The sequence below is a fragment of the Microbacterium sp. NPDC058389 genome (assembly GCF_042722305.1).
Classification (GTDB): Bacteria; Actinomycetota; Actinomycetes; order Actinomycetales; family Microbacteriaceae; genus Microbacterium.
In genome coordinates, this window is record NZ_JBHXJQ010000006.1 from 181,166 (window position 1) to 264,217 (window position 83,052).

General features: G+C 71.5%; 83 protein-coding genes and 1 tRNA gene (1 of these 84 running past the window's edge). 32 read left to right on the plus strand and 52 right to left on the minus strand.

Annotated elements, in window-relative coordinates:
• Both ACFWJ8_RS10660 and ACFWJ8_RS10665 read left to right on the plus strand, forming a co-directional pair.
• Nucleotides 1-593, plus strand: partial view of a DUF308 domain-containing protein gene (locus ACFWJ8_RS10660; protein WP_378811199.1) — the end only. Its footprint begins 679 nt before the window's first position; 593 of the gene's 1,272 nt are visible here — the last part of the coding sequence; the start codon falls outside the window, past its left edge; it ends in the stop codon at nt 591-593.
• 20 nt (nt 594-613) lie between these two features.
• Nucleotides 614-913, plus strand: coding sequence for a hypothetical protein (locus tag ACFWJ8_RS10665; protein WP_378811200.1), 300 nt, complete (start codon nt 614-616; stop codon nt 911-913).
• Between the two features lie 5 nt (nt 914-918).
• On the opposite strand, the gene ACFWJ8_RS10670 is transcribed toward ACFWJ8_RS10665, so the two are convergent.
• Together ACFWJ8_RS10670 and ACFWJ8_RS10675 are read right to left on the minus strand one after the other, a co-directional pair.
• A complete protein-coding gene (locus ACFWJ8_RS10670; protein WP_378811201.1) occupies nt 919-1,329 on the minus strand; it encodes a DUF3054 domain-containing protein in 411 nt (136 codons plus the stop codon).
• The gene (locus ACFWJ8_RS10675) at nt 1,326-2,195 is read right to left on the minus strand and encodes a sulfurtransferase (RefSeq protein WP_378811203.1); all 870 of its coding nucleotides are present in this window, start codon (nt 2,193-2,195) and stop codon (nt 1,326-1,328) included. Before ACFWJ8_RS10675 ends, ACFWJ8_RS10670 begins: the two co-directional genes overlap by 4 nt.
• A 171-nt stretch (nt 2,196-2,366) precedes the next feature.
• Here ACFWJ8_RS10675 and ACFWJ8_RS10680 point away from each other — a divergent pair, with 171 nt between their 5' ends.
• Nucleotides 2,367-2,570, plus strand: coding sequence for a hypothetical protein (locus ACFWJ8_RS10680; RefSeq protein ID WP_378811205.1), 204 nt, complete (start codon nt 2,367-2,369; stop codon nt 2,568-2,570).
• A gap of 21 nt (nt 2,571-2,591) precedes the next feature.
• On the opposite strand, the gene ACFWJ8_RS10685 is transcribed toward ACFWJ8_RS10680, so the two are convergent.
• Together ACFWJ8_RS10685 and ACFWJ8_RS10690 are read right to left on the minus strand one after the other, a co-directional pair.
• Nucleotides 2,592-3,524 carry an SDR family oxidoreductase gene (locus ACFWJ8_RS10685; protein WP_378811207.1) on the minus strand — a complete coding sequence of 311 codons (933 nt, stop codon included), beginning with the start codon at nt 3,522-3,524 and terminating at the stop codon, nt 2,592-2,594.
• Between the two features lie 108 nt (nt 3,525-3,632).
• A complete protein-coding gene (locus ACFWJ8_RS10690) occupies nt 3,633-5,057 on the minus strand; it encodes an amidase (protein ID WP_378811208.1) in 1,425 nt (474 codons plus the stop codon).
• A gap of 139 nt (nt 5,058-5,196) precedes the next feature.
• On the opposite strand from ACFWJ8_RS10690, the gene ACFWJ8_RS10695 reads away from it, so the two are divergent.
• Nucleotides 5,197-5,571 carry a hypothetical protein gene (locus ACFWJ8_RS10695; RefSeq protein ID WP_378811210.1) on the plus strand — a complete coding sequence of 125 codons (375 nt, stop codon included), beginning with the start codon at nt 5,197-5,199 and terminating at the stop codon, nt 5,569-5,571.
• 59 nt (nt 5,572-5,630) lie between these two features.
• On the plus strand, nt 5,631-6,245 hold the full coding sequence (locus ACFWJ8_RS10700) for a winged helix-turn-helix transcriptional regulator (RefSeq protein WP_378811211.1): 615 nt from the start codon (nt 5,631-5,633) through the stop codon (nt 6,243-6,245).
• 1 nt (nt 6,246) lies between these two features.
• Here ACFWJ8_RS10700 and fdhD read toward each other — a convergent pair whose 3' ends face one another.
• Both fdhD and moaA read right to left on the minus strand, forming a co-directional pair.
• Complete coding sequence (gene fdhD, locus ACFWJ8_RS10705) at nt 6,247-7,149, minus strand: formate dehydrogenase accessory sulfurtransferase FdhD (protein ID WP_378811213.1); 903 nt, start codon at nt 7,147-7,149, stop codon at nt 6,247-6,249.
• 1 nt (nt 7,150) lies between these two features.
• The gene (gene moaA, locus ACFWJ8_RS10710; RefSeq protein WP_378811332.1) at nt 7,151-8,233 is read right to left on the minus strand and encodes a GTP 3',8-cyclase MoaA; all 1,083 of its coding nucleotides are present in this window, start codon (nt 8,231-8,233) and stop codon (nt 7,151-7,153) included.
• A 258-nt stretch (nt 8,234-8,491) separates the two neighbouring features.
• Between moaA and ACFWJ8_RS10715 the strand changes: the two genes are divergently transcribed.
• The 5 genes from ACFWJ8_RS10715 (at nt 8,492) to ACFWJ8_RS10735 (ending at nt 15,366) form a co-directional block, all read left to right on the plus strand.
• Nucleotides 8,492-9,937, plus strand: coding sequence for a cytochrome ubiquinol oxidase subunit I (locus ACFWJ8_RS10715; protein WP_378811215.1), 1,446 nt, complete (start codon nt 8,492-8,494; stop codon nt 9,935-9,937).
• A gap of 18 nt (nt 9,938-9,955) precedes the next feature.
• Complete coding sequence (gene cydB / locus ACFWJ8_RS10720) at nt 9,956-10,990, plus strand: cytochrome d ubiquinol oxidase subunit II (RefSeq protein ID WP_378811217.1); 1,035 nt, start codon at nt 9,956-9,958, stop codon at nt 10,988-10,990.
• A gap of 61 nt (nt 10,991-11,051) precedes the next feature.
• Nucleotides 11,052-12,728 carry a thiol reductant ABC exporter subunit CydD gene (cydD, locus tag ACFWJ8_RS10725; RefSeq protein WP_378811334.1) on the plus strand — a complete coding sequence of 559 codons (1,677 nt, stop codon included), beginning with the start codon at nt 11,052-11,054 and terminating at the stop codon, nt 12,726-12,728.
• Nucleotides 12,725-14,392: a thiol reductant ABC exporter subunit CydC gene (gene cydC / locus ACFWJ8_RS10730; RefSeq protein WP_378811219.1), complete on the plus strand. Its 1,668-nt coding sequence runs from the start codon at nt 12,725-12,727 to the stop codon at nt 14,390-14,392. The genes cydD and cydC overlap by 4 nt, the downstream gene beginning before the upstream one ends.
• Before the next feature lie 29 nt (nt 14,393-14,421).
• Entirely contained in the window at nt 14,422-15,366 is a 945-nt protein-coding gene (locus ACFWJ8_RS10735) for a capsular polysaccharide synthesis protein (RefSeq protein WP_378811220.1), read from the plus strand.
• On the opposite strand, the gene ACFWJ8_RS10740 is transcribed toward ACFWJ8_RS10735, so the two are convergent.
• From ACFWJ8_RS10740 to ACFWJ8_RS10765, 6 genes are all read right to left on the minus strand, one after another.
• On the minus strand, nt 15,358-16,920 hold the full coding sequence (locus ACFWJ8_RS10740) for an SDR family oxidoreductase (RefSeq protein WP_378811222.1): 1,563 nt from the start codon (nt 16,918-16,920) through the stop codon (nt 15,358-15,360). The two genes, ACFWJ8_RS10735 and ACFWJ8_RS10740, sit on opposite strands and share 9 nt — an antisense overlap.
• Before the next feature lie 50 nt (nt 16,921-16,970).
• Nucleotides 16,971-17,582: a GNAT family N-acetyltransferase gene (locus tag ACFWJ8_RS10745; protein ID WP_378811224.1), complete on the minus strand. Its 612-nt coding sequence runs from the start codon at nt 17,580-17,582 to the stop codon at nt 16,971-16,973.
• A gap of 116 nt (nt 17,583-17,698) precedes the next feature.
• Entirely contained in the window at nt 17,699-18,784 is a 1,086-nt protein-coding gene (locus ACFWJ8_RS10750) for a sulfate/molybdate ABC transporter ATP-binding protein (protein WP_378811226.1), read from the minus strand.
• The gene (locus ACFWJ8_RS10755; protein ID WP_378811228.1) at nt 18,781-19,599 is read right to left on the minus strand and encodes an ABC transporter permease; all 819 of its coding nucleotides are present in this window, start codon (nt 19,597-19,599) and stop codon (nt 18,781-18,783) included. The genes ACFWJ8_RS10750 and ACFWJ8_RS10755 overlap by 4 nt, the downstream gene beginning before the upstream one ends.
• On the minus strand, nt 19,596-20,408 hold the full coding sequence (modA, locus tag ACFWJ8_RS10760) for a molybdate ABC transporter substrate-binding protein (protein ID WP_378811230.1): 813 nt from the start codon (nt 20,406-20,408) through the stop codon (nt 19,596-19,598). Before modA ends, ACFWJ8_RS10755 begins: the two co-directional genes overlap by 4 nt.
• A gap of 1 nt (nt 20,409) precedes the next feature.
• Nucleotides 20,410-20,802 carry a molybdopterin-binding protein gene (locus tag ACFWJ8_RS10765; protein ID WP_378811232.1) on the minus strand — a complete coding sequence of 131 codons (393 nt, stop codon included), beginning with the start codon at nt 20,800-20,802 and terminating at the stop codon, nt 20,410-20,412.
• A 200-nt stretch (nt 20,803-21,002) separates the two neighbouring features.
• On the opposite strand from ACFWJ8_RS10765, the gene ACFWJ8_RS10770 reads away from it, so the two are divergent.
• From ACFWJ8_RS10770 to ACFWJ8_RS10795, 6 genes are read left to right on the plus strand one after another with little or no spacing between them, the layout of a single operon-like run.
• Nucleotides 21,003-22,112 (plus strand): ThiF family adenylyltransferase, encoded by a 1,110-nt coding sequence (locus tag ACFWJ8_RS10770; RefSeq protein ID WP_378811234.1) that lies wholly within the window; start codon nt 21,003-21,005, stop codon nt 22,110-22,112.
• A complete protein-coding gene (gene glp, locus ACFWJ8_RS10775) occupies nt 22,109-23,350 on the plus strand; it encodes a gephyrin-like molybdotransferase Glp (protein WP_378811236.1) in 1,242 nt (413 codons plus the stop codon). The genes ACFWJ8_RS10770 and glp overlap by 4 nt, the downstream gene beginning before the upstream one ends.
• Nucleotides 23,347-23,853, plus strand: a complete 507-nt coding sequence (gene moaC, locus ACFWJ8_RS10780) for a cyclic pyranopterin monophosphate synthase MoaC (protein WP_378811237.1) — start codon at nt 23,347-23,349, stop codon at nt 23,851-23,853. The genes glp and moaC overlap by 4 nt, the downstream gene beginning before the upstream one ends.
• Nucleotides 23,850-24,491, plus strand: a complete 642-nt coding sequence (locus tag ACFWJ8_RS10785; protein WP_378811238.1) for a molybdenum cofactor guanylyltransferase — start codon at nt 23,850-23,852, stop codon at nt 24,489-24,491. The genes moaC and ACFWJ8_RS10785 overlap by 4 nt, the downstream gene beginning before the upstream one ends.
• Nucleotides 24,488-24,757 carry a DUF6457 domain-containing protein gene (locus ACFWJ8_RS10790; protein ID WP_378811240.1) on the plus strand — a complete coding sequence of 90 codons (270 nt, stop codon included), beginning with the start codon at nt 24,488-24,490 and terminating at the stop codon, nt 24,755-24,757. The genes ACFWJ8_RS10785 and ACFWJ8_RS10790 overlap by 4 nt, the downstream gene beginning before the upstream one ends.
• Nucleotides 24,757-24,990: a MoaD/ThiS family protein gene (locus tag ACFWJ8_RS10795; RefSeq protein ID WP_378811242.1), complete on the plus strand. Its 234-nt coding sequence runs from the start codon at nt 24,757-24,759 to the stop codon at nt 24,988-24,990. Before ACFWJ8_RS10790 ends, ACFWJ8_RS10795 begins: the two co-directional genes overlap by 1 nt.
• Before the next feature lie 22 nt (nt 24,991-25,012).
• Here the strand turns inward: ACFWJ8_RS10795 and ACFWJ8_RS10800 are convergent, their stop codons facing one another.
• From ACFWJ8_RS10800 to ACFWJ8_RS10830, 7 genes are all read right to left on the minus strand, one after another.
• The gene (locus tag ACFWJ8_RS10800; protein ID WP_378811243.1) at nt 25,013-25,462 is read right to left on the minus strand and encodes a molybdenum cofactor biosynthesis protein MoaE; all 450 of its coding nucleotides are present in this window, start codon (nt 25,460-25,462) and stop codon (nt 25,013-25,015) included.
• Nucleotides 25,462-25,941: a molybdenum cofactor biosynthesis protein B gene (locus ACFWJ8_RS10805; RefSeq protein ID WP_378811244.1), complete on the minus strand. Its 480-nt coding sequence runs from the start codon at nt 25,939-25,941 to the stop codon at nt 25,462-25,464. The genes ACFWJ8_RS10800 and ACFWJ8_RS10805 overlap by 1 nt, the downstream gene beginning before the upstream one ends.
• A gap of 71 nt (nt 25,942-26,012) precedes the next feature.
• Nucleotides 26,013-27,233 (minus strand): nitrate/nitrite transporter, encoded by a 1,221-nt coding sequence (locus ACFWJ8_RS10810; protein ID WP_378811245.1) that lies wholly within the window; start codon nt 27,231-27,233, stop codon nt 26,013-26,015.
• 91 nt (nt 27,234-27,324) lie between these two features.
• Nucleotides 27,325-29,778 (minus strand): FdhF/YdeP family oxidoreductase, encoded by a 2,454-nt coding sequence (locus ACFWJ8_RS10815; protein WP_378811247.1) that lies wholly within the window; start codon nt 29,776-29,778, stop codon nt 27,325-27,327.
• Nucleotides 29,779-29,809: 31 nt separating this feature from the next.
• Nucleotides 29,810-30,481, minus strand: coding sequence for a DUF305 domain-containing protein (locus ACFWJ8_RS10820; RefSeq protein WP_378811248.1), 672 nt, complete (start codon nt 30,479-30,481; stop codon nt 29,810-29,812).
• Between the two features lie 48 nt (nt 30,482-30,529).
• Nucleotides 30,530-32,527, minus strand: coding sequence for a helicase HerA-like domain-containing protein (locus ACFWJ8_RS10825; RefSeq protein WP_378811249.1), 1,998 nt, complete (start codon nt 32,525-32,527; stop codon nt 30,530-30,532).
• Nucleotides 32,528-32,595: 68 nt separating this feature from the next.
• Complete coding sequence (locus ACFWJ8_RS10830; RefSeq protein WP_378811250.1) at nt 32,596-33,273, minus strand: phosphatase PAP2 family protein; 678 nt, start codon at nt 33,271-33,273, stop codon at nt 32,596-32,598.
• 66 nt (nt 33,274-33,339) lie between these two features.
• Between ACFWJ8_RS10830 and ACFWJ8_RS10835 the strand changes: the two genes are divergently transcribed.
• From ACFWJ8_RS10835 to ACFWJ8_RS10845, 3 genes are read left to right on the plus strand one after another with little or no spacing between them, the layout of a single operon-like run.
• On the plus strand, nt 33,340-33,837 hold the full coding sequence (locus ACFWJ8_RS10835; protein WP_378811252.1) for a nitroreductase family deazaflavin-dependent oxidoreductase: 498 nt from the start codon (nt 33,340-33,342) through the stop codon (nt 33,835-33,837).
• Nucleotides 33,837-34,346, plus strand: coding sequence for a nitroreductase family deazaflavin-dependent oxidoreductase (locus ACFWJ8_RS10840; protein ID WP_378811253.1), 510 nt, complete (start codon nt 33,837-33,839; stop codon nt 34,344-34,346). The genes ACFWJ8_RS10835 and ACFWJ8_RS10840 overlap by 1 nt, the downstream gene beginning before the upstream one ends.
• 51 nt (nt 34,347-34,397) lie before the next feature.
• Complete coding sequence (locus ACFWJ8_RS10845; protein ID WP_378811254.1) at nt 34,398-35,093, plus strand: hypothetical protein; 696 nt, start codon at nt 34,398-34,400, stop codon at nt 35,091-35,093.
• A 7-nt stretch (nt 35,094-35,100) separates the two neighbouring features.
• Here ACFWJ8_RS10845 and ACFWJ8_RS10850 read toward each other — a convergent pair whose 3' ends face one another.
• Nucleotides 35,101-36,456 (minus strand): multidrug effflux MFS transporter, encoded by a 1,356-nt coding sequence (locus ACFWJ8_RS10850; RefSeq protein WP_378811255.1) that lies wholly within the window; start codon nt 36,454-36,456, stop codon nt 35,101-35,103.
• A gap of 214 nt (nt 36,457-36,670) precedes the next feature.
• On the opposite strand from ACFWJ8_RS10850, the gene ACFWJ8_RS10855 reads away from it, so the two are divergent.
• Genes ACFWJ8_RS10855 through ACFWJ8_RS10865 form a run of 3 tightly spaced genes read left to right on the plus strand, consistent with a single transcriptional unit; the run spans nt 36,671 to nt 38,548 of the window.
• Nucleotides 36,671-37,387 (plus strand): DUF3105 domain-containing protein, encoded by a 717-nt coding sequence (locus ACFWJ8_RS10855; RefSeq protein ID WP_378811257.1) that lies wholly within the window; start codon nt 36,671-36,673, stop codon nt 37,385-37,387.
• 8 nt (nt 37,388-37,395) lie between these two features.
• A complete protein-coding gene (locus tag ACFWJ8_RS10860) occupies nt 37,396-38,070 on the plus strand; it encodes a DUF305 domain-containing protein (protein WP_378811259.1) in 675 nt (224 codons plus the stop codon).
• A gap of 22 nt (nt 38,071-38,092) precedes the next feature.
• Nucleotides 38,093-38,548, plus strand: coding sequence for a hypothetical protein (locus ACFWJ8_RS10865; RefSeq protein WP_378811260.1), 456 nt, complete (start codon nt 38,093-38,095; stop codon nt 38,546-38,548).
• On the opposite strand, the gene ACFWJ8_RS10870 is transcribed toward ACFWJ8_RS10865, so the two are convergent.
• From ACFWJ8_RS10870 to ACFWJ8_RS10885, 4 genes are all read right to left on the minus strand, one after another.
• On the minus strand, nt 38,549-40,969 hold the full coding sequence (locus tag ACFWJ8_RS10870) for an HAD-IC family P-type ATPase (protein WP_378811262.1): 2,421 nt from the start codon (nt 40,967-40,969) through the stop codon (nt 38,549-38,551). It abuts the gene before it with no gap.
• An 89-nt stretch (nt 40,970-41,058) separates the two neighbouring features.
• Complete coding sequence (locus tag ACFWJ8_RS10875; RefSeq protein WP_378811264.1) at nt 41,059-42,036, minus strand: carbohydrate ABC transporter permease; 978 nt, start codon at nt 42,034-42,036, stop codon at nt 41,059-41,061.
• On the minus strand, nt 42,036-43,373 hold the full coding sequence (locus ACFWJ8_RS10880; RefSeq protein ID WP_378811266.1) for a carbohydrate ABC transporter permease: 1,338 nt from the start codon (nt 43,371-43,373) through the stop codon (nt 42,036-42,038). The genes ACFWJ8_RS10875 and ACFWJ8_RS10880 overlap by 1 nt, the downstream gene beginning before the upstream one ends.
• 95 nt (nt 43,374-43,468) lie before the next feature.
• Nucleotides 43,469-44,794, minus strand: a complete 1,326-nt coding sequence (locus tag ACFWJ8_RS10885) for an ABC transporter substrate-binding protein (protein WP_378811268.1) — start codon at nt 44,792-44,794, stop codon at nt 43,469-43,471.
• A gap of 239 nt (nt 44,795-45,033) precedes the next feature.
• On the opposite strand from ACFWJ8_RS10885, the gene ACFWJ8_RS10890 reads away from it, so the two are divergent.
• The gene (locus ACFWJ8_RS10890) at nt 45,034-46,071 is read left to right on the plus strand and encodes a LacI family DNA-binding transcriptional regulator (protein ID WP_378811270.1); all 1,038 of its coding nucleotides are present in this window, start codon (nt 45,034-45,036) and stop codon (nt 46,069-46,071) included.
• Between the two features lie 24 nt (nt 46,072-46,095).
• Here ACFWJ8_RS10890 and ACFWJ8_RS10895 read toward each other — a convergent pair whose 3' ends face one another.
• The 7 genes from ACFWJ8_RS10895 to rplJ form a co-directional block, all read right to left on the minus strand.
• Nucleotides 46,096-47,205 carry a Gfo/Idh/MocA family protein gene (locus ACFWJ8_RS10895; RefSeq protein WP_378811271.1) on the minus strand — a complete coding sequence of 370 codons (1,110 nt, stop codon included), beginning with the start codon at nt 47,203-47,205 and terminating at the stop codon, nt 46,096-46,098.
• Nucleotides 47,202-49,058, minus strand: coding sequence for a DUF6807 family protein (locus ACFWJ8_RS10900; RefSeq protein WP_378811272.1), 1,857 nt, complete (start codon nt 49,056-49,058; stop codon nt 47,202-47,204). The genes ACFWJ8_RS10895 and ACFWJ8_RS10900 overlap by 4 nt, the downstream gene beginning before the upstream one ends.
• 229 nt (nt 49,059-49,287) lie before the next feature.
• Entirely contained in the window at nt 49,288-50,631 is a 1,344-nt protein-coding gene (locus ACFWJ8_RS10905) for an ABC transporter substrate-binding protein (RefSeq protein WP_378811274.1), read from the minus strand.
• A gap of 105 nt (nt 50,632-50,736) precedes the next feature.
• Nucleotides 50,737-51,507 carry a carbohydrate ABC transporter permease gene (locus ACFWJ8_RS10910; RefSeq protein ID WP_378811336.1) on the minus strand — a complete coding sequence of 257 codons (771 nt, stop codon included), beginning with the start codon at nt 51,505-51,507 and terminating at the stop codon, nt 50,737-50,739.
• Nucleotides 51,508-51,643: 136 nt separating this feature from the next.
• Nucleotides 51,644-52,570, minus strand: coding sequence for a carbohydrate ABC transporter permease (locus ACFWJ8_RS10915; protein ID WP_378811276.1), 927 nt, complete (start codon nt 52,568-52,570; stop codon nt 51,644-51,646).
• A gap of 289 nt (nt 52,571-52,859) precedes the next feature.
• Entirely contained in the window at nt 52,860-53,243 is a 384-nt protein-coding gene (gene rplL / locus ACFWJ8_RS10920; protein WP_018172776.1) for a 50S ribosomal protein L7/L12, read from the minus strand.
• A 51-nt stretch (nt 53,244-53,294) separates the two neighbouring features.
• The gene (gene rplJ / locus ACFWJ8_RS10925; protein ID WP_018172777.1) at nt 53,295-53,783 is read right to left on the minus strand and encodes a 50S ribosomal protein L10; all 489 of its coding nucleotides are present in this window, start codon (nt 53,781-53,783) and stop codon (nt 53,295-53,297) included.
• A 335-nt stretch (nt 53,784-54,118) separates the two neighbouring features.
• Between rplJ and ACFWJ8_RS10930 the strand changes: the two genes are divergently transcribed.
• Entirely contained in the window at nt 54,119-54,811 is a 693-nt protein-coding gene (locus ACFWJ8_RS10930; RefSeq protein ID WP_378811337.1) for a YqaJ viral recombinase family protein, read from the plus strand.
• A gap of 74 nt (nt 54,812-54,885) precedes the next feature.
• On the opposite strand, the gene ACFWJ8_RS10935 is transcribed toward ACFWJ8_RS10930, so the two are convergent.
• The 5 genes from ACFWJ8_RS10935 to ACFWJ8_RS10955 form a co-directional block, all read right to left on the minus strand.
• Entirely contained in the window at nt 54,886-56,778 is a 1,893-nt protein-coding gene (locus ACFWJ8_RS10935; protein WP_378811278.1) for a dipeptide ABC transporter ATP-binding protein, read from the minus strand.
• Nucleotides 56,775-57,644 carry an ABC transporter permease gene (locus ACFWJ8_RS10940; protein WP_378811279.1) on the minus strand — a complete coding sequence of 290 codons (870 nt, stop codon included), beginning with the start codon at nt 57,642-57,644 and terminating at the stop codon, nt 56,775-56,777. Before ACFWJ8_RS10940 ends, ACFWJ8_RS10935 begins: the two co-directional genes overlap by 4 nt.
• Nucleotides 57,644-58,600 (minus strand): ABC transporter permease, encoded by a 957-nt coding sequence (locus tag ACFWJ8_RS10945; RefSeq protein WP_378811280.1) that lies wholly within the window; start codon nt 58,598-58,600, stop codon nt 57,644-57,646. The genes ACFWJ8_RS10940 and ACFWJ8_RS10945 overlap by 1 nt, the downstream gene beginning before the upstream one ends.
• Before the next feature lie 81 nt (nt 58,601-58,681).
• Complete coding sequence (locus tag ACFWJ8_RS10950) at nt 58,682-60,334, minus strand: ABC transporter substrate-binding protein (protein WP_378811281.1); 1,653 nt, start codon at nt 60,332-60,334, stop codon at nt 58,682-58,684.
• 38 nt (nt 60,335-60,372) lie between these two features.
• Nucleotides 60,373-62,118, minus strand: coding sequence for an amidohydrolase (locus ACFWJ8_RS10955; protein WP_378811283.1), 1,746 nt, complete (start codon nt 62,116-62,118; stop codon nt 60,373-60,375).
• Nucleotides 62,119-62,279: 161 nt separating this feature from the next.
• Here ACFWJ8_RS10955 and ACFWJ8_RS10960 point away from each other — a divergent pair, with 161 nt between their 5' ends.
• A complete protein-coding gene (locus tag ACFWJ8_RS10960; protein ID WP_378811284.1) occupies nt 62,280-62,963 on the plus strand; it encodes a TetR/AcrR family transcriptional regulator in 684 nt (227 codons plus the stop codon).
• A gap of 147 nt (nt 62,964-63,110) precedes the next feature.
• On the opposite strand, the gene ACFWJ8_RS10965 is transcribed toward ACFWJ8_RS10960, so the two are convergent.
• A complete protein-coding gene (locus tag ACFWJ8_RS10965; protein WP_378811285.1) occupies nt 63,111-64,097 on the minus strand; it encodes a hypothetical protein in 987 nt (328 codons plus the stop codon).
• Nucleotides 64,098-64,424: 327 nt separating this feature from the next.
• On the opposite strand from ACFWJ8_RS10965, the gene ACFWJ8_RS10970 reads away from it, so the two are divergent.
• On the plus strand, nt 64,425-66,170 hold the full coding sequence (locus tag ACFWJ8_RS10970; RefSeq protein WP_378811286.1) for a DHA2 family efflux MFS transporter permease subunit: 1,746 nt from the start codon (nt 64,425-64,427) through the stop codon (nt 66,168-66,170).
• A gap of 8 nt (nt 66,171-66,178) precedes the next feature.
• Complete coding sequence (locus tag ACFWJ8_RS10975; protein ID WP_378811287.1) at nt 66,179-66,637, plus strand: MarR family winged helix-turn-helix transcriptional regulator; 459 nt, start codon at nt 66,179-66,181, stop codon at nt 66,635-66,637.
• Between the two features lie 2 nt (nt 66,638-66,639).
• On the opposite strand, the gene ACFWJ8_RS10980 is transcribed toward ACFWJ8_RS10975, so the two are convergent.
• Complete coding sequence (locus tag ACFWJ8_RS10980; RefSeq protein ID WP_378811288.1) at nt 66,640-66,942, minus strand: Dabb family protein; 303 nt, start codon at nt 66,940-66,942, stop codon at nt 66,640-66,642.
• 143 nt (nt 66,943-67,085) lie between these two features.
• Between ACFWJ8_RS10980 and ACFWJ8_RS10985 the strand changes: the two genes are divergently transcribed.
• Nucleotides 67,086-68,111 (plus strand): NADP-dependent oxidoreductase, encoded by a 1,026-nt coding sequence (locus ACFWJ8_RS10985; protein WP_378811290.1) that lies wholly within the window; start codon nt 67,086-67,088, stop codon nt 68,109-68,111.
• Between the two features lie 13 nt (nt 68,112-68,124).
• Here ACFWJ8_RS10985 and ACFWJ8_RS10990 read toward each other — a convergent pair whose 3' ends face one another.
• Nucleotides 68,125-69,021, minus strand: a complete 897-nt coding sequence (locus tag ACFWJ8_RS10990; RefSeq protein ID WP_378811291.1) for a LysR family transcriptional regulator ArgP — start codon at nt 69,019-69,021, stop codon at nt 68,125-68,127.
• Nucleotides 69,022-69,089: 68 nt separating this feature from the next.
• Between ACFWJ8_RS10990 and lysE the strand changes: the two genes are divergently transcribed.
• The gene (lysE, locus tag ACFWJ8_RS10995; protein WP_378811293.1) at nt 69,090-69,746 is read left to right on the plus strand and encodes an L-lysine exporter; all 657 of its coding nucleotides are present in this window, start codon (nt 69,090-69,092) and stop codon (nt 69,744-69,746) included.
• A gap of 4 nt (nt 69,747-69,750) precedes the next feature.
• Here lysE and ACFWJ8_RS11000 read toward each other — a convergent pair whose 3' ends face one another.
• Nucleotides 69,751-70,128: an iron chaperone gene (locus tag ACFWJ8_RS11000; RefSeq protein ID WP_378811295.1), complete on the minus strand. Its 378-nt coding sequence runs from the start codon at nt 70,126-70,128 to the stop codon at nt 69,751-69,753.
• Between the two features lie 46 nt (nt 70,129-70,174).
• Between ACFWJ8_RS11000 and ACFWJ8_RS11005 the strand changes: the two genes are divergently transcribed.
• Entirely contained in the window at nt 70,175-70,450 is a 276-nt protein-coding gene (locus tag ACFWJ8_RS11005) for an acylphosphatase (protein ID WP_378811297.1), read from the plus strand.
• A gap of 4 nt (nt 70,451-70,454) precedes the next feature.
• On the opposite strand, the gene ACFWJ8_RS11010 is transcribed toward ACFWJ8_RS11005, so the two are convergent.
• The 7 genes from ACFWJ8_RS11010 to ACFWJ8_RS11040 form a co-directional block, all read right to left on the minus strand.
• On the minus strand, nt 70,455-71,501 hold the full coding sequence (locus ACFWJ8_RS11010; RefSeq protein ID WP_378811299.1) for an NAD(P)H-dependent flavin oxidoreductase: 1,047 nt from the start codon (nt 71,499-71,501) through the stop codon (nt 70,455-70,457).
• 126 nt (nt 71,502-71,627) lie between these two features.
• Nucleotides 71,628-72,320 carry a 50S ribosomal protein L1 gene (rplA, locus tag ACFWJ8_RS11015; protein ID WP_378811301.1) on the minus strand — a complete coding sequence of 231 codons (693 nt, stop codon included), beginning with the start codon at nt 72,318-72,320 and terminating at the stop codon, nt 71,628-71,630.
• Nucleotides 72,321-72,334: 14 nt separating this feature from the next.
• The gene (rplK, locus tag ACFWJ8_RS11020; RefSeq protein WP_018172800.1) at nt 72,335-72,766 is read right to left on the minus strand and encodes a 50S ribosomal protein L11; all 432 of its coding nucleotides are present in this window, start codon (nt 72,764-72,766) and stop codon (nt 72,335-72,337) included.
• Nucleotides 72,767-72,869: 103 nt separating this feature from the next.
• Complete coding sequence (gene nusG / locus ACFWJ8_RS11025; RefSeq protein WP_378811304.1) at nt 72,870-73,964, minus strand: transcription termination/antitermination protein NusG; 1,095 nt, start codon at nt 73,962-73,964, stop codon at nt 72,870-72,872.
• 82 nt (nt 73,965-74,046) lie between these two features.
• Entirely contained in the window at nt 74,047-74,319 is a 273-nt protein-coding gene (gene secE / locus ACFWJ8_RS11030) for a preprotein translocase subunit SecE (RefSeq protein WP_378811305.1), read from the minus strand.
• Between the two features lie 88 nt (nt 74,320-74,407).
• A tRNA-Trp gene (locus ACFWJ8_RS11035) sits at nt 74,408-74,480 on the minus strand.
• A 154-nt stretch (nt 74,481-74,634) separates the two neighbouring features.
• Nucleotides 74,635-75,723 (minus strand): FAD-dependent monooxygenase, encoded by a 1,089-nt coding sequence (locus ACFWJ8_RS11040; RefSeq protein WP_378811307.1) that lies wholly within the window; start codon nt 75,721-75,723, stop codon nt 74,635-74,637.
• Between the two features lie 64 nt (nt 75,724-75,787).
• Between ACFWJ8_RS11040 and ACFWJ8_RS11045 the strand changes: the two genes are divergently transcribed.
• Complete coding sequence (locus ACFWJ8_RS11045) at nt 75,788-76,393, plus strand: TetR/AcrR family transcriptional regulator (protein ID WP_378811308.1); 606 nt, start codon at nt 75,788-75,790, stop codon at nt 76,391-76,393.
• A 16-nt stretch (nt 76,394-76,409) separates the two neighbouring features.
• Here ACFWJ8_RS11045 and ACFWJ8_RS11050 read toward each other — a convergent pair whose 3' ends face one another.
• Nucleotides 76,410-76,847 (minus strand): pyridoxamine 5'-phosphate oxidase family protein, encoded by a 438-nt coding sequence (locus ACFWJ8_RS11050; RefSeq protein WP_378811310.1) that lies wholly within the window; start codon nt 76,845-76,847, stop codon nt 76,410-76,412.
• 63 nt (nt 76,848-76,910) lie between these two features.
• On the opposite strand from ACFWJ8_RS11050, the gene ACFWJ8_RS11055 reads away from it, so the two are divergent.
• Nucleotides 76,911-77,525 (plus strand): hypothetical protein, encoded by a 615-nt coding sequence (locus tag ACFWJ8_RS11055; RefSeq protein ID WP_378811312.1) that lies wholly within the window; start codon nt 76,911-76,913, stop codon nt 77,523-77,525.
• A gap of 136 nt (nt 77,526-77,661) precedes the next feature.
• Here ACFWJ8_RS11055 and ACFWJ8_RS11060 read toward each other — a convergent pair whose 3' ends face one another.
• The 4 genes from ACFWJ8_RS11060 to ACFWJ8_RS11075 are packed head-to-tail and all read right to left on the minus strand — an operon-like array spanning nt 77,662 to nt 82,868.
• Nucleotides 77,662-79,023, minus strand: a complete 1,362-nt coding sequence (locus ACFWJ8_RS11060) for an NAD-dependent succinate-semialdehyde dehydrogenase (protein ID WP_378811314.1) — start codon at nt 79,021-79,023, stop codon at nt 77,662-77,664.
• 40 nt (nt 79,024-79,063) lie between these two features.
• Nucleotides 79,064-80,632: an APC family permease gene (locus ACFWJ8_RS11065; protein WP_378811315.1), complete on the minus strand. Its 1,569-nt coding sequence runs from the start codon at nt 80,630-80,632 to the stop codon at nt 79,064-79,066.
• On the minus strand, nt 80,629-81,510 hold the full coding sequence (locus ACFWJ8_RS11070) for a universal stress protein (protein ID WP_378811317.1): 882 nt from the start codon (nt 81,508-81,510) through the stop codon (nt 80,629-80,631). Before ACFWJ8_RS11070 ends, ACFWJ8_RS11065 begins: the two co-directional genes overlap by 4 nt.
• On the minus strand, nt 81,507-82,868 hold the full coding sequence (locus ACFWJ8_RS11075) for a flavin monoamine oxidase family protein (RefSeq protein ID WP_378811319.1): 1,362 nt from the start codon (nt 82,866-82,868) through the stop codon (nt 81,507-81,509). Before ACFWJ8_RS11075 ends, ACFWJ8_RS11070 begins: the two co-directional genes overlap by 4 nt.
• Nucleotides 82,869-83,052: the final 184 nt, after the last annotated feature.

Genomic DNA, 83,052 nt, shown 5'->3' on the forward strand with positions numbered 1-83,052 from the left:
CCGATGGCGACGTGGCGCTCGCCACCCCTGTCGCGCTCACCGTGGCCGAGACCGCGTTCGGCGCAGAGGCGAGCGGCAGCGGGATATGGATCGTCGTGGTCCTCGACAACCCGAACGCCGACCACATCTTCGCGGGCGTCGACATCGGCGTGCGCGCCGTCGACGCGAGCGGCGCCGAGATCGCCACGGCATCGGAGCATGTGAACGCGCTCCAGGGGCGGTCCGCGCTCGTGCTGCACAACGTCATGACCGGCACGACCGCGGTCTCCGCGATCGAGGTGACGGTGCCCGAAGCGGCGACGGCGACGGTCTCGCCGTCCATCGAGACCGGTTCGTTCACGGTGACCGACACCCGGATCTCGGCCGGCGAGGACGGCACCCGGGTGTCGGGGTACGTCACCGGGCACTTCGCGAGCGACCTCTGGTACGCGCGCGTCACCGTCGTGGCCCGCGATTCCGGAGGGCGGATCGTCGGGGGCGAGCCGGGCTCGCTCGGCAGAGTCGCCGCCGACGGGTCTCCGGCGTTCTTCAGCGCGTGGTTCGTTCCTCCGCTCGCCGCTGATGTGTCGGCCGAGACCTACCCCGCTCCGTGACCCCGACCTAGGCTGGAGCCATGCCGTTCGGCCAGGTGGTGATGACGGGGTTCGTGACCCTGCTCTTCGCGCTGCCCGTGTACTTCCTCTGGTTCGCGTTCGACGCGTATCGGCGACGCCGGCGCGGCGAAGCTCCGACCCATTCGTCGGGCGGCATGGCCGCGATCGACATGGTCTTCCAGCCGACGGCCGAGGACGCCCGCGTGGTGTGGGAGGCCGAGCAGATCATGCCGGCGCCGGCACCGACACCGGGTGATGGTCCGGGAGTGATCGACGGCAACCGGATCGTGATCGAGACCGGGCTGCGCCACACCGCCTGAGCCGCTCAGCCGCGACGCAGCCGGCGGACGAGCGTCGCGATGAGGCGCCAGCCGACGAGCGCGACCAGCAGCGTGACCGACGCCACGATGATGAACGGCAGGGCGATGCCCTGACCGGATGCTGCGCGCAGCAGCATCCCGCCGATGACGGTGGCCGCCCACACACCGAGACCCGTGCGCACAGGGGCCGTGGGCGCGCGCCACGCGAGCGTGACGAGCCAGCCGATGCCCAGTCCGGCCAGGAACGGCCACGCCGTCTGCCACAGCCCCGACCAGACGTCCGAGTCGTGGCTCGCGCGGCCGGTCGCGGCGAAGGCGACGACCAGCACGACGTCGAGGACGAGGGCGAGCACGATGGCCGCGACGTTCGGGCGCGCCGTGGTCGTGGGAGCGGTCTCCGGTGCCTGCCCGGTCATGCGCGCGCCTCCACCGGTGTCGTCTGTGACGCTTCGACAGGCTCAGCGACCGGTGCCTGAGCCTGTCCGACCGGTCCCGGAGCCTGTGCGACCGGTCCCCGAGCCTGTCCGACCGGTCCCTGAGCCTGTCGAAGGGCCGCCAGGGGTTCCAGGCTCGGGGTGAGCGCTTCGCGCTCGTCGAACACGAAGCACTCGCCGTTCCAGTGGGCACCGCCGACGTGCTCGAAGTAGCCGAGGATGCCGCCCTCGAGCTGGAACGCCTCGACGCCGATCTCACGCAGGTAGATGGCGGCCTTCTCGCAGCGGATCCCACCCGTGCAGTAGCTCACCACGGTCTTGCCCTGCAGGTCCGGGATCGCGGCGGCTGCGGCATCCGGGAACTCGGTGAACCGCTCGATGCGCCAGTCCAGCGCGCCATCGAAGGCGCCGTAGTCGACCTCGAACGCGTTGCGGGTGTCGAGCAGCACGACCTCCCGCCCGCCGTCGTCTGCGCCCTCGTCGAGCCAGCGGCGGAGCGTCGCGGGGTCGACTGCCGGGGCGCGGCCCGCCTCGGGGCGGATCGTCGGGTGGTCCATGCGGATGATCTCGCGTTTGATCTTGACGATCATGCGGCCGAACGGCTGCGCCTGCGACCAGCTCTCCTTCGTGGTGAGCCCGTCGAACCGGGGGTCGCGGCGCAGATCGGCGACGAATCCGCGCACGGCCTCGGCGTCGCCGGCCAGGAAGAGGTTGATCCCCTCCTCCGCGAGCAGGATCGTGCCCTTGAGCCCGGCCGTGACCGCACGCTCGCGCAGCACCGGCTTCAGCGCGGCGATGTCGTCGAGGCGCGTGAAGAGATACGTCGAGATGTTGAGAACGGATGCCACACCTCCAGCCTACGGATCCCCCGCGCCGCCCGGCTCGGAGCTCTCCCGGGTTCGAAGCGCACAATGCGCCCTGGGGACGCTCCGGCGCCGCCGCGTCAAGGGGGTGGTGCGCCGCGCAGGCATGCCGGAGGCTGAGTCCGTGCCGCCGATCGCGGCACGCTGGAGGCAGGAATGACCGACCCCACGATCCCCGAACCGCTGCCCGGCCAGGTTCCGCCCGGGGAGCGCCCGCCCGGGCCCGGACAGCCCTCGCCGGACGAGCCGTTCCCGGCCCTGCCCGACGAGCCGCCGTCGCCCTGGCCCGAGGAGCCGCTCGCTCCCAACCCCGAGGAGCCGATGTTCCCGGGCACGGAGCCCGAGACGCCGTTCCCCTGACGCGGGCGGATCCGAAGACCTTCAGGCGGGTCGCACGCGTTGGGCGAGCAGGCGCTCGGCGACCGCCCACATGCGGGTGCCGTCGGCGGGATCGGTGATCCGCCGGTACGGTCGCTGCCGCGCGGCGGGTCCGCCGAAGTGGAGCAGCCCCGACGGCCCGAAGAGGTCCGGTGCGCCCGGTGTCGCCGGCGCGACCGCGGCGAGCAGCGCGGACTCGGCCGCGCGCTCGGGGGTGTTGCCCACGAAGCGCGCGACCCCGTGCTGCGCGCCGCCCTTCGCCCGTGCGCGCAGCGCCGGGGCGATGCCGGTGTCGGGCACCACACCGGGGTGGCTGAGCTGCACGCCGACGCCCCAGCCGCCGGCGGCGGACCGGCGCGCGAGCTCGCAGCCGAACAGGCCGAGCGCGACCTTGGACGCCCCATAGGCGCGCAGCGGGCGGTATCGTCGCGCGCTCTGCAGGTCGTCCCAGTCGACGCGCGACACCCCGGCCGCGAGACTGCACTGCACGACCACACGGGGCTCGGCGCCGCCCGGCGCCCGCTCGCGCAGCAGCGGCAGCAGCTGCGTGGTGAGCGCGACGTGCCCGAGGAAGTTCGTCTGGAAATGCAGCTCGAACCCGTCGTCGGTGACGTGCCGCTCCGGGTCGCCGAGCAGCACGATGCCCGCGTTCAGGACGAGGAGGTCGATCGGAGCACGGTCGGACCGCAGCGCGTCGGCGAGCGCCGCGACCGAATCGAGCCGCGCCAGGTCGAGGTCCCGCAGCGTCAGCCGCGCGTCCGGATGGGTCTCGCGGATCCGGGCGACGGCGCGCTCACCCTTGGCGCGGTTGCGCACCGGCAGCACGACGTCGGCACCGGCCCCGGCGAGACCTCGGGCGATCTCGACGCCCACGCCGTCGCTCGCACCGGTGACCACGGCGGTGCGTCCCCGCAGGTCGGGCAGCGTGATGGGCATGGCTCTCCGTTCGGCGTGCTCCGTGAGAGAGGAGGAGCCGCGGATGCCGCAGATACACGCCGTGCGCCCGCGCGGGCCGCCTCCCGCCGAGGCTACTCGCCCGCGGCTTCACGCCGAGAGCGGCGGCAGCGGCGGGACGCCACGCTCCACCGCACGACCCGCGTCGAACAGCGCGTCCTCGGCGAACATCGGCCCGATGAGCTGCACGCCGGCCGGCATGCCGTCGTCGCCGAGTCCGGCCGGCAGCGCGAGTGCGGGGAGCCCCAGGAAGTTCGCGGCCACCGTGAGCCACAGGTCCTGCCACGCCCGGTCTGCCGCTTCCTGCCCGCCGAGGTCGTAGTCCGGCTCACGCATGCGCGATGTCGACACCGGACCGAGGATCACTGGCACCTCGGCCTGCAGCCGCCGCCAGTCCGCGGCGACGGCCGCCCGTCGCGCCCACGCCTCGGCGTACTCCCTGGCCGCGTCGTAGGGTCGCGCGGCGGCCGTGCTGTCGCGCAGGAAGGCGGTCGCCGAGCGTCCGAGCGGCATACCGAGGTCGGCGGGGTCGAGCGACATGAGCATGTCGGTGCACGACAGCCGCCGCCACAGCACGGCGGCCTCCTCCAGGCGGGGCGCCTCGACCTCGATGACCTCCCAGCCGGCGGCGGTGAGGGATGCCGCCGCCCGGTCGATCCCGGCGGCGACCTGGGGGTCCACCCCCGCACCGGAACGGCGCACGACCCCGACGCGCCGAGGCAGGTCGCGCAGCCGCGGTGCCTCCAGCGACACCGGGTCGTCAGCATCCACTCCCTGCATCACCGAGAGCGCGAGCGCGACGTCGTCGACGGTGCGCGCCATCGGGCCGTTGACCGAGAACTCCTGCAGCGTGAGCGCGACCGGGTGCCCCGTGACCGCGGCACGCGGCACGCGCCCCCGCGACGGTCGCAGCCCCACGACGCCGGCGGCATAGGCCGGCAGGCGCAGCGAGCCGCCGAAGTCGTTGCCCAGGCCGATCGCACTCATGCCCGTGGCCACCGACACGGCGTCGCCGCCGCTGGAGCCGCCCGCGCTGCGCCGCGGGTTCCACGGATTGCGGGTGCGGCCGAACACGTCGTTGTCGGTGTCCCAGCGCATGCCGAAGTCGGGCATGTTGCCGCGTCCCACCGGCACCGCCCCGGCGGCGCGCAGGCGCCGCACGATCGTCGCGTCACGCGGCGGGATCGCCTCCGCCATGCCGCGCCAGCCGTTCGTCGTCGCCGACCACGTCAGGTCGATGTTCTCCTTGATCGAGATCGGCACGCCGGCGAGCGGTCCCACGTCCTGGCCCGCGGCGAGCGCGGAGTCGACGGTGGATGCCGCTTCCCGCGCCTGTTCGGAGAACACGACGGTGAGCGCGCCGAGGTGAGGGTTCGCACGCTCGATCCGCTCCAGATGGGCCGCCACGACCTCGACGGCGCTCACCTCCCGACGACGGACGGCCGCGGCGATGTCGACGGCCGAGGCGCGCGGTGCGAGGGCGGGATGTTCGGCGGAGGGGTGCGGCGGAGTCATCGGACCCATCCCACCATGCGCGTCCCGGCACCGCACCCTGCGCCCAGAGCGACGGCGGACCCTCCGCCGGGCTCGGCGCGCAACTCCTGCGCGCGGGGCCGAGCGCGTCCGGGACCTGTGCGCCACTAGGATCATGCGCATGGCATCAGGCAAGAAGCAGCAGCAGGAGACCGAGCTCCACGGTGGAGTCCTCTCCGGCAACGGCAGCCCGGCACTGTGGGGCACCCTCATCGGCCTCATCGTCTTCGCGTTCGTCGCGGTGCCGATCTCGGCGGCCGTGCGCTTCGCGACCCACCCGATGACGCAGCAGCTGTTCGGCGGCCGCCTCTCCGAGGCCACCCAGGGCGGCTACGTCGCGTTCTGGTGGATCGTCGCGGTCTTCCTGCTCGCACTGCCGTTCCTCGTCGGCTGGGGCGTCGCGAAGCTGTCGGGCAAGACGCTCGCGATCATCGCCGCGGTCGTCGGCCTGTTCTTCGTCGTCACGCTCGTGATGGGCCAGCTCTTCGTCTTCTGATCCCGCCGCCCCGGGTGCCGGGACGGCCGCGGGCTGTGGCATCCGGGGATAATGGGGGCATGGGGACCGGTTACAGCGCGATCTCCAGCTATTCGCGCGTCGAGATCATGCGGCTGCTCCAGGCGCGGCCGCAGCGGGCGATCCCGGAGCTCGTCGAGGCCACCGGGCTGCACGCCAACACGGTGCGCGAGCACGTGCAGCGGCTGATCGACGCCGGGTACGTGATCGCCGAGACCGAGCGCCGCACGACGCGCGGACGGCCGCGGGTGCTGTACTCGGCGGCCACCGGCGACCACGACGCGTCGAGCCCCGTCGCCGTCCGTCGCGCGGAGGCGGCGGCGCGCCGCGGCGACCTGATGCGCCGGCTGTACGGCTCGGACGCCGAGCCCGGCGCCGAGGCGATGGGCACCGACGCGCTGCACCAGCTGGACGCCCTCGTGGAGGACCTCGGCGACGCCGGCTTCGACCCGATCGTCGACGAACGCGACCTCACCGTCGACCTCACCCCGTGCCCGCACGCGCCGTCCGGCACGCAGCGCGGGGTGCTGTGCGGTGTGCACATCGGCCTGATGGACGCGGTGCTGGCGCAGGCCGGCGGCCCGCTGCGGGTCGAGGGAATCGCACCGTCGTGCGATCCGACCCAGTGCGTCGTGCAGCTGACCGCCGACGCCTGACTCAGACGGTCACGCGGTCCGGCCGCGCGTACACGTTCATGGACGCGCCGCGCACGAAGCCCGCCAGGGTGAGCCCCGACCGGGTCGCGAGCTCGACGGCGAGCGACGAGGGCGCCGACACCGCGGACAGGATCGGGATGCCGGCCATGACGGCTTTCTGCACGAGCTCGAAGCTCGCGCGCCCCGACACCTGCAGCACGGTCCCCGACAGCGGCAGGCGGTCGTCGAGCACGGCCCAGCCGATGACCTTGTCGACCGCGTTGTGACGGCCGATGTCCTCGCGCAGCACGAGCAGCTCGCCCGTCTCCGCGTCGAACAGCGCCGCGGCGTGGAGGCCGCCCGTCTTGTCGAACGCGGCCTGCCCGGCTCGCAGCCGGTCGGGGAGCGCGGCGAGAAGGGCGGGCTCGACGGTGACGGCATCCACCGACACGTCATGGCGCGACCGCTTCTCGATCGTGTCGATCGACGCGGCGCCGCACACGCCGCACGCGCTCGTCGTGGCGAACGCGCGGGCCAGGCCCGCGACCGCGGCGGCCGGGCCCGGCGCCAGCGCGATGTCGAGCACGTTGTAGGTGTTCTCGGTCGGGGCGGGCGCGAGCGTCGCGATCGGCGCGGCGCCGAGGGCGATCAACGGGGTCCCGGCCGGCGCGGTGCCGGGCCCGCCGCAGTGGATCGCGGCACGCACATCGTCGGACGAGCCGATGACCCCCTCCGACACGAGGAACCCCGCAGCCAGCTCCCGGTCGTGCCCGGGCGTGCGCATCGTCACGGTGAGCGGCTCGCCGGCGATGCGGATCTCCAGCGGCTCCTCTACCGCGACGGTGTCGGCGCGGCGCCGCACGGCGGCGCCTTCCGCTCCGAGCGCGATGCGCGTGACCGGCGTGCGCGTGGTGACCCGGCCCATGTCAGCCGCCGATCGCGTTCATGCCGCGCGCCGGCTGCAGGAACGACGGGTCGTTGATCGCGTGACCCGGGAGCTTGCCGCGCACGCAGGACCGCAGCATCCCGTCGATCCCGGCTTCGTCAGGCGCGGCGACCGGTCCCTGCGCCTGTCGATGGGCATCGCCGCGCAGCAGGGGCAGCAGGTCATACTCGGTCGTCGAGAAGAGGCAGTTGCGCAGCTGGCCGTCCGCGGTGAGGCGCAGGCGGTCGCAGTCGCCGCAGAACGGTGCGGTCACCGAGGCGATGACACCGACCGTGTCGGGGCCGCCGTCGAGCGTCCAGCGTGCGGCGGGTGCGCGGCCGCGACCGGGCACGGGCGTCAGCGTCCAGCGCTCGGCGAGCCTGCCGAGGATCTCGTCCTGGGTCACCATGCTCGACCGGTCCCACGTGTGCCCCGCGTCCAGCGGCATCTGCTCGATGAAGCGCATCTGCGCGCCGTGCGCGACGGCGAATTCCACGAGGTCGACGAGCTCGTCGTCGTTGACGCCGCGCATCGCCACCGCGTTCAGCTTCAGCGGACGGAGAGGGGATGCCGCAGCCGCCGCGATCCCGTCCAGCACGTCGTCCAGCCGGTCGCGTCGCGTCAGCTCGCGGAAACGATCCCGGCGGAGCGTGTCGATCGAGATGTTGAGGCGGTTCAGTCCCGCGTCGACGAGGCCGGGGAGGAGCTCCCGCAGCCGGATGCCGTTGGTCGTCATGGCGATGTCGACCGGTCGGCCGTCCGGTCCCGCGATCGCGGCCAGCCGGCGCACCACGTCGACGATGTCCGTGCGCAGCAGCGGCTCGCCGCCGGTGAGCCGGAAGGTCGTGATGCCGTCCGCGGCCGCGACGCGCGCGACGGCCTCGATCTCGTCGAGCGTCAGGATGCTCGTCTTGGCGAGCCACTCGTTGCCCTGCTCGGGCATGCAGTACGTGCAGCGCAGCGAGCACCGGTCGGTCAGCGAGATGCGCAGATCGCGATGCACACGTCCGTGCGTGTCGATCAGCGGCGCCCCGGGGCCGGCGGGGGACGACGCGGCGCCGACCGGCGCCGGTGCCACCGGCATCCGCTTTCCGATCACGACGGGGATCGCGCTCACGCGCGCCGCCCCGATCGCTCCGTCCGCACCGCCATGGTTCGAGGGTAGCCGGGCGGCGCACGGGCGGGCGCGACGCGGCGGATTATTCACGGCGGGGCAGCGCGCGAACCCGCTCCAGGACTGGGAAGGTGGAGGCGCACGGGCCGCTCCCCCGGAGGGGTCCCGTGTGGTCTGACCACATGCTACGGTGGTCGCAACCAGTCCGGAACCGAACGGAATCCCACCATGGATCTGCTGGACCCTCTGCTGCTGGCTCGCTGGCAGTTCGGCCTCACGACGCTGTACCACTTCCTGTTCGTCCCGCTGACGCTCGGCATGGCGCTCACGGTCGCGATCTTCCAGACGGCATGGTTCCGCACCGGCAAGCTGAAGTGGCTCCACCTCACTCGCTTCTTCGGCAAGGTGTTCCTCATCAACTTCGCCATGGGCGTCGTGACGGGCATCGTGCAGGAGTTCCAGTTCGGCATGAACTGGTCGGCGTACTCGCGCTTCGTGGGCGACGTCTTCGGCGCCCCGCTCGCCTTCGAGGGCCTCATGGCCTTCTTCTTCGAGGCCACGTTCATCGGCCTGTGGATCTTCGGGTGGGACAAGCTGCCGCGCGCGCTGCACCTCGCGAGCATCTGGATCGCGACCATCGGCGCGTGGTTCTCGGCGTACTTCATCCTCGCGGCGAACGCGTTCATGCAGAACCCGGTCGGGTTCAAGATGGCCGAGGACGGCTCCCGCGCCGAGATGACCGACTTCTTCGCGGTCCTCACCAACCCGGTCGCGCTCGCCGCGCTCCCGCACACGCTGTTCGCCGCGTTCATGATGACGGCAGGCGTCATCGTGTCGATCTCGGCCTGGCACCTGCTGCGCAAGCAGAACGTCGAGATGATGCGCTCGTCGCTGCGCTTCGGGCTGTGGGGCCTCATCGCGGCGTTCGCCGGCGTCGCGATCTCGGGCGACCAGCTGAGCCTCGTGATGGTGGCGACGCAGCCGATGAAGATGGCGGCCGCCGAGGCCACGTTCGACACGGTGTGCGGCGCGGACGCGTCGTTCTCCATCTTCACCCTCGGCACCCCCGACGGCACGAGCGAGCTCTTCTCGATCCGCGTGCCCTACCTGCTGTCGCTGCTGTCGACGCATTCGCTCGACGGCTGCGTCGAGGGGATCAACGACCTCAACGCCCTCTACACGACCGAGATGTTCCCCCAGTTCGCCGACCAGGTCGACGGCAACTTCGCCCCCGTCCTGTGGGTCACCTACTGGGCGTTCCGCTGGATGATCGGCCTCGGCGGCATCGCGGCGCTCGTCGCGGTCGTCGGTCTGTGGCTGACGCGCAAGAAGGCCAAGCGCGAGGTCCCGGCCTGGGCATGGCGTCTCGCGATCTGGGCATGGCCGGCATCGCTCTTCGCCATCCTCGTCGGCTGGGTCTTCACCGAGATGGGCCGTCAGCCCTGGATCGTGTTCGGCCTCATGCTGACCGAGGACGGCGTCTCGCCCTCGGTGCCCGGCTGGACCGTGCTGATCTCGCTCGTCGCGTTCACGGCGATCTACGCGGCGCTCGCGATCGTCGAGGTCGGCCTCATCATGAAGACCGCCAAGAAGGGTCCGGAGCCGCTGCCGGATCCGGATGCCCCCGATCAGGGCGAACGCGCGGTCGCCGACACCCCGACGACGGTCTACTAAGGGCTTCAGGAGCACATCATGGATCTCGCGTACCTCTGGTTCTGGATCGTCGGCTTCCTCTTCGTCGGCTACTTCGTGCTCGACGGCTTCGACTTCGGCGTCGGCATGTCGCTGCCGTTCCTCGGCAAGAACGACATCAGCCGCCGCCAGGTCATCAACACCATCGGCCCGGTGTGGGACCTCAACGAGACATGGGTCATCGTCGCCGGCGCCTGCCTGTTCGCCGCGTTCCCGGAGTGGTACGCGACGCTGTTCAGCGGCTTCTACCTCGCGCTGCTGCTGATCCTCCTCGCCCTCATCCTCCGCGGGGTGTCGTTCGAGTACCGCCACCAGCGCGATTCCCTGCGCTGGAAGAAGGGGTTCGACACGATGATCGTCGTCGGCTCGGCCGTGCCGGCATTCCTGTGGGGCGTCGCGGTGGCCAACATCGTGCAGGGCGTGCCGATCGATGCGAACCACGAGTTCACCGGGTCGCTCCTGACGCTCCTCAACCCGTACGGGCTGCTGGGCGGACTCACGACGCTGCTGCTGTTCTTCACCCACGGCGTGTACTTCGTCGCGCTCAAGACCGACGGACAGGTCGCGGTCGACGCCCGCAGGCTCGCCTCGCGCGCGGGCCTCCTCACGATCGTGGTGGCCGCCGCGTTCCTGGTGTGGACGGTCGTCATGGCCTTCGCCCAGGGCCGCGACCTCGCGGTCCTGACGGCGATCCTGTCGGCGATCGCGGCGGTGCTGCTCATCGCCTCGTGGATCTCCAACGCGCGCAGCCGCGAGGGCTGGGCATTCGGGTTCGGCGCGGTGACGATCGTGACGGCCGTGCTGGCGGTCTGGTTCGCACTGTTCCCGTACGTCATGCCGTCGACGACCGATCCGGCGTACAGCCTCACGATCGAGAACGCGTCGAGCACCGACTACACGCTGACGATCATGTCGTGGGCGGCGCTCATCTTCCTGCCGCTGGTGCTGGCCTACCAGGGGTGGACGTACTGGGTGTTCCGCAAGCGCGTGACGCGCTCGCACATCGAGGCCGCTGCCGCGGCGCCCGCTCACTGAGGGAGCGCGTCGGTCGTTGAGGGAACGAGGAAGCACGGCGAAGCCCCGCGTCCGCACGAGCGTGCCGCGGGGCAAGGCCGAAGCACCCCAGGCGCCGGTCGACCCGCGGCTGCTGCGCTACGCGCGCGCATCGCGCGGCTTCTTCGTCGCGATCGCGGCGATCGCGCTCGCGCAGACCGCGGTCATCGTGGCGTTCGCGTGGCTGCTCACGCGGGCGATCACCTCGGCGATCGACGGGATGCCGCTGCCCGAACTCGCTCCGACGCTCGGAGGGCTCGCGGCCGTCGTCGCGCTGCGCGCGCTGCTGCTGTGGTCCCGCGAGGCCGTCGCAGCCCGCGCGGCCGCCCGGGTGCAGACGCAGCTGCGCACCGCGCTCGTCGCCGCGGTCGGGACGCTCGGCCCGGAGTGGCTCGCGGTCCGCGGCTCCGCCGCTCTTGCCGTCACCGCCGGGCGGGGGCTCGATGCGCTCGAGGCGTACTTCGGCCGCTACCTGCCGCAGCTCGTGCAGACCGTCGTCGCGACGCCGCTGATCCTGGCGGTCATGTGGTGGCAGGACTGGCTCTCGGGCCTGACGGTGCTGTTGACCCTCCCCCTCATCCCGATCTTCATGGTGCTGATCGGTCTCGCGACACGCTCCGTGCAGCAGCGGCAGTGGCAGACGCTGCAGCACCTCGCGTCGCGCTTCGCCGACACCGTGCAGGGCCTGTCGACGCTCAAGGTGTTCGGGCGGCAGCACCGGACGGCAGCATCCGTCGAACGTGTCACCGACGAGTACCGTCGCGAGACGATGCGCGTGCTGCGGGTGTCGTTCCTGTCGGGGTTCGCGCTGGAGTTCCTGGCCTCGATCTCGGTCGCGATCGTCGCGGTGTCGATCGGGTTCCGCCTCATCGACGGCTCGCTCACCCTGGCGGTGGGCCTGTTCGTGCTGCTGCTGGCGCCGGAGGCGTATCTGCCGCTGCGCCAGGTCGGCGTGCAGTTCCATGCGGCGGCCGAAGGCGTCGCCGCAACCGAGGACGTGTTCGCGGTGCTGGACGCCGCACGCGCCTCGACAGGCTCGGCGACCCTGCCGGAGCCGCGTCTTCTGGTCCCTGAGCCCGTCGAAAGGGGATCGCTCGTCCTGCGCGACCTCCGGGTCCACCGCGGCCAGGCGATGCTGCCTCCCGTCGCGTTCTCGGCGGCGCCGGGGACCGTGACCCTGCTCGAGGGCCCCAGCGGCGCCGGCAAGTCGAGCGTGTTCGCGGCATTGCGCGGTACCGCGGAGTTCGACGGCGTCGCGGCGTTCGACGGCGCCGACGTCCGCACGCTGCCGCCCTCGACGTGGCTGGCCTGGGCCGGGCAGCAGCCCGGCCTCCTCGCAGGCACGGTGGGCGACAACGTCGCGCTCGGCGACCCCTCCCCCGACGCCGACACCGTGCTCCGCGCGCTCGGCCTCGCCTGCGCGGAATCCCTCGACCCGGCGTCCGAGCTCGGCGTGCAGGGTGCGGGGCTCTCGGGCGGCCAGGCGCAGCGCGTGGCGGTGGCTCGCGCGTTCTACAGGCACCTGCGCGGCCGCGCTCCCGCGATCGCGCTCGACGAGCCCAGCTCGGCGCTCGACCCGGAGACCGAGTCGCGGCTGTGGCGCGGCATCCGCTCGCTCGCGGACGACGGGGCGGTCGTCCTGCTGATCTCGCACCGCATGTCGGCGCGGGCGATCGCCGACGCGGTCGTGAAGCTGCAGCCGGCGGAGGTGCCCGCATGACGTCGGCGAACGCGGTGCTGCGCGGCGCGATGCCGCCCGCGCGGCGCTTCTGGTGGGCACTGGCTGCCGGCTTCGCATCGGAGGCGTCGGCGGTCGCCCTGCTCGCGGTGAGCGCCTGGCTCATCGTGCGCGCGAGCGAGCAGCCCCCGGTGCTGTACCTGTCGGCGGCCGTCGTCGGGGTGCGGTTCTTCGCGATCTCGCGCGCCGCGTTCCGCTATCTCGAACGGCTGACGGGTCACGACGCCGCTCTCCGCCAGCTCGCCTCGACGCGGGCCGACCTCGTGCGCCGTCTCATCCCGCTCGCACCCGACGGGCTCGCGCGCACGCGTCGCGGCTCGGTGCTCGGCGCGCTGGTCGACGACGTCGACGAGCTGCAGAACCTGCCGCTTCGGGTCGTGCAGCCGCTCGCGTCCTCGGCGCTCGTCGCCGTGGGCGCGGTGGTGCTCGTCGCGTTCGTGTGGTGGCCCGCGGCGCTCACCCTCCTCGCCTGCCTGCTCGTGGCGGCCGGTATCGCGACGCTGTGGGGCTGGCTGTCGGGCGCCCGCGCCGAGCGCGCGATCGCCCCGCTCCGCGCGGAGCTCGCCGACGCCGTGCTCGATCATCTCGGCAGCCTCGACGTTCTCGTCGCCTACGGCGCCGAGGCGCAGAGCCGCGAGCGCATCGCCCGCGCGGATGCCGCGCTGCGCCGTGCCGTCGTGCGACGCGCGGGAGCGCAGGCCGGCACGGCCGCCCTCGTGTCGCTGCTCGCCGGTGCCGCCTCGATCGCCGCCGTGCTGGTCGCCGCGCCCGGCACCGCATCCGGGGCGCTGACCGGACCGGGACTCGCGGTCGCGGTGCTCGTGCCGATGGCGGTGTTCGAGGTGTTCTCGGCGGTCCCCCTCGCCGCGTCCGCGTGGCGAGGCGTGCGCGCGTCCGCGGAGCGTATCGCGGATGCCGTGCCGGCGGCGCCGCCCGTCGAGCTGGCACCCGAGAACCCGCCGGCCACCGGAGAGGCCCCGCCGCTCGGCGACGGCATCCGTCTGCGCGCCGCCGACGTGCGCTGGCCCGGCACCGGTGGATCGGCGCTCCACGGAATCGACTTCACGGTCCGCCCCGGCGAGCGCGTCCTCGTGATCGGGTCGAGCGGGGCCGGCAAGACGACCCTCGCCCATGCCCTGGTGCGCTTCCTCGAGACCGAGGGTGGCTACGACCTCGGCGAGCACTCCGTGCACGACCTCGCCCCTGACGACGTCCGGCTCACGGTCGGGCTCTGCGAGCAGCATCCCATGCTCTTCGACGAGGACATCCGGCAGAACCTCCTGTTCGCGCGCGACACCGCGACGGATGCCGACCTCGAAGCGGTGCTCAGCCGCGTCGGGCTGGGCGACTGGGCGCACGGGCGTGGCGGGCTGGACGCCCGCGTCGGCGAGCGCGGCGCGCTCGTGTCGGGCGGGCAGGCGCAGCGCATCGCGCTCGCACGCGCCCTGCTGCGAGGCTTCCCGGTGCTGATCCTCGACGAGCCGACGGCCGGCGTCGACCCCGACGCGTCCGACCTGCTGCTGACCGACCTGCTGGGCGCCGTGCCCGACGACCGGGCCGTCGTGCTGATCTCCCACGTCGCCGTCCCCGACGGCCTCGTCGACCGGGTCGTCCGTCTCGACGACGGCCGCGTGATCAGCGCGTGACGGCGACGGCCCCGGCTTAGGCTCGGACCGTGACCGACGGCATCCGCACACCGTTCGAAGGGCTCGACGCGCAGCTGAAGCGCGCCGAGCGGTTCCGGGACAGCGTCGATCCGGTGGCGGCCGTGGCCGCCTACCGCACGTTCACCGACTTCGTGCGCCCGCGCCTGCCGGCGCTGCGCACCGCGGCGGGGCTGCCGGCCGAGCCGGGAACGCGCGCCGACGGCGAGGCGATCGCGGCACGCGACGGCGGCCGCGTCGACCCCGCCGCGCTGAACCTCTACACGTTCTGGAACAGCCCGATCGACACGGCGCCGCCTCTCGTGCAGGCCTGCATCGCCGAGCTGACGCGGCTGCACGCCGATCTGCCGACACCGCTGACGGTGCTCGACGGCGCCTCCGCGCGTGAGCTCGTGGAGATCCCGGATGCCGTCGCCCAGGCCCTCGAGAACGACCACCCCGCGCACTTCTCGGACTTCGTGCGGGTGAGCGTGCTCGACCGCCTCGGCGGCATCTGGGTCGATGCCACCTGCTGGGCGCCTGCGCCGCTTCCGGAGGCCGTCGCGCCGCTGCTCACCGCGGGTGCGCTCTACCCGCGCTGGACCCGTCGTCAGATCGGCAACTGGTTCATCGCCGCCGTGGCGGGCACGCCGCTCATCCGCCTGCAGCGCCTCACGCTGCAGGCGTGGTGGGAGTCCGGGGGCGGCATCCCGGACTACTTCCTGTACCACCGCATCTTCGAGGTGCTGTACGACCTGGTGCCCGAGTTCCACGGGCAGTGGCTCGCCACGCCGACGCTCTCGGCGGGCGCCAGCCACCTGCTGCAGCTCGGCATGATGCAGCCGTGGGATGCCGACGCCATGCGCTTCGTCGCGGGCACCTCGATCGTGCAGAAGCTCAGTTACAAGTACGACAGCGTGCCGCCGGGCTCGGTGCTCGACCGGCTCGTGTCGGGCCAGGCGCTGCTGTCAGGCTGACGCCGCAGGCTCATCGGCGGCGGGAGCGGTCTCGGCGACGGCGGTGATGCGTCGCGCCATTCCGGCGAAGATGAAGCCGTGGAACGGGAGCACCGCGAGCCAGTACAGACGCCCTGCGAGCCCGCGCGGGAAGAAGACGGCACGCTGGTCGTAGCGCGACCCGCCGCGTGGGGCGTCGGCGCCGGCGCGGAGCTCGAGCCAGGCCGACCCGGGCACCTTCATCTCGGCACGCAGCCGCAGCATCCGGCCCGGATCCATCGCCTCCACACGCCAGAAGTCGAGCGCGTCGCCGACCGCGAGTCGCTCGCGGCTGCGCCGGCCGCGGGCCAGCCCGATGCCGCCGACGATGCGGTCCATCCACCCGCGGACGGCCCACAGCAACGGTGACGAGTACCACCCGTTCTCGCCGCCGATGCCCACGATCACCTGCCACAGCGCCTCCGGCGACGCGGACGTGTGCACCGAACGCGCGTCGGTGAAGACGACCCGCCCCGCCCAGTCCGGGTCGTTCGGGAGCGGATCGCTCGGTGCGCCGAGCACCGGGGCGTCCTGCCAGCTCGTCTCGATCGTGTCGGCGGCGACACGTCCGAGCGCCAGCCGCACCGCGGTGCGGTATGGCACGAGGCCGCCCTCGGGTGGCGGGATGAGCGCGTCGACGTCGTGCTCCTTCATGACGCACTCGTTCTGCAGCGACTCGACGAGCGGCACGGCGAGCGCTCGGGGAATCGGCGTCACGAGGCCGACCCAGTGCGAGGCGAGGCGCGGTGTGAGCACCGGGAGCGCGGCGATCGGCCGCTGGCGCAGTCCTGCCTCGACCGCGTACCCGTTCATCATCTGGCCGTATCGGAGAACGTCGGGCCCGCCGATGTCGACCGCACGGTTCACATCGGCGGGCACCCGCGCCGCGCCCAGCAGGTAGTGCAGCACGTCGCGCACGGCGATGGGCTGGATGCGGTTGCGCACCCACTTCGGCGCGGGCATGTACGGCAGCACCTCGGTGAGGTGACGCACCATCTCGAACGAGGCGGAGCCCGAGCCGATGACGACACCCGCCTGCAGCACGAGCGTCGGCACGCCGCTGGCGAGGAGGGTGCGGCCCACCTCGACGCGGGAGCGCAGATGCGGCGACAGCGGCACTCCCTCGGGGTGCAGCCCGCCGAGGTACACGATGCGGCCGACCGAGGCTGCCGCCGCGGCATCGCCGACGGTCCGCGCCGCCTGCTCGTCGGCGTCGTGGAAGTCCTTGCCGCCCGCCATCGAGTGGACGAGGTAGTAGAGCACGTCGACGTCGCGCACCGCCTCGCCGACGGCGACCGCATCGCGCGCGTCGCCCTGGACGACCTCGACCCGGTCTCCCCATGGGAACGCCGCCGCACGGGAGGGGTCCCTGACGAGCACGCGGACGCGGTACCCCGCGCCCAGCAGCCGCGGCACGAGACGACCTCCGATGTAGCCGGTCGCGCCCAGCACGAGTGCGCGCGGGGCGCTGCCGTCCACGCGCGGCCGCGCGGACAGCGCGGGCTCGTGGCCGGTGGGTGCCGAGACGTCCTCCACAACCGGCAGACTACGTGCCGGCGTGCGGGAGCGGCAGGGCCGGCGAGCCGTCAGAGACGCTTGGCGAAGACCGCCGTGCCCTCCGGCGACGGCAGGGCCTCGAACCCGACGCGCGGATAGAAGGCGATGGCGCCCGCGTTCTCGGCCGCCGCGACCAGGTGCAGCCCGGGTACGCCCGCGTCGCGCAGCGATCGTTCGAGCGTCGCGATGAGCTCACGACCGAGCCCCTGTCCCTGCGTCTCGGGCAGCAGGTCGATGTGCAGGTGCGCGGGGTACTCGTCGCCGAAGGGCTGCGAGCCGCCGTGCCGCGCGTACGCGTACCGCACGATCCCGTCCTGGCGCGACGCGCTGACCGGCAGCGGGTCGCCTTCGGGCTTCGGCCAGCGGTCGTGGAACCTCGGCCACCATTCGTGCTCGAACCAGTCCTCGAAGGCCGACGAGTCGGGGGCGCTCACGATGTAGCCCACGACGCGGCCGTCGTCGGTCTCGACGACGAACGCGAACTCGGGATGCCGGACGACATACGGCAGCACGAAGATCTCGCCCCACAGATCGTCGTCGTCGAGCACGCCGGTGGCGTCGACGCCGGCGTCGGCGGTCTTCAGGCAGATGTCGGAGAGCGCCGGCTCGTCACCGGGGCGGAACGGACGGATGCGGGTCACCCCGTGAGTCTAGGGCGCCGCCGCTCCGGTCCCACCGCCGCTTCGCGTGTCACGACGCGCGGGTTCGTGCGTGTCGATGCCGCGGGTCGTGACCCACGAACGCGCGCGCGGGCGCCTCACACGACGAAGAACCGGACAGCCGCGGGGTCGACGGCCAGGGTCAGCGTCGTGCCCGGTTCCCAGCCCGCGGCGCGGCTCGCGGGCAGGTCGACGGCGACGTCGGGATCGGCGGTCCGCACGCGCACCCCGGCGGGCGTCTGCTCCAGGCGGACGACCCGCGCCGCCCACTCGGCCGGCCGGCCGGCCGGGGTGTCGATGATCCGCACCTCCGCCGGCCCGAACACGGCCGCCAGCTCTCCCGCCGGGACGAGGGATGCCGCGGCCTCCGTCACGGGAAGCACGAGGCCTCCGGCGCGCCAGGTCGCGGCATCCACTCGTCCGACGACGCGATTGAGCCCGGCCACCGCGGCCGCGAACCGCGTCGCCGGGGTCGCGAGCACGTCGCGCACCGGGCCCGACTGGGTGACCCGTCCCGCTTCGAGCACGACCAGGCGTGACGCGAGGGCCACCGCGTCGACGGCGTCGTGGGTCGCGACGATCGCGGTCGTGCCCGTCTCGGCGAGCTGCCGGTGCAGCAGCGCGCGCACATCACCGGCGGTCTCGGTGTCGAGCGACGTGAGCGGCTCGTCGAGGAGGATCGCGGCGGGCGCCGTCGCGAGCGCACGTGCGAGCGCGACGCGCTGCTGCTGGCCCCCCGACAGCTTCGCGGGCCGGCGCCCGCCGTGGTCGTGCAGCCCGACGCGGCGCAGCCAGTCGGCGGCGCCGGCGTCGGCGTCCACCTTCGAGGCGCCGCGCACGCGCAGGCCGAAGGCGACGTTCTCGAGCGCGGTGAGGTGCGGGAACAGGCGCGGGTCCTGACCGAGCAGCACCACTCCGCGCGCCGACGGCGGCGTGCGCCGCCCCGGCCCATCATCGAGCGTGCGCCCGTGCAGCCGCACGGCGCCCTCGTCGAAGGCGGTGAGTCCGGCGAGCACCCCGAGCAGGGTCGACTTGCCTGCGCCGCTCGGCCCCATGAGCGCCACGACCTCGCCGGCGGGCACCTGCAGCTCGGCGTCGAGCACGAACCCGCCTCGCCGCGCGACGACCCGCACCTCGAGGCCTCCGGCGATCCCCGGCGTGACGGCATCCACGGATCCGCTCATCGCGGCGTCTCCACCCGCCACGCGCGCACGAGCAGCAGCACGCCCACGGCCGTGACGAGCAGCAGCAGCGACAGCGCGACGGCGGTGCCCTGCGAGACGCCGGCGCCGTTGAACGCCGTGTAGATCGCGAGGGGCATCGTCTGCGTGACGCCCGGCGCGTTGCCGGCGAACAGCGCCGTCGCACCGAACTCGCCGATGGCCCGGGCGAAGCACAGCACGATGCCCGCGACGAGTCCGGGGGCGGCGAGCGGCAGCGTCACGCGGGCGAGGATCGTCCAGCGTCCGGCCCCGAGTCCCGCGGCGGCCTGCTCGTAGCCCGTGCCGGTGGCGCGCAGCGAGCCCTCCAGCGCCAGGACGAGGAACGGCAGCGCCACGAACGTCTGGGCGAGCACCACGGCGGTGGTCGTGAACGGGATGCGGATGCCCCACTCGGCGAGCGCGCCGCCCAGCCAGCTCGTCCGGCCGAACAGGAACAGCATCGCCACGCCGCCCACCATGGGCGGCAGCACGAGCGGCACGGTCACGAGTGCGCGCAGCGCCCCCGCCGTACGGTCGTCGCTGCGGGCGATGAGGAGCGCGAGCGGCACGCCCAGCACGACGCACACCGCGGTCGCGATCGCGCCGGTGAGCAGCGACAGTCCGAGTGCGGCGACCGCCTGCGGCGACGTGACGTCGCTCCACAGCGTCGACCACTCCACCCGGAGCACGAGGGCGCCGAGCGGAAGGATGAGCAGCGCGAGGCCGAGCACGGCGGGCACGATGAGCACGCGGGGCACGAACCCCGTCCGCTCGGTGCGCGCGGAGACGCCGGTCACGGCGCCCCGAAGCCGAACGACGCGAGCACCTCCTGGCCCTTGTCCCCGAGCACGAAGGCGACGAACGCGTCGGCGGCGTCGGCGTTCGCCGAGCCGTCCAGCCCGGCGATCGGGTAGTGGTTGACGACCGCGTCGGCGCCGTCGACCTCGACGGTGTCGACCTCGTCCGTCGCGGCGGCGTCGGTCACGTAGACGAGTCCGGCGTCGGCCTCGCCCGCGGCGACCTTGGTGAGCACGGCGGTCACGTTCTGCTCGTAGCTGTCGACGCTCGCCGTGACGCCCGCGTTCGAGAGCAGGGTGGTGGATGCCGCGCCGCACGGCACCTCGGCGGCGCAGAGGACGACGGTCAGATCGGGGTTCGCGAGGTCGTCGAGCCCGGTGACGCCGCCCGGGTTGCCCGCCGGCACGACGAGCACGAGGGTGTTGCTGGCGAACAGCTCAGGACCGCTCGCGAGTCCCGCGTCGACGACCTTCTGCATGTTCTTCTCGTCCGCTGAGGCGAAGACGTCGGCGGGCGCGCCCTCGATGATCTGGGTGGCGAGCGTCGACGAGCCGTCGTAGGTGATCGGCTGCACGTCGAGCGAGGGATGCTGCTCCTCGAAGTCGGTCGCGAGCTCGTCGAACGCGCCCTTGAGCGACGCAGCGGCGTACACCGTCAGCTCGCCGGTGAGCTCGGGCCCCGCGGGTTCGGTCGTCGCAGGCGACGTCGCCGCCGGATCCTGATCGCCGGTGGCGGTCGCGCACCCGGTCAGGCCGAGGGCGAGCGCGGTGAGGACGACGGCGGTGCGGGCCAGGACGGGACGGCGCATGTCAGCCTTTCGGGGTTTCGACGATGACGGTGGTGGCCTTGACGACGGCGACGGCGAGCGAGCCGGGCTCGAGCCCGAGCTCGCGCACCGCCTCGGACGACATGAGCGAGACGACGCGATGGGGTCCGGACTGGATGTCGACCTGCGCCATCACGCCGTCCGCCTGCACGCGGGTCACGAGCCCCACGAACCGGTTGCGGGCGCTGGAGAGCACGTCCGCGGGGTCGGCGGGGGTCTCGGCGAGCTCCACCGCGCGCGCGGCGAGCGCGGCGCCGGGGATCTCGATCGGCGAGGCGCCGGTCGTCGGCAGGGTGCCGGCATCCACCCACCGACGCACGGTGTCGTCGCTCACGCCGAGCAGCCGCGCGGCCTCGGCGATCTTGTAACTCGTCACGGCCACAACCTAGCACCGCGCATGCGGCGTGATCACCCACTTTTCCCCGCAGTTGCGGATGGCAGCCCGTGGCGCTGGCCCGTGAGGAGAAGATGTCACGAGCGGACGACGCCGGCGCCCGGACCCGCCCTCCGCTCGTGACATCTCCTCCCCCGCGAGACCCCGGCCGCGATGCCGCCGGGCACGGCTAGCCTGTGGGCATGGCCTTTGATCCGCTCGTGGAGCCGGTCGCCGCGCTCAGCGACGCCGAGCAGACGCGCACGGCGCGCCACCGCGTGCTCGCCGGTTTCGGCGATGTCGCCCAGCGCCGCCTCGCGGCCGCCCACATCGCCGTGGTCGGGGCGGGAGGCCTCGGCTCCCCCGCGGTGCTGGCGCTGGCGGCGGCGGGTGTCGGCACCCTCACCGTGATCGACGACGACGAGGTCGAGGCATCCAATCTGCAGCGCCAGGTGATGCACCGCGTGTCCGACGTGGGCGCGCCGAAGGTCGACTCGGCCGTCCGCATCGCCGCCGAGCTGTCCCCCACGACGGTGGTGCGGCCGGTGCGGGCCGCGCTCACCGCCGAGAACGCGTGCGAGCTGCTGGCCGGGGCCGATGTCGTGATCGACGGCACCGACACGTTCCCGACGCGTGAGGCGGTGGCCGCCGCGTGCGAGCAGCTCGGGGTGCCGCTGGTGTGGGGCGTCGTGCAGGAGTTCCACGCGCAGGCGACCGTGTTCTGGTCGGCGCCGCCCGCCGGCACCGCGCCGCTGCGGCTCGCGGATCTGTACCCCCCGGATGCCGCCGCCGACGCGCCTTCGTGCGCCCAGGTGGGCGTGCTCGGCGCGCTGTGCCTGCAGGTGGGGTCGCTGCTCGCGACCGAGGCGATCAAGCTCGTGACCGGCATCGGCGAGCCCCTGTACGGACGCGTGCTCGTGATCGATGCGCTGCGCGGGCGCACCGACGAGGTGCCGCTGCGACCCGCCGCGGCACCGCCCGCGCCCGCGGTGGCCGACGCTCCCGCCGCTGCAACGCCCGTGCCGCAGCTGACGCCCGACCAGGCGCTGGCCGCGCAGCGCGCCGGGGCCGTGCTGCTCGACGTGCGCGAACCCGCCGAGACGGCGCGCGGCGTGATCCCGGGCTCGGTGCTGATGCCGCTCGGCGACGTGCTCGCCGATCCCGCGCGCATCGAGGCCCCCCGCGTGGTCGTGGTGTGCCAGGTGGGCATGCGCGCGCAACGCGCAGCCCGGGCCCTGCGCGACGCGGGGGTCGAGGCATCCGTCCTCGCCGGCGGTCTGGACGCGTGGATGCGCGCGACGGTCACCGCATGAGCGACCTCCGCACGGTCGAGGAGCATCTGGCCGACGTGCTGGCCGCGGCGGCGCCGCTCCCCGCCGGGCCCGTCGCCCTGGCCGAGGCGTACGGCCGTACGCTGCGCGAGCCCGTGCGCGCGGCGGTCGACATCCCCGTGTTCGACAACTCCGCGATGGACGGGTTCGCGGTGCGCTTCGCGGACGTCGTGGATGCCGCCGAGCACGCCCCCGCCGTGCTGCAGGTGGTCGCCGACCTCCCCGCCGGCACCGACGCCGACCCGGTGCTTCGCCCAGGCGAGGCCGCGCGCATCATGACCGGATCGCCCGTCCCGGCGGACGCCGACGCGATCGTGCCGTTCGAGGACACCGAGGGCGGCCTGGCCGACTCGCTCGGCGAGGTGCGTGTCCTCCGCGCGCCGCGCGCACCCGGCGCGCACGTCCGCCGCGCCGGCGAGGACGCCCTGGTCGGTGCCGAGGTGCTGCCCGCCGGCGTGCTGATGGGTCCGCTGCAGGCGGCTGCGGCCGCCGCGGCCGGCGTCGCCGAGGTCGTGGTGACGCGGCATCCCCGGGTCGCCGTGATCTCGACGGGCAGCGAGCTCGTGGCACCGGGCGAGCCGCTTCTGCGCGGCCAGATCCCCGAGTCCAACAGCGTGCTGCTGGCGGGGCTCGCCGCCGACGCGGGTGCCGTCGTCGTCCGCCGCGAGAGCGTGCCCGACGAACCGGCGCTGCTGGACGCGCTGCTCGCCGAGGTCGCTGCTCCCGAAGGCGGCGCGGCCGACGTCGTGGTGTTCTCGGGCGGCGTCAGCGCCGGTGCGTACGAGGTCGTGAAGACGACGCTCGCGCAGACCATGTCGTTCACCAAGCTCGCGATGCAGCCGGGCAAGCCGCAGGGGTTCGGCCGGCTGCCGTCCGGCGTGCTGCTGTTCGGCCTGCCGGGCAATCCGGTGAGCGCCGCGGTGTCGTTCGAGGTGTTCGTGCGTCCCGCGCTGCTGCGCCTGCAGGGCCGCACGGCGGCCGATCGGCGCGTGCTGTCGCTGCCGGCGGCGGCCGGATGGCGCACGCCGCCGGGGCGTCGGCAGTACCTCCCTGCCACGATCGACCGCGCGGATCCGCGGGCGTGGCGCGTCCGCCCGGCGACCTCGGGCGGGTCGCACCTCGCGGGCGGACTGGGCCGCGCCGAGGCGTACGCGATCGTCCCCGCGGAGGTGGATGCCGTCGCCGAGGGCGACCTCGTCGATGTCATGCTGATCTCATGACCACCGACGAGCCCACGTTCACGCACCTCGACGCCGCCGGCCACGCGCGCATGGTGGACGTCACGCTCAAGCAGCCGACGGTCCGCTCCGCCACGGCGCGCGGGTTCGTGCGATGCGCTCCGCACGTGGTCGCCGCACTCCGCGACGGCGCGGTGCCCAAGGGCGACGTCCTGGCGGTGGCCCGGATCGCCGGCATCCAGGCCGCCAAGCGCACTCCCGAACTGCTGCCGCTCGCGCACGTGATCGGCGTGCACGGAGCCGCGGTCGATCTCTCGATCGTCGACGACGGGGTGGCCGTCGAGGCCACGGTGCGCACCGCCGATCGCACCGGTGTCGAGATGGAGGCGCTCACCGCCGTCTCGGTGGCGGCCCTCGCCGTGGTCGACATGGTGAAGGGGCTCGACAAGGGCACGTCGATCGAGCAGGTGCGCATCATCGCCAAGACCGGCGGCAAGAGCGGCGACTGGCACCGTTCTGCTGAGCAGGGCGACACGCGGCCGTGACGACCCGGCTCGGCGCGATCCTGCTCGCCGGCGGCCGCGCGACGCGCGTCGACGGCGCCGCCAAGCCGCTCTTCGACGTCGGCGGACGCACTCTGCTCGCCGCCGCGGCGCACGCCGCCCTCGCCGCCGGGGCCCGCCCCGTCACGGTGGTCGCCCCCGTGCTCGACGAGGCACTCCCCGTCACGTGGATCCGCGAGGACCCACCGTTCACCGGCCCCGCCGCCGCGACCGTCGCCGCCCTCGCGTCGTGGCCGGCGGCGGACGACCCGGACTGGACGCTGCTGCTGGCCTGCGACCTCCCGGCGGTCGACGCGGCCGTGCGCCGGCTCGTGGCCGACATCGTGCTCGTCCCCGCCGACACCGACGGCCTGTGCCTGGGCGACGCGTCGAGCCGGCCGCAGTGGCTGATCGGCGTCTACCGCACGCGCGCGCTGCGGGCGGCGGCATCCGCTCTTCCGAATGGCGGGGTGGATGCCTCGATGCGCGCGCTCCTCGACGACCTGGCGATCACCGTCGCCTCGGTGCCGGGCGACCTGACTCGCGACGTCGACACGTGGGAGGATCTGGAGGAGGCCCGCGCTCGCGCGGGCGCCGCGTCCGCGCACCCGCCGCACCGCGCCAGTGAGGAGCCGTCATGAGCGACCAGTCCCGCAGCCTTCCGCCCGAGGCCCTCGACGACTGGGCCGCGGCGCTCCGCGAGCGTCTGGGCCTGTCGCCCGACGACGTGCCGGTCGCAGCCGTGCTCGACCTCACCAGGATCGTGGCGAACAGCGTCGCCCGCCCCGCCGCACCGCTCGGAGCCTTCGCCGCCGGGCTCGTCGCCGGACGTGCCGGCACCGACCCCGCCCAGGTCATCGCCGCGCTGCGCGAGGTGGCCGACCTCGCCGAGGGCTGGGAGCAGTAGTGGCCGTCGTCCGATACTTCGCCGCCGCGCAGGAGGCCACCGGTCTCGACACCGAGCGCCGCGACGAGACGACCCTCGGCGCCCTCCGCGACGCCGTGTCGGCCGCATACCCGGGTCTCGGCGGCATCCTGCCCCGTTGCGCCGTGCTCGTGGGCGGCTCGCGCGTGGCCGACGACACGACCCTCGGCGCCGACGAGCTCGTCGACGTGCTGCCCCCGTTCGCCGGCGGCTGAGCCGCCGGCGGAGACCGACGCGTCAGCCGCCGAGCCCGAGCCAGGTCGCAGTGCCGTCGGACTCGAGCTGACGCTTCCAGACCGGCAGCCCGGTCTTGATCGTCTCGATGAGCGTGCGGCACACCTCGAACGCCTCGGCGCGGTGCGCGGAGGCCACCGCGATCACGACGGCCGCATCGCCGACTGCGAGCGTGCCGATGCGATGCGACACGGCCACGAGCGCACCCGTGTCGCCGACGGCCTCGGAGGCCAGGCGCGCGAGCGCGGCCGGTGCATCGGGGTGCGCGGAGTACTCGAGCGCCACCACGTCGGTGGCGGCATCCGGATCGTGGTCGCGCACGCGCCCCACGAACGTCGTGACGGCGCCCATACGGGGGTCGTCGACGGCGCGCAGGTGCGCGTCGAGGTCGAGCGGCTCGGCGCTGATGGCCGCGAGCCGCACGGCGTCGGTCCCGGTGCCGGTCTCGGGCATCAGTGGTCGCCCCCGCCGAGCTGGTCGATCACGTGGCGCGCGACCGACAGCACCACCGGCATCCCCGAGGCGACGCCGGCGGGCGATCCGGGCAGGTTGACGACGAGCACCCCGTGCGGGTCGACGACTCCCGCGATCCCGCGCGTCAGCATGCCGGCGGGCTTCTCCAGGGCGCCGCGGCGCCGCAGCTCCTCGGCGATGCCGGGCACCTGGCGGGTCACGACACGGGCCGTGCCCTCGGGCGTCTGGTCGCGCGGGGCGACGCCCGTGCCGCCCGTGGTGATCACCAGTCCGACGCCCGTGATGACGAGCGCAGTGAGCGCACGCTCGACGCTGTCGGCACCGTCGGGCACGACGATCGCGTCGGCGCAGTCGAACCCGGCCTCGCGCAGTGCGGCGACGGCGACGGGACCGCTCGCGTCCTCGCGGGCGCCCTGGGCCGCACGGTCCGACACGGTCACGACGGCGGCTCGGGTCATGCGCCCAGCCTAGACAAGAATGGATGCCGCGAACCGTGCGCGCTCGGCGTCAGGCCTTCGTCGGGCGGGCGTCAGGCCTTCGTCGGGCGGGCGTCGCGCAGCATGCCGGCGACCACGAGCGCGCCCGCGGCCACGAGGATCAGCAGCCACAGCCCGAGCGCGTAGGAGTTGGTCTCGGCGTTGTAGGTGGCACCCATGACCAGGGGTGGGAAGTAGCCGCCGAGGCCGCCGGCGGCGGCAACGACGCCGGTCACCGCGCCGGCCTTGTCGGGCGGGGTCGAGGGGCCGACCCACGCGAACACGGCGCCCATGCCGAGTCCCATGGCCGCCGCCATCAGCAGGAACGTGACACCGGTGAGCACGCCTTCAGGCGGCTGCTGCCCGACGACGTACGCGGCGGCCACGATGCCGGCGAGCGAGACGAGCGTGACGATCTTCGGCCCGAGCCGGTCGGCCAGGACGCCGCCGATCGGCCGGGCGATGACGGCGGCCGCCGCGAACATCGCGGTGCGGGTGCCGGCGCCGACGGCATCCACGTCGTCCGGGTAGATGGTCGTGAGGTATTTCGGCAGGAACGTCGAGAAGGCCACGAAGCCGCCGAACACGATGGCGTACAGGAACGACATCTCCCACGTGATCGGGAGCTTCAACGCGCCGATGACCTTCGGCACGAGGGGCTGGCGGCTGGCCTTCCACGCAGGCGAGTCGCGCATCACCAGCCACACCAGCACCGCCATCGCGACCATGATCCCCGCGATGAGCAGGTGCGTGGGCAGGTACCCGATGCTCAGCGCCAGCCGCGGCGTGAAGAACGCCGACACCGCCGTGCCGATCATCCCCATGCCGAACACGCCGGTCGCGAAGCCGCGGCGCGCGGGTGGGAACCACGCGCTGGAGAACGGGATGCCGGCCGCGAAGATCGTGCCAGGGATGCCGAGCAGGAAGGCCGCGACCAGCAGCAGCGGATAGCTCGCGATCGACCCGGCGAGCGCGACGAGCAGCACCGCGGGGACGCCGGCCAGCAGCACGAGCGTGAACACGCGGCGTCCGCCGAACCGATCGGTGAACGCCCCCACCGGGACGCGACCCAGGGCACCCACGAGGACGGGCATGGCCAGCATGACCGAGATCTGACCCTGGTCCAGGCTCATCTCGTCGGCGTACACGCCCTGCAGCGGCGAGATCGACATCCAGGCCCAGAACCCGACCGTCGACGCGAGGGTGGCGAGGATGACCTGGGCGAGCCCGCCCTTCAACGAGGGCTGGGTCTCGGTGTCGACAGTCGTGCTCATCAGGGTCTCCCGTCGTCTGGGCACGACCGTATCGGCGCGGCCGCGGGAGGCGCAATGGCCGCGGGCGCGCCGGCGGCCGTCGGGGACGCCGCTAGCCGACGGGCTCCCGCGGCTCCAGGCGCACCACGACGGACTTCGAGGTGGGCGTGCCCGACACGTCGGCGACCGAGTCCAGCGGCACGAGCACGTTGGTCTCGGGGTAGTACGCGGCGGCGTTGCCTCGCGGCGTCGAGTACGCGACGACGCGGAACTCCGCGGCGCGGCGCTCCTCGACCGCACCGTCGGGGCCGGCCCACTCCGACACCAGGTCGACGACGGCGCCTTCCGTGACGCCGAGCGCCGCGATGTCGAGCGCGTTCACGAGCACGACGCGGCGACCGCCGTGGATGCCCCGGTAGCGGTCGTCCTTGCCGTAGATCGTCGTGTTGTACTGATCGTGCGACCGCAACGTCTGCAGCAGCAGCCGGCCCTCGGGGATCACGGGGAACTCCAGCGGGTTCACGGTGAACCGCGCCCGCCCGTCCGCGGTCGCGAAGCGCCGCGCGTCGCGGGGCCCGTTCGGCAGGTGCAGCGTGCGCCCCTTGTCGATGCGCCGCTCGTAGTCGTCGAAGCCCGGGATCACCCGCTCGATGTGCGCGCGGATGAGCGCGTAGTCGGCCTCGAGCGCGCCCCAGTCGGCGTGCGGGACGTTCCGTGGATGCCGCACCGCGGCCGGGTCGGGCCGCTCTGCCTCGGCCGCACCGTGCTCGGGCAGGGCGTGGTCGAACGACGCCGCCAGCGGCGCCGGCGCGGCGGCACGGGCTCCGGCACCGGCATCCCCGAACACCAGGGCGCACAGCCGAGCCACGATCACGACCTCGCTGAGCAGCTCCTCGGACGGCGGCGCGAGCCGACCGCGCGACGCGTGGACGGCGCCCATGGAGTCCTCGACGGTGACGCGCTGCTCGCGCAGGGAGCCGTCCGCGCCCGCCCTGCGGTCGCGGTCGGTGCGTCCGAGTGTCGGAAGGATCAGCGCGCGGCGCCCCGTCACGACGTGCGAGCGGTTGAGCTTGGTCGACACGTGCACCGTGAGCCCGACGTTCGCCATGCCCGCCTCGACGACCGCGGTGTCGGGCGTCGCCGAGACGAAGTTGCCGCCCATGCCGAGGAAGAGCCGCACGCGGCCGTCGCGCATCGCCCGGATGGCCTCGACGGTGTCGTAGCCGTGCGCGCGGGGCGCCGCGAACGCGAACTCGCGATCGAGGGCCGACAGGAACGCCTCGGACGGCTTCTCGTAGATGCCGACAGTGCGGTCGCCCTGCACGTTGGAGTGGCCGCGCACCGGACACACGCCGGCGCCCCGGCGGCCGATGTTGCCTTGCAGCAGCAGGACGTTCACGACGTCCCGCAGCGTCGCGACGGAATGCTTGTGCTGCGTGAGCCCCATGGCCCAGCAGACGATCGTGGCCTTCGAGGTGCGCACCGCCTCGCCCACGCGCCGCAGCGCATCTTCGGGGATGCCGGTGGCGACCACCAGGTCGGGCCACGCGGCATCCCGCATCGCGTCGCGATACGCCTCGAAGCCGCTCGTGTGCGCGGCGATGAACTCGTGGTCGAGCACCGCCCCGGTCGCTGCGTCCTCGGCCTCCAGCAGATGCTTGCCGATGGCCTGGAACAGCGCCTGGTCGCCGCCCAGGCGGATCTGCACGAAGCCGTCGGCGAGCTGCGTCCCGCCGAAGGCGACGCCGCGGACGGTCTGCGGGTTCTCGAAGCGCAGGAGGCCCGCTTCGGGCAGCGGGTTCACCGCGATGATCGTGGCGCCACGCTGCTTGGCCTTCTCGAGCGCCGACAGCATGCGCGGATGGTTGGTGCCCGGGTTCTGCCCCGCGACGATGAGCAGGTCGGCCTCGTGGATGTCGTCGATCGACACCGTGCCCTTGCCGATGCCGATCGTCTCGGTCAAGGCCGAGCCCGAGGACTCGTGGCACATGTTCGAGCAGTCGGGCAGGTTGTTCGTGCCGAGGCCGCGCACGAGCAGCTGGTACAGGAATGCGGCCTCGTTCGAGGTGCGGCCGGAGGTGTAGAACACCGCCTCGTCGGGGTCGTCGAGGCCGCGCAGCGCGTCGGCGACGAGCGCGAGCGCGTCGTCCCACGAGATCGGCCGGTAGTGGGTCGCCCCCTCCTCGAGCAGCATCGGATGCGTCAGTCGCCCCTGCTGCCCGAGCCACCAGTCGTCGTGCGCGCGCAGCTCATCAAGACTGTGCGCGGCGAAGAACTCGGGGCCTACGCGGCGCAGCGTGGCCTCCTCGGCCACAGCCTTCGCGCCGTTCTCGCAGAACTCGGCGATGTGCCGCTTGTCCTCCTCCGGCCAGGCGCAGCCGGGGCAGTCGAACCCGTCCTTCTGGTTGACGCGCAGCAGCGTCTGCACGGAGCGCGCGACACCCATCTGCTCGTTCGCGATCTGCAGCGCGTGCAGCACGGCCGGCACACCCACCGCGACCTGCTTCGGTCGCGTCACGTGCACGCGGGACTCGTCGATGTCGGCTGCCGGGGGCTTGGTCGCCATGCCCCCAGGGTATGCCTCGAACGCTTCCGGCTCAGGGCGCGAGCAGCGCCGCCAGCTCCGCGGCGTCGGTCTTCTCGCGCTCGAGCACGTCTTCGGCCGAGTCGCGGACGTCGGGATGCGGGTCGCCGTCGAGGATCAGTGTGACGAGGGCCACCATGCCGGCGTTCTGGTCGCGCGCGATCTCGGCGTAGCGCCGCTCCGCGTCGGGCGACTGCGCGTCGACGAGGCCCTGCTCGGCGGACCAGGTCGGCATGCCGGGCATCTGTGCGTGATCGGAGCCGTGACCCCCGCAGGGGCCGTCGGCGGGTGCCTCGAGCGGACGTGCCGGGGCCCACGACACGTACCAGGCGCGCAGGCCGTCGAGCTCGGCGAGGTCGTCGCCGAGCACCCGCTTCGCGAAGGACTCGGCCGCGGGCGCGATGTCATCCTTGCGCAGCAGCGTCTGGGCGAGCTCCTCCTCCTTGACGCGGTAGTAGATCATCGCCTCGACATAGCAGTAGTCGTCGGCGGTGACGGTGTCATCGACGTCGGCGGGAGCGGGGGATGCCGTCACGCCCTGCCCGTCCGCCGACGGGCGTGCACTGGGCACGGCCTCGGCCGGCGAGGACTCGCCCACGGGCACGCCGAGCACGGCGAGCGCCGCTCCGGCGGTGGCGGCCACGACGGCGGCCACGAGCACGGCGACGGTCTTCGGTCTGCGCACGCGAAGGCCTTCCGGGATCGAGGGGCCGATCCACGGGCCGGGACGGGCTCAGCGTTTGCCGGTGCCGAAGATCCCGCGGATCACTCCCCCGAGGATAGTCTGCGTCGACTTGGAGTTCAGGATCTGTTCGATGGGGGACTTCTGTGAACTGCGCGACGTGCGCGTCGTGCCGGCGGTCTTCTTGAGCAGGCGCTCGTACTCCTGCTGCGCCCTCTTCTCGGCGGCGGCGCTCGCCTTGTCGGCGGCGGCCTGCTGCTTGTCGATGGCGGCCTTCTGCTTGGCGTACTCGGCATCGGCCTTCGCTTTGGCGAGCGCTGCGTCCTCCGCCGCGGCCGCGTCGTCGGCCGCCTTCATCTTGGCCGCGAGGATCTCCCGGGCGGACTCCCGGTCGATCGCGGTGCCGTACTTGGCCAGCAGCGGCGATGCCTTCACCGCGGCCTCGATGGCGGGGTCGGGGGTCGGCGACATGAGGCCCTGCGGCGCTCGCAGCCGCGTCCACGCGACCGGGGTCGGCGCGCCCTTCTCACTCATCACCGTAACGATCGCCTCGCCGGTGCCGAGCTCCTGCAGCACGCGCTCCAAGTCGTAGCCTGACTTCGGGTACGTGCCGACGGTGGCGCGCAGCGCCTTCGCGTCGTCCGGCGTGAACGCGCGCAGCGCGTGCTGCACGCGCGAGCCGAGCTGGGCGAGCACGTCCGACGGCACATCCTTCGGGGTCTGCGTGACGAAGAACACGCCGACCCCCTTGGAACGGATGAGCCGTACGGTCTGCGTGATCGCGGCCAGGAAGTCCTTCGACGCATCCTTGAACAGCAGGTGCGCCTCGTCGAAGAAGAACACGAGCTTCGGCTTGTCGGCATCCCCCACCTCGGGGAGGATCTCGAACAGCTCCGCCAGCAGGTACATGAGGAACGTCGAGAACAGCGCCGGCTTGTCGATCACCCCCGGGACCTCGAGCAGGCTGATGAAGCCCCGCCCGTCGGGAGCCGTGCGCAGGAAGTCCGTGACGGCGAACTCGGGCTCGCCGAAGAACACGTCGGCGCCGGCATCCGCGAACGTGATGAGCTCTCGCAGGATCACGCCCGCCGTCGCGGCCGAGAGCCCGCCGAGCTCCTTGAGCTCCGCCTTGCCCTCGTCGCTCGTGAGATGCGTCAGCACCGCGCGCAGGTCCGACAGGTCGACGAGGGCGAGTCCGTTGGCGTCGGCGTAGTGGAACACGAGGCCCAGGCTCGACTCCTGGGTCGCGTTCAGCCCGAGCACCTTGCTCAGCAGCAGCGGCCCGAAGCCCGAGACCGTCGCGCGGACCGGCACGCCCTTGCCGACGCCGCCGAGCGCGAAGTACTCGGTGACCGACGCCTCCGGCTTCCAGTCCTGCCCGATCGCCCGCGTGCGTGCGAGCAGCTTCTCGTTCGACTCGCCGGGAGTCGCGACGCCCGACAGGTCGCCCTTGATGTCGGCGGCGAACACCGGCACGCCCTTCGCAGCCAGCTGCTCGGCCAGCCCCTGCAGCGTGCGGGTCTTGCCGGTGCCGGTCGCGCCGGCGACCAGCCCGTGACGGTTCATCATGCCGAGCGGGATCCGGATCTGCGCCTCGGCGACCGGCTCGCCGTTGACGAGCGCACCGAGGTCGAGCGTCGACGCCTCGAACGTGTATCCCTTGACGACGGCCGCGACCTCGGCGGCGTCGAGCGGCGCTCCCTCGACCGGCTCGGACGGTGCAGGAGGAGTGGATGCCGCCGCCACCGGCGCATCGGCGACCGGCGCTTCGACAGGCTCAGCGACCGGGGCAGACGCGGCCGGTGCAGACGCGGCCGGTGCAGACGCGGCCGGCGCGGGCGCCGGGGTTCCGGTGCCCGAGCTCGTCGAAGGGCTGCCCGCGCGAGCCTTCGCGGCCTCGGCCTCGGCGGCCGCGAGCGCCGCCTTCGCCTGCGCGGCTTTCAGCTGCGCCTCGGCGGCCTCGGCCTCGGCACGGAGTCGTGCCAGCTCTGCCTCGGCGGCCGCGACGGCCGGGTCGGATGCGGTGGGCTCGGACTCGGGCGAGGTCATGGGCTCAGCCTAGCCAGGCACCTCGGGAGGCGGAGGGGCCCACGCGGCCAGGGGCACCGCTCGACGCGTCAGCGCCGAGTTGAGGGGTCCGTCGGGACGGCTCTCTCGCGGGTCATCGGCACCGCGAAGGCAGCCGCGACGAGCAGGGCCGCCCCCGCGCCGATGAGGGCGCCGCCGACGGTGTCGGACAGCCAGTGTGCGTGCAGATACGTGCGGCTGAAGGCCATCAGCACGACCCACGCGGCGCCGACGACGGCGACCCACAGGCGCGGGAAGATCAGGAATGCGGCGACCGCGATCGTGGCGGCGTTGGCGACATGCCCGGACGGGTACGAGCCGTAGTCGGACACCACGAGGATGTCTTCGGGGCGCACGCGTCCGAAGGCGTGTTTGAGCACCTGCACGAGCCCCGCCGACACCGCCTCGGCCGCGAGGAAGTAGGCCGCCGCCCACGGCCGGCGCACGAGGACGAGGCCGATCGCACCGCCGATCGGCACCGCGAGCACTCCGACCCAGCCGCCCCCCAGCCAGTTCATGACACGCGAGAACCCCACCAGGGCGGGATGCCACCATTCGGCCACGAGCGCGTTCCACCACTCGTCGATGGGGAACGGGCCGACGCCCCTGCTGAAGATCCACCACCCCAGCGCGACCGAGGCCAGCGTCAGCAGCCCGCCCACGATGAGCTGGACGGCTACCGTCCTGGCCACCCGCGGGCCCGCATCTGCGCGTCGCACGTCGGTCATCGCCCCATTCTGCCCGCACGGGTGCGGCGTCCGCGCGGGTGGACACGCGGCGGCCAGGATGTTCGCATGACCTCCGTCGTCGACGCACTGCGCACGGTGATCGCACCGCTCACCCGCACGCGGGTGTTCCGGCGCTTCATCGGGCCGGTGCTGCTGCCCCCGGTCGAGCGTCTGATCGCCGCAGTGTCACGAGGCCGCGTGCAGCTCAGCGCGCTGCTGGTGCCCTCGCTCGTGCTGCACACCGTCGGCGCACGCTCGGGCGAGCCGCGCGACGTGCCGCTCATGTACACGCCCGACGGACACGGCCGCGCCATCGTCGCCGGCACGAACTTCGCCGGGTCGCGGCATCCCGCCTGGACGTCGAACCTGCTCGCGCACCCCGACGCCGCGATCACCGTGCGCGGCCGCCGCATGCCGGTGCATGCGACGATGGTGCCCGACGCCGAGCGCAACGCCGTGTGGGCGCGTATCGAGGCGCAGTGGCCGGGGTACCGCGACTACGAGCGCGAATCGGGGCGCACCGTGCGCCTGTTCCGCCTGCAGCCGGTCGAAAGGACCGAGTGATGCCCTTCATCGACGCCGTGCGCGAGTTCGCCGCCCCGCTCTCGCGCACCGGGTGGTTCCGCCGCTTCGCGACCAGCGTGCTGCCGCCACTGGAGCGGTTCGTGTCCCGGCTCACCGGCGGCCGCGTGCAGCTCACCGCTTTCCTGGTCCCCTCGCTCGTGCTCCACACGATCGGCGCGAAGTCCGGCGAGCCGCGCGACGCGCCGCTCATGTACACCGCCGACGGCCGCGGGCGCGCACTGGTGGCGGGGACGAACTGGGCGGGCGCCCGGCATCCCGCGTGGACGGCGAACCTGCTCGCCCACCCGGATGTCGAGATCACCGTCCGCGGCCGGCGCATGGCCGTCCGCGCGACCCTGGTGCCCGACGCCGAACGCGACGCGGCATGGGCACTCATGGAGGCGCAGTGGCCGGACTACCGCCAGTACGAGCGCGACGCCGGCCGCACCGCGCGCATCTTCGTGCTGCAGCCGGTGCGCCGGCCGCTTTCTCACGACCCGCGGCGCTGAACCGACCGCGCGTATGCCGGATGCGGAATCCTCCGTCCATAGGATGTCTGCATGATGCACCGACGCCGGTCCTCCATCGCCTTCGTCGTGTTGTCCGCTGTGGTCGTCCTCGGTGGCTGCGCGACACCGTCCGCCCCGGATGCCGGCGCCTCGCCGTCGGCGAGCGCGGTTCCATCGACGTCGATGCCGACGCCGACGCCGACGCCGACGCCGACGCCGACGCCGACGGTCGTCACGCAGGACCCCGCAGACCCCGCCACGTGGCTGGTGACGACGTCATCGATCGGGCCGGGAACACTCGGAGACATCGACGGCGAGCAGCTCGATCACCTCTTCGAGCCGGCGTTCACGAAGACGCAGCAGTGCGAGGGACTCACCGCATACGACCCCGCGGACTCCGCCTCCAGTCTGCGGGTGATCACGGGCGTGAGCGGCAGTTCGACGCCGGAGCACCCGGGCTTCTTCCGCGCGGTGACCGTCTTCGATGTCGGAGCGGAGGCCACCGGTCCCCTGCCGGAGTCGCCCCGAACCGCTGCCGGCATCGTCCTGGGCAGCAGTTCCGACGATCTGGCGGCCGCCTACCCGGACCTTGAGCCGTGGGACGATCCACGCGGGACGTCAGACGACCCGAGCACGCACTACGTCCTCAGCGACGACGAGGGTTCGTTGCTGTTCGAGGTCTCCGACGGGCACGTGCACAGCATGACGGCGACCTACGACCTGCCACCGGTGGGGTTCTGCAGCTGACCCGCGCTCAGGGCGCGAGTCGCTCCACCGTGCGCGGACGCACCACGAACCACAGCGCCAGCACGCCGACGACGGCGCAGCCGACCATGACCGAGGCCATCGTGGTCGCCGTGATGCCGGCATCCCGAGCGATCCAGCCGACGAGCGGAGACACCAGCCCTGCGACACCGAAGTTCGTGGCGCCGATGATGGACTGCGCGGTGCCGGCCGCCTTGCCGTGACGATCGAGCGCCAGCACCTGCACGCACGGGAACGTGAACCCGCACGCCGCGATGAAGACCCACAGCGGAACGACGGTGCCCCACAGGCCCAGGCCCAGCTGGTCGGTGACGACGATGGCGGCTCCCGCCAGCACGAGCACCGCCGTCGACCAGGCCATGACCCACTGCGGGCCGAAGCGCGCCGCGAGGCGGGACGCCGTCTGCACACCCAGCACGACGCCGAGCGAGTTGACCGCGAACAGGATGCCGTACTGCTGCGCGTCGAAGCCGTACGTCTGCTGGAACAGGAACGACGAGCTCGACAGGTACGAGAACATGCCCGAGAAGGTCATGCCGCCGATGATCAGCACGCCGATGAACACGCGGTCGCTGAACACGCTGCGATAGCGCTGCCAGACCGTCGTGGTGCCGCGTTCGCTGCGTCGGGCCTTGGGCAGGGTCTCGGGCAGGAAGATGATCGCCGACAACAGCATGACCGCGCCGTAGACCGCGAGCACGACGAAGATGCCTCGCCACGGCATGACCGCCAGCAGCGCCGAGCCGACGAGAGGGGCGAGCACGGGCGCCACGCCCGACACGAGCGCGAGACGCGACAGCATCACGACGAGCCGGCGTCCGCCGAACAGGTCGCGCACGATGGCCGCGGCGACGACGCCGCCCGCGGCGGCTCCGGCTCCCTGCAGGACGCGCGCCACCGACAGCAGCTCCAGCGTCGGAGCGAGGGCCGCGGCGGTGCTGGCGAGCACGTGGAGCGCCGTGACGCTGAGCAGCGGCACGCGCCGGCCGACCTTGTCGCTCAGCGGCCCCACGATCAGCTGGCCGAGCGCGAAGCCGATCATGGTGCCCGTGAGGGTCAGCTGGATGAGCGCGGCCGTGGTCTGGAAGTCCTCTTCCAGCACCGGGAATGCGGGCAGGTAGAGGTCGATCGTGAATGGGCCGAGCGCCGTGAGGGCGCCGAGCAGCACGATGTAGAGCACCCGGCGGCGGTGCGGGATCGAGTCGCCGGGGTGCAGCACGATCGGCGCGGTGGCCGGGTTGCTGCCGAGGGTGCGGATGGCGCCGGTGTCGGTGCGGGGCGCCGGACGGGGCTCAGTGGGACGGTCTTCTGGCTTCTGGACGGGAACGGAGGCGGTATCGAGCAACGGCGTATTTCGTTTCGGGGCGCGGGAATCAGGTGACAGGACCAGTCGAATCGATTCGAGAATCCAGGATAGCGGATGCCTCGAACCGGCCCGCAAACCCCGTCGCTGTCGGCTCCTTCCCAGGCCCCGCTTGCATGCGGCCGCATAGGATGAAGACAGTCCAGCACCCCAGCCCGCGGGCCCCGCGCCCGGCGGCCGAGCCGAGATCGAGCACATGACCCCGACCCCGACCCCCGCCGACAAGCGCACGAGCGGCAACCCGGCCACTCAGGCCCACATCAACCTCAGCGTCAAGCAGCAGCGCGAGCAGAAGCGGCAGGACAAGCTCGCCGAGTACCAGAAGCAGCTCGCCAAGCGCCGCCGCGGCAAGCTCGTGTGGTGGATCGTCGGCTCGACGGCCGCGGTCGCCGTGATCGCTGCGATCGTGGCATCCTTCGTCTTCGCCCCCGCGCCGGCGCCCACGTACGCGCGCGGCGACGGCGACGGCAGCGGCATCGAGGGCGTCGAGACCTTCGACAACACCGCGACCCACGTCCAGGGCGCCGTCGACTACGCGCAGACCCCGCCCGCCGGCGGCGATCACAACGCCATCTGGCTGAACTGCGGCATCTACACCGAGCCGGTCCCCAACGAGAACGCCGTGCACGACCTCGAGCACGGCGCCGTGTGGATCACGTACGACCCTGCCCAGGTCTCGGCGGACGATGTCGCGAAGCTCGAGGCCCTCATGCCGTCGACCTTCGCCACGATGTCGCCGTACGAAGACATGGACACCCCCATCGCGGTGAGCGCGTGGAACGCGCAGCTCAAGGTCGACTCCGCCGACGACGCGCGCATCAAGGAATTCATCACCGCGTACTGGCACTCCACGAACGCCCCCGAGCCGAACGCGATGTGCACCGGCGGGCTCGACGCCCCCGGCAAGAAGTAAGGACCGCGATGTCGGACGCGCCCTCGGCCGGCCGCGCGCAACGATGGATCGTCATCGTCGTGGCGCTCGTGCTGATCGGCGCGCTCGGCTTCGCCGTCGGACGCTTCACGATGTTCGGCACGCAGTCCGCCGCGTCGACGCCCGGCACCTCGTCACCGGAGGCGGGCTTCTCGCGCGACATGCAGGCGCATCACGCGCAGGCCGTCGAGCTGGCGATGGAGATCTACCGCAAGACCGATGACGAAGAGCTGCGCGCGCTCTCGTACGACATCGCGACGTCGCAGGCCGCGCAGCGCGGCGAGATGTTCGACTGGCTCGTGAGATGGGGTCTCCCCCAGGCCGGCGGCCCCATGATGCAGTGGATGGATGCCTCGTCCCCGGGCCACGAGCACGGTCAGGCGTCGTCGGAGCCGATGACCGAGGCAGAGGCCCGCGACGCGATGGGGATGGCATCCGCCGACGAGATCGCCGCGCTGCAGGCTGCCACAGGCACCGCCGCGGACTGTCAGTTCCTGGTGCTCATGCTCCGTCACCACGAGGGTGCGATCCCCATGGCTGACGCGCTGCTGGAACTCGGCCGCGACCCCCGCGCGCTCGAGGTCGCGCAGGCCATGAAGACGGGCCAGACGGCCGAGATCGACGCCATGCACTCGATCCAGGACCGATTGGGGTGCTCTGGCTGAGCCCGATCGTTACAGTGGTCGCGTGAGCGCCGACCCGTCCGTGACCGCCGTGGAGCCCCGCCGGCGCCGCCCCGTGATCGTCACGATCGCCGTCGTCCTTGTGTACGTGAGCGCTTTCGCCAACGTCGCGCTCGGCGTCGTGGTGCTGCTCAGCCGCTACGAGGTCGCCGAGGCCGACGTGCTGCGCGTGTCGCTGCTCGGCGCGGCGGTGATCCTGTTCGGGTTGCTGCTGATCGGCATGGCCTCGGGCCTCGCGCGCGGCAGCCGCCTGTCGCGCACGTTCGCGACGATCTACCTCGGAGTGCTCGTCGTGCTGAGCGTGATGACGATCGTGACCACGGACGGGTGGGACTGGGGCTCGACGATCGACCTCGCGATCGAAGCCCTGATCCTGGTCGCGCTGTGGGCGCCGCCGGGCTCTCGACACTTCGTGCGCCCGACGACAGACGCCGCGCCGGATCAGACGCCCGCCGGCTGATCACACCGCGGCGAGCGCCTTCGCCACGTAGCGACGGTGGAAGAACCGCACGATCTCGATCGCGCCGATCGTGAGCGCCGTCACGACCACGATGAGCCATGCGGCCTCTTCGCCGGGGTCGACGAGCTGAAAGAACTCGGTCAGGAACGGGATCGTGAACACGCCGACGAGGCCGATGAACATCGCGCCGATGATGATCCCCTTGAGGCGCGTGATCGGCCGTGACAGCACCGTCAGCACCCAGATGCCGACGATCGCGAGGATGATCGTCGAGCCGGTGCGCAGCTCTGGCTGACCGATGCCGATCGCCGTGGCGGCCAGCGAGTAGAGCGTGAGCGAGATCGCGATGATCGCGCCCGCGGGGATCGCGAAGCTCAGCGAGCGCCGCAGGAACCCCGGCACGTAGCGCTGCGTGTTGGGCAGCAGTGCCAGGAAGAACGCCGGGATGCCGATCGTCAGACCGTCGGTGATCGACAGCTGCCGCGGCAGGAAGGGGAACGGCAGCACCAGCAGGCCGAACAGCACCGCGAGGCCCGTCGCGTAGGCCGTCTTCGTGAAGAACAGCATCGACACACGTTCGATGTTCGCGATGACCTGACGCCCCTCGGCGACGACCTCGGGCAGGTGCGAGAAGCGGCCGTCGAGCAGCACGATGCGGGCGACCGCCTTGGTGGCGGCGGCCCCGGAGTTCATCGCGATGCCCAGATCGGCGGTCTTGATGGCGAGGGCGTCGTTCACGCCGTCACCGGTCATCGCCACCGTGTGGCCCCGCTGCTGCAGCGCGATGACCATGCGCTTCTTCTGCTCGGGCGTCACGCGCCCGAACACGAGGTTGTGCTCGAGCACCTCGCCGAGCTCGTCATCGTCGTCTGGTAGGCGCCGTGCGTCGAAGCCCTCCGCCACGTCGACGCCCACGCTGCGCGCGATCGCGGCGACCGTGCGCGGATTGTCGCCCGAGATGACGCGGACGCCCACGCCCTGCGCGGCGAAGTACTCCAGGGTCTGCGCCGCATCGGGCCGCACCTGCTCCTGGAAGGTCACGACCGCGACCGCGGCGAGGCCGGCCGGGAGACGCTCGTCGGCGACGTCGGCCGGCGTGATCGGCTCGTGGGCGTGTGCGAGCACCAGCGTACGGCGCCCGGTCGAGGCGAGCTCGCTGACGACGCGGCCGAGCTCGGCCGACCGGTCGGTGGCGGCATCCCCGAACACCATCTCGGGGGCACCCAGCACCCACGCGCCCGCGGGACCGGCGGCGAACGAGACCGCGCTCCACTTGCGGGCGGACGAGAACGGGATGTACGCCCCGGCGGTGAGCGGCTCGGTGACCGGGAACGGCTCGCGCAGGCACCGGGCGGTGGCGTTCGCGTCCGGCGCGGCGCCGAACCAGCCCAGCACGGCCTTCTGGCCGAGGACGGCATCGCCGAGGGGCTGCAGGGCGTCGAACGCGATCTCGCCCGCGGTGAGCGTGCCGGTCTTGTCGAGGCAGATCACGTCGACGCGGGCGAGTCCTTCGACCGCGGGCAGCTCGTTCACGAGCACCTGCTTCGACGCGAGCTTGGCGGCCGCGACGGCGAACGCGATCGACGTCATCAGCACGAGCCCGAGCGGGATCATCGCGGTGATCGCGGCGATCGAATTGACGATCGCCTGCACCCAGTCGCCGCTCTCGAAGGCTTCATCCCACCCGCCGAACACCATCATCTGCGCGTTGCAGACGAGCAGGCCCACGGGGCCGATGATCCAGCTCATCCACTTGAGCACGCGGTTGACCGAGTTGCGAACCTCTGACGCCACGAGGGAGAAGCGCTTGGCCTCGCCGGCGAACCGGTTCGCGTACGAATCCGCTCCGACCCGGGTCGCGCGCGCGGCGCCCTCGCCGGCCACCACGATGGATCCCGACAGCGCCTCGTCGCCGGGCTGCTTGTCGACCGCGTCGGATTCGCCGGTCAGCATCGACTCGTCGATCTGCAGGCCACGGCTCTCGATGACGTCGGCATCGGCCGGCACCTGATCGCCCGCACGCAGCACCAGGATGTCGTCGATCACGACGTCCTCCGGCGCGATCTCGGCCTCGTCGCCCTCACGGCGCACCCGGGCGCGCGGGGCGTTCAGCAGGGCGAGTCGGTCGAGCGCCGCCTTGGCGCGGAACTCCTGCACGCACCCGATGATCGAGTTCGCGAACGCCGCGATGCCAAAGAGGGCGTCCTGCCATCGCCCCAGCAGGAACAGCACGAAGAAGCACGCGAACACGATGCCGTTGAACAGCGTGAAGACGTTCGCCCGCACGATGTTCCAGACGCTCCGGCTCGTATCGGCCGTGTGGGCGTTCGTGCGACCTGCCGCGACCCGCTCGGCGACGTCCGCGGCGCTCAGCCCGGGATCGAGCACGGGGGCGGCCGGGGCGTCTGCGGAGGCGTCCATGCGATCAGGTTAGCGATCCGTGACTCGGAGAAGTGGATGCCTCGGCCCCTGCGCCGAGCGCGGGGCCGAGGCATCCACTCTCCGATCGGTCAGCCCTTCGTCGCGCCCGCCATGAGGCCGCGCACGAAGAACCGCTGCAGTGCGAGGAACACGATCATCGGCACGACGAGCACGAGGAACGCGCCCGCCGACACCAGGTACCAGCGGTCGCCCCACGAACCCGACAGCGAGTTGAGCGTCTGCGTCATCGGCAACGACGATGTCGGCGCGAAGATCGTCGCCACCAGCAGGTCGTTCCACACCCAGACGAACTCGAAGATCGCGAACGACGCGAGGATCGGCATCGACAGCGGCAGGATGATCCGGAAGAAGATCTGGCCGTGCCCCGCGCCGTCCACGCGCGCCGCCTCGATCACGTCGGACGGGATCTCCGCCATGAAGTTGTGCAGCAGGAAGATCGACAGCGGCAGGCCGAACATCACGTGGGCGATCCACATGGTCGCGAAGCTGTGATCGATCTCGCGCAGCTCCAGCCCCGGGAAGATCCCCACCCCGGCGATCTCGAGCCCCCGCGAGAACAGGCTGAGCAGCGGCACCAGCGCCATCTGGATCGGCACGATCTGCAGCGCGAAGATCGCGACGAACAGGAACCCGCGGCCCTTGAAGTCCATCCACGCGAAGGCATACGCCCCGAGCGCCGCGATCGAGATCACGAACACCGTCACCGGGATGGTGATGGCCAGCGAGTTCAGGAACGACTGACCGAGGGTGAGCGCTGTGCCACCCGAGGTCAGGGCCTCCTGGTAGTTGCCCAGCGTGAAGTCCGGGTTGGTGAACACCGTCCACCAGCCCGTGGAGGCCGAGTCCGCACCGGGGCGGAACGACGTGATGAGCAGGCCGAGGGTCGGGATCGTCCAGAGGAACGCGATCAGGATCGCGATCACGGTGGCGACGGGCGAGGTGAGGCGCTTCTGCGCCTGCGCCTCGTTGCGCCGCGTCTCACGGGCGACCTTGCGGGCGGCGCTCCGGTCGAACTTCGGCGTCGCGGCGGTCTCGACGGCGGCCATCACCGCACCTCCCTCTGCTTGCGCAGCTGTATGACGTTGTAGACGATCAGCGGCGCGACGAACACGAAGATCAGCACAGCCAGCGCCGCGGCGTGGCCGTAGCTCTGGAACCGCTGCTGTTGGTTCACCATCTCGAAGCCCAGCACCGTCGAGTTCGACCGGCCGCCGGTCATCACCGCGACGATGTCGTACAGCTTCAGTGCGGCGATCGTGACCGTGGTGAGCACCACGACGATGGACGTCCGGATGCCCGGCACGGTCACGTTGATGAACCGCTGCCAGGACGTCGTGCCGTCCAGCTGCGCGGCCTCCATCTGCTCGACGGGCACGGCCTTGATCGCCGCCGAGAGGATCACCATCGCGAAGCCCGTCTGCGCCCACACGAACGCGATGAGCAGGCAGAAGGTGTTGACGAGAGGCCACGTGTCGAGCCAGCGCACCGGCTCGCCGCCGAAGGCGACGACGATCGCGTTGAGGAGGCCGATCTGGTCGCCCTGCCGGTAGTCGTAGACGAACTTCCAGATGAGGCTGATGCTCACCGGAGCGATCGCGAACGGCATGAACACGAGCACCTTGAGCAGCCGCTCGCCGCGCGCCCGCTCCATGAACGCCGCGTAGGCCAGGCCCACGACCGTGGCGAAGATGGGCACGAACACCGCCCAGATGAGGGTGTTGATGATCGACCAGAACCCCTGCGGGTTCGTGAACGCCCAGACGTAGTTGTCCATGCCGACGAAGTTCTCGCCGGTCTTGTCGTAGAACGACTGGATGACCGTCGAGATCGCGGGGTAGATGAGCCCGACGAGCAGCATGATGAACGCCGGCGCCAGGAACAGCGTCAGCTGGTACAGGTAGCCTGCGCCCTCACGGGCCCGATAGTCCATGTAGAACAGCAGGCCGCCCGCGATGAGCGCGATGATCACCACGTAGACGACCGCGTTCTGGTACGGCCGCAGCATCATGAACGCGAGCAGCGGGATCGCGAAGCTCGTGACCAGGCGCAGCCAGAAGTAGCCCCTGCCGTGCCGAGGCGCGTACTCGATGAGCAGCAGCAGGATCCCGACGACGGCGGCGAAGATGACGAGCACGAGCGGGATCTGGACGATCGGGCCCATCTCTCCGATCCAGCGGAAGAAGGAGTTGAACGAGAACCCGAGTGAGACCGGCTTGGCGTCCGGCTGCGGTCCGCCGATGAGTATGAAGATCACCAGCGCGACGATGAGGATCCCCCCGATCGCGGCGACGACGCGCGTCGTCGTCTGCGAGGGCTGCTTCTTCGTCGGGTGCGTCGGTGGCGCCTGCTTCTGTTGCGTCGGCGTGGTTGCGGTGTGCGACATGTGTGACCCTTCCCCCGTCATCGTCGACGGATGCCGTCACCCCGGCCCCGGATCCGCACGATGACCGCGCGGATCCGACGCCGGGGTGAGAGCCGTCAGTTCTCGTAACCCGCCTGGATGTCGCTCAGGACCTGCGGCGTGGGCTTGCCGTCGATCCAGTCGACCATGCCGCGCCAGAACGAGCCCGATCCGACGCTGGCCGGCATCAGGTCGGACGCGTCGAAGCGGAACGTCGTGGCCGGGTCCTGCAGCAGCGTCATGGCCTCGGTCAGGAACTCGCTGGAGGCCAGCGAGGGGTCCGCTCCGGTGTTGGCCGAGATCGCGCCGCCGAGGCTGACTCGTGCGTCGGCGAACTCCGGCGTCGACATGTACTCGAGCACCTTCTGGGTGTTCTCGTCGTCGGAGAACGCGGTGACGAACTCGCCGCCGCCCTCGACCGACTGGTCGCCCTCCTTGACGCCCGGCAGCACGAACGCGTACACGTCGCCGTCGGGGGCGATCGTCGGAGTCGCGCCGTCGGCGGTCTGCACCGTCAGCAGGTTGGCCGTGAGGAACGACGCCTGGTGGGTCAGCGCGCAGGAGCCGTCGGCGATCTTGGCCGCCACATCACCGAACGCCGTCGAGTTGATGCTCTTGACGTCGCCGAAGCCGGCGTTGACGTAGTTCGGGTCGAGCAGGATCTTGCCCACCGAGTCGAACGCGGCCTCGATGTCGGGGTCGGTGAAGGGCGTGTCGCCCGAGGCCCAGCTGTCGTAGACGTCTGCGCCCGCCTGGCGGAGCACGAGGTCCTCGATCCAGTCGGTGCCGGGCCAGCCCGACGCGTCACCGGACGAGAAGCCGGCGCACCAGGGTGGTGTGCCCGTCTTCTGCTGGATGGTGGCGGTCAGGGCGAGAAGGTCGTCCCACGTCTTGGGAACCTCGACGCCCCACTCCTGGAAGCTCTTGGGCGAGTAGTAGACGTAGCCCTTGACGTTGGCGAGCATCGGCGCGGCATAGAACGTGCCGTCGACGCTGCCGTAGTCCTTCCAGGCCGGAGCCCAGTACTTGTCGACATTGTCGGCCACCGCCTGGGTGCCCTCCTTGACCTCGCCGGTGCCGACGAGCGAGGCGAGCAGGCCGGGCTGCGGGACGATGGCGATGTCGGGCGCGGAGCCTCCCGCGACCTTCGTGACGATGTTTCCCTCGAAGCCCTTGTCGCCGGTGTAGACGACCTTGACGCCGGTGTCCTTCGTGAACTGATCGAACGACTTCTGCAGGTTGTCGGCTTCGGAGCCGGTGATGCCGCCGGAGATCTGGACCGTCTTGCTCTCGCCAGAATCGCCGCTGTCACCGCCCTCCGCACAGCCTGCGAGGGTCACAGCCGCGATGGCCGTGAGCCCCAGAGCGATGTAGCCGTGACGACGTGATCGCAGTGCAGTCATGTTCGCTGCCTCCTCCTTGAGTCCGCGGGCCGCACCTCAGTGCCCCCGCACGTGAGAGATCGGGAACCGATTCCATGCTCACGCTAGGGGATGCCGCAGAGCCGCACAATGACCGTGGGTCACAACTCGGTAAACAGCGCCGTCCGGGTGGCGGGCCGGGAGCGATCAGGGCATGATGAACGCTGGAACCGGTTCCAGATTCGGCGACACCGGGGTCGCCGAAGTGCGAGGAGGACCCGATGGCGGGCATCGCCGAAGTGGCACGCGCGGCGGGCGTGTCGAAGTCGACCGCCTCGCGCGCGCTGACCGGCGGCGGCTACGTGTCGCAGGCAACGCGAGAGCGGGTGAGGGATGCCGCCGCCGCTCTCGGCTACGTCCCCACCACCAGCGCGGTCAGCCTCGTCACCGGGCGCACCCAGACGGTCGGCGTCGTCATGCCGTCGCTCGACCGCTGGTTCTTCGCCCAGGTGCTGGAGGGCGTCCAGGATGCCCTGCTCGAGCGCCGCTACGACCTCGCGCTCTACGGGGCGCCGCCCGAGTCCGCCGCCCGCCGGGAGATGTTCGAGCACTTCCTCGCCCGCAAGAGGTTCGACGGGCTGATCGCCATCGGCATCGAGCCGAACGCGCGAGAGCTGGAGCGCCTCGTGGCGTTCGGCAAGCCGGTCGTGAGCGTCGGCGGCTACGACGTGGGCACCAATGCCGTGTCGATCGACGACGAGGCCGCCGCGCGCATCGCCACCGACCACGTGATCGGGCTCGGCCACCGCGACATCGTCTTCCTGGGCGGCGATCCCGACGGCCGGCGCACGAGCTTCGGCGACGGCCTCCGGCTCGACGGCTATCTCGCGGCGATGCACGATGCCGGGCTGGGAGCCTCCGCTCGCCATGTGCAGTCCGAGGTCGCGATGCCGGGCGGCTACGGTGCCGCCGTCGAGCTGCTCGGCGACCGGCGCACGCGCCCGACGGCGATCGTCGGAGTGTGCGACGAGGTCGCCGTCGGGGCGATCATCGCGGCCCGGCGGCTCGGCATCCGGGTACCCGAGCGCCTCAGCGTGGTCGGCATCGACGACCACGCTTACGCCGACATGTTCTCGCTCACGACGCTGCAGCAGCGTCCCCACCAGCAGGGGCGTGCTGCGGCCGAGCTGCTGCTGCGTCAGATCGACGAGCCCGGAGCCCAGACGCACCGTCTGTACGAGCCGTCGCCCCTCGTCGTCCGCAACTCCACTGCTCCGGTCGACGACGACGCGTCGGCCATCATCGGCGTCGGCCCCTGATCCCCCGTCCCGGTCCTCGGCGGGTCAGAGCAGGCCGAGCCCGCGGAACGTGCGGCCCTCCCACGCGACGGCCTCGGCCGCGTCCTCGATGCCGTCGACGACGCGGAACGTCTCATCGCCGGAACGCGTGGACCTCACGAGCGCGTCATCGACCGGCGCCGGCGCCGGCGCCGAGACGACGGCCTCGAGCAGGCGTGTGAAGGCACCCGTGCTCGAGAGGGGCGCGGCAAGATCGGAGCCGTCGCGGATGTGGGCGGCAAGGTCGTCGAGCAGCGCCACGCGCTCGAACTCGAAGGTGCGCGGCAGCGACCGGCCGTCGCGGAAGACGTGCAGCGTGTCGAGCGTGTAGTGGTACACGAGATGGCCACGGGTTCCGCGCACCAGGACGTACGGTTCGTGGCGCCGGGCGGCCGTCACCGCGAGCCCGGCCGCGAAGCGCGCTCCGTCGCGGAGCGTCACCACGAGCGACGACGTGTCGTCGGTGGCGATGTCGTTCGCGCGGCGGAGGTCGGCGTCGACGTCGACGACGTCCTCGGGCATCGCTGCACCGGCGATCGCGAAGGCCGTCGCGATCGCGTGCGCGAGCGGGTTCGTCACGACGCCGTCCGCCACGAGCCGGCCGTCGATCACGCGGTGACCCGCCCACGGCGCGCGCCGCCAGTACTGCTCCGAGCGCGACCACAGTCCGACGGCGCCGTAGTGCAGCGTGTCTCCGATGACCCCGGATGCCGCCGTCTCGGCGACGGCCCGCACCCCCGGACTGCCCAGGGACTGGAACCCGACCTGCACGGAGCGACCCGCGGCATCCCCCGCTCTCAGGAGCTCGCGATGATCGGCGACCGACGGGACCGGAGGCTTCTCGAGGAGCACGTGCGCGCCGCGCGAGAGCGCGAGGGCGGCGAGCTCGGCATGGGTCGGGATCGGGGTGCTGAGGATCGCGATGTCGAGCTCGACGTCGCGGAGCATGGCGGCGGCGTCGCCGAAGACACGCGTCGCGCCCGGCACATCGCCGCCTCCGCGCGGGTCGGCGACGGCCACGAGCTCGAGCACCGACGAACGGGCGAGCGTCGCGTCGACGTGCGAGCGTCCGTGGCCGTGCACCCCCGCGATGCCGACCCGCAGACGTCCGGTCACAGCCCTGCCTCCGCACGCAGGCGGGGCAGTGCGGACTCGACGGCCGCGGCGTCGGCGAGCTCCTCGTCGAGCACGTACGCGGTGAGCTCCAGGTCGAGTTCGCCGCCCTCGGGGATCGTCCGCGGCTCGTCCCACGCGACGGACGGCCCGGCGCCGAGGTACTCCGCGAACCGCACGAACCAGGGCATCCGCTCGGCGCCCTGGGTGAGGACCACGGTCGTGCCGCGGTCGGGGAACGTGAAGGCCAGCCACTCGGTGGCCGCGCCGTGCACATCGCGCTCGGTGTCGCCGGCCGGGCTGAAGACCCGGGCGATCTCGGGGGCGAACCGCCAGAAGACACCGCCGTACCCCGCGCCCTCGCGGCCGTTGGTGGCGGGCGAGCCGAACGTGATGGCATCCAGCGTCGCCTTCAGGTGGCTGCGCCAGCGCAGCGCCCAGCCGTTCGCGAGCTCCGCGGAGCGCAGTTCGCGCACCTCGACCAGCTGCGTCGTGCCGTGCTCGTCGACCCAGCTGAGGCGCTCGTCGAGCACGTGCCCGTCGATGTGCAGCCGATCGCGACGCTGGCGGCCGTGGTTGGGCACCATGATCGAGCCCTCGCCGCGCACGTACGTGCGACCGCCCCAGTACGACGTGCCGTTGACGTCGGCGATCGCGAGGCTCACTCCGAGGTGATGGGGGTGGTCGGTGGGCTCTGTGACCGTGAGCGGCGTGCCGGTGCGCGAGATGACCGCGTCGAGGTACGGCCGCGGCGAGAGGACCGAGTCGACGCTCGTGCCCTCTTCGTACTGCGCGACGACCGTCGACCCGAGCCTCAGCACCGGACGCGCAGGTCCGACCCAGCCGCTGGCGTGTGAGGCGGGGCCGGAGCTGCGCCGCGCAACGAGGACGGGACGATAGAACAGGGGGTGGTCGGCGCTCTCGCCGTCCAGTGCCTGCCGCATGCGGTTCCAGGCCTGCCGCCCGATCTCGATCCGCGGGACCGACATGGTCGTGAGCGGCGGGGCGGCGAAGCGTGACTGCGGGATGTCGTCGATCCCGACGATGGACAGCTGCTCGGGGACCTCGACGCCGACCTCGCGCAGACGCGACATCAGGCCGAGTGCCACGAGGTCGTTGAACGCGATGGCCGCGGTCGCCCCGGTCTCGAGCACGGCGTCCGCGGCGTCGTAGCCGTCCTCCATGCTCGAACCGGCCGGGATGGTGAGGAGCTCCAGGTCGGGGTGCTCGCGTGCGAGCTCGCCGAGCCCCTGGGCGCGCAGCTCGTTCGCGTAGCTGAGCGGCGGGCCCGCGACGTACGCGATGCGCCGGTGGCCGAAGCCGCGCAGGTGCATGCCGAGCTCCTTCACCGCCGTCGCGTAGTCGACCGACAGCTGTGCGGCCGGGGTGTCGTCGACGCGGCGGTTCACCACGACGACCGGTGTCGTGCGCTGGATGAGCTCGCGCAGCTCGGCGTCGGGCATGCGGGGCGAGACGAGCACCAGCGCGTCGCACTTGCTGCGTGCTTCGCTCGCGATCTCGGCCTCGACACCCACGGCCTCGGCGCTGTCGGCGACGAGCACGCGGTATCCGTCGCGGGCAGCCGCGACGGTCAGCCCCTTGAGCACGCCCTGGAACAGCGGGTTCTCGAGGTCGGGCACGAGCAGGGCGATCGTGTGACTGCTCCCCCGCACGAGGCTGCGCGCCGCCTCGCTGGGCGAGTAGTTCAGCGCGGCGACGGCCCGGTTGACCTTCGCGACGATCGCGGGATCGACGGTGGCGACGCCGTTGAGGACGCGCGACACCGACGCCTGTGACACACCGGCGTACTGTGCGACCTGCGCCATCGTGATGGGGCGCGACGTGACCTCGGTCAACGCGGTTCCTCTCTTTCGTCAATCATGGGCGTGCGCGAGCACGGTGGGGCGCATTCGCCTGTGTTCCCGGTGTTGCGGTGCGGGACAGGGATGCCGGCGGCCGCGGGCGCCGGGCGTGCCGGCGCGCGGGGTGCCGCGCGGGACCGGACCCCTCATCACGTCGGTCCGGCCCCGTGCGGGTCTGGAGGCGATGGGCCGCGCCCCGGGGGGACGGCGCGGCCCTTCGCGGCTAGATGGCGGCGTCGTCGAGAGCCCGCTGCAGCTCCTTGATGAAGCTCTTCGCGGCGTCGGCGGGCGTGAGCTCGCCGAACAGCACCCGCTGGGTGTGCTGGTCGATGATCGTCTCGATCGCGCCGCCGCCCGGCGGGGTCGCCGGCGGGGCATCGCCCACGCGCGGTGCGATCTTGTCGAGGAACTCGACGACCTCCTGGTCGACCTCGCCCAGTTTGGGCGTGATGTACTCGCGGATCTTCTCGTTCGCCGGGACGCCGCGCTCGGCGAGCAGCAGGTCGGCGGCCTCCTCACTGTTCGACAGGAAGTCGAGGAACAGCGCCACCTCGGCAGGATGCTCCGTCTTGGCCGAGCCCGACCAGAACATCGACGGCTTGTAGTAGGCCGCCGCGCCCTCGCCCTCGTCGTCCGTGGGCACCATGAGCGGCACGAGGTTCTGGCCGCTCGCCGAGCGCAGCGCCGCGACCTGGTTCGACCACCACGGCCCGAACGCGGACTGGTTGGTCGCCGTGAACGACTCCGCCAGGCCGGCCGACTCGCGCTCGATGGTCGCCGAAGGATCGGGCGTGCCACCCGCCTCGGTCACGTCGAGCAGGTTCTGCCACCACGCGGCGAGGGTCTTCTCGGTGGCCGCGACCTCGGGCGATCCGTCCTCGGCGTACAGCGACTCGCCGTGCTGGCGCAGCCAGTTGTTGAGGCCGCCGTCCTCGAAGCCCCAGGACTGCGAGCCGACGACCGTGCCGCCGCCGGCCGCCGAGACCTCCTCGGCGATCTCGTTGAGGTCGTCCCACGACCAGGTCTCGTCGTCGGGCAGGTCGATGCCGAGGCTGTCGAGCACGTCCGTATTGGCCATGTAGGTGTACGTGTTGATGCCGACGGGGATGCCGTACTGTGTGCCGTCCAGCGCGCCGGTGCCGAGCACCGAGTCGGGGAAGTCGCCGGTCGGCAGCAGGTCGCCGAGGCTGCCGAGGTCCAGCAGCACGCCGTTGGCCGCATACGTCGAGAGCTGCTTCTCGTCCATCTGGATGATGTCGGGCGCATCGCCGGCGGCCACGGTGGTCGCGAGCTTGTCCCAGTAGCCGGCCCAGTCGGTGTACTGCGGCTCGATCGTGATGTTGTCGTGCTCCGCCTCGAAGGCGTCGATGAGCTGCTGCGTGATCTCGTGACGGACGTCGTTGCCCCACCACGTGAACGTGAGGGTGACGGGCTCGTCCGACAGCGTCGGGCCGGTGGCCGGCTCCTCGGTGGGGGTCCCGCTTGCGCACGCGGTCAGCGCGAGCGTCGTCGCTGCGCCGAACGCGGCGAACTGCGCCCATCGGGCTGCGGTTCGGTTGCGTCGCATGTCTTGCATCCTTTCGACCGGAGTCGGTGTGTGGGGTGGTGCGTGTGATGAGGACGGACCGGACGGTCCGTGAACTGCGTGTGCGGCATCCAATGCCTCTGGATGTCACTTGATCCCGGTCGTCGCGATGCCCTTGATGAGGAACTTCTGGCCGAACAGGAAGATCAGGAAGATGGGCACGAGCGAGACGACGCTCATCGCGAACATCTGGGCGTAGTTGGTCACGCTCTGCGCGTCCTCGAACGAGCGCAGCGCGAGCGGCACGGTGTACAGCTCGGGCTTGGTGAGGAACACCAGCTGCGAGAAGAAGTCGTTCCACGTCCAGATGAAGGTGAAGATCGCGGTGGTGGCGAGCGCCGGCGTCATCAGCGGCAGGATGATCTGCAGGAAGATGCGCGGGTGGCCGGCTCCGTCGATGCGCGCGGCCTCGTCCAGCTCCTTCGGGATGCCGCGGATGAACTGGACCATCAGGAACACGAAGAACGCGTCCACGGCCAGCAGCTTCGGCACGATCAGGGGCAGGAACGTGTTCACCCAGCCCAGCTGCGAGAACAGGATGTACTGCGGCACGATGATCACGTGGATCGGGAGCATGATGCTCAGGAGCATGATGCCGAACCACAGGCGCTTGGCCGTGAACTCCAGTCGCGCGAACGCATAGGCGGCCATCGAGCACGAGACGAGGTTGCCGACGATGCAGCCGACCACGATCACGGCCGAGTTCCACAGATACACGTTGAACGGGTACTGCAGGGCGTTCCAGCCGTCGGTGTAGTTCGAGATCTCGAAGCTGTCGAAGATGATCCCGGGCTCACGGAAGATCTCGTCGTTCGGCCGCAGGGAGCTGACGACCATCCAGATCACCGGATAGAGCATGAGTGCGGCGAGCGCGATCAGCAGCGTGTGCCGGACGATGCTCGTCAGCGGCTTGCGGAACGGGCTCGGCTGCCGGCGAGCGGGCGGACGGCCGGTGACGATCGTCTCGGTGGGCAGGGCCACGACGGGCTCGGGGTCAATTTTCGTCATCGTAGAACACCCAGAACTTTGAGGACCAGAACGCCGCCACGGTCAGCAGCGCGGTGATGATGAGCAGGAGCCAGGCCATCGCCGAGGCGTAGCCCATGTTGAAGTTCGCGAAACCCTGCTGGTACAGGTACAGCGTGTAGAAGAGCGTCGAGTCGACAGGCCCGCCGGTGCCGCCCGACACGATGTAGGCCTGCGTGAACGACTGGAACGTGCCGATGAGCTGCAGGACCGCGTTGAAGAAGATGATCGGGGTGAGCAGCGGGATCGTGATGCGGAACAGCTGCTGCCGGCGGTTGGCGCCGTCGACGGCGGCCGCCTCGTAGTACATCGACGGGATCTGGCGCAGACCTGCGAGGAAGATGATCATGGGCGAGCCGAAGGTCCACACGTGCAGGATCATCAGCGTGCCCAGCGCCGTGTCGGGACTGGAGATCCACCCCTGGCCCTCGATGCCGAACCACGCGAGCACCTGGTTGATGAGACCGTCGACGCCGAAGATCTGGCGCCACAGCATCGCGATGGCCACGCTCGCCCCGAGGAGCGAGGGGAGGTAGAACGCCGACCGGTAGAACGCCAGGCCGCGCAGGCCGCGGTCGAGGATGATCGCGAGGAACAGCGCCACCGCGAGCTGGAGCGGCACCGACACGAACACGTAGGTGAAGGTCACCTGGAGCGCGGTGTGCAGCCGCTCGTCCTCCCACATCCGCACGTAGTTGTCGAAGCCGTTGAACTTGGGCGGGCTCAACAGGTTGTAGCGGGTGAATGAGAGCGCGAGCGAGGCGATCATCGGGCCGATGGTCACGAGCGCGAGGCCCACGAACCACGGCGCGAGGAACAGGTAGGCAGCCTTGTTCTGCTTCTTTCCTACCGCTGCGGCGCCCTTCAGGCGGCCGAGCTCGCCGAGCGCGCTCATGCGGCGGCTCCGTGCGGCCTCGTGCTGGGACGGTGCGTCGTCGTCACCGTGTCCTCCGGATTCATCGTCGTCGAAGAGTCGAGAATGCGCTTTCTGGAATGCGCTTTCTCATTCTTGTCAGATCGGATGCCGGAGCGCAAGAGTTTGCGGAAAATCAGGACTGTTGACCGACTTGAAGCCCGAGAAAGGGCTTACGCGAGTCGATGTTCAGGAACGACGACTCGGCCGCTTCCGGGCATGACGAAAGCCCCGGGTGCGAGCACCCGGGGCTTTCGTGGAAGGGACGAGATTACTTGAGGGTAACCGTCGCGCCGGCCTCTTCGAGGGCGGCCTTGGCCTTGTCGGCCGTCTCCTTGTTCGCGCCCTCGAGGACGGGGCTCGGAGCGCCGTCAACGAGCGCCTTGGCCTCGCCGAGGCCCAGCGAGGTGAGCTCGCGGACCGTCTTGATGACCTGGATCTTCTTGTCGCCGGCAGCCTCGAGGATGACGTCGAACGAGTCCTTCTCCTCCTCGACCTCGGCCGCGGCACCCGCGCCACCGGCGCCGGCAACGGCGACGGGAGCAGCAGCGGTGACGTCGAACTTCTCCTCGAACGCCTTCACGAACTCGCTGAGCTCGACAAGGGTCAGGCCAGCGAACTGCTCGAGCAGCTCCTCAGTGGTGAGCTTCGCCATGATGTATCTCCTAGATAAATGGGGTTTGTGTGGGAAAGACGTACGAGTCGCTCACGCGGCCTCGGCGGTCTCCAGCTTTTCGCGAAGCGCGTCGATGGTGGCAGCAGCCTTGCCCATCGTCGCCTTCATCATGCCCGCGGCCTTCGCCAGCAGAACCTCACGGCTCTCCAGCGAGGCGTACTTGTTGACCTCGTCGGCGCTGAGGGCGTTGCCCTCGAAAACGCCACCCTTGATCACGAGAAGCGGGTTGGCCTTGGCGAAGTCACGCAGAGCCTTCGCGGTGGCGACGAAGTCGCCGTGCACGAACGCGATGGCCGAGGGGCCCTTGAGGTCCTCGTCCAGCGCCGTGATCCCCGCGTTGTTCGCGGCGATCTTGGTCAGCGTGTTCTTCACCACGGCGTATTCCGCGTCCTGACGGATGTTGTTGCGCAGCTGCTTGAGCTGGGCAACCGTCAGACCGCGGTACTCGGTAAGCAGGACGGCGTTCGAGTTCTCGAAGTTCTTCGTGAGCTCGGCGACCGATGCATCCTTCTGCGCCATGGTCACTCCTTGTGTGGATGAGACGCTCCGCGATGGCGGGGCGTCAGCCGAAGGCTCCCGCCCATCTGCTCTCGGCAGGCAAAAGAAAAAGCTCCGGCGCAAGCGCACGGAGCTTCAAAGAATCATCGTGACACCTGCGCGGGCCCCTGCTGTTGCAGTGCTTCGATCTCGTACGCTTGCACGCACGACGATGACCGGCGGTCTTCGGCTTGTTCAAGGGTACGTGATGCCTCGCCCTGCGCCAAATCGGCGGCGACGGCCGCGCACCCACGGTGCCGCACGCGCGTCGTGCCGCGGATGTCCGGCCGGCGGCGTAGCCTCGAAAGGTGACCCCGATGCCCGCAGCCGTGCCCGCGTTCGCGGCGCAGGCTCCTGAGCTCGCGGCCCGCATCGTCGCGGACTCGCGCGACCGGGTCGCGTGGGTGAGAGCACGCTCACGGGGCATCACGGCGACGGACGTCGCCACCCTGACCTCCGACAAGGCGATCGCGCGGGCCGCCGACGCGAAGCTGCTGGGCTCGGGCTTCTCGGGCAACGCGTACACGGCGCACGGTCGCGCCCGCGAGCCCGAGATCGCAGGCTGGGTCGCGGCGACGCACGGCATCCAGCCGTCGTCCGCCCTCTTCCACGCGGTCGTCGAGAAGCGCCATCTCGCGACGCCCGACGGCATCGCCGTCGACGCGGCCGGCCGCGTGACGCTCGCCGAGATCAAGACGACGAACAAGGCGTGGCGCAGCATCCCCCGCTCCTACCTGCGCCAGGTGTGGTGGCAGCAGCACGTGCTGGGCGCCGAACGGACGCTCGTGGCGTGGGAGCAGCACGACGACTTCGTGCCCGTCGGCGACGAGCCGCGGTGCGCGTGGGTCGATCGTGACGAGGCCGAGATCGCGAAGCTCGTGCGCCTGGCCACAGCATTGATCGACGAGCTGTACGAGCGCACCATGCGCGCGCGGCAGCGTTCCGAGCGGGTGCCGCAGCCGCCCGCTCCCCCGCGCGAGCCGTTCCGCGCGCTGGCACTGGCCGACTGACGCGACGCCTGCCGCGGATCCCGCGCACGGGACGTCGGTGCGACGACGTCAGCCCGACCGCCCCAGCCGTCACGTCACCGCGCCTGCCCGGATGCCTCGACGCGTGCCGCTTCGGCGGCCGCGGTCTCCGACCCGGCGTCGGCCGGGGCGCCGGCATCCACTCCCGCCGCGTCGGGGCCGAGCAGCGCCTCGGCCTCCGCACCCGCCGCGGACGCGTCCCACCCGGGCTTGGGCACGGAGTCGATGAGCAGGCGGGTGTACTCGTGCTGCGGCGCGGCGAGCAGCGCGGCAGTGTCGCCGCGCTCGACGATCTCGCCGCGGCGCATCACCACCGTCTGCTCGCACACCCGGCGCACGACGGCGAGGTCGTGGCTGATGAACAGGACCGTGAGCCCGCGCTCGCGCCGGATGCGGTCGACGAGATCGAGCACCTGGGCCTGCACCGAGACGTCCAGCGCGCTGGTCGCCTCGTCCATCACGAGCACGTCGGGCTCGATCGCGAGCGCGCGGGCGATCGCGACGCGCTGGCGCTGTCCGCCCGACAGCGTGCGCGGGCGCGCGGCGGCGTGCTTCTCGCCGAGGCCGACCTGCTCCAGCAGCGACAGCACGCGCGTGCGCGCCTCGCCCGCGCCCCGGGCGGAGTGCAGCCGCAGCGCGTCCTCGATGGCGCGGCCCGCGGTGATGCGCGGGTCGAGCGACAGGTAGGGGTCCTGGAACACCATCTGCACGCTGCGCGCGTGTGCGAGGCGCTCCGCACGTCCCCGGGGCGCCGCCGTGCGCTCCCGGCCGTCGATGCGGATGTCACCCGTGTCGGCGCCCTCGAGCCCCACGATCATGCGCGCGAGCGTCGACTTGCCCGAGCCCGACTCCCCCACCACACCGAGCGCGGCGCCGCGCGGCACCTCGACCGTCGCGTCGATGACAGCCCGCACCGGGTCCTTGCCGCGGCGCACGTAGGTCTTCGACACTCCCAGGGCCTGGAGCATCGGGGCTGCGGGGCCGCCGGCATCCACGTCTCCTCGGGCGGGCACTGAGCCGAAGGGCCTCGACGGCACGCCGTCCACGGGACGCCCCTCACCGGCGTGTCGCACGGTACCGACGCCGCGCGCACCCGCGGCCCCCGGTGCGGCACCCGCGAGCGTGGGCGTCGCCGCGACGAGGCGGCGCGTGTAATCGGCCTGCGGGTCGCGCAGCACGTCGTCCGCCCGACCCTGCTCGACGACGCGCCCGCCGCTCATGACGTAGACACGGTCGCACAGCGACGCCGCGAGGTTGAGGTCGTGGGTGATGAACAGCATGCCCATGCCCCGTGAGGCCCGCTGCTCGGTGAGCACGCCGATGATCTCGGCCTGCGTCGTCACGTCGAGGGCGGTCGTCGGCTCGTCGCACACGAGCAGCTGCGGCGACGTGGTGAGTGCACCGGCGATCATGACGCGCTGCAGCATGCCGCCCGAGAACTCGTGCGGGAACTGTCGCAGGTGATCCTCGGGCCGGGGAAGCCGCACCGCCTCGAGCAGCTCGATCGCGCGGGCACGGGCGGCGTCGGTGCTCCAGCCCTCGGCGAGGCGCAGCGCCTCGGTGAGGTGGTCGCCGATCGTGCGCATCGGGTTGATGCCCGCCCGCGGGTCCTGGAAGATCATGCCCGCCCCGCGCCGGCGCAGCCGCCGCAGCTGCGCGCCCGGCGCGTCCAGCACCTCGGTGCCGTCGAGCACGACGGCGCCGGTCGTCGCGGCGCGCTCGGGCACGAGCCCCAGGACGGTCCGCGCCGTGAGCGACTTGCCCGAGCCGGACTCGCCCACGAGCCCGACGGTCTCGCCGGCGGCGATCGACAGCGAGACGCCGTGCAGCAGCCGCGTGCCGTCCGCCAGGTCGAGCGTGAGGTCGCGGATGTCGAGCAGCGCGGGAGCAGTGGATGCCGTCACGCCGGCCTCCGCCGGGCCGTGCCGGTCGATGGTGGCCGGGGTCATGCCGGGGTCTCCCCTCCGATGCGGTCGGAGAGCTCTTCTCCGATGATGTTGACGGCGACCACGACCACGACGACGGCGATGGCGGGGACGATCGCCGGCAGGAAGTGCCCGCCGATGAGGCCCGCCTGGGCCTCGTTGATCATGGCGCCCCAGTCGGCCGTCGGCGGCTGCACGCCGAGGCCGAGGAACGACAGGCCGGCGAGCTCGGCGAGCACGTAGCCGAAGTTGAGCGTCGACTGCGCCCCGATGATGGGGGTGACGTTGGGCAGCACGCGGCGCAGCGCGATCCAGGCGCCACCGAAGCCCTGCACACGGTAGGCGGCGACATAGGGCCGGCTGCGCTCCGCGGCCACGAGCGATCGCGTCAGCCGCGCCACGAACGGCGCGTACGCGATGCTCATGGCGATCACCGGTGCGACCAGGCCCTTGCCGAACAGCGCGACGGCCATGATCGCGATGAGGAGCGACGGAAATGCGAACAGCACATCGAACACGCGTCCGAGTGCGGCGTCGATCCAGCCGCCGCGCCAGCCGGCCACCAGGCCCAGCAGGATGCCGAGCACGGTCGAGGCGACCACGACCAGGAGCGGTCCGAGCAGCGCCGTGCGGGCGCCGAAGATGAGGCGGCTCAGGGTGTCGCGTCCGAGCCCGTCCGTGCCGAGCCAGTGCGCGACGCTCGGGCCGGCGTTGACGGCGGCGAAGTCGACCGCGTCGGGGTCGTACGGCGCGAGGAACGGGGCGAAGATCGCGGCGAGCGTCATCGCCGCGACGACGCCGAGCGCGATCGCGAAGCCGACGGTGGTGCGCGGCAGCCGCGGCGCGCGCAGCACCTTGACGGCGAGGGTGGGCGTGGGGGTCGCGGTCATCAGCGGGCACCTGCTCCGGCGGCGGATCGCGGGTCGATCCATGGTTCGAGGACGTCGATGACGGCGTTCACGACGACGAACGCGGTCACCACGAGGAGGACGATCGCCTGCACGACCGGGAAATCGAGGCGGTCGACCGACTGGACGAGGAGCGACCCGATGCCGGCGAGCCCGAACGCGGCCTCGACGATCGAGCTCGCGACCAGCAGGCCGGCGACGAGCATGCCGCTCACCGTGAGGATCGGCCCGACGGCGTTGCGGAACACGTGCCGTCGGATCACCGTGCCGCGCGGGATGCCGCGGCTGATCGCGACCTCGACGTGCTCGCGGCCGAGCTGGTCGATCATGGACGAGCGGGTCACCTTGCCGACGAGGACGACGAACACGATCGCGAGCGCGGTGGAGGGCAGCACCAGGTGGTACACGGTGTCCCAGAACCCCTCCCCCGATCCGAACGACGGGAACCACCCGAGCTGCACCGCGAAGATCGCGATCAGCACGATGGAGCCGACGAACGACGGGATCGCGCCGAGCACCGTGAGGCCGATGAGGATCGCCTTGTCTCCGAAGCGACCGCGGTTCAGTGCAGCGACGGTGCCGGCGATGAGGCCGACGACCGCGATCATCGTGCCGGCCATGACGACGAGCCCGAGCGTGACCGGCAGCCGGTCGCCGAGCACGCTCGTGACGTCCTGCCGGTACTGCAGCGAACGGCCGAGGTCGCCGTGGAGCAGTCCGCCCACCCAGTGGAGGTACTGCTGCCACGGCGGCAGGTCCAGGCCGTACTGCGCCGTGATCTGGGCCACGGCCTCGGGACTGGGCTTGCGCCCGCGCAGCAGGAACGCGACCGGGTCGCCCGGCACGAGGAAGCGCGAGAAGAAGACCAGGAGGGATGCCAGGAACAGCGTCAGCAGCAGGCCGCCGAGCTTGCCGGCGATCCGACGGAGGGCGATCATCGCTCCGTCCCCCTTTCCGTTGAGGGGCCCGGGACGCTCCCGGGCCGCGGGGCCGGACCGGAAGGTCCGGCCCCGCGCCGGTCACCGCGCGCCAATGGTGGCCGCCCACGGGTAGTAGAGCATCGCCACGGAGGGCGCGACGCCGGTCACCCGGTCGCTCAGGAACACGGTCATCGGGCCCTCGAACAGCGGCAGCCACGGGAGCTGCTCGTTCGCGATGCGCTGCGCCTTCGCCGTCAGCTCGCTGCGCGCTGCGGGGTCGTCGACGCCGACGGCCTCGTTGATGAGCGCGTCGAAGTCGGGGTCGCTCCAGTTGCCGTAGTTGCTGAACTCGCCGGTGCGCAGCACGCTGTACATCTCCAGCGGGTCGGGGCTCGACAGGTACCACGACGTGTAGAAGAGATCTGTGCCTTCGCGCGCGCTCGGGTCCGAGAACAGGGCGGTGTACGCGCTCGGGCTGACGGTCTCGATCTTCGCGGTGAGGCCGATCGACTGCGCGGCCGCCGCGACGCCCTGTGAGATCACCGCGAAGTCGTTGCCGATCGGCGCGGTCGTGATGACGATCTCGTCGCCGGCGACGCCCGCCTCGTCGATGAGCTTCTTGGCGGCGTCCAGGTCGTGGTCGTACTCCTGCAGTCCGTCGAACGCCTCGGTCATCGCGGCGTCGCTCGCCCCGACCCACACCGACGTCGTGGTGAGGGCGTTCGTGACGTCGCCGTAGCCCTTGGCGGCGGCATCCAGGATCCCCTGGCGGTCCATCGCCATCATGAGCGCCTGGCGCACGCGCACATCGCCGAGCGGACCCTCGAGGTTGTTGACGATGAGGCTGCCGACGGCGGTGTTGAGGCCGAAGTAGACGTCGCCCTTCCCGGAGTCCTGCAACTGCGCGATCGCGTCCGTCGGGATCATCCAGCCGCCGTCGACCTCGCCGGACTTCAGCGCGTTGACGCGCGCGTTCGAGTCGGTCATGAACAGGATCTTCACCTCGCCCGCCTTGGCGCGCAGCGTGTCGTCCCAGTAGCCGTCGTAGCGCTTCAGCGTGACCGACTCGCCCGACTTCCACTCGGTGAGCTCGAACGGGCCGGTGCAGTTGACGAGTCCCGTCGAGTTGCCGTAATCGGCGCCCTTGTCGGCGAGCGTCGCGGCCGACTCGACCACGCCCGCCGAGCCGCCCATCGCGAGGTTGAACTGCGAGTCCGGCTGCGTCATCGTCACGGTGACCTGGCGGTCGCCCGTCTTCTCGATCGACGCGACGTTCTGGTACACCGAGTACCACGACGACCCCACCTCGGGATCGAGGTGCCGGCTCATCGACGCGACGACGTCGTCCGCGGTGAGCGCGGTGCCGTCGTGGAAGGTGACGCCGTCGCGGATCGTGTAGACCCATGTCTCGGGCGTCGGGTGGTCGTAGGCCTCGGCGAGCCCCGGCGACAGCGTGTAGTCGGGGTTCAGCCGCAGCAGCGATTCGCACACGTTCGACAGCACCTGGTTGTCGGCGTAGTCGAACGCGTACGCGTAGTCGAGCGAGTACGGCTCGGAGTAACTCACCCACGTGAACGCGTCGATGTCGCCCGAGGGCGCGGCGGTCTGGGCGGTGTACTCCCACTGCGGTGCGGCGGTCTTGCCGTCGCCTTCCGCGGCGGGGGCGCTGCACGCCGCGAGGGCGAGAGCGCCGACGACGGCGATGCCGGCGGCGGCGCTCAGGCGGCGCGCGGTGCGTCGGGTGCTGGACATGTTTCCTCGGCTCTGAAGATGTGATCGGGTTCGGGACGTCAGAGAGCCGTGGATGCCGGGCCCCCGGCATCCACCGTCTCCACGGTGCGGGCGTACACGCGTTCGCCGTAGATCCACGTCGAGGCGACGCGGCACGTGTACAGCTGGTCGACCGGCACGTCGAACGGGTTGGGTTCGACGACGACGAGGTTCGCGAGGTAGCCCTCGCGCACCAGGCCCGTGTCGTGGTCGCGGTGGTTCACGAACGCGGTGCCGGAGGTGTAGGCGGCGAGCGCGGTCGCCAGGTCGAGGCGCTGACCGGGGCCGGCGAGGGGTTCGGCGTCGGCGAGCGGCGCGACGCGATTGACGGCGATGTGCACGCCCGCCATCGGGTCGGCGCTCGACACGGGCCAGTCGCTGCCGCCGGCCAGCCGCACGCCGGCACGCTGCAGGTCGCCGAACGGGTACTGCCGGTCGGCGGCGGACTCGGCGAGGAACGGCAGCGTCAGCTCGTCCATCTGGTCCTCGTGGCACGCCCACAGCGGTTGCATGTTGGCGACGGCGCGCACGTCCGCGAAGCGGGCGACGTCGGACTCGGCGATCACCTGGATGTGGGCGAGGTGGTGGCGGCCGTCGGTGTCGCCGTTGATGTCGCGCGCCTCCTGCAGGGCGTCGAGCGCCTCGCGCACCGCACGGTCGCCCAGCGCATGGAAGTGCAGCTGGAAGCCGGCGGCGTCCGCCGCGACGACGTAGTCGCGCAGCTTCTCGGGCGCGATGAACGAGAGCCCGTGGTTGTGCGTGTCGTGGCCATGCGTGTCGCGGTAGGACTCGAGCATCGCCGCGGTCTGGTTCTCGGCGACGCCGTCGACCATGAACTTGATGGAGCCGAGCGAGAAGCGCTCCTGCCGTCCGAGCGCCGCGATCTCGTCGCGCAGCCGGACCATGCCGTCGAGCTGCTCGCCGCCTTCGGCGCGCTCCCACCACTGTGCCCCGACGACGTGGGCCTTGAGCGTGCCCTCGGCGAGCGCCCGACGATATGCCGCGAGCCCGCCGCCCATGCCGGGGAACCGGCCGACGAGCGCGTCCTGCCAGCCCGTGATGCCGAGGGCGAGCAGCTCCTCCTGCGCACGCAGCAGGCCGGCGTAGGTCAGGTCGTCCGAGATGGTCGGACGGACCTCCGCGAACACGTCCGCGGCGCCCTCGTGGAACGTGCCGGCCGGATACCCGTCGGCCTCGCGCTCGATACGCCCGTCGACGGGGTCGGGGGTGGCGGCATCCACTCCCGCGATCCGCATCGCGGCGGTGTTCGCCCACGCGCTGTGGTGGTCGCGGCTGGCCAGCAGCACGGGACGGTCGGGGACGACGGCGTCGAGGAGGCCGCGCAGCGGCGCACCGCCCGGGAAGTGGTCCATCGACCAGCCGCCGCCCACGATCCACTCGACCTCGGGGTTGTCCGCGGCGTAGCGGGCGATCCGGGCGAGCGCGTCGTCGGCGTCCTCGGACTCGGACAGGTTGCACTGCAGCAGCTCGACGCCGCCCGACGCGGGGTGGATGTGCGCGTCCTGGAACCCGGGGGCAAGCAGCGCGCCGTTCAGCTCGACGACGACGGTGCCCGCACCGATGAGAGTGGATGCCTCGTCCTCGGCGCACACCGCCACGATGCGGCCGTCGCGCACGGCGACGGCGCGGCCCGTGAGCGCCTGCGCACTGCCGGCGGGCACGGCGTCGGACGTGAACAGCGCGCCGCCGGTGAAGACGGTGTCGGCGAAAGCGCCTTCGGCTCGGGTGGTGGCGTCGGTGCCCACGGGACCTCTCCTTCGTCGTCGAACGGGTCGACTGACGATAGAACGACGTCATTATCGTTGTCAACGGCGTTGACACTGCCGTTGATGAAACCGTTATGCTCGATCCGCAGCGGCCTCGGCCGCGAGGCATGGCACGATGGGACGTCAACGGAGGCGGGATCATGGCGGCACGCACGGCGACGACGGAGAAGTCGGGCACCAAGCGCCTCGACCGCGCGACCATCGTCGCCGCGGGCCTCGAACTCGCCGCGGGGGCGGGCACGGCATCCCTCTCCATCCGGGATCTTGGCGCCAAGCTCGGGACCGATCCGACCGCGATCTACCGGCACTTCCGCAGCAAGGACGACCTCATGGGCGCCCTGCTCGACGAGCTCACACTGCAGAGCCTCGCGACGGTCACCGCCGCCCCCTACCAGTGGCGAGAGCGGCTGCGCCAGCTCGCGTCGGCCACGCTCACCCTGTTCTGCCGGCATCCCGCCGTCGGGCAGGAGGCCATCGTCCTCACGACGCACGGCCCGGGCGAGCTCGCAGCGATCGAGTTCATGCTCGACGCCTTCTCACGCGCAGGGCTCACGGGCGACGACCTCGTGCAGCACTACGCCCTGATGGCCTCGCACATGCTGTCGTCCGCGGCCGGAGTGGCGCGCGCCCGCGCGGAGCGCGGCGGCTCGGCAGCCGACGGCACGAGCCCCTGGTTCGAAGGCCCGCTCCTCGTCGACCCCCGCACACACCCCCACATCGCGGCGGTGTCGACGCAGCTGCTCGACCTCGAAGACCGCGAACTCTTCACACTCGGCGTCGAGGCCGTCATCCGCTCCGCCGAGCGCGCCGCCGCCACGCCCTGACTCCTCCCCCACCCCCCACCCCCCACCCCCTTCCCTCAACTGCCCTGGCGTCGAGAGTGTGTGCTCTCGGCGAGCGGCTACGTTGTCCGCGCAGGGATCGTGCCCGGTCGGCGAGTGCACACGATCTCGGCGAGACCGGGATGCCGGTCAGCGGGGTGGCATGATGCCGAAAGCCCTGAGGCGCCTGGCGAGAGCCTCCACCGAGGTGATGTGCGAGCTCTCGGCACGGACGAACCTCTTCTGGGTGGTCCCGCGGATCCAGTCCTCACGACGCTTCTCGCCCAGCAGCACCTGCTTCATCGTGCGATCTGAACCCTGCGTGGGATCGAGGTACTTGCCGGCGCCGTCGAATTCGAAGAAGGCGTCGGCGTCTTCGATCTCGATGTCGACGTAGTACGTCGCGCCGCCGGGGCCCGTGACGGGCACTTGGAGTCGCAACTGCTGGAATCCAATCTCGGTGAGCTGCCAGCGACTCACGCTCTCGCCAGGAGACTCCGCCCGGCCATCGGCGAATCGGATGACGACCTCCGCCTGACGGACTCCTCGCGCGCCGCGCGCCCGCGCACGCCGTTCGAGCATGCGCTCCCGCCAGGCATCGGCGAGTACACGGTCGTACCGACGCCCGTTCGCCGCCGCCTGCCGGAGCGCGGCATCCACCGCGGCGATCGCCGCCTCGATCTTCAGCGTGCGAGCGAGGTCGAACGCGGTGCGCTCGAGGGTCGTGCAGCGCACCCCGCCGAGCACCGTGATGTCCGCGTCATCGAGCCGGTCCCGGTGACGCCGCAGCCCCGGGCGGCTGGATGCATCGGCCCCGGTGGCCAGCGTCGCGTGCACGGCCGCGGAATCGTGGCGATAGAAGGGGAGGTTCCACAGCGCACCCGCCGACTCGTACGACATCACGCCTCCGTCGCTCCGCATCTCAGCGACCGCCGCCCCCACGAGCAGCAGCTGGCGCGACTCCGGCCACAGCGTGGTCCACAGCTCGCCGGAGACATAGCGGTTCCGCTGGATCCGATGCAGCACCCCGTGCGCCACCTGACGCGCGATCTCGCGCTCGGTGAGGCCGGCACGTCGCAGCTGCTGGGACGTGCGGACGGCGGCGACGGCATCCGGGTACGAAATGTGGCGCTGCACCACCCCATGCTCGGCGGGTCACCGCGTCTCCACCCGGCCCGCCACCGCGTCTGTGCACAACCACGGCCGGCGTCCCCCTGGGGAGGAACGCCGTCGAGGTCGCATCCTCACGCCGAACGCACACGCCGGCCACGCCAGGATCATGTGCGCTCGCCGAGAGCACACGATCTCGGCGAGCGACCACGCCGAGACCTTCATCCGATCTGATAGTTGACGCATGTCAACCAGGCGCGTATCGTTGATGTTTATCAACTGTTGACGTTCGTCAACCACTCTTCGCGTCACCGTCGCCGCAGCCCCTTCCCTCTTCTTCACGAAGGACCTTCTATGGCCACGTCCACTTCGGCGACCGGAGCCGTCGCCCCCGCCGACGAGAAGCGCCGGCACCGTCAGGTGCTGCAGGCTCTCACCGGCCTGCTGCTCGGCATGTTCGTGTCGATGCTCGCATCGACGGTCGTGTCGACCTCGCTCCCCGTCATCGTCCACGACCTCGGCGGCGACCAGGCCGCCTTCACGTGGGTCGTCACCGCGACCCTGCTGACCACGGCGATCTCGACGCCGATCTGGGGCAAGCTGGCAGACCTCTTCAACCGCAAGCTGCTCATCCAGATCGCCATCGTGATCTTCGTGCTCGCGACCGCGGCCGCCGGCTTCTCGCAGGACCCGGGCACGCTGATCGCCTTCCGCGCGGTGCAGGGCATCGGCGCGGGCGGTCTCGCCGCGCTCAGCCAGGTCATCATGGCCGACGTCATCAGCCCGCGCGAGCGCGGCCGGTACATGGGTCTGTTCGGCGCGGTCATGGCCGTCGCGACCGTCGGCGGCCCGCTCCTCGGCGGGTTCATCACCGACACGATCGACTGGCGCTGGAACTTCTTCATCGCCCTGCCGTTCGCGGTCGCCGCCCTCATCATGATGCAGCGCACGCTCCACCTGCCGCCGCGTCCGAAGACGAAGGCGCGCATCGACTACTTCGGCATCGTGCTGCTGTCGACGGCTGTCTCGCTGCTGCTCATCTGGGTGACGAACGCCGGCAAGGACTACGACTGGTGGAGCACCGAGACGATCCTGATGGTCGGCGGCGCACTGGTCGCGGCCGTCCTGTTCGTCATCGTCGAGCTGCGCTCGAAGGAGCCGCTGATCCCCCTCACGATGTTCCGCAACCGCACGTTCACCCTCGCTGTCATCGCGTCGATCTCGATCGGCATCGCGATGTTCGGCACCTCGGTGTTCCTCAGCCAGTACATGCAGCTGGCGCGCGGCGCGACCCCGACCGAGGCCGGCCTCATGACGATCCCCATGATCGCCGGACTCCTGATCGCCTCGATCGTCATCGGCGGCCTCGTGACCCGCACCGGGCACTGGAAGCCGTATCTCATCGCGGGCGGCGTGCTGCTGATCGCCGGCTCGTACCTGCTGTCGACGATCCACTACGACACGAACTTCGTGCTCGTCTCGCTCTACATGTTCCTGCTGGGCGCCGGCGTCGGCATGACGATGCAGAACCTCGTGCTCATCGTCCAGAACACCTCCAAGCCGTCCGAGATCGGCGTGGCGAGCTCGGGAGTCACGTTCTTCCGCAGCCTCGGCGGCACGATCGGCGTCTCGGTGATGGGGGCGGCCCTCGCGACTTCGGCGACGAACCTGTTCACCGACCGCAAGGACGACATCGGCGCGGCTCTCATGGCGCTCGGCGAGAAGGGCGCCGCCATCGGGCAGCAGCTCGCGTCAGGCACCATCCCTCAGGTCTCGGCGCTGCCCGAGTCGATCCGCGTGATCGTCGAGGACATCTACGCGCAGGCCATCGCCCACTCGTTCCTGATCGCCGTGCCGCTGGCCGTCATCAGCCTCATCGCGATCATCTTCCTGCCCAACAAGCCGCTCACCCGCATGACGACGAGCGAGCGCGTGCAGGCGAGCGAGGCCGACCTCGCGACGGTCTCCACGGCCGAGGCCATGGAGACGCTGGCGCCCGCCGCCGACGCGGACGAGACGGTGGATGCCGAGCCCGCCGCCGACCGTGCGGCCGACGTCGTCGCCGGCACGGCCGACGAGGCATCCGCGCCCCGGCGATAATGGTCCCGATGACCTCCGACGACACTCGAGCGGCGCGCACCGAAGCGGTGCGCGCCCTCGAGGCGGAGTTCGGCGAGCTGATCAACCGGTTCCGCCGCGTCATCACCGAGAACGCCAACCGGGTGAGCCCCGGGATGCTCCCCGGCGCCTACAAGGTGTTCACGACCATCGTGCGTCGCGAGGGCATCACGCTGTCGGCGCTCGCCGAGTCCCTCATGGCCGACAAGGGCCAGATCAGCCGCACGGTGCGCGAGCTGGAGGGGCTGGGCCTCGTCCGGCGCACCCCCGACCCGGACGACGGCCGGTCGAGCCTGCTGTCGCCGACGTCGTTCGGGCTCGAACGCCTCGAAGCCGCCCGTGCCCCGCAGGAGAGCCTGCTGGTCGACGCGCTCGAAGAGTGGGCGCTCGACGACATCCTGAATCTGACGCGCCTGCTGCACGCGCTCACGGCCGACGAGCGCCCGTGACGTCAGCCTCGGAGCGCGACGAAGTCGTACTCCTGGAACGCGGCGACCTCCGGCACCCAGCGCTCCGCGACGAACGACCTGTGGACCGGATGCCCGTCGTACGCGTCGTAGGCGGCCTGGTCGGCGAACACCATGGCGAGCTGGAAGACCAGGTCGCTCTTCGCGCTCACCTGCCTGCTGATCCGGAAGTCCTCGACGCCCGGGATCGACGTGAGCGCCTGCCACGCGTCGTCGAGGAAGGCGTCCTCCTCCGGCGAGCCGGGCGCGTGGACGAGGCGGAAGACGACGGTGTGGGCGATCGACATCCCTCCAGTGTTCCCCATCCACCCGATGCGGGCGTCGCGCAGCGGTAGCGCCCGCGTAACACGGGCGAGACGAACGCACGGTTGACTGGGGTCACCGGGTTACGTCCGTGCCGACGTCGGCACGCCCGCGGAGGGAGTTCGCGATGAGGATCAGGTCGCTGCGATCGACGTCGGCACCGCCGCTGGAGCCCGTCGCCGCCCCGCCCGCCGAGATGCGCGCGATGGTCATCGGCGAACCCGGCGGACCGGAGGCGCTGGGTGCGGCATCCCTCGCCGTCCCCTCGCCCGTGCTCAGCGAGGTGCTCGTGCGCGTGGTGGCGGCGGGGATCAACCCCATCGACGCGAAGACGCGCGCCGGAGCGGGCGTCTCGGGCGCCGTGGGCGCGTACCCCGCGACGCTCGGATACGACTTCAGCGGCGTTGTCGTGAAGAGCCCGTTCGAAGCGCATCCGCTGCCTCCGGGCACCCCCGTGTTCGGCATGGCCTCGTTCCCGCGGACGGGCGGCACCTACGCCGAGTACGTCGTCGCGCCGACGCTGTCGGTCGCGCGCAAGCCGGCGGCCCTGTCCCATGTCGAGGCGGCAGGGGTCCCGCTCGCGGCGCTCACGGCCTGGGGGCTCGTCGTCGAGACGGCGCATGCCCACGAGGGTCAGCGCATCCTGATCCACGCCGCGAGCGGCGGCGTCGGCCACTTCGCGGTGCAGTTCGCCGCGTACTTCGGCGCGCACGTGACCGCGACCGCATCAGGGCGCAACGCGTCGTGGGTGCGCGAACTCGGCGCCGCGGTCGTGATCGACCACAACACGACCCGTTTCGACGAGGTGGTGGCCGACGTCGACGTCGTCATCGACCTCGTGGGCAACGTGCACGCCGACACGGGGACCCGTTCGCTGCGCGTGCTGCGTCCCGGCGGCCTGTACATCCTGGTGCCGACGGGATCCTGGCCGGGCTATGCCGAGGCGGCGGCCGCGGCGGGCGTCCGAGCCACGTCGTACAAGGTCGTGCCCGACGGGGGCGCGCTGGCGACGATCGGCCGGCTGCTCGATTCGGGCGCGGTGCAGGTCTACATCGATCGCGTGTTCGACCTCGACGACGCGGCGTCCGCGCATCGGGAGCTCGAACTCGGCCACACGCGCGGCAAGATCGTGCTGCAGGTCGCCGCCGGCTGACGCGGCGCGGAGCTCAGCCGACCGGCGTCAGAACCCGGCGCCCCTCGGCGACGATCTCGTCGGCGATGGCGTCCAGAAGCGGGGAGCGCAGGTTCCACTGCTGCCAGTGCAGCACGGTGTCGATGGGGTCGCCGCCGAGCAGCACGAGTTCACCGCGGTCGAGGGCCTCCTGGGACTGCAGGCGCGGCAGCATCGCCCATCCGAGGCCGAGACGCGTCGCCGTCGCGAAGTCGTTCGACGCCGGCACGTAGTGGCGCGGCGGCCGACCGGGGTCGACGCCCTGCGCGGCGAGCCAGACGTTCTGCAGGTCGTCCCGGCGGTCGAAGTCGACGAGGGGCGCGGCGGCCAGGTCCGCCTCACGGTCGCCCCCGAGCCAGCGCGCGACGTACGCGGGCGTCGCGACCGCCTCGTACCGCAGCGCGCCGAGCACCGACACGCGGCAGCCGCTCACCGCGGTGGCACGCGTCGTGACGGCGCCCATGACCGTCCCCGACTCCAGCAGGGCGGCCGTGAAGTCCTGATCGTCGCGATGCAGATCGAAGACGACGGGATGCCGGCGGCCGAGCCGCGCGAGCGGCTCCAGGAACCACGTGCCCAGCGAATCGGCGTTCACGGCCAGCGGCACGCGCGTGAGCGCGCCGTCGTCCGCTCCGTCGCCGAGCGCCGCGAGCGTGTCGTGCTCGAGCAGCGCCGCCTGGCGGGCGAGCCGGACGATGGCCGCCCCCGCCTCGGTGGCGCGCACGGGCTTGGAGCGGACCAGCACGAGCCGGCCCAGCTGCTCCTCGAGCGTCTTGATCCGCTGGCTCACTGCCGACGGGGTCACGTGCAGCCGCCGTGCGGCCGCGTCGAGGGTGCCCTCCTCGACGACGGCGGCGAGGGTCTCGGCCAGCTCGAACGATATTCGTGTCATAAGCACTGCTAATGCTACTGAAGAACCATGAGCTGGACTGTGGATGCTGGCGGCCCTACCGTCGAGGAGTGCTCTCGCCCCTCGTCGCCGGTCTCGGACTCGGCTTCTCACTGATCGTCGCCATCGGCGCACAGAACCTCTTCGTGCTGCGCCAGGGGCTGCGGCGCGAGCACGTGCTGGCGGTCGCGACGATCTGCGCTGTCTCGGATGCGGTCCTCATCGCACTCGGGGTCTCGGGCATCGGCCTGGTGCTCCAGGCGGTGCCGTGGCTCATCGGGGTCGTCCGCTGGGCGGGCGCTCTGTTCCTCGTCGGGTACGGTCTGCTCGCCGCGCGCCGGGCCTGGCGTCCATCGGGCGAAGCGCTGGGCGGCACCGCGGAGCCGGCGTCGGCGGCATCCGGCTCGCCCTCGGCGGGCGTCGCGACCCGGACGCGGCTCGCACCGGCGCTGCTCACCTGCCTCGCCCTCACGTGGCTGAATCCACACGTGTACCTCGACACGGTGTTCCTGCTCGGCACGGTCGCGAACACGCACGGCGATGACCGGTGGCTGTTCGCGGCCGGGGCGATGGCGGCGAGCGTGGTCTGGTTCTTCGGGCTCGCCTTCGGGGCGCGCCTGCTCGGGCGCTGGCTGTCGACGCCGCGCGCCTGGCGCCTCCTCGACGCCGTGATCGCGGTCGTCATGATCGCGCTCGGCGTCTCGCTCGTGCTGCCAAGCGCGGGGTGACGGCTCAGGCCTTGCGCAGCGACGGATCCTCGATCTCGGCGATGCGCGCGGCCACGATCGCACGGATCGTGTCGTCCGGCAGCGGAGCGTCGGGCTGGAACCGGACGGTGCCTTTGTCGTGCTCGAAGCTCTCGCGCGCCGCCTCGGACAGCCCTGCGGCCACCACGTCGGGCACGCGTCCGCTGAACGGGTACACACCGATGTGCTTCTTCGTGCGCATGACCGCGATGAGCGCCTTCCCCCGGTACAGCAGCGCCGGCATGCCGTAGCTCTTCCCCTGCTCCACGTCCGGCACCGCGGCGCGCACCACGTCGAACACATGCGAGACGACCGCGCGGTCGTCGGGGTCGAGGCTCTCGAGGTACTCGTCGACGGTTCCCATACCGGCATCCTGGTCTGCCGGCGCGGGGCGCGGCAAGATGGCGGGCATGAGACGCGTGCACGTGATCGTCGGCGGCGAGGTGCAAGGCGTCGGCTACCGGTACACGATGCGCATGGTCGCCCGCGAGGCCGGGGTGTCGGGCTGGGTGCGCAATCGCCGCGACGGCTCGGTGGAGGCGGAGGTCGAGGGGACGCCCGGCCAGGTCGACGAGGTGCTCGCGTGGATGGCCGGGGGTCCTCCCGGCGCGATCGTCGAGTCCGCGGCCGTGACGGACGCCTCCCCCACCGGCGGGCGCGGCTTCGAGGTGCTGCCGACCGCGTGATCGGTCAGGCGGGCAGGCCCGCCGCGAGCTCGGCGAACACCTCGGTCGCATCGTCGCTGGGCGCGAGCCCCGCCGCCTGCCCGGCCCACAGCGACACCAGGTCGCCGTCGCCGCGGCGCGCCGCTGCGGCACGGAACGCCCCGGTGAGCCAGTTCTGCGCAGGGAACGGTGCGATGACGCCCGCCGTCTCGATCGTCCGCATGGCCCGGTTCGGGATGCCGCGTGCCAGCCGCCCGCTCAACGCCCGGGTGAGCACGGTGGCGGTGTCGGCCGCTTCGGCGATCGCCTGCCGATGTGCGTCGGTCGCGGCGGACTGACGCGTGCGCAGGAAGGCCGAGCCCACCTGCACGCCGGAGGCGCCCAGGGCGAAGGCCGCGGCGACTCCGCGGCGGTCGGCGATCCCGCCCGCGGCGATCACCGGCACATCCACGGCGTCGACGAGCTGCGGCACGAGCGCGAACGTCCCGACGAGAGACGCCTCGGGCGGCTGCAGGAACGACACCCGGTGTCCGGCCGCCTCCGCGCCGGTCGCGACGATGGCGTCGACGCCGGACTCGTCGAGCGCGACGGCCTCGGCGACCGTGGTCGCCGTTCCGATGATCCGGATGCCGCGGCTGTGCGCCGCCTCCACCAGGCGGTGGTCGGGAACGCCGTAGACGAGGCTGAGCGCCGCGGGTGCGGCATCCATCACCGCCGTCAGCTGCGAGGCGATGTCGGGCAGGAATTCCACCGGAGTCGCCGGCGGCGCGATGCCCGCCGCCTCGAACAGCGGTGCGAGCGCGGCGCGCGCCGGTGCGAGGTCCACCTCGCCCGGCGTGACCTCGTCGCCGGTCGGCAGCCACAGATTCACCGCGAACGGCCGCGCCGTCGCGGAGCGCAGCGCCGCGATCGTGTCGCTGATGCGATCGGCGTCGTAGCCGTACAGGCCGTACGAGCCGAGGCCGCCCTGGTCGCTCACGGTCGCGGTCAGCTCGACGGACGACAGCCCGCCGAAGGGGCCGAGCACGATCGGCGCGTCGATTCCCAACAGTTGCTGCAGCGTCTCGGCCATGCTTCCGACGCTACTCCGCGCACCGGCGGCGCGCGGAGGTGTGACACCCGGGCATGACGAAGGGGCCCCACCCGGAGGTGAGGCCCCTTGCGCTGCGACCTTGCGGTCGCTGAGCTTGTCGAAGCGTCAGACGAGCGCGTTGACGTCCAGCGGGATGCCGGGGCCGAACGTGGTCGACACGGCGCCCTTCTGGATGTAACGGCCCTTCGAGCTCGAGGGCTTCAGGCGCACGATCTCTTCGAGCGCGGCCTTGAGGTTCTCGTCGAGCTGGTCGGCCGAGAACGACGCCTTGCCCACGACGAAGTGCACGTTGGCGTGCTTGTCGACGCGGAACTCGATCTTGCCGCCCTTGATCTCCTCCACGGCCTTGGCCGGGTTGGGGGTCACGGTGCCGGTCTTGGGGTTGGGCATGAGGCCGCGGGGGCCGAGCACCTTACCCAGACGACCGACCTGGCCCATGAGCTCGGGCGTCGAGACGGCCGCGTCGAACGCGGTCCAGCCGGCGGCGACCTTCTCGATGAGCTCGGCGCCACCGACCTCGTCGGCGCCCGCGGCGATCGCGGCCTCAGCGGCCGGACCCGTCGCGAACACGATGACGCGGGCGGTCTTGCCGGTGCCGTGCGGGAGGATGACGGTGCCGCGCACCATCTGGTCCGCCTTGCGCGGGTCGACCGAGAGCTTGAGCGCGACCTCGACGGTCGAGTCGAACTTCGCCGAACCGGTCTCCTTCGCGAGGGCGACAGCCTCGGTCGGGGTGTAGAACTTGTCCGCCTCGATCTTGGCGGCAGCAGCCTGGAAGGCCTTGGACTTGGTAGCCATAGTCGTTATTCCCCTCAGTCCTCGACCGTGATGCCCATGGAACGGGCGGTGCCGGCGATGATCAGCGAGGCGGCCTCGATGTCGTTCGCGTTCAGGTCGGGCATCTTCGTCTCGGCGATCTGGCGCACCTGCTCCTTGGTGAGCTTGGCGACCTTGACCGTGTGAGGCGTCTTCGAGCCCTTCTGGACGCCCGCAGCCTTCTTGATGAGCTCAGCGGCCGGCGGGGTCTTCAGGATGAACGTGAAGCTGCGGTCCTCGTAGACGGTGATCTCCACGGGGATGACGTTGCCGCGCTGCGACTCGGTCGCGGCGTTGTACGCCTTGCAGAACTCCATGATGTTGACGCCATGCTGACCGAGCGCGGGGCCGATCGGCGGCGCCGGGTTGGCTGCACCGGCGTTGATCTGAAGCTTGATCAGGCCGGTCACCTTCTTCTTCGGTGCCATTCTTCTTTCCTTTCATCGAACGGATGCCAGGGGCATCCCTTCTCCCGCACGTCCGGCATCTCCGGACAGCGGTTCTCCCGGGACGATACCCGGGAAGTCTGTGTCAGAGCTTGGTGACCTGGTCGAACGACAGCTCGACCGGGGTCTCGCGCTCGAAGAGCGAGACGAGGACCGTGAGCTTGCCGCTCTCGGGCTTGATCTCGCTGATCGTGCCGGGCAGGCCCGCGAACGAGCCTTCCTTGATCGTGATGGTCTCGCCGACCTCGAAGTCGACCTCGGCGATGACGCGCGCGGCCGCGGGCTGACCCTTCTTGGCGGCGCCGCCCTTCGCGGCAGCGACCTCCTTGACCTCGACCAGGCTCTTCAGCATGTTGAAGGCCTCTTCGAAGCGCAGCGGGGTCGGGTTGTGCGCGTTGCCCACGAAGCCGGTGACGCCGGGCGTGTGACGCACGACGGACCAGGTGTCCTCGTTGAGCTCCATGCGCACGAGCACGTAGCCGGGGATCCGGACGCGCGTGACCATCTTGCGCTGCCCGTTCTTGATCTCGACGACGTCCTCCATCGGGACCTCGATCTGGTAGATGTCCTCTTCGACCTCGAGCGTCGACTTGCGCTGCTCGATGTTGGCCTTCACCTTGCGCTCGAAGCCGGCGTACGAGTGGATGACGTACCATTTGCCCGGAAGGGTGCGCAGCTCAAGGCGGAACGCCTCGTACGGGTCCTCGTCGTCGTCGGCCTCTTCGTCGGCCTCTTCGTCGGCCTCGACGTCGTCGACCACCGCGGCGGCGGCATCCACCTCGGCGACGAAGTCCTCGTCGAGGACGGGCTCGTCGTCGTCGCCGTTCACGTCGGGACCGTCGTAGGGGGTGACCTCGTCCGCGGCCTCGGCCTCGAGCTCGGCGACCTCTTCGGCGATGGAGTCGTTGATGACCTCGGCGGCCGCCTCGGTCTCCGCAGCCTCGTCCAGGTTCAGTGCGTCGTTCACGATCGCGTCGGCCTCCGGGTCGTCGATGTCGATGTCGTCCAGGTCGGAGTCGTCCGCGTCCTCGTCGTCCACCACGTGGATCGCGAGATGCTCGGCCGCTTCGACCGAGTGCTCCTCGGCGGCGAGGACGTTGCCCTCCTGAGCCTCGTCGTCCTCCGACGACTGCTCGGCAGCCGTCGCCCAATCCGCGTCGTCCGAATATCTTTCCGTCACGTGAGTTCTCTTCCGTTCCGTCCGCTGCCGGACCTGCGGTCCGCCCGTGTCATGCCCCTGGCGCGAGCCGGGGCGCTCGGGATCAGGAGCCGGGCACTCCGAAGACGTTCGCCGTGATCCACACGAACAGCACGTCGAGGCCGTAGACGAGCGCCATCATCACGACGACGAAGCCGAGCACGACCAAGGTGTACTTCAGCAGCTCCTGGCGCGTCGGCGTGACGACCTTGCGGAGCTCGGCGAAGACCTGGCGGATGAACAGGGCGATGCGAGCGAAGACGTTGGGCTTCTTCTCGCGAGGCGCGGTCGTTCCCTCAGCGGGGACGACTTCGCCCTTCGGCTCGTCCTGAACCATCGATGCCACCTGATTACCTTCCGTGAGCCGACACGGATCGGCACACTGTGTTTGTCAACCATCGGACCTGCCGATGTTGCGCTGAGCGCAGGGCGGACAGGAATCGAACCTGCAACCTGCGGTTTTGGAGACCGCTGCTCTGCCAATTGAGCTACCGCCCTAGAGACCCGGGGGTCTCGCTGAACCCGCACTCCTCCCCCGTCGTCCGACCGGGGAGCGCTGTTCCTGACCAGCAGGCACAGCGAAAGAATGCAGACTTCAACTGCACGATCAAGTGTACGGCATGCCCGGGGGCCCCGCGAACCGAGGCGGCCGTCAGAGCCGCCGCAGCGCCCGGGCCACGAGATCGCGGATGCCGAGTCCGACCGCTCCGGCGGGCACGAGGAACGCCGCACCCAGCGCGGCGCCGCTCTGCGCCCGCTCGACGACGGGCCGGTGACGGGCCTCGTACGCGGCGAGCGCGGCCGGCACGTCCGGCGCTTCCCGCAGCGCACGATCGAGTGTGCGCGCCCCGAGGATCGCCATGCTGGATCCCTCTCCGAGGATCGTGAGGCTCGACGCCGCGTCGCCGAGCAGCGTCACTCGGCCGTGCGCCCACGAGCGCGCGGCCACACGACGCACGCGGTCGAAGTACAGGTCGGGGACGTCGTCCAGCGCGGCCAGGAACTCGGCGGCGCGCCACCCGGTGGACGCGTAGCGGCGCCGCAGCAGCGCGATCTGGGCCGCGCGGTCGGCGGGCGCGTCGGCCGTCCGGAAGATGAAGGCGACGCCCGGCCGACCGCCGGCCGGATGAATCGTCAGCGAGACACCCGGCTCGTTGTACATCGTCACCACGCGTGGATCCTCGATCTCCAGCGACAGCGGCGCGGTGGCGATGGCCAGGCGCGGCGCACGCCGGTAGGCGGCATCCACACCCCACAGCGTGCGGCGGGTCGCGGAGTTCTGTCCGTCGGCCCCGATGACGAGGTCGAAGCGCGCGTGCCGGCCTGAGGCGAACCGCACGCCGACGCCGCCGGCATCCGCAGCCAGGTCCGCGAAGGTGTCGTCGAACCGCACTTCGGCGACCTCCGCCGCCGCACCGGCCAGCACGGATGCCAGGTCGACGCGGGCGATCTCGATGTCGGCGGGGTCGCCGCGCATCCCGATGGTGGTGAACGGGCGGCCGTCGCGCCCCACCAGCGCGAGCGTGCGGGCTCCGGTGTCGCGTTCGCGAGCGGCGGCCTCGAGTCCGAGGTCGCGAACGACCCCGAGCGCCTCCCCTCGGATGTCGACAGGACTGCCGCTGGAGCGGACGCCCGCACTGCGTTCGACGAGGGTCACGTCGTGCCCGCTGCGTCCGAGCAGTGCTCCGGCGGCCGCTCCCGCGATCCCCGCGCCGACGATGAGGATCCGATATTTCTGCATGCACTGCAGATTAGCACTCAGTGTATTTCTGCACCACGTGCAATTCGTGCGCTAGTCTGCGGGGATGACGGGACTGCGCGAACAGAAGCGCGAACGCACGCGCCGACAGCTCGTCGACGCCGCCGACCGCTTGTTCCGCGAGCGCGGGTATGCCGAGACGACCGTTGCCGACATCGCCGCCGCTGCCGGCGTCTCGACACGGACCGCGTTCACCTACTTCGCGACCAAGGACGACCTGCTCTTCCCGGACGCCGACGAGCGCGTCCGCCTGGCCGTCGACGCGCTCGAGCAGCGTGCCGGGGACGACGAGCCCATCCCGGCCCTCCTCCGGGCGCTGCAAGGAGCCGACATCGCGGTCACCGACCTGCTCGGAGACCGCGCCGCGCTGCGGGTCGCCCTCGTCGAGAGCGAGCCGTCGGTCCGCGGCCATGCGCTGCGCCGGCTCGCCGACGCGCAGACGGCCATCGGCGACGCCCTGCACCGCGCCTACCCCGACCGCTACTCCCCCGTGCAGGCGGCGGCGCTGGTGGGCGCGTTCGTCGGTGCGGCCTCTGCGGCCGCAGCCGCCGTCGCGCGCGAGGCGGAGGGCATGACGGAGGCCCAGCGGCACGCTGCGCTGACCGCTGCCGTCGGCGACGCGTTGGCGCCCTGGACGACCGAGCGCACCTGACGCCTGCCGGCCTCGCTCAGTACTGCTGGATGCCGTACCGGTCGGGCTCCGGGGCGCGTTCGAAGGCGCGTCCCGACACCGCGGTCGGCTCGACCCGCACGTACGTGTACTTGAGCGTCGGGATCCACGGACGCAGCCCCAGCCCGTCCGCGCGCTCGACGTCGGCGGAGCGGTCGAGCGGGTGCGCGCGGCCGCGCAGGATCACGCTCCAGGCATCGGTGTCGGTGTGGTCGTCGACCTCGAACAGCACCTCGTCGTTGACGGTGAGCTCGAACAGCTTGCTCCCCTGCGCGGTGCGGAACAGCACCGTCGCGCCGTCGACGACGTAGTTCACGGGGAAGATGTCGAGCACGTCCCCCACGTGGGTGACGAGCCGTCCGAGCTCCTGCCCGCGCAGGCGCTCCCAGCACTGCTCGTCCGAGAGCGCGACGACGGGGTCCGGTGTGTCAGCCATACCCCCATCCTCGCCCTTGGACGCCCGGCACGACACCCCCGGACGGCGGGTTAGCATTCGGGCATGACCCTGTCGCAGACGCGGCTCGACGAGCTGTGGGACTTCTCCGACCCGGCGTCCTCCGAAGCACGGCTGCGGCGCGCCGCCGACGACGCGGAGGATGCCGGCGTCCGCGCCGAGCTGCAGACGCAGATCGCGCGCGCCCTCGGCCTGCAGGACCGCTTCGCCGAGGCCGATGAGGCGCTGGATGCGGTGGCCATCGGCGACGACGCCGTCGCCGCACGGGCGGCGCTCGAACGCGGCCGCGTGCGCAACTCCGCCGGCGACCCCGACGCGGCGATCCCCTACCTCACCGCGGCGGTGGATGCGGCATCCCGATCAGATCTCGTCTTCGTCCGCGTCGACGCACTGCACATGCTCGCGATCGCCGACGCCGACCAGGCCGACGAGTGGACGGCCGCCGCGCTCGCGGTGCTCGACGCCGTCGACGATCCGCGCACGCTCCGCTGGCGCGTCGCGCTGCACAACAACACCGGGTGGCGGCGGCTCGACGCGGGACGCGTCGGCGACGCCATCACCTCGTTCGAGACGGCTCGGGATGCCGCCGTCCGCTGGGGGACGCCGCAGCAGGTGCAGTGGGCCGACGAGGCGCTCGTCGAGGCCCGCATCCGGCTCTGAACCCGCTATCGGTCGTCGAGCGGAGCGCGCTCCGGCGCGCGAAGACGAAACGCAGTGCTGCACGAGGTCGCTCGTGCAGCACTGCGTTTCGTCTCGCTCGCACCTCGCTCGCTCAACGACCGATTGCGGAACGCGATCAGACGCCGACGCGGATGAGCTTCTTGTTGACGAACTCGTCGGCGGCGAGGAAGCCCATCTCACGGGCCGTGCCGGAGCGCTTCACGCCGCCGAAGGGCAGCGCGGGCTCGTCGGCCAGGACCACGTTGACATAGACCATGCCGGCGTCGATCTTGTCGGCGACGCGGGCGGCCTGCTCCTCGTCGGTCGTGAACACGTACGAGCCGAGTCCGAAGCTCGTGTCGTTGGCGAGCGCCACCGCGGCGTCCTCGTCGGCGACCTTGTAGACGACGCCGACGGGGCCGAAGAACTCCTCGCGGTACGCGTCCATGTCGCTCGTCACGCCGGTGAGCACCGTGCCCGGGTAGTAGGCCCCGTCGCGGACGCCGCCGGCGACGAGCGTCGCGCCCTGCGCCACGGCGTTGTCGACCTGCGCGGCGATGCGCTCTGCGGCCGTGAGCGACGACAGCGGGCCCAGCACGGTGTCGTCGGCGAACGGGTCGCCGACCTTCGCGCCGGCCATCGCGGCCGTGAACTTCTCGAGGAACGCGTCGTACAGGCCGTCGACCACGATGAACCGCTTGGCGGCGTTGCAGGACTGCCCGTTGTTGTCGAGGCGGGCGGCGACCGCCGCCTCGACCGTGGCGTCCAGATCGTCGGTCGACAGCAGGATGAACGGGTCGGACCCGCCGAGCTCGAGCGCCACCTTCTTGAGGTTGCGCCCGGCGATCTCGGCCACGGCGGCGCCCGCGCGCTCCGAGCCCGTGACCGACACGCCCTGCACACGGCGGTCGGCGATCACGGCGGCCGCCTGGTCGTTGGTGGCGTAGATGTTCGTGTACTCGCCGCCCAGTCCGGCATCCGCGTACAGCTGCGCGATCGCGGCCGCCGACTCGGGGCACTGCGGGGCGTGCTTGAGCAGGATGGTGTTTCCCACCACCAGGTTCGGCGCCGCGAAGCGGGCGACCTGGTAGTACGGGAAGTTCCACGGCATGATGCCCAGGAGCACGCCCAGCGGCGAGCGGCGGATCACCGCGGTGCCGTCGCCGTCGATCTCCAGCGGCTGGTCGCCCGTGATGCGGTCGGCGTGATCGGCGTAGTACTGCGTGATGTCGGCGGCGAAGTCGACCTCGCCGAGCGCCGCCTCCAGCGGCTTGCCCATCTCGCGCACGATGATCGCGGCGAGCTCTTCACGACGCTCGCGGTGCAGATCGGCGACCTTCCGGATGCCGGCAGCGCGCTCGGCGACCGGGGTCGTCCGCCACGTGCGGTAGGCGGCATCCGCCCCCGCGATCGCGGCCTCGAGGGCCTCGTCGGTGATGGTCGGATACGTGGCCAGGGTCTCGCCCGTGGCCGGGTTGACGACGGCGTAGTCGCTCATGGATGCTTCTCCGATCGAAGGGATGGGGTCAGTCTGCCGGTCAGCGCCGGGCGCGTCGAAGGCTTTCGGGTGCGTCGATACTGAGTGTCTCACCACGGAAGAACGCCGGACGCTTGATCGCCTGCCAGATCATGATCACGATGCCGACGACGATGATGCCGACACCGAGCACGAACACGAGGCCGACGCCGCCGATGTTCGACCCGCTGCCGTAAGCCGGGTCCATCGAGTCGATGAGGGTCGTGACGAACAGCACCGCGAGGATGGCACCGCCGACGAGCGGGAACAGGAACGTGAAGAAGAAGCTCCGCGCCGAGTCGAACCACTGCTTGCGGAAGTACCAGACGCACGCGAACGCGGTGAGGCCGTAGTAGAAGCAGATCATCATGCCGAGCGACAGGATCGTGTCGGTGAGGACGTTCTCGCTGACGATGCGCATGACGGCGTAGAACACCGAGGCGACGATCGCCGAGACGACCGTGGCGTAGCCGGGCGTGAAGAACCGCGGGCTCACCTTCGCGAACTTCGCCGGCAGGGCGCCGTAATGGCCCATCGCCAGGAGGGTGCGCGCCGGGCCGACGGCCGTCGACTGCAGCGAGGCGGCCGAGCTCGACAGCACCGCGAGCGACACCAGGAACGCGAGGGGCCCGAGGATCGGGTCCGACAGGGCGAAGAAGACGTTGGCCGAGATGTCCTCGTTGGCAAGCCCCAGACCGGTCGATCCGACGCCGGCGAACATGATGAGGCCGATCGACAGCAGCAGGTACAGGCTCACGACGATGACGACCGTCAGCATCGCGGCGCGGCCGGGGGTCTTCGCCGGGTTCTTGGTCTCCTCGTTCATGGTGAGGACGACGTCCCAGCCCCAGAAGATGAAGATCGACAGCGAGAGGCCGGCGGCGAATGCGCTGAACGACGACACCTCGAACGGGTTGAACCACGACCACGAGAACGCCGTCGGATCGGGCGCCTCGCCGTCCACCGCCTTCACGATCGCGACGACCGCGAAGAGCACGAGCACCACGACCTGGAAGCCGACCAGCACGTACTGGAACTTCTGGGTCGTCTGCATGTCGCGGTACGAGATGAGCGTCGCACCCAGCATGAACAGCAGGCAGACCACCACGTTGATGATCGGGTTGAACGCCAGCTCGGCGATGTCGGGGTTGCCCGACAGCTGCGAGATCAGCAGGAACAGGAACTCGACGGCGATGCCGGCCAGGTTCGACAGCACGATGACGGTGGCGGCGATGAGGCCCCAGCCGGTCAGCCAGCCGATCCACGGGCCGAAGGCGCGCACGCCCCACGTGAAGGACGTCCCCGAGTCGGGCATGGCGCGGTTGAGCTCGCGGTAGCCGAACGCGGTCAGCAGCATCGGGATGAAGCCCACCAGGATGATCGCCGGGACCTGCGTGCCGACGACGGCGACGGTCGGGCCGAGCGACGCCGTGAGGGTGTAGGCGGGGGCGATCGTCGAGACGCCGATGACGACGGCGCCGAGGACGCCGACAGCGCCGGCGCTCAGGCCCTTCTTCGACAGCTCGCCGGCGTGGGCGCCGGAAGCGGGGGCGAGCGGCGCCGCGGCGCCGGAGTTCTGTGGAGCGCTCATCGTGACGCGCCTTCCTGGCGCGTGCGCGGCACGACGACCATCGGTACGGGGAGCTCGTGCAGCATCTTCGCCGCCGTCGAGCCGAGGAACAGGCGCCGGGGCTGAGCCAGCCGGCTGGAGCCGACGACAGCGATCTCGCCCGGCTCCCACCCGAGGTGGGCGACAGCGTCTTCGATGCTGTCGCCGCGGGCGACGACGACGTCGGCCTGGACGTCGTCGGGGAGGGCGTCCAGTGCCTTGCCGAGGACGTCGTCGGCGTGCGCGGCGCCCGCGATGCGGATCACGCCGGTGTCGACCGTGGCCGGCAGGTCAACCGACACCAGCGACAGCAGGCGCAGCTCGGCGCCGGTGGCGGAGGCGAGGGCGATGCTCGCGTCGAGCAGCGCCTCGGCGCCCGGCCGGGTGCCGATCGCGGCCGTCACGCGGGTGATGCCGGTTGCCTCCATGCGGCGCGACCCCTCGGGGGCGAGCACGACCGGGACGTCCGACGAGTGCAGCAGCTCGTTCGCGACCGTGCCCAGGCGGTGGCGTCCCCGCAGGCCGCCGTTGGCGGCGCCGACGACGATGAGGGATGCCGCGAACTCGTGCGCCGCGACCACCAGCCCCTCGGCGAACGAATCGGCGAAGCGGACGTGCGACCTCGAGGTGACGGCATCCGGGATCGTCGCCGTCGCCTCGGCGAGCCACGTCTCGGCCTGCCCCTGCAGGTACCGGTCGTAGCTCGCGTCGGGCGGGGTGATGACGCTGCGGTCCTCGCCCGGCAGCACGAGGACGAGGTCGAGCTCGGCGCCTGCGGCCACCGCGAGACGCGCGCCGAGCGCGACGGCATCGGCGCCGGCGTCGGTCGCGGTGTACCCGACGACGATCCGGGCGGTCACCGTCGTGCCGCTTCGAGGACGTTGGCCGCGGCGAAGCGACCCATGCGGATCGCGCCGTCGACGTGCTGGTAGCCGGCGCCGGCCATGTCGCTGCAGGCGAAGTGGATCGGACCGACCGCCGTGCGCAGGTCGGCACCGTAGCGGTGCAGGCCGCCCATGTCGAAGCTGGCGGCGTAGGCGCCGCGCGTCCACTCCTCCGAGCCCCAGTCGCTCTCGTAGTAGACGACGGGGTTCTTGGCCTCGGGGCCGTAGTAGTGCGACAGCGACTCGAGGATGCGCTCCTTGCGCTCCTCGGCCGACAGGGTGAACAGGTCGTCGGCGTTCTGGTCGCTGACGAAGCCGACGAGCGTGCCGCGCTCGTCGCCGTGGTTGGTGTTGTCGTAGGCCTCGTGCGACAGCTCGTAGGGGCTGAACGCCGTGCCCGACAGGCCCTGCTCGCGCCAGAACGGGCGGTCGTAGACCGCGTGCACCTTGATGACGAAGCCCATCGAGAGGTGCTGGTGCAGCTGGTGCTGGCGACGCGGCAGTGCCGGGACGAACGAGATGCGGTCGTAGAGCACGGGGGCGTGGGCGAGGATCGCGTAGCGCGTGTGGACGTGCAGGTCGCCGTCGGCGTGGACGGTGACGCCGTCCTCCGACCACTCCAGCGTGCGGACCGCGTGCCCGAGCAGGACGTCGTCGCCGAGGCGCTCGGCGAGCAGGATCGGGACCTGCTGCAGGCCGCCGACGACGCGCTTGTCGAGGATGAAGTCCGCGTCGACGAGGTTGGAGTACGAGCCCGCCGAGGCCGCCATCAGCAGCGACTGCAGCAGCGAGAACGTGTGCGTGGGCTTGGTGAGCATGGCCGAGCCGGTCGCGAACGCGAGGTTGCGCACGGCCTCGTCGTCGTCGGTCTGGGCACGCAGCCAGGCGTCCCACGTGACGGCGTCCCACTCGGCGGCGTTCGGGTGCTCCCACGGCCGGTCGGGGTCGATCTCGGCGACCATGGCGTCCAGGCGCTCGGTGATCTCGGCGATCGCCTGCTCGGTCTCGGGCGAGACGGGGAACATCTCACCGGTGAAGCGGTGCAGCGTGCCGTCGGGTCCGACGTAGACGCTGTCGCCGTCGCGGTAGCGGCTGTAGGTCTCCAGCCCGAGCTCGGCGATGGTCTCCTTCAGCGCGTCCTGGTCGGGCGAGACCCACTGGCCGCCGATCTCGAGCATGGCGCCGTCGATGACGTCGGTCCACAGGCGGCCGCCGACGCGGTCGCGGGCTTCGAGCACGACGACCGACAGGCCGGCCTTCTTCAGTTCGTTGGCGGCGGTGGTGCCGGCAGCGCCGGCGCCGATGATGACGACGTCACGGGTCAGCTCGGTCATTCGGACTCCTTTGTCGGGCGCGCCTGCCCGGCGCGCGTCGTGCGGTTTCTTGCGTGTGGTTCGGGGGGCCCGGGGGGCGGGGGGGGGGGCGCCCGGGCGGGGGGGGGTAGTTTTACCCCCCCAGACCCGTGGGCGCCCCGGAAAAAAACACGGGCCCACACCCCGGGAGAAGACAACCGGCCGG

Excerpts from the sequence above, each read along its gene's own strand:
- ACFWJ8_RS10810 (WP_378811245.1), bottom strand. The coding sequence starts at position 27,233 with ATGAGCACGACTGTCGACACCGAGACCCAGCCCTCGTTGAAGGGCGGG.
- ACFWJ8_RS10805 (WP_378811244.1), bottom strand. The coding sequence starts at position 25,941 with ATGACCCGAGCCGCCGTCGTGACCGTGTCGGACCGTGCGGCCCAGGGC.
- ACFWJ8_RS10935 (WP_378811278.1), bottom strand. The coding sequence starts at position 56,778 with ATGACCCCGGCCACCATCGACCGGCACGGCCCGGCGGAGGCCGGCGTG.
- ACFWJ8_RS10815 (WP_378811247.1), bottom strand. The coding sequence starts at position 29,778 with ATGGCGACCAAGCCCCCGGCAGCCGACATCGACGAGTCCCGCGTGCAC.
- ACFWJ8_RS10715 (WP_378811215.1), top strand. The coding sequence starts at position 8,492 with ATGGATCTGCTGGACCCTCTGCTGCTGGCTCGCTGGCAGTTCGGCCTC.
- modA (WP_378811230.1), bottom strand. The coding sequence starts at position 20,408 with ATGCGCCGTCCCGTCCTGGCCCGCACCGCCGTCGTCCTCACCGCGCTC.
- ACFWJ8_RS10695 (WP_378811210.1), top strand. The coding sequence starts at position 5,197 with ATGGCATCAGGCAAGAAGCAGCAGCAGGAGACCGAGCTCCACGGTGGA.
- ACFWJ8_RS10970 (WP_378811286.1), top strand. The coding sequence starts at position 64,425 with ATGGCCACGTCCACTTCGGCGACCGGAGCCGTCGCCCCCGCCGACGAG.
- ACFWJ8_RS11060 (WP_378811314.1), bottom strand. The coding sequence starts at position 79,023 with ATGAGCGACTACGCCGTCGTCAACCCGGCCACGGGCGAGACCCTGGCC.
- ACFWJ8_RS10690 (WP_378811208.1), bottom strand. The coding sequence starts at position 5,057 with ATGACTCCGCCGCACCCCTCCGCCGAACATCCCGCCCTCGCACCGCGC.
- ACFWJ8_RS10750 (WP_378811226.1), bottom strand. The coding sequence starts at position 18,784 with ATGAGCGGATCCGTGGATGCCGTCACGCCGGGGATCGCCGGAGGCCTC.
- ACFWJ8_RS11050 (WP_378811310.1), bottom strand. The coding sequence starts at position 76,847 with ATGGCTGACACACCGGACCCCGTCGTCGCGCTCTCGGACGAGCAGTGC.
- cydC (WP_378811219.1), top strand. The coding sequence starts at position 12,725 with ATGACGTCGGCGAACGCGGTGCTGCGCGGCGCGATGCCGCCCGCGCGG.
- moaA (WP_378811332.1), bottom strand. The coding sequence starts at position 8,233 with ATGCCGGTGGCACCGGCGCCGGTCGGCGCCGCGTCGTCCCCCGCCGGC.
- ACFWJ8_RS10830 (WP_378811250.1), bottom strand. The coding sequence starts at position 33,273 with ATGACCGACGTGCGACGCGCAGATGCGGGCCCGCGGGTGGCCAGGACG.
- ACFWJ8_RS10875 (WP_378811264.1), bottom strand. The coding sequence starts at position 42,036 with ATGGCCGCCGTCGAGACCGCCGCGACGCCGAAGTTCGACCGGAGCGCC.
- ACFWJ8_RS10915 (WP_378811276.1), bottom strand. The coding sequence starts at position 52,570 with ATGAGCGCGCTCGGCGAGCTCGGCCGCCTGAAGGGCGCCGCAGCGGTA.
- ACFWJ8_RS10665 (WP_378811200.1), top strand. The coding sequence starts at position 614 with ATGCCGTTCGGCCAGGTGGTGATGACGGGGTTCGTGACCCTGCTCTTC.
- ACFWJ8_RS10860 (WP_378811259.1), top strand. The coding sequence starts at position 37,396 with ATGTCGGACGCGCCCTCGGCCGGCCGCGCGCAACGATGGATCGTCATC.
- rplL (WP_018172776.1), bottom strand. The coding sequence starts at position 53,243 with ATGGCGAAGCTCACCACTGAGGAGCTGCTCGAGCAGTTCGCTGGCCTG.
- ACFWJ8_RS11075 (WP_378811319.1), bottom strand. The coding sequence starts at position 82,868 with ATGACCGAGCTGACCCGTGACGTCGTCATCATCGGCGCCGGCGCTGCC.
- ACFWJ8_RS10680 (WP_378811205.1), top strand. The coding sequence starts at position 2,367 with ATGACCGACCCCACGATCCCCGAACCGCTGCCCGGCCAGGTTCCGCCC.
- ACFWJ8_RS10940 (WP_378811279.1), bottom strand. The coding sequence starts at position 57,644 with ATGACCGCGACCCCCACGCCCACCCTCGCCGTCAAGGTGCTGCGCGCG.
- glp (WP_378811236.1), top strand. The coding sequence starts at position 22,109 with ATGAGCGACCTCCGCACGGTCGAGGAGCATCTGGCCGACGTGCTGGCC.
- ACFWJ8_RS10840 (WP_378811253.1), top strand. The coding sequence starts at position 33,837 with ATGCCCTTCATCGACGCCGTGCGCGAGTTCGCCGCCCCGCTCTCGCGC.
- rplA (WP_378811301.1), bottom strand. The coding sequence starts at position 72,320 with ATGGCTACCAAGTCCAAGGCCTTCCAGGCTGCTGCCGCCAAGATCGAG.
- ACFWJ8_RS10825 (WP_378811249.1), bottom strand. The coding sequence starts at position 32,527 with ATGACCTCGCCCGAGTCCGAGCCCACCGCATCCGACCCGGCCGTCGCG.
- moaC (WP_378811237.1), top strand. The coding sequence starts at position 23,347 with ATGACCACCGACGAGCCCACGTTCACGCACCTCGACGCCGCCGGCCAC.
- ACFWJ8_RS10670 (WP_378811201.1), bottom strand. The coding sequence starts at position 1,329 with ATGACCGGGCAGGCACCGGAGACCGCTCCCACGACCACGGCGCGCCCG.
- fdhD (WP_378811213.1), bottom strand. The coding sequence starts at position 7,149 with ATGGGCCGGGTCACCACGCGCACGCCGGTCACGCGCATCGCGCTCGGA.
- ACFWJ8_RS10700 (WP_378811211.1), top strand. The coding sequence starts at position 5,631 with ATGGGGACCGGTTACAGCGCGATCTCCAGCTATTCGCGCGTCGAGATC.
- ACFWJ8_RS10950 (WP_378811281.1), bottom strand. The coding sequence starts at position 60,334 with ATGTCCAGCACCCGACGCACCGCGCGCCGCCTGAGCGCCGCCGCCGGC.
- secE (WP_378811305.1), bottom strand. The coding sequence starts at position 74,319 with ATGGTTCAGGACGAGCCGAAGGGCGAAGTCGTCCCCGCTGAGGGAACG.
- ACFWJ8_RS11040 (WP_378811307.1), bottom strand. The coding sequence starts at position 75,723 with ATGCAGAAATATCGGATCCTCATCGTCGGCGCGGGGATCGCGGGAGCG.
- ACFWJ8_RS10845 (WP_378811254.1), top strand. The coding sequence starts at position 34,398 with ATGATGCACCGACGCCGGTCCTCCATCGCCTTCGTCGTGTTGTCCGCT.
- ACFWJ8_RS10980 (WP_378811288.1), bottom strand. The coding sequence starts at position 66,942 with ATGTCGATCGCCCACACCGTCGTCTTCCGCCTCGTCCACGCGCCCGGC.
- cydB (WP_378811217.1), top strand. The coding sequence starts at position 9,956 with ATGGATCTCGCGTACCTCTGGTTCTGGATCGTCGGCTTCCTCTTCGTC.
- ACFWJ8_RS11055 (WP_378811312.1), top strand. The coding sequence starts at position 76,911 with ATGACCCTGTCGCAGACGCGGCTCGACGAGCTGTGGGACTTCTCCGAC.
- ACFWJ8_RS10685 (WP_378811207.1), bottom strand. The coding sequence starts at position 3,524 with ATGCCCATCACGCTGCCCGACCTGCGGGGACGCACCGCCGTGGTCACC.
- ACFWJ8_RS10880 (WP_378811266.1), bottom strand. The coding sequence starts at position 43,373 with ATGTCGCACACCGCAACCACGCCGACGCAACAGAAGCAGGCGCCACCG.
- ACFWJ8_RS10910 (WP_378811336.1), bottom strand. The coding sequence starts at position 51,507 with ATGCTCTATCCGGTGATCTGGATGGTCGTCAGCTCCCTGCGGCCGAAC.
- ACFWJ8_RS10885 (WP_378811268.1), bottom strand. The coding sequence starts at position 44,794 with ATGACTGCACTGCGATCACGTCGTCACGGCTACATCGCTCTGGGGCTC.
- ACFWJ8_RS10985 (WP_378811290.1), top strand. The coding sequence starts at position 67,086 with ATGAGGATCAGGTCGCTGCGATCGACGTCGGCACCGCCGCTGGAGCCC.
- ACFWJ8_RS10975 (WP_378811287.1), top strand. The coding sequence starts at position 66,179 with ATGACCTCCGACGACACTCGAGCGGCGCGCACCGAAGCGGTGCGCGCC.
- rplK (WP_018172800.1), bottom strand. The coding sequence starts at position 72,766 with ATGGCACCGAAGAAGAAGGTGACCGGCCTGATCAAGCTTCAGATCAAC.
- ACFWJ8_RS10905 (WP_378811274.1), bottom strand. The coding sequence starts at position 50,631 with ATGCGACGCAACCGAACCGCAGCCCGATGGGCGCAGTTCGCCGCGTTC.
- ACFWJ8_RS10855 (WP_378811257.1), top strand. The coding sequence starts at position 36,671 with ATGACCCCGACCCCGACCCCCGCCGACAAGCGCACGAGCGGCAACCCG.
- ACFWJ8_RS10770 (WP_378811234.1), top strand. The coding sequence starts at position 21,003 with ATGGCCTTTGATCCGCTCGTGGAGCCGGTCGCCGCGCTCAGCGACGCC.
- ACFWJ8_RS11065 (WP_378811315.1), bottom strand. The coding sequence starts at position 80,632 with ATGAGCGCTCCACAGAACTCCGGCGCCGCGGCGCCGCTCGCCCCCGCT.
- ACFWJ8_RS10930 (WP_378811337.1), top strand. The coding sequence starts at position 54,119 with ATGCCCGCAGCCGTGCCCGCGTTCGCGGCGCAGGCTCCTGAGCTCGCG.
- ACFWJ8_RS10870 (WP_378811262.1), bottom strand. The coding sequence starts at position 40,969 with ATGGACGCCTCCGCAGACGCCCCGGCCGCCCCCGTGCTCGATCCCGGG.
- ACFWJ8_RS10800 (WP_378811243.1), bottom strand. The coding sequence starts at position 25,462 with ATGCCCGAGACCGGCACCGGGACCGACGCCGTGCGGCTCGCGGCCATC.
- ACFWJ8_RS10960 (WP_378811284.1), top strand. The coding sequence starts at position 62,280 with ATGGCGGCACGCACGGCGACGACGGAGAAGTCGGGCACCAAGCGCCTC.
- ACFWJ8_RS10890 (WP_378811270.1), top strand. The coding sequence starts at position 45,034 with ATGGCGGGCATCGCCGAAGTGGCACGCGCGGCGGGCGTGTCGAAGTCG.
- rplJ (WP_018172777.1), bottom strand. The coding sequence starts at position 53,783 with ATGGCGCAGAAGGATGCATCGGTCGCCGAGCTCACGAAGAACTTCGAG.
- ACFWJ8_RS10835 (WP_378811252.1), top strand. The coding sequence starts at position 33,340 with ATGACCTCCGTCGTCGACGCACTGCGCACGGTGATCGCACCGCTCACC.
- ACFWJ8_RS11045 (WP_378811308.1), top strand. The coding sequence starts at position 75,788 with ATGACGGGACTGCGCGAACAGAAGCGCGAACGCACGCGCCGACAGCTC.
- ACFWJ8_RS10990 (WP_378811291.1), bottom strand. The coding sequence starts at position 69,021 with ATGACACGAATATCGTTCGAGCTGGCCGAGACCCTCGCCGCCGTCGTC.
- ACFWJ8_RS11005 (WP_378811297.1), top strand. The coding sequence starts at position 70,175 with ATGAGACGCGTGCACGTGATCGTCGGCGGCGAGGTGCAAGGCGTCGGC.
- ACFWJ8_RS10790 (WP_378811240.1), top strand. The coding sequence starts at position 24,488 with ATGAGCGACCAGTCCCGCAGCCTTCCGCCCGAGGCCCTCGACGACTGG.
- ACFWJ8_RS11000 (WP_378811295.1), bottom strand. The coding sequence starts at position 70,128 with ATGGGAACCGTCGACGAGTACCTCGAGAGCCTCGACCCCGACGACCGC.
- ACFWJ8_RS10945 (WP_378811280.1), bottom strand. The coding sequence starts at position 58,600 with ATGATCGCCCTCCGTCGGATCGCCGGCAAGCTCGGCGGCCTGCTGCTG.
- ACFWJ8_RS11010 (WP_378811299.1), bottom strand. The coding sequence starts at position 71,501 with ATGGCCGAGACGCTGCAGCAACTGTTGGGAATCGACGCGCCGATCGTG.